This is a genomic window from Streptomyces sp. 796.1, from assembly GCF_047525675.1.
Lineage (GTDB): Bacteria > Actinomycetota > Actinomycetes > Streptomycetales > Streptomycetaceae > Streptomyces.
In genome coordinates, this window is record NZ_JBLIWA010000106.1 from 1 (window position 1) to 90,152 (window position 90,152).

Consider the following 90,152-nt stretch of genomic DNA (forward strand, 5'->3'; position numbering starts at 1 on the left):
AACGAATCAAAACCCAACTCCTTGAACGTCGCCTCGGAGCGCACGTCGTCCGCGGAGGCGAAGCCCAGGACCGCGGCCACGGCCTCGCGTACCACCTGGAGTACGACATCGAGCCGTTCGGTGTCGTCGAGTCCCGCCAACCGGGTGGCCAGCACCGGGCCCTGGGCGTCGGCGTCGGCAGCCTTGCGGCGGCTACGGACGACCAGCTTGCGGAGTACGGACGGCACGTCGTCGGACGCACCCAGCGCGGCCACGTCGAGATCGACGGCGACCGGCTGCGGATGGTCGCCGGCGCAGGCCGCGTCAAGCAACCGTAGGGCGTGTTCGCTGGTCATCGCGCGGATGCCGGAGCGCGTCATGCGTCCCAGGTCGGTCTCGGTGAGATGCCCGGTCATGCCGCTGGCATCGGCCCACAGGCCCCAGGCGATGGAGACTGCAGGCAGGCCGAGCGACCTGCGGTGGGCAGCCAGTGCGTCGCAGAAGGCGTTGGCCGCGGAGTAGTTGGCCTGCCCCGGGCTGCCGAAGGCGGCGGCTGCCGAGGAGAACATCAGGAACAGGCCGAGGTCGAGACCTTCGGTCGCCGCGTGCAAATGCGCCGCGACATCAGCCTTCGCCACCCACACCCGCCCCAACTGCTCCGACGTCAAAGACGTCACCACCGCATCATCCAACACACCCGCCGCATGCACCACACCCACCAACGGACCCTCCGACCCCACATCCGCCACCAACCCAGCCACCGCATCCGCAGACGACACATCCACCGCAACCACACGAACCTCAGCACCCAACCCACCCAACCGCTCCACCAACCCACCAACACCCGGCGCCTCCCCACCACGCCGACTCGCCAACACCACACGCCGCACACCCCACACCCCCACCACATGCTCAGCCACCAACGAACCCAACACACCCGTACCACCCACGATCAGCACCGTCCCAGAAGGATCGAGCCCGACCGGCGCCGACCCCTCGACCACCTCGACCGCTCCCCGAACCCGGGCCAACCGCGGCACCAAGACCCGCCCATCCCGCAGCGCGACCTGCGACTCCTCCGCGGCCAACGCAGCCCGCACCCCCTCCACCACACCCACACCGGCCCCACCAGGCTCCACATCCACCAACACAAACCGCCCCGGATTCTCCGACTCCGCACTCCGCACCAACCCCCACACACCCGCACCCCACACATCCACACCACCCGCACCCGTCCCCGCAACCACCGCACCAGACGTCACCACCACCAACCGCGAACCACCCAACAACGACTCACCCAACCACTCCCCCACCACACCCAACACACCCTCCACCACACCCACACCCTCACCCGACACACCCAACAACACCACCGAAGGAACCACCCCACCACCACGCACCGACTCCACCAACCCACCCAACGAACCCCACACCCCACCCACACCAGCCAAACCACCCAAACCCCAAACATCCGACCCCACCACAGCCCAATCCGAAACCCCACCCACCACACCGCTATCCACCACACCACCAGGCAGGGGTGACCACTCCATCGCGTACAGGCCGTCCACCCCGCGGCCCGCCGTGCTCAGTTGGTGGACCGCGGCCGGTCGGGTGATGACCGATTCCACGGTGAGTACCGGCGCCCCGACGGCGTCGGCCACGGTGACCCGTACGGCACGCTCGTCCGCCGTGCCCTGCTGGTACGGGGAGAGCTTGACACGGACCGTGCCCGCTTCGGCGGCCCACAGGGCGACGCCGTTCCAGGCGAACGGCAGCCACACCTGCTCGCCAGCGGCAGCGCCGTCGGCATCAGCAGCGGCATCGGCCGCCGCCTCGTTCAACAGCATGGCCGGCTGCAACGCGGCGTCGAGCAGGGTCGGGTGGATGCCGTAACCCTCCCGCTCCCCCGCGGCCTCGGGCAGCTCCACCTCCGCGTACACGTCCGCCCCGTGCCGCCAGGCCGCCTTGAGCCCCTGGAACGCCGGCCCGTACCCGTACCCGCGACCCGCGGCCCGCGCATAGAAAGCGGAGACGTCCACTGCCGTGGAGCCGGCCGGCGGCCAGGCGCCGGAGAGTTCCTCGGCCCGCTCCGCATCGGTGGCCGGCGGGCTCAGCACCCCCTCGGCATGGCACACCCACTCCTCGTCGGTGCCTTCGCTCTCGGCGTGCGAGTAGATGCGTACGTCACGCCGTCCGTCCTGGGCGGCGGCGCTGACCACCACCTGGACCCGTACGGCACCGGCGGCCGGCACCGCCAGTGGCGTCTGGAGTGCCAGTTCGTCCACGCCACCGCAACCCACCTCGTCCGCGGCGCGCAGCGCCCATTCGAGGAGCGCGGCGCCGGGTGCAAGGACCACGCCACCCACGACGTGCTCGGCGAGCCAGCCGTGCGACTGGGCCGAGAGGCGGCCCGTCAGCACGTGCGAGCTGCCGTCGGCAAGTTCGACGGCCGCGCCGAGCAGCGGGTGGCCGGCGGAGCTGAGCCCCAGGTCAGTGGGGTCGCCGCCACGTCCGCCGGTTCCGCTGAGCCAGTACCGCTGCCGCTGGAAGGCGTACGTGGGCAACTCCACGGTGCCCGGCCGCGGCGCGTCCGGGAACCAGCGGCCCCACTCCACGTCCAGCCCGGCGGCGAAGGCCGATGCCACGGACTGCACCAACTGGTCGAGCCCACCCTGTTCACGGCGGAGGGTGGTAACGGCAGCGGCGTGGATGCCCGCCTCGTCGAAGGTCTCCTGGAGTCCGATGGTGAGCACCGGGTGGGTGCTGGCCTCGATGAACACCCGGTAGCCGTCGGCGAGGAGGACGCGCACGGCGTCCGCGAAGCGGACCTGCTCGCGCAGGTTGGTCACCCAGTAACCGGTGGTCAACTCGCTGGTGTCCAGGCGCTCGGCCGACACCGTGGAGTAGAACGCCACATCAGCCGCAGTGGAGGTGATGCCGGCCAGCACCTGGTGCAACTCGTCAGCGATCTCATCGACCTGCGGACTGTGCGAGGCGTAGTCCACGTCGATCAGCCGCGCCCGACCGCCGGCTTCCTCCAGCGCCGTCACCGCGTACTGCACATGCTCCGGCGGACCCGAAATCACCGTGGAACCAGGCCCGTTGACCGCCGCCACACCCGCACCCGCAGCCGCCTCACCAAGCCCAGCCAGGAAGTCAACCGCCTCGTCCTGACTGAGTGCGAGCGACGCCATCGCACCGCCACCCGCCAACTTGCGCAACGCCCTGCTCCGCAGGGCGACGACCTTAGCGCCATCTTCGAGAGACAGCGCACCGGCGACGACAGCCGCAGCGATCTCACCTTGGCTGTGCCCGACGACCGCGGCAGGCTTCACACCCTGATCCGCCCACACGGCGGCAAGCGACACCATGACGGCCCACAGCACCGGCTGGACCACGTCCACCCGACCAAGGTCAGCAGCCCCCACACCACCACGAAGAACCTCAACCAACGACCAATCCACATACGGCGCAAGCGCCACCTCACACTCCGCCACCCGCGCCGCAAACACCGGCGAAGACTCCAACAACCCCGCACCCATCCCCACCCACTGCGAACCCTGACCAGGGAAAACGAGCACCGGGCCGACGCCACTGGCGGCGACCGGGTCGCCGGGGTGGGTGACGTGGGCGTGGGGTTCGCCCGCGGCCAGGGCGGTGAGGCCGGTGAGCAGGTCGTCGTGGGTGGCGCCGACGACGACCGCGCGGTGGTCGAAGGTGGCGCGGGTGGTGACCAGGGACCAGCCGACGTCGACGGGCGAGGCGCCCGGGTGGGCCGTCAGTCGGTCGGCGAGCGCCTTGGCCTGGGCTCGTAGCGCCTCGCCGTTGTGTGCCGAGAGCACCCAGGGCAGGACGGTGCCGGCCGCAGCGGTGGCGGGGCCCGCGGGGGCTTCGGCCTGGTCTTCGCCGGTCGGCTCGGGGGCCTGCTCCAGGATCAGGTGGGCGTTGGTGCCGGAGATGCCGAAGGCGGAGACGCCGGCGCGGCGCGGGCGCTGCGGGTTCCACTCCACGGGCTCGGTGAGCAGGCGTACGGCGCCGCTGTCCCAGTCGACGTGCGGGGTGGGTGTGTCGATGTGCAGCGAGGCCGGCAGCATGCCGTGGCGCATCGCCATGACCATCTTGATGACGCTGGCGACGCCGGAGGCGCCCTGGGTGTGACCGATGTTGGACTTGGCCGAGCCCAGCCAGAGGGGCTGGTCGGCGGGCCGGTCCTGGCCGTAGGTGGCCATCAGCGCGTCGGCTTCGATGGGGTCGCCGAGGGTGGTGCCGGTGCCGTGCGCCTCTACCACGTCCACCTCGGACGAGGAGAGTTCGGCGTTGGCCAGTGCCTGGCGGATGACGCGCTGCTGGGAGGGGCCGTTGGGGGCGCTGAGGCCGTTGGACGCGCCGTCCTGGTTGATGGCTGAGCCGCGGAGTACGGCGAGTACGGGGTGGCCGTTGCGGCGGGCGTCGGACAGCCGCTCCAGGATGACCATGCCGGCGCCTTCGGAGAAGCCGGTGCCGTCGGCGGCGGCGGCGAACGGCTTGCACCGGCCGTCGATGGCGAGCCCGCGCTGCCGGGAGAACTCGGTGAACAGGTTGGCGTTGGGCATCACCGTGACGCCGCCGGCCAGCGCGAGCGTGCACTCACCTTGGCGCAGTGACTGGGCCGCCAGGTGCATGGCCACCAGCGACGAGGAGCAGGCGGTGTCGATGGTGACCGCGGGTCCTTCGAGGCCGAGGGTGAAGGCGACCCGGCCGGAGACGACGCTGAGGGTGTTTCCGGTGAGCAGGTAGCCCTCGGTGCTGCGCTCGATGTGCGGGGTGCCGAAGCCGAGGATGCCGGCGCCGGCGTACACCCCGGTGGGGGTGCCCTTGAGGGTGGCGGCGTCGATGCCGGCCCGTTCGACGGCCTCCCACGCCACCTCAAGGAGGAGTCGCTGTTGGGGGTCCATGGCCAGCGCCTCGCGCGGGCTGATGCCGAAGAAGGCGGCGTCGAACTGGTCGGCCCCCTCGATGAACCCGCCGTGCCGCACGTAGCTGGTGCCGGGGTGGTCCGGGTCCGGGTGGTAGAGGCCCTCCAGGTCCCAGCCGCGGTTGGTGGGGAAGGCGTCGATGGCGTCGCCGCCGGCGGACAGCAGCTCCCAGAAGTCCTCGGGTGAGGCGATGCCGCCGGGGAACCGGCACGCCATGCTGACGATGGCCACCGGTTCCTGGAGGCGCTCCTCGACCTCGCGCAGGCGTTGCCGGGTCTGCCCCAGGTCGACCGTGACCCGCTTCAAGTACTGACGGAGCTTCTCTTCCGTTTCCGACATCTGTGCTCGCTCCTCCATCAGGGCAGTTCACGGTCGATAAGCGCGAACATCTCGTCGTCCGAAGCGGAGTCGATGTCGCTGAAGTCAGATCCGCCGGGCGCGTCGGCGCTCTCCTCGTTGACCTTGCTGAGGAGGCCGGCCAGGCGTTTGGCGATGCGTGCTCGGCCCTCGTCGTCCAGGGCCAGGGCGCCGAGGGTGTGTTCCAGCCTGGCGAGTTCGCCCAGGACCGGGTCTGCGGCGTCCGGGCCTGCGGGCGCCTCGTCGGCGGGGGCGATGCGCTGCAACAGGTAGTCGGCCATCACGGTCGCCTCCGGGTAGTCGAAGACGAGGGCCGCCGGGAGCCGTAGGCCGGTGGCTGCGGAGAGCCGGTTGCGCAGTTCCACCGCGGTCAGCGAGTCGAAGCCGAGTTCCTTGAAGCTGGCGTCGGCGGGCACGGCGTCCACGTCGGGGTGGCCGAGTACGGTCGCCGCGTGGGTGCGGACCAGGGTGAGGAGTGTCCGTTGCTGTTCCGCGGCGGGCAGACCGGCGAGCTTGCCTGCCCAGTCCGCCGTGTCGGGCTCGGCCGTGGTGCTGGCCGTGCGGCGGGTCCTGGCGCCGGTCGGGGCCGGGGTGGCCAGGCCGCGCAGGGGTGCGGAGAGCGCTTCGGTGGGTTGGTCGGCCAGGGCCCGTAGGTCGAGGTCGGCGGCGATGAGGTGGGGTGCGCCGTGTCCGGTGGCGGCGTCCAGCAGGGCCAGGCCGTGTGGGGTGGCGATGGGGTTGATGCCGGAGCGGGACATGCGGGCCAGGTCGGCGTCGGCGAGGTGGCCGGTCATGCCGCTGGCGTCGGCCCACAGGCCCCAGGCGATGGAGACGCCGGGCAGGCCCAGGTCGCGGCGGTGGGCGGCGAGCGCGTCGCAGAAGGCGTTGGCCGCGGAGTAGTTGGCCTGGCCGGGGCCGCCGAGGGTGCCGGCGGCCGAGGAGAAGATGACGAACAGGCCGAGGCGGTGTCCGGCGGTGGCGGCGTGCAGGTTGGCTGCGCCGGCCGCCTTCGCCTGCCACACCCGTTCGAGTCGCTCCGGGTTCTGGAAGGCGATGACGGCGTCGTCGAGTACGCCGGTGGCGTGGATGACGCCGGTGAGCGGGTGGGCCGGGTCGATGCCGGCGATGAGGTCGGCGACCGCCGTCGCGTCGGCCACGTCCGCGGCGACGATTCGGGGCTTGGCGCCGAGTTCAGCCAGTCGTGCGGCGAGCGCTTCGGCCCCTTCGGCCGCCGGGCCACGCCGGCTGACGAGCAGCAGGTGGCGCAGGCCGTGGGCGCGTACGAGGTGTTCGGCGACGAGGGCGCCGAGGGTTCCGGTGCCTCCCGTGATCAGGACGGTGCCTTCGGGGTCGACCGCCGCCGGCACGTCGAGTACGAGTTTCCCGGTGTGTTTGGCCTGGCTGAGGTGGCGCAGCGCCTGCCGGGCCCTGGCCAGCGGCCAGCCGGTGACCGGTGCCGGCCGCAGGACGTGGGAGACCAGCAGGTCGCGTACGGTGCGCAGCATTTCGCCGACGCGGTCGGGGCCGGCGTCGGGCACCAGGTCGAAGGCGGTGTAGTGCACACCGGGGTGGTTCTCGGCGATCTCGGCTTGCGGGCGGATGTCGGTCTTGCCCATTTCTACGAAGCGTCCGCCGTCGGTGAGGAGCCGTAGCGAGGCGTCGACGAAGTCGCCCGCCAGGCTGTTGAGCACCACATCCACCCCCCGCCCACCGGTCGCCTCCCGAATCACCGACTCAAAGCCCAGATCCCGCGAGTTCGCCCGATGCCCCACATCAACACCCAACTCCTCCAACACACCGTGCTTGGCAGGACTGGCCGTCGCAAACACCTCAGCACCCAAATGACGAGCGATCTGCACCGCCGCCATCCCCACCCCACCCGTCCCCGCATGAATCAACACCGACTCACCCGCAACCAACCCACCCAAGTCCACCAACCCATACCAAGCAGTCAGGAACACCGTCGGCACCGCGGCGAGTTCGCGTAGGCCGAGTCCGGTGGGGAGGGGGGCGACCAGGCGGGCGTCGGCGACGGCGAGGGGGCCGAAGGCGCCTTCGAAGAGGCCGAAGACGGTGTCGCCCGGGGCCAGTTCCGTCACGCCCGGGCCGATCTCGGTGATCGTGCCGGCGCCTTCGCTGCCGCGGAAGACGCCGTTGCCCGGGTACATGCCGAGGGCGATGAGGACGTCACGGAAGTTGATGCCGGCGGCGTGCACCGCGATCCGGACCTGGCCCGCCGCGAGCGGTTCCAGGACTTCGGGGCAGGCGAGGGGGACGACGCTGTCGACGGTGGCGGTCCCCTCGGAGGCCAGCCGCCAGGCGGTGGTGGCGGCCGGGCCGACCAGTTCGCTGCCGATCGCGCCGGCCCGCCGCATACGGGGGGCGAGTACCCGGCCCGTGCGCAGGGCGAGTTGTGGTTCGTCCAGGTCGACGGCGCGCAGTACCGCCTCCACCGGTGCCTGGGCGTCGGCCTCCGCTGCCGGGTCGAGGTCCAGGAGGACGAAGCGGCCCGGGTTCTCGGCCTCGGCGCTGCGGATGAGGCCCCACACGCCGGCCGCGGCCGGGTCGGTGGCGCTGGTGCGGGGGGCGTCGCCCGCGGTGCCGGGGTCGGTGTCGTCGGTGCTCACGGCGCCGCGGGTGACGATGACCAGGCGGGTGTCCAGCAGGCGCGGCTCGGCCAGCCAGTCCTGCACCAGGGCCAGTACGCGTTGGGTGAGGGCGAGCCCGGCGCCGGCTGCCTCGGGGACCGTACGGGCCTCTGTCCCGGCTTCGGGCACGGCGCTGAGCAGGGCGGTCGTGGGCACCGGGGTGCCGGCGTCCAGGGCGGCGGTCAGGGCGGCGACGTCCGGGTGGGCGCCGACGGTGGAGCCGTCCGGGACGGGCAGCCCGGCGAGTTGGAAGGTGTCGGTGCCGAGGACCGCCCAGCCGCCGGTGGCCGAGCGGCCGGGTGCTTCGTCCGTGTCGGACGGGGCGACGACCGGGCCCCACTCCAGGGTGTAGAGGCCGTCGGTGCCGGGGGCGCCGGCGGTGCGGAGCTGGTCGGGGCGGGCGGCCCGGAGGACGAGGGCATCGGCGCTGAGCACCGGGGCGCCCACCGCGTCGGCCACCACGACCTGGAGCGAACGTTCGTCGTCGGTGGTCGCCGCGCCGGGGGTGAGGCGTACCCGCAGGGTGCGGGCGTCGGTGGCCCACAGGGTGAGGCCGTGCCAGGCGAACGGCAGCCACAATCGGTCGGCCGGCTCGGCGGTCTGCTCGGACGGTTGGCCGGTGGCTTCGCCGGGGCCGGTCAGCAGCCGGGCCGGGTGCAGGGCCGCGTCCAGCAGGGCCGGGTGCAGGCCGAAGCCGTCCGGGGCGCCGGCCGCGTCCGGCAGTTCGACCTCGGCGAGCACGTCGGGGCCGTGCCGCCACAGGGCGGTCAGGCCCTGGAAGGCGGGGCCGTAGCCGTAGCCGGCCGCGGCGACCTGTGCGTGGAAGGCGTCGACGGGCAGCGGCTCGGCGCCGGCCGGGGGCCAACTGCCGGCCAGTTCCTGGCCGCCTTCGCCGGCGGGTGCGGGCGGGGCGAGGACGCCTTCCGCATGACAGGTCCAGGCGTCGTGGTGGCCGGCCTCGCGGTCAGGGCGCGCGTACAGGCGTACGTCGCGGCGGCCGTCCGGCGTGGCGGCCGTGACGACGACCTGGAGGCGCAGGGCGCCGTCGGCAGGCAGCACCAGCGGGGCTTGCAGGGTCAGTTCGTCGACGCCCCCGCAACCCACCTCGTCGGCTGCGCGCAGCGCCCATTCGGCGAGCGCGGCGCCCGGTACGAGGACGGTGCCGGCCACCGTGTGGTCGGCCAGCCACGGGTGGGCGGAGAGGGTGATGCGGCCGGTCAGGACGTGGGTGCTGCCGTCGGCGACCTCCACGGCGGCGCCGAGCAGCGGGTGTCCGGCCGCGGTCAGGCCGACGTCGGACAGGTCGCCGAGGGGGTCGCGGTCGGCGTCGAGCCAGTACGAGGCGCGTTGGAAGGCGTAGGTGGGCAGGTCGATGACGCGCGGGCGGCGGCCGGTGGCGAACCAGGGGGTCCAGTCGACGGCGACGCCTGCGGTGAACGCCTGTCCGACGGAGCGGACGAGTTGCGCCGGGCCGCCCTGGTCCCGGCGGAGGGTGGGCACCGTGGCGCCGGCGGTTCCGCTCTCCTCCAGGGTCTCCTGGAGCCCGACGGTGAGCACCGGGTGGGTGCTGGCCTCGATGAACACCCGGTGCCCGGCGGCGAGCAGGGCGCGTACGGCATCGGCGAAGCGGACCCGCTCGCGCAGGTTGGTCACCCAGTAGGCGGTGGTCAGCTCGCTGGTGTCGATGCGTTCGGCGGTCACCGTGGAGTAGAAGGGCAGGCTGGTGCTGGTGGGTTGGATGCCGGCGAGCAGTTCGTGGAGCTCGTCGGCGATCTCGTCGACCTGGGGGCTGTGGGACGCGTAGTCGACGTCGATCAGCCGGGCCCGGCCGCCGCTCTCCTCGCAGTGCGTGACGGCGTGTCGGACCTGCTCGGGCGGTCCTGAGACGACGACGGAGCCGGGGCCGTTGACGGCGGCAATGCTCACTCCGGCCGCCGCTTCGCCGAGGTCGGCCAGGAGTTCCACGACGGCTTCTTCGCGCAGGGCGAGGGAGGCCATGGCGCCGCCGCCGGCCAGTCGGCGCAGCGCCTTGCTGCGCAGGGCGACCACCTTGGCGCCGTCAGCGAGCGTGAGGGCGCCGGCCACCACGGCCGCGGCGATCTCACCCTGGCTGTGGCCGACCACCGCGCCCGGTGTCACACCCTGGTGGGACCAGACCTCGGCGAGCGAGACCATCACGGCCCACAGCACGGGTTGGACGACGTCCACCCGGCTGAGTTCGGCGGCGTCCACTCCACCGCGCAGCACCTCGGTCAGTGACCAGTCCACGTACGGGGCGAGTGCCTGCTCGCACTCCGCGACGCGGGCGGCGAAGACGGGTGACGCCTCAAGGAGGCCGGCGCCCATGCCCACCCATTGGGAGCCCTGACCTGGGAAGACGAGGACCGGGCCGGTGGTAGTCGCGCCGGTGGCGGGGGTCTCGGGCCCGACCAGCCCCGGGTAGGTCTCGCCGGCGGCCAGCGCCTCCAGACCGACGAGGAGTTCATCGCGGTCCTGGCCGACGACGACGGCCCGGTGGTCGAAGACGGCGCGGGTGGTCGCCAGGGACCAGCCGACGTCGGCCAGATCGAGGTCGGGGTGGCGGGCGAGGTGACGGGTGAGGGCGGCGGCCTGGTCCCGGAGGGCCTGCGGGTCGCGGCCCGAGATGACCCAGGGCACGATCGCCTCGGCGGGCTGGCTGTGGCCCCGGTCTTGCCCCTGCTCCTGTTGCTGGCCTTGCTCCTGCGGCAGCCCGTCCGCGGTGTCGCGCCGTGCGTCCTGGGGCGCGTCGTGTTCCGGAGCCTGTGCCGCGCCGTCTGCCGTGGTCTGCGGTACGTCGTGCGCTGCGTCATCCGTGGTGTCGGACGGGGTGCGATGCGACGCGGTAGAGGGGGCGTCGGGGTGGAGGGGCGTCGGCTCGGGGACCTGTTCCACGATGATGTGGGCGTTGGTGCCGCTGATGCCGAAGGAGGACACGCCCGCCCGGCGCGGCCGGTCCCGCTCCGGCCAGGGGGTCGGTTCGGTGAGCAGCCGTACGGCGCCGGCCTCCCAGTCCACGTGCGGGGACGGGGCGTCGATGTGCAGCGAGGCCGGCAGGATGCCGTGCCGCATGGCCTGCACCATCTTGATGATGCCGGCGACGCCAGCGGCGGCCTGGGTGTGTCCGATGTTGGACTTGATGGAACCGAGCCACAGCGGGTCCTCGGCCGGCCGGTCCTGGCCGTAGGTGGCGAGGAGGGCCTGTGCCTCGATGGGGTCGCCGAGCGTCGTTCCCGTCCCGTGCGCCTCCACCGCGTCCACGTCCGCGGTGGTCAGTCCGGCGCTGGCCAGGGCCTGGCCGATGACGCGCTGCTGGGAGGGCCCGTTGGGGGCGGTGAGGCCGTTGGACGCGCCGTCCTGGTTGATGGCCGAGCCGCGGATGACGGCCAGCGGGCGGTGGCCGTTGCGGCGCGCGTCGGAGAGCCGTTCCAGCAGGAGCAGGCCCACGCCCTCGCCCCAGCCGGTGCCGTCGGCGGCTGCCGCGAACGGCTTGCACCGGCCGTCGGCGGCCAGGCCGCGCTGCCGGGAGAACTCGACGAAGGTGTTGGGGGTGGCCATCACGGTGACGCCGCCGGCCAGCGCGAGGGTGCACTCGCCCTGCCGCAGCGCCTGCGCGGCCAGGTGCAGCGCCACCAGCGACGACGAACAGGCCGTGTCCACGGTCATCGCCGGGCCTTCGAGGCCGAAGGTGAAGGCGACCCGGCCGGAGGCGACGCTCGGCGTGCTGCCCGTCATCAGACGGCCCTCGACGCCTTCCGGGGCGCGGCCGATGAAGCGGCTGCCGTAGTCGTCGTACATCACGCCGGTGATGACCGCACACTGGCTGCCGCGGACGCTGGCGGGGTCGATGCCGGCCGACTCGAAGGTCTGCCAGGCGGTCTCCAGGAGCAGCCGCTGCTGCGGGTCGGTGGCCAGCGCCTCGCGCGGGCTGATGCCGAAGAAGCCCGCGTCGAACCGGTCGGCGTCGTGCAGGAAGCCGCCCTCGTCGGCGTAGCTGGTGCCGGTGTGGTCGGGGTCGGGGTCGAAGAGTTCGCCCAGCGGCCAGCCGCGGCCGGTGGGGAACGGGCCGATGGCGTCGGTGCCGGAGGCCACCAGCCGCCACAGGTCCTCGGGCGAGTTGACGCCGCCGGGGTACTGGCAGGCCATGCCGACGATGACGATCGGGTCCGCGTCGCTGACCTTGGGGGTCGCGGCGGGCAGGCGCACGGTGGCCGCGGCGCCGGTGAGCTCGGTACGGAGCATCGCGACGAGGGCGTCCGGGGTCGGGTAGTCGAAGATGACGGTGGCCGCCACCCGGATGCCGGTGCTGGCGCTGAGCCGGTTGCGCAGGTCGAGTGCGGTGAGCGAGTCGAAGCCCAACTCCTGGAAGGCCCGGCCGAGGTCGATGGTCTCCGGGGCCGGGTGGGCGATGACCGTGCCGATCTGTTCCCGTACGAGCTCGGCCACCAGCCGGTCCTGGTCGGCGGTGGACAGTCCCGCCAGCCGGGCGGCGAAGGTGGTGGCGTCGTCGCCGCCGGAGGTCGCGGCGGCCCGCGGGGTGGCCGGCACCAGGCGGCGCAGCGCCGGCGCCAGGGGCGCGCTGCGGGCCTGGTCGCGGAGGACACCGAGGTCGAAGCGGGCGGGCAACACGGTGGCGTGCGGGGTGGTCAGGGCCGCGTCCAGCAGGGCGAGCGCCTGCTCGGGGGGTACGGCGGCGACGCCGGAGCGGGTCATCCGGGCCAGGTCGGCCTCGCTCAGGTTCTCGGTCATGCCGCCGGCCGAGCCCCACAGGCCCCAGGCCAGGGCGGTGCCGGGCAGGCCCTGGGCGCGACGGTGTTCGGCGAGCGCGTTGAGGAAGGCGTTGGCCGCCGCGTAGTTGGCCTGGCCGCCGCTGCGTACCACGGAGGCGGCGGAGGAGAAGAGGGCGAAGACGGCCGGGGCGTGCTCGCGGGTGAGGTGGTGCAGGTGCCAGGCGGCGTCCAGCTTGGGCGCCAGGACGGCATCGAGCCTGGCGGGGGTCAGGGTGTCGATGACGCCGTCGTCCAGTACGCCAGCGGTGTGCAGGACGGCGGTCAGCGGGTGGGCGCTGGGGATCGCGTCGAGCAGGGTGGCGAGCGCGGCGGGGTCGGCGGTGTCGCAGGCGGCGACGGTGACCTCGGCCTGTTGGCCCGCGTCCGCGGCGAGGGCGGCCAACTCCGTGGTGAAGGCGTCGATGCCGGGCGCCGCCTGGCCGCTGCGGCTGACCAGGAGCAGGTGGCGGGCGCCGTGGACGGTGAGGAGGTGGCGGGCGACCTGCCGGCCGAGTGCCCCGGTGCCGCCGGTGATCAGGACGGTGCCGTCCGGGTCGAGCGCGGGCGCGGTGGTCTGCGGGTCGGGTCGGAAGGGGGTCAGCCGTGGGACGCGGGCCGCGCCGGCGCGCAGCGCCACCTCGTCTTCGGCGCCCGCGACGGCCGCGGTCACCAGGGCGGGCAGGGCGTGCAGCGACGCGGGGTCGTCGTCGGTGTCGAGGAGGAGCAGCCGGCCGGGGTGCTCGGCCTGCGCGGAGCGGACCAGGCCCCAGACGGGCGCGGTGGTGAGGTCAGCGGGCGGCTCGTCGGGGTGGGTCTGGACGGCGCCGCGGGTGGTGACGACGAGCCTGGCGGCGGTCAACTGCGCGTCGGCCAGCAGGGTTTGGAGTTCGTCGAGCGCCCGGTGCGCGGCGGCCCGCACTTGGTCGGGTAGTTGGCCTGCGGGTGCGTCGGGCGCCGGCTCGCCGTCCTGCTGTGCGGGGCACAGCAGGAGCACGGTGGTGGGTGGTTCGGCGCCGGCTGCGAGGGCCGCGCCGAGGGCGGCGGCGTCGGCGTGCCGGGACGTGCTGCCGGTGCCGCCGTCGGTGGGCAGCTCCAGGTCCAGGCCGGTCCCGACGAGTGCCCAGTGTCCGTCGACGGGTACGGGCTGCGGGGCGGGGTGGGGCAGCCAGTCGAGCCGGTAGAGGGTGTCGTCGACGGTGCGGGCGGCCCGCCACTGGTCGGCGGGGATCTCCCGGACGCCCAACTGCTGCACGGTGGCGACCGGGTTGCCCTGCTGGTCGGCGAGTTCCAGCCGGACCTGGTCGGCCGCGGTCGGGGTGAGACGGACGCGCAGCCTGGCGGCGCCGGTCGCGTGCAGCCGTACCCCGCCGAAGGTGAACGGCAGCCGTACGGTCCGGGGTTGCTGCGGCGCGTGGTGGCCGGTGCCCCACAACTCTTCGAGCGGGTGCAGCACGCTGTCCAGCAGGGCGGGGTGCAGGCCGTACGCGGTGGCATCGGCACGCTGCTCGGCGTTCAGGCGCACCTCGGCCAGGACGTCCTGGCCGCTGCGCCAGGCCGCGTGCAGGCCGCGGAAGGCGGGCCCGTAGGCGTAACCCTGGTCGGTGAGCCGCTGGTAGAGGTCGGCCACGTCGATGGGTTCGGCGCCGGCGGGTGGCCAGGGTGTGTCGGCCTGGGTGACGGGGGTGGCGCCGGGCGCTGTGGCGATGACGCCCGTCGCGTGGTGGCGCCAGGTGCCGGCCGTGCCGGTCGCGGTGGTCTCTTCCTCCGCCGGCCTGGAGTGGACGGCGATGGGTCGGCGGCCGGCCGCGTCGGGGGCACCGACGGCGAGTTGCACCTGGACCGCGCCGGAGGCGGGCACGATCAGCGGGGCTTCCAGCGTCAGGTCGTCAACCAGGTCGCAGCCGGCGCGGCCGGCCGCCAGCAGGGCCAGTTCGAGGAAGGCGGTGCCCGGCAGCGGGACGGTGCCCTGGATGGTGTGGTCGGCCAGCCAGGGGTGGGTGCGCAGGGAGAGCCGGCCGGTGAGCAGCAGGCCGCCGTCGGCCGGTTCGACCACGGCGCTGAGCAGCGGGTGTTCGGTGGCGCCGAGCCCGGCCGCGCGCACGTCGCCGGTGGTGTCGGGGACGGGGCGCCAGTAGCGCTGCCGCTGGAAGCGGTAGGTGGGCAGCGGTACGGGGCGGGCGCCGGCGGGCAGCGCGGCGGCGAAGTCGACGGTGCCGCCGTCGTTGTGGAGGTGGGCGAGTGCGGTGAGCAGGGTGCGCGGTTCCTCGCGTCCCTTGCGCAGTACGGTCGCGAACGCCGGCTCGGCCTGGCCTTCGGCGGTGGTCAGGACGGCCTGCGCCATGGTGGCGAGGACGGCGTCCGGACCGAGTTCGAGGTAGCGGACCACGCCTTCGCGGTGGAGGGTGCGCAGACCGTCGTGGAAGCGTACGGGTTCGCGGACGTGGCGCACCCAGTACTCGGGGTCGGTCAGGTGTCCGGCGCCGACGAGTTCGCCGGTCAGGTTGGAGATCACCGGCAGGTTCGGGGCGTGGTAGGTCAGTCCGGCGGCGACCTCGCGGAAGGCGTCGAGCATCGGGTCGAGCCGCGGCGAGTGGAAGGCGTGGCTGACGCGGAGTCGCTTGGTCTTGTGGCCTCGGGCGCGCAGGGTCTGGGCGATCTCTTCGACCACGTCCTGGTCGCCGGAGAGCACGACGGCGGTGGGCCCGTTGACGGCGGCGAGCGAGGCCCGGTCGGTGCGGCCGGCCAGCAGCTCTTCGACCTGTCCGGCGGTGGCCTCGATGGCGATCATCGCGCCGCCGGCGGGCAGCGCCTGCATCAGCCGGCCGCGCGCGGCGACCAGCGTGCAGGCGTCTTCCAGCGACAGCACGCCCGCCACGTGGGCGGCGACGATCTCGCCGACCGAGTGCCCGGTGAGGTAGTCGGGGGCGTACCCGAGGGAGGTGACGAGCCGGTAGAGCGCGGTCTCGACGGTGAACAGGGCGGCCTGGGTGAGGCCGGTCTGGTGCACCGGGTGGGTTGCTTCGCCGGTGGTCTCGTCAGCCCCGGGGGCCTGGCCGGCCTCGACCGCCTCCTTGCTTTCGGCGGCCGGGCCTGGCTCGGGGGAGTCGGCGGCGAAGATGGCCTCGCGCAGCGAGATGCCGAGCAGCGGGTCGAAGTGGGCACAGGCGGCGTCGACGGCGGCGGCGAACTCCGGGTAGGCGGCGTACAGTTCGCGCCCCATGCCGGGGTACTGGCTGCCCTGGCCGGTGAACAGGAACGCGGTGTCGCCGGGCCTGGTGGGGCCCGCCGCCCGGGTGAGGTCGGGGTGCGGGCGGCCGTCGGCGAGGGCGTGCAGGGCCTCGGTGAGCTGGGCGCGGGTGGCTCCGACGAGGACCGCCCGGTGCTCGAACGCGGAGCGGGTACGGGCCAGCGACCAGCCGATGTCACCCGGGGTGAGCGCCGGGCGGGCCGCCAGGTGGTCGGCGAGCGCGCGGGCCTGGTCGTACAGGGCCTGCTCGGTGCGGCCGGAGAGCACCCAGGGCAGCGGCGGCGCGGCGGAGTCGGCATCGCCTTCCGCGGTGGGCTTCCCTGCGGTGGGTTGCTCGGCGGCGGGTTGCTCCGTGGTGGCATTCCCTGCCGTGGGCTGCTCGGCCGCGGGTGCGTCCTGCGCCGCGGCCGGGGCGGTCTCGGCTGCGGCCGGCGGCTGTTCCAGGATGAGGTGGGCGTTGGTGCCCGAGATGCCGAAGGAGGAGACGGCGGCGCGGCGCGGGCGCTCGGTGCGGGGCCACGGCACGGGCTCGGTGAGCAGCCGTACGTTGCCGCTGCCCCAGTCCACGTGCGGCGTGGGCGCGTCGACGTGCAGGGTGCGGGGCAATTCCTGCTCCCGCATCGCCATGATCATCTTGATGACGCCGGCCGCGCCCGCCGCGCCCTGGGTGTGTCCGATGTTGGACTTGACCGAGCCCAGCCACAGCGGCTGGTCGGCGGGCCGGTCGGGGCCGTAGGTGGTCAGCAGGGCGTGCGCCTCGATGGGGTCGCCGAGCCGGGTGCCGGTGCCGTGTGCCTCCACCGCGTCGATGTCGCCCGGTGCGAGCCTGGCGTTGGCCAGCGCCTGGCCGATGACGCGCTGCTGGGAGGGCCCGTTGGGGGCGGTGAGGCCGTTGGACGCGCCGTCCTGGTTGATGGCCGAACCACGGATGACGGCCAGCACCTCGTGGCCGTTGCGCTGCGCGTCCGACAGCCGCTCCAGCAGGACCAGGCCCACGCCCTCGGAGAATGCGGTGCCGTCGGCCGCGGCGGCGAACGCCTTGCAGCGGCTGTCGGCCGCCAGCCCGCGCTGCCGGGCGAACTCGGTGAACACGTTCGGGATGGTCATCACGGTGACGCCGCCGGCCAGCGCGAGCGAGCACTCGCCCTGCCGCAGCGCCTGCGCGGCCAGGTGCATGGCCACCAGCGACGAGGAACAGGCGGTGTCCACGGTCACGGCGGGGCCTTCGAGGCCCAGCGTGTACGAGACGCGGCCGGAGAGCACGCTCGGCGCGTTGCCGGTGACCAGGTAGCCTTCGGCGCTGCGCTCGATGTGCGGGGTGCCGAAGCCGGGCAGGGCGGCGCCCGCGTAGACGCCGGTGGGCGAGCCCTTGAGCGTGTGCGGGTCGATGCCGGCCCGCTCCAGGAGTTCCCAGGAGGTTTCCAGGAGCAGTCGCTGCTGCGGGTCGATCGCCAGTGCTTCGCGGGGGCTGATGCCAAAGAATTCCGGGTCGAATTCGGCGGCCTCGTAGAGGAATCCGCCCTGCCGCGCATAGCTCGTACCCGCATGGTCGGGATCCGGGTGGAAGAGGTTTTCCAGGTCCCAGCCGCGGTCGGTGGGGAATTCGCCGATGGCGCTCTCCGCGGCGGCCACCAGGCGCCACAGGTCCTCCGGTGAACTGACCCCGCCCGGATAGCGGCAGGCCATGCTGACCACGGCCACCGGCTCCTGGGATCGCTCCTCCACCTCGCGCAGGCGCGCCCGCGTGCTGTGGAGGTCGCTGGTCACCCGGCGCAGATAGTCGACCAGCTTTTCTTCATTCACCACGGAGGGTCACCCGGCTTTCGGCGATGTTCGCAACCAAGTAATTCATGACAAGCCAAGTTCGTTATCGATGAAGTTCACGAGTTCGTCCGCGGACGCGGTCTGGAGCATGTCCGCCGCCTCGTCCGTACCTGGCGCCGTTGCGCTCTTGGCCTTCCACGTCGCGAGCAGCGCCTCAAGCCGTGCGGTGACCGCGCTCGCGTCCAGGTCCGCGACGGCGGCGCCGGTCAGGGCGCTCTCCAGCCGGGAGAGTTCGGCGAACAGCGGGTCGGGGCCACTGGTGGCGGGCGGGGCGCTGCCGGGGGCGAGTTGGCCGAGCAGGTGCTCGGCGAGCGCAGCGGGCTCGGGGTGGTCGAAGACGAGGGCGGCGGGCAGCCGTAGGCCGGTGGCTGCGGAGAGCCGGTTGCGCAGTTCCACCGCGGTCAGCGAGTCGAAGCCGAGTTCCTTGAAGGAGGTTCCGGCCTGTACGGCGCCGGGGTCGGGGTGGCCGAGGACGGTGGCGGCGTGGCCGCGTACCAGGTTGAGGAGGGTGCGGTGCCGTTCGCCGGTCGACAGCGTGCCGAGGTGTCCCGCGAGGTCGGCCGGGTCTTCGGCGGCGGCTGCGGTGCGCCGCGGGGCGCCGGCGGCGGCGAGGGTTCGCAGCGGGGCCGGCAGGGCCGCGGCGGGCCCGCCGGCGAGGGCGCGCGGGTCCAGGCTGAGGGCGAGGAGTTGCGGTTGGCCGTGTGCGCAGGCCGCGTCCAGCATCGCAAGGCCCGCATCGGTGCTGTTGGCCTTGATGCCGAGGCGGCCGATCCTGGCCAGGTCGGCGGCGGCGAGCTGGGCGGTGAGCCCGCTGGTCTCGGCCCACAGGCCCCAGGCGATGGACAGCCCCGGCTGGCCGAGGGCCCGGCGGTGGGCGGCCAGCGCGTCACAGAAGGCGTTGGCCGCCGCGTAGTTGGCCTGTCCCGGGGTGCCGAGTGCGGAGGCGAAGGAGGAGAAGAGGACGAACAGGCCCAGGCGCTGTCCCGCGGTGGCCGTGTGCAGGTTGGCCGCGGCCTTCGCCTTGGCGTCCCAGACCCGGGCCAGCCGGTCGGCGTTCTGGGCGGGGAACATCGCGTCGTCCAGGACGCCCGCCGCGTGGATGACGCCGGTCAGCGGGTGGGCCGGGTCGACGGAGGCGACGAGGTCGCGGACGGCGGCCGGGTCGGTGGCGTCGACGGCGACGATGCGGGCGGTGGCACCGGCGGCGGACAGCCGCTCGGCGAGGTCCGTGGCACCCGGCGCCTTCGGGCCGCTGCGGCTGACCAGCAGCAGGTGGCGGGTGCGTCCGGTGCGTACGAGGTGTTCGGCGACGTGGGCGCCGAGGGTTCCGGTGCCACCGGTGATCAGGACGGTGCCCTCGGGGTCGAGGGTGGCGGGCACGTCGAGTACGAGCTTGCCCGTGTGCTTGGCCTGGCTGAGGTGGCGCAGCGCCTGCCGGGCCCTGGCCAGCGGCCACACCCGGTGCGGCAGCGGGGTCAGCGCGCCGTCGGCGAACAGTTTGCGCAGGGTGTCCAGCAGGGCTCCGATGCGCTGCGGGCCGGCGTCGGCGATGAGGTCGAAGGCGGTGTAGCGCACCCCGGGGTGGTCGGCGGCGACCTGTTCGGGGTCGCGGATGTCGGTCTTGCCCATCTCCAGGAGCCGGCCGCCATCGCCGAGGAGTCGTAGCGAGGCGTCGACGAACTCACCCGCCAGACTGTTGAGCACCACATCCACACCACGACCACCGGTCGCCTCCCGGATCACCGACTCAAAGCCCAGATCCCGCGAGTTCGCCCGATGCCCCGCATCAACACCCAACCCCTCCAACACACCATGCTTGGCAGGACTGGCCGTCGCAAACACCTCAGCACCCAGGTGCTGGGCGATCTGCACCGCCGCCATCCCCACTCCCCCCGTCCCCGCATGAATCAACACCGACTCACCCGCGGTCAGGGAGCCGAGTTCGACCAGCGCGTACCAGGCGGTGAGGAACACCACCGGGGCCGAGGCCCCGTCGGTGAAGCTCCACTCGTCGGGGAGCGGGGCCACGGTGCGGGCGTCGGCGACGGCCAGCGAGCCGAACGCCCCCTCGAAGAGGCCGAAGACCCGGTCGCCGACGGCCAGCCCGGTGACGTCAGCGGCCACCTCGGTGATCACCCCCGCGCCCTCGCTGCCCGCGAAGGTGGCGCCGCCCGGGTACATGCCGAGGGCGATCAGCGCATCGCGGAAGTTGACGCCGGCGGCCCGTACCGCGATGCGGACCTCGCCCGCGGCCAGCGGTACGAGGGCCTCGGGGCAGGCGGCCACGGTCACGTTCTCGATGGTCGCGGCCTCCCGGGTGGTCAGCCGCCAGGCGGGCGCCCCGGCCGGCGGGACCAGGTCGCCCCCGTCGGCGGACGCCCGTACCAGGCGTGGCAGCAGCGTCCGGCCTGCGCGCAGCGCGAGTTGCGGCTCGTCGGCAGCGATCGCCCCCGCGAGGGCGGCGGCCACCTCCGCCCAGCCGGTCTCGGCATCCGGGGCGAGGTCGACCAGGAGCAGTCGGCCCGGGTTCTCCGCCTGGGCGCTGCGGACCAGGCCCCAGACTGCGGCGCCGGCGGCGTCCACCCATGCGGCGTCGACGGCTCCGCTGCCGCCGCCCGGCTCGCCCTCGGCGACCGCGCCGCGGGTGACGACGACCAGGTGTGCCGCGGTCAGTCGCGGCTCGGCCAGCCAGGCTTGGGCCGTCTCAAGGACGTGTTGCGCCGCGGCCAGGCCGGCAGCGGACGGTTCGACCCCGTCGGCGGGTGCCGGCAGGGACAGCACGCCGAGCGTCGGCGCGCTGCCCCCGGCATCCAGCGCCGCGGCCAGCGCCGGCACGTCGGCGTACGCGACCGGGGCCGTGCCGGATGTAGGGGTGGCCGCGCCGAAGCCGTACGGGTCGGGGCCGAGCAGCGCGACGGCCCCGAGTGCCGCCGGGGCGGTGGCGGGCAGGGGCAGCGGGGTCCACTCCAGGGCGTACAGGTCGCGGGCGCCGCGCCCGGTGGTGGAGCGCAGTTGGCCGACCTCGGCGCGGCGCAGCACCACGGTCTCGGCGTCGAGCACCGGCGCGCCCACGGCGTCCGCCACGGTCAGCCGCAGGGCTCGTTCCGCGGGCCCGCCGCCGGGGCGCTGGGTGAGCCGGACCCGGACCGTGCTGGCTCGGGCGGCCCACAGGGTGGCGCCGCTCCAGGTGAACGGCATCCACACGCGCCCGGTACCGGATGCGGTGTCCGCCTCGTCGAACAGCAGCGTCGGCTGCATCACGGCGTCGAGCAGCGCCGGGTGGATGCCGAACCCGTCCGGCTCACCGGCCGCCTCCGGCAACTCGACCTCGGCGAACAGCTCATCGCCGCGCCGCCAGACGCTGCGCAGCCCCTGGAAGGCCGGCCCGTAGGCGTAGCCGGCCGCGGTGGCCCGCGGGTAGAAGTCGGCCAGGTCCACGGGGTCCGCGTCGGCCGGTGGCCAGACGCCGGCAAGGCCCTCGCCCTGCGCGCCCGCCGGCACGGGCGGGGCGAGCACGCCTTCCGCGTGGCACAGCCAGTCGGCGCCCTCCCCGTCGTCGGGGCGCGAGTAGATCCGCACCTCGCGCCGCCCATCGGCGCCGGGCTTGTCCGCCACCACCTGTACGCGGGCGCCGCCGGTCGCCGGCAGCGTGAGCGGCACCTGGAGCGCCAGTTCGTCCAGGCCGCCGCTGCCCACCTCGTCGGCGGCGCGCAGCGCCCACTCGACCAGGGCCACGCCGGGCACCAGGACGCTGTCGGCCACCACGTGTTCGGCCAGCCACGCCGAGGATCGGGCCGAGAGCCGACCGGTCAGCAGGCAGGTGTCGGCGTCGGCGAGTTCGACGGCCGCGCCGAGCAGCGGGTGGCCGGCGGAGGCGAGCCCGAGGTCGGTCGGGTCGCCGCCGCGGGCGTGTTCCCCGCTGTGGCCGTCCAACCAGAAGCGCTCGCGCTGGAAGGCGTACGTGGGCAGGTCCACGAGGTGCGGCCGGGGCTCGGCGGGGAACCAGCGCCCCCAGTCCACCGCGACCCCGGCGGCGAACGCCTGCCCCACCGAGCGGAGCAGTTGGTCGAGCCCGCCGTGTTCGCGCCGGAGCGTGGGCACGGCAGCCGCCGACACACCCACCTCGTCGAAGGTCTCCTGGAGTCCGACGGTGAGCACCGGGTGGGTGCTGGCCTCGATGAACACCCGGTAGCCGTCGGAGAGCAGCCGCCGCACGGCGTCCGCGAAGCGGACCTGCTCGCGTAGGTTGGTCACCCAGTAGCCGGTGGTCAACTCGCTGGTGTCCAGGCGCTCCGTCGACACGGTGGAGTAGAAGGCGATGTCGGAGCGGGTGGGTGTGATGCCGGCCAGCACCTGGTGCAACTCGTCAGCGATCTCATCGACCTGCGGACTGTGCGAGGCGTAGTCCACATCGATCAGCCGCGCCCGACCGCCCGCTTCCTCCAGCGCCGTCACCGCGTGCTGTACATGCCCGGGCGGACCCGAAATCACCGTAGAACCAGGCCCGTTGACCGCCGCCACACCCGCACCCGCAGCCGCCTCACCAAGCCCAGCCAGGAAGTCAACCGCCTCGTCCTGACTGAGCGCGAGCGACGCCATCGCACCGCCACCCGCCAACTTACGCAACGCCCTGCTCCGCAGGGCCACGACCTTAGCGCCATCTTCGAGAGACAGCGCACCGGCGACGACAGCCGCGGCGATCTCACCCTGACTGTGACCCACCACCGCAGCAGGCCTCACACCCTGATCCGCCCACACCGCAGCCAACGACACCATGACCGCCCACAACACCGGCTGCACCACATCAACCCGACCAAGGTCGGCAGCCCCCACACCACCACGAAGAACCTCAACCAACGACCAATCCACATACGGCGCAAGCGCCACCTCACACTCCGCAACCCGCGCCGCGAACACCGGCGAAGACTCCAACAACCCCGCACCCATCCCCACCCACTGCGACCCCTGACCAGGGAAGACCACCACCGGACCCTTGCCGCCGACCGTGGCGCCCGCGGGGAGGACCACATCGGGGTGTGCCTCGTCCGCGGCCAGTGCTTCCAGGGCCGTCAGCAGGGCGGTGCGGTCGGTGCCGGTGACCGTGGCCCGGTGTTCGAAGGCCGACCGGGTGGTCACCAGCGACCAACCCACCTCGTGCGCGCTCAGTTCGGGTTGCTCGATCACCCGTCGTACGAGCTCCGTCGCCTGGTCGCGCAGGGCCGCTGGGGTACGGGCCGAGAGCACCCAGGGCAGCGGAGTGCCGGCCGGCAACTCCGCGGTGCGGGGGGCGGCCGGGGCAGTGGTGTCCTGTGACGTGGCGTCGGTGGCCGCCGGTTCCGGGGCCTGCTCCAGGATCAGGTGGGCGTTGGTGCCGGAGACACCGAACGAGGAGATGCCGGCCCGTCGCGGGCGGCCGTGCTGCTCCCACGGCACGTGCTCGCTGAGCAGCCGCACCGCGTCGTCGTCCCACTCCACGTGCGGCGTTCGCTGGTTGAGGTGCAGGTTGCCCGGCAGCAGGCCGTGGCGCAGGGCCAGCACCATCTTGATGACGCCGGCGACACCGGCCGCCGCGTGGGTGTGGCCGATGTTGGTCTTCACGGAGCCGAGCCACAGCGGCCGGCCCGGCTGCCGTTCCTGGCCGTAGGTGGCCATCAGCGCCTCGGCCTCGATGGGGTCGCCGAGCGCCGTACCGGTGCCGTGCGCCTCGACGACGTCGACGTCCGCCGGGCCCAGCCGCGCGTTGGCGAGCGCCTGGGTGATGACGCGCTCCTGGGCGACGTCGCTGGGCGCCGTCAGGCCGTTGCTGGCGCCGTCCTGGTTGATGGCCGAGCCGCGGATGACGGCCAGTACGCGGTGGCCGTTGCGCTGCGCCTCCGAAAGCCGCTCCAGCACGATCAGGCCGACGCCCTCGGAGAACCCGGTGCCGTCGGCCGCGGCGTCGAAGGACTTGCAGCGCCCGTCGGGTGAGAGCGCCCGCTGGCGGGAGAACTCGGTGAACATCACCGGCGTGGACATCGCGTTGACGCCGCCGGCCAGGGCCAGGGTGCACTCACCCTGCCGCAGCGCCTGGCAGGCGAGGTGCATCGCGACCAGGGAGGCGGAGCAGGCGGTGTCCACGGTGATCGCGGGGCCTTCGAGCCCGAGGGTGTACGCGACGCGTCCGGTGAGCAGGCTGGGCAGCACGCCCGTGGTGGCGTACCCCTCGAACCCCTCGGGGATGTGCAGCGTACGCGACAGGTAGTCCTGGCCTGATATGCCGGCGTAGACGCCGGTCCGCGAGCCCTTCAGGGACAGTGGGTCGATCCCGGCGCGCTCCAGCGCCTCCCACGCGGTGTGCAGCAGAAGGCGCTGCTGCGGGTCCATGGCCAGTGCCTCGCGCGGGCTGATGCCGAAGAACGCGGCATCGAAGCGGTCCATGTCGTAGAGGAATCCGCCCTGTTTGACGGAGCTGGTGCCGTAGTGGCCGGGGTCGGGGTGGTAGAGGTTCTCCAGGTCCCAGCCGCGGTCGGTGGGGAAGTCGCCGATGGCGTCCACGCCGGAGACGATGAGCTCCCAGTACTCCTCGGGCGTGCGGGCGCCGCCGGGGAACTGGCAGGCCATGCCGACCACGGCGATCGGCTCCTGGGTGCGCTCCTCCACCTCACGCAAACGCAGCCGTGTGTCGTGCAGTTCGGCGGAGACACGCTTGAGGTATTCGACCAGCTTCTCTTCGTTCACCATGAGGTTTCACCCGGCCTTCAGCGATGGTGGCGCCCAGCACATTTCAGGACACACCAAGTTCGTTGTGGATAAAGTCGAGAACTTGATCCGCGGACGCGGATTCCAACCTTTCCGCGGCGCTGCTCTCGTTCGCCGGCTTGCGGCCTGCCTTGAGCCGCGCCAACAGGCTCTCCAGCCGGGACATCACGGCACTGGAATCGCTGTCCTCCAAGGCCACGTTGGTCAGGGTGTTTTCGAGTCGGGTGAGGTCGGTGAGCACCGGGTCGGGCGTTCCGTGCGCGGGCGCCTGTGCGTCCTCGGGCGCGAGCCGTTCGCCCAGGTGGGTGGCGATGCCGTCCGGCGTCGGGTGCCGGAAGACGAGGGCCGCGGGCAGCCGCAGGCCGGTGGCGGCGGCGAGCCGGTTGCGCAGTTCCACCGCCGTGAACGAGTCGAAGCCGAGGTCCTTGAAGCTGGCGTCGACCTGGACGGCGTCGGTGTCGGCGTGGCCGAGCACCGTGGCCGCGTGCTCGCGGACCAGGGCGAGCAAGGTGTGGTGGCGCTCGTCGGCCGAGAGGCCGGCGAGTCGCGCGGCCCAGTCGACGGGCTGGCCCGCACCGGCGTCGGCCGCGCTGCGCCGGCCCCGCCCGCCGGCGGCGACCAGGCCGCGCAGCGCCCCGGGCACCTCGCTGATCGGCTGGGCGGCCAGCGCCCTGGGGTCGATGTCGGCGGCCACCAGGTGGCCCGGGCCGTGCCGGTGGGCGGCGTCCAGGAGGGTCCGTAGCCGCTCGGCCGACAGGGCCGTCACGCCGCTTCCGGGCGGGGTGGCTGTGGGCGAGCCGGCCCGGGGGCCGTAGCCGATGGTGCGTGCCGGTGCGCCCTCCGTACGTCGGTGGGCGGCCAGGGCGGCGCCGTACGCGTCGGCCGCGGCCTGTGCGGGCTCGCCGGCGAGGCCGAGCGTGCCGGCGGCCGGGGCGAGGCTGACGAACAGGTCGGGCCGGGCGGTCGCGGTGGCGTCCTGGAGGTGGGCCAGTGCCGTCGCGCGGGCCGCCCAGGCGTGGGCCGTTCCTCCGCCGTCCGCGGTGGCGCCGGTTGGGGCGTCGGCCGGGCCGCAGGTCGGGGCTTCCGCCGCGGTGTGGATGATCGCGGTCAGCGGGTGCTTGGCGTCGATGCCGGCGACGAGGGCGGTCACCGCGGCCGGGTCGGCGAGGTCGACCGTGGTCAGTCGCGGCTGCGCCCCGGCGGCGGTCAGTTCGGCCGCGCGTGCCGCGGCCTCCGCCTGCGGCGTGCCGGGCGGGTCGGCGAGCAGCAGGTGGCCGGCCTGCCCGGTGCGTACCAGGTGTTCGGCGACGAGCGCGCCGAGCGCCGGGTCGTCGCCGGTGACCAGGACGGTGCCCGCCGGGTCCAGGAGGTCGGCGCCTTCGGTGGGAGCGGGCGCCGCCGCGGCCCTGGCCAACCGGGGCACCAGGGCGCGCCCGGCACGCAGGGCGAGGTGCGGTTCGTCCTGGGCCGCGGCCCGTAGTACGGCGGGGGTCAGCGCCGCCGTGTCCTCCTCGCCCGCGCCGGCGAGGTCGAGCAGCAGGAAGCGGCCCGGGTGTGCGGCCTGTACGGCGCGGAGCAAGCCCCAGACGCCGGCGCCGGCCGGGTCCGCCGCCGGGTCGCCTTCGCCGGTGGTCACCGCCGTGCGGGTGACGACGACCAAGAGGGTTTCGGCCAGCGCCGGTTGTGCCAGCCAACCGCGGACCAGGGTGTGCAGCCGCTCCGCGAGGTGGAGGCCGGTGGCCGGTTCGGGGGCGTCGCCGAGCGCTTCGGTGATCACGACGGCCGGTGCGGGCAGGCCCTCGTCGACGGCGGTGGCCAGGGCCGTCGCGTCCGGGTAGGGCACCGGGCCGTACGGGCTGGCTTCGTCGGCAGCCCGTACGGCCAGACCCAGCCGGTCTTCGCCGAGCAGCGCCCAGCCGCCCGCGGTGACCGGGGTCATGGCGGCGGCCGGGTCGGCGGCGAGCGGGGTCCACTCCAGGGTGAACAGCCCGGCCACGGCGCGCCCGCCCGCGGCGCGCAGGTGCGCGACGTCGGCCGGCCGGCTCACCAGTGAGGCGGCGGTCAGTACCGGGGCGCCGGCCCCGTCGGTGAGGGTGACGGTGAGCGCCCGCTCGCCCTCGGCCGCGTCCTGGCTCGGGCGCAGCCGCACCCGTACGGTGTGCGCGTCGCCGGCCCACAGGGTGACGCCGCTCCAACTGAAGGGCATCCACACCCGCCCGGCGGTGTCCGGGGACGCGTCGGTGGGGCTCGGGAGCAGCAGTGCGGGGTGCAGGGCCGCGTCCAGCAGCGCCGGGTGGATGCCGTAACCCTCGCGGTCGCCCGCCGACTTCGGCAGCGTGACCTCGGCCAGCACCACGTCCCCGTGCCGCCACAGGGCCCGCAGCCCGCGCAGCGCGGGACCGTAGCCGTAGCCGTCGGCGGTGATCCGGGCGTAGAACTCGGTGACGTCCACGGCCTCGGCGCCGGCCGGCGGCCAGGCTTCGGCGGCCGTGCCGGGTTCGTCGGCCTCGGCTGCCGGCGGGCCGAGCACGCCCTCCGCGTGGCACAACCAGCCTGCGTCCGCGGCCAGTTCGTCGTCGGGGCGGGAGTAGATCCGCAGGTCCCGGCGTCCGTCGGCGGTGGCTGCGGCGACCACGACCTGCACCTTGAGCGATCCCGTAGGCGGCAGGACCAGCGGCACCTGGAGGGCGAGTTCGTCCACGCCGCCGCACCCCACCTCGTCGGCCGCCCGCAGCGCCCACTCCACCAGGGCCGTGCCCGGTACGAGGGTGGCGCCGCCCATCTCGTGCTCGCCCAGCCAGGTGTGGGTCTGGGCGGACAGCCGGCCGCTGAGTACGTGGGCGGTTCCGTCGGCCAGTTCCACCGCGGCGCCGAGCAGGGGGTGGCCCGATGAGGTGAGGCCGAGTTCACCGAGACTGCCGGCGCCCGCGTTGCCGCCGGTCAGCCAGTACCGCTCGCGTTGGAAGGCGTAGGTGGGCAGGTCGACGCCGTACGGGGCGCGGTCGGCGGTGAACCAGCGGGTCCAGTCCACCGCGGCCCCGGCCGTGAACGCCTGCGCCACGGACTGGGCGAGTTGTGCCGCGCCGCCCTGCTCGCGGCGCAGGGTGGGTACGGTGACGGCCGTCGCCTGGACGCCCGCCTCGTCGAAGGACTCCTGGAGTCCGACGGTGAGGACGGGGTGGGTGCTGGCCTCGATGAAGATCCGGTGGCCCGCGTCGAGCAGCCGCTGCACGGCGTCGGCGAAGCGGACCCGTTCACGCAGGTTGGTCACCCAGTACGCGGTGGTCAGCTCACTGGTGTCGATGCGGTCCGCGGTGACCGTGGAGTAGAAGGCCGTCTCCGCCCGCGCCGGCGTGATGCCGGCCAGGATGTCCGTCAACTCTTCGGTGATCACGTCGACTTGGGGACTGTGCGAGGCGTAGTCCACGTCGATCAGCCGGGCCCGGCCGCCGGTCTCCTGGAAGCGGCTCACGGCGTGTCGTACCTGCTCCGGCGGGCCCGAAACCACCACGGAGCCCGGCCCGTTGACGGCCGCCACGACGACGGCCCGCGCCTGCTCGCCCAGTTCGGCCAGCCACGGTTCGGCCTCCTGCTGGCTCATCCCGAGCGAGGCCATGGCACCGCCGCCAGCCAACTTGCGGAGTGCCTTGCTGCGCAGCGCGACGACCTTCGCGCCGTCTTCGATGGTGAGCGCGCCGGCGACGACGGCCGCGGCGATCTCACCCTGACTGTGACCCACCACCGCAGCAGGCTGCACACCCTGATCCGCCCAGACTGCGGCCAGCGACACCATCACCGCCCACAAGACCGGCTGCACCACATCAACCCGGCTAAGGTCGGCAGCGCCCACCCCGCCGCGCAACACCTCGGCGAGCGACCAGTCCACGTACGGGGCGAGCGCCCGCTCGCACTCCGCGACCCGCGCCGCGAAGACCGGCGAGGCTTCCAACAGCCCGGCGCCCATCCCCACCCACTGCGAGCCCTGACCGGGGAAGACGAGGACCGGACCGCGGGCGGAGCCACCGGCGACCGGGGTCGCGGGGCCGACCACACCCGGGTAGGTCTCGCCGGCCGCCAGCGCCTCAAGACCCACCGTCAGCTCGTCCCGGTCCTGCCCGATGACCACGGCCCGCTGCTCGAAGACGGTGCGTCCGGTGGCCAGCGACCAGCCCACGTCCGCAAGCGTCGCGCCCGCTTCCAGCGCGGCCGGCAACCGCTCGATCAACGCCCTGGCCTGGCCGCGCAGCGCCTGCGGGCTGCGGGCGGTGAGCACCCAGGGCACCACGTCGGCGCCGGCGACAGGCCCGGCAGGCGAGGCAACCGGCTCGTCCGCGCCCGTGACCGGGGCAGCGACCGCGGCTTCGGGTGCCTGTTCCAGGATCAGATGGGCGTTGGTGCCCGAGATGCCGAAGGAGGAGACCGCAGCCCGCCGTGGCCGCTCGGCGGGCTGCCAGGGCACCGGCTCGGTGAGCAGCCGTACGCCGCCGGCGGACCAGTTCACGTGCGGGCTCGGCGCGTCGATGTGCAGGGAGGCGGGCAGTTCGGCGTGGCGCAGCGCCATCACCATCTTGATCACCCCGGCGACGCCGGCGGCTGCCTGGGTGTGACCGATGTTGGACTTGATCGAGCCGAGCCACAGGGGCTGGTCGTCGGGGCGGCCCTGGCCGTAGGTCGCGAGCAGGGCCTGTGCCTCGATCGGGTCACCCAACGTGGTGCCGGTGCCGTGCGCCTCCACCGCGTCCACCTCGGTCGGCGCCAGCCCGGCCTGGGCCAGCGCCTGGCGGATGACCCGCTGTTGGGAGGGGCCGTTGGGGGCGGCGAGTCCGTTGCTCGCGCCGTCCTGGTTGATGGCCGAGCCGCGGATGACCGCCAGTACGCGGTGGCCGTTGCGCTGCGCCTCCGAGAGCCGCTCCAACAGGACGAGCCCGGCGCCCTCCGCCCAGCCGGTGCCGTCGGCGGCTGCCGCGAACGGCTTGCACCGGCCGTCGGGCGCCAGGCCGCGCTGCCGGGAGAAGCCGGTGAACATGCCGGGCGCGGCCATCAGGGTGACACCGCCGGCCAGCGCGAGGGAGCACTCGCCCTGCCGCAGCGCCTGCGCGGCCAGGTGGAGCGCCACCAGCGACGACGAGCAAGCGGTGTCCACGGTGATGGCGGGGCCTTCGAGGCCGAAGGTGAAGGCCACCCGGCCCGAGGTGACGCTCGGGGTGATGCCGGTCAACAGGTGGGCGTCGATGCCGCCGGTGGCCTGGTGCAGCCGCGGCCCGTAGTCCTGCGGGGTGGCGCCGACGAACACGCCGGTGGCGCTGCCGCGCAGCGCGGCGCCGTCGAGACCGGCCCGTTCGAACGCCTCCCAGGCCGTCTCCAGGAGCAGCCGCTGCTGCGGGTCCATCGCCAGCGCCTCACGCGGGCTGATGCCGAAGAACCCGGCGTCGAACTGCGCGGCGTCGTACAGGAAGCCGCCCTCGCGGGCGTAGCTGGTGCCCGGGTGGTCCGGGTCGGGGTGGTAGAGGCCGTCCAGGTCCCAGCCGCGGTCGGTGGGGAACGCGCCGACCGCGTCGACGCCGTCGGCGACCAGCGACCACAGCGCCTCGGGCGAGGCGACGCCGCCGGGGAAGCGGCAGCTCATCGCGATGACCGCGATCGGGTCGTCGTCCACCGGGCCGGCGCCCGGGTGCTGCTGCGGTGCGGCTGCCCGCTTGTCGCCGGCCTGGGCGCGCAGCTCGGCGGCGACCGCGGTGGGCGTGGGGTGGTCGAAGGTCAAGGTGGCCGGCAGCGGCAACCCGGCCGCCGCGCTGAGCTGTTCGCTCAGTTCGGCCGCGGCCATCGAGTCGAAGCCGAGCTCCTTGAACGTCAGGTCCGGGTCGACGGCGTTACCGGTGGGGTGGCCGAGCACCAGGGCGGCCTTGGCCCGGACGAGATCCAGCAGGACCTGGTCGCGCTCGGCGTCGGTCAGCCCGTCCAACCTGCTGCGCAGCGGCGAAGCGGTGCCGTCGGCGGACCCGGCCGGCTCACCGGACGCGGTGGGCTCCTTGGGTCCGGTGGGCTTCGTGGGCGCGTCGGCCGGTGCTGGCAGTGCGGTGCCGTTGACCCGGGCCGGGATGTGCCGGGGGGTGTGCCCGGGGCTCGTCCCCGTGTCGTCCGCGGGTGGCTCGGGCCAGAAGCGCTGCCGCTGGAAGGCGTACGTGGGCAGGGCGACGCGCGGCTGCTCGGCCCCCCTGCTCAGGGTCCGCTCCCAGTGCAGCGGCACCCCGCGCACGTACGCCTGGGCCAGCGCCGCGATGAGGGTGGCTGCTTCGGGGCGCTGGCGGCGGAGTACGGCCAGCGCGGCCGGTCGCGGGCGGTCGGGGCCGGTCGCCGGCAGGGTGGTGAAGCACTCCCGGGCCATGGCGGCCAGGGGCGCGTCGGGACCGAGCTCCAGGAAGGTGTCGACGCCGGCGGCGTGCAGGGTGTGCACACCGGCGAGGAACTGCACGGCGCGGCGGGCGTGCGCGGCCCAGTAGTCGGGCGAGGCGAGTTGCTCAGCCGTCGCCAACTTTCCACTCACGTTGGAGACCAGCGGGATGGCCGGGGCGGCGAAGGTGAGATCGGCGGCGACGGCCCGCAGTTCCGCCAACATGCCGTCCATGTGTGGCGAGTGGAAGGCGTGGCTGACCCGCAGCCTGGACGCCTTGCGGCCACGGGACCGCCAGGCGGTGGTGGCCTCGTCCACCGCCTCCACGTCCCCCGAAACCACCAGCGAGGTGGGGCCGTTGACGGCGGCGACGTCGATCCGGCCCGCGTACGGGGCGAGGACCTCGGCCGCCTCGTCGGCCGTGGCCTGCCAGGCGGCCATCGCACCGGGGACGGTGACGGCCTGCATGAGCCGCCCGCGGGCCGCGACGAGCCGGGCCGCGTCCGGGAGCGAGAGCACACCGGCGACGTGGGCGGCTGCGATCTCGCCGACCGAGTGCCCCAGCAGGTAGTCCGGGGTCAGCCCCCACGACTGGACCAGCCGGAACAGCGCGACCTCGATCGCGAACAGGGCAGCCTGGGTGTACGAGGTCTGGTCGAGCGCGGTGGCCGCGGCGCCTGCCGCACCGGACGGCCGATCTGCCGCGGCTGCCTGGCCTGCCTGCTCCGTCGAGCCTGCCTGCTCCGTCGAGCCTGCCTGGTCTGCTGGAGCTGTGTCGGCTGCGCCTGCGGCCGGCGGCGCGTCCGTGTCCCGCCCACTGAAGATGACGTCGCGCAGCGGCCGGTCCAGATGCGGGTCGAGGCAGTCGATGGCCGCGTCCAGGGCGGTCGCGAACGCCGGATAGGTGGCGTACAGCTCACGGCCCATGTCGACGCGCTGGCTGCCCTGGCCGCTGAAGAGCAGGGCCAGTCGGCCGCCGGTGACCCTGCCCCGGGCCAGGCCGACCGTCTCCGCGTCGCGCTCCGCCTCGGCCAACAGGGCCAACAACCCGTCGGCACCCGTGGCGTGCAGCACCGCACGGTGGGCGAAGGCGGTACGGCGGGTGGCGAGCGCGTGGGCGACGGCGGCCGGATCGCGGTCGGGCTGATCGGCCAGTGCGGTGCGCAGCCGGGCCGCCTGGGCGCGCAGTGCGGCGGGGCTCTTGGCGGACAGCGTCCACACCAGCGGGCCCGCCGGTCCCCCGGCAGGCTCTGCCACATCGGCCGGCGCCCCGCTGGCGCGGGGCTCGGGTGCCTCGGCGACCACCAGGTGGCAGTTGGTGCCGCCCATCCCGAAGGCGCTGACGCCGGCGAGCAGGGGCCGCTCGGGTACGGGCCACGGGCCGAGCTCGCGCTGCACCGCGAGCCCCAACTCGGTCAGCGGAATGCGCGGGTTGGGCGTGGTGTGGTTGAGGCTCGGCGGGAGCTGCCGGTTGCTGAGGCTGAGCACCACCTTGAGCAGGCCGACGATGCCGGCGGCGGCCTCCAGGTGGCCGACGTTGGTCTTGGCCGAGCCGACCCGCAGCGGCTGGTCGGCCGGGCGCTGCCGGCCGAGCGCGGCGCCGAGCGCGGCAGCCTCGATCGGGTCCCCGACGGGCGTACCGGTGCCGTGCAACTCCACGTACTGGACGTCGGTCGCGCTCGCCCCGGACCGCTCGTGGGCCCGTCGGATCACGTCTTCCTGGGCCTGCGGGTTGGGCGCGGTGAGCCCGTCGGTCGCGCCGTCGTTGTTGACCGCGCTCGACCGGATCACGCCGTAGACCGGGTCACCGTCGCGCAACGCGTCCGCCAGCGGCCTGAGCAGCACCGCAACGCCGCCCTCGCCGCGGACGAAGCCGTTGGCCGCGGCGTCGAAAGTGTGGCACTTGCCGTCCGGGGACAGGCCGCCGAACTGGGTGTTGGCCGCGTCCATGCTGTCCTCGCCGAGGATCAGGTTGACGCCGGCCGCGATCGCCCGGGTGCATTCGCCCTGGCGCAGGCTCTCGCACGCCAGGTGCACCGCCACCAGGCCCGATGCCTGCGCCGCGTCCACGGAGAGACTGGGGCCGTTCAGGCCGAGGCCGTAGGAGACGCGGTTGGCGAGGATGCTGCGGTGCAGGCCCGTCATCGGGTAGCGGCCGGCGGGCCCGCCGGCGCGGCGCAGCAAGGTGGCGTAGTCGTCCCACATGGCGCCGACGTACACCCCGGTGCGGCTGCCGGCGAGCGCTTCGGGACGCACCCCGGCGTCCTCAAGCGCCTCCCAGGACAACTCCAGCATCAGCCGCTGCTGCGGGTCCATGGCGAGCGCTTCGCGCGGACTGATGCCGAAGAATTCGGCGTCGAATCCGTCCACCCGGTCCAGGAATCCGCCATATCGATTGCCGGCGGGTTCCGTGGCGCCCGTTTCACGGGGTGCGGTGGAATTTCCGGTACGGCGACGATCAGCCGGCAGTACGGAAATGGCGCTTTCGCCGTCCCGAAGCAGTCGCCAGAAATCGCGTGGGCTCGGCGCCTGCGGCAAACGGCAGGCCAGCCCCACGACGGCGATGGGAGTTGCGGACTGAGTTGACCGGTCGGGATCGGTGCTAGCCATCACGCCTCGTACGGAGCTCAGAAGGAAAAGACTTCCGGTCGTCATGGGTCATTGGCGGCACTCCGCTCCGGACTTGGTGATCGGTGCGAGCACAGCGTCAGCGTGGTCTGCGCCTCTAAAGGCACACCAAACAGGCCGCGGCCGGTGACTTTAGCCGCGTGTTATCGAGGCGCAGGACCATCGCCCGCATGAGTGGGCCCCGTGGCCCCTTGACGGCCAGCCCGGTCGCCGAGCACACAGGAGGAGAGTCATGCCCCAAGCGTCCGTTCCGCCGAGCGGCCAGGTGTCCGACTACTACAGTTCGCTGGGCCCGCTGTTGCAGATGGCGTGGGACGACAACTTCCACTTCGGCTACTGGGAGAGCGCCGACGATCCGGCCACCGTCGAGGAGGCCACCGACCGGTTCACCGACCTGCTCATCGAGCGGCTCCAGGTGGGCCCCGGCGACCGGGTGCTCGACGTGGGCTGCGGCATCGGGAAGCCCGCCATGCGTGTGGCGACCTCGACCGGGGCCAACGTGCTGGGCATCACCATCAGCGAGCAGCAGGTCAAGCAGGGCCTGGAGCGCGCCGCCGCGGCCGGCAAGTCGGACCAGGTGGACTTCCAGTACGCGGACGCCATGAAGATGCCGTACGAGGCGGGGTCGTTCGACGCGATCCTGGCGTTCGAGTCGATCAACCACATGGAGCGGCTGACGGCGCTGCGCGAGATGAACCGGGTGCTGGTCTCCGGCGGCCGGGTGGTACTGACCGACGTCACCCCGCCCGAGGACGGCAGCTACACCGAGCCGACCGACCCGACCGTGGTCTCCTCGCTGGTCAGGCTGGAGGACTGGCCCGCGCTTGTCGCCGAGGCCGGACTGGTCCTGGACGAGATCAAGGACGTCACCGAGAACACCAAGGACACCGCCAACCGCATGATCGACGGCATCCTGCGGTGCCGCAAGGAGTTCGAGGCGCAGCACGGGATCTCGGTCCAGGAGGTGTTCGACGCCGCGAAGGAGGCGCTGCCTGCGGTGCCCACCGCCGGGTGCGTGATCGTGGTCGCGCACAAGCCCTGACCCACCCCTAACGCGGCGTGCCGACCCCCCGTGGGTTCGACGGCGCGACCCGGCCCTGCTGACGGCCGGTGGCGGCAGCCCCCGCGCACTGCCGCCGCTGGCCGCTCCCCCTAGCGCCCCCAGAGAACATCCTTTTGAGGGAACGGCTGACCGCGCATCGCCTGCGGTCGACGACGGCGGACGTGATCGCCGCAAAGCGCCCTCAAAAATCCCCCCAAATACCGCCTCATCATCCCGCGGCGAGCGGGCGATCGCCCCTTCATGACCCCCGTTTTCCCCTAGGGGGTTCCAGAGTTGGCAACTGGGGCTGCCGCCTGCCGGACAGGGGTGCAATGGACTGTCTGGCGATGGCGAGGGGCGTATCGTCTTTCCCGGAGACAACGCCCAGCGGGTGAAGGTTTTCGATTCCCGGTAAGTATCCGGTAAGCACCTGAATTGACTCGAACGGGCTGGATGACCGCCCGAGCTGACCGGTGCGCCTTTCGCCCGGACCATCGAGTGACCGCCATGAAGACGGGGGGATATGTGGCTTCAGCGTTGCGCGACGTGAGTCAGCGATTCCGGCCCTACGGACGCCCCTACGGACACCGAGATCTCGGATTTCCGCGAGATGTCGTCTTCGCCGCCACGGCTCAACCGGCCTCGAAGACCAGAACTCGCCCGAGCGCTATCAAGAATCCGTCTCCGGCATACAATTATTCGCCGCTCTCATCGACTGGGACACGCCGTGCGATATGAAATCATGGGGCCTCTCCGCGTTGTAGACGGAGAGGAGAAGTCTTCCATCAGGGCACGGAAGATAGAGGTGCTCCTCACCGTCCTGCTCGTCCGTTCGGACCAGGTGGTTCCCGTGGACCACCTCATCACGGAGATCTGGGGCGAGGAGCCTCCACGCCGCGTCATCGCCGGTCTTCATGTCTACATTTCACAGATCCGCAAGTTCCTCAACCGTCCGGACCGCAGCGAAAGCCCGGTCCTGACCCGCCCTCCCGGGTACGTCCTGCGGCTGGGCGCCGACGAGTTGGACATCCGCTACTTCGAGCAACTGGTGAGCCAGGGCCGGGACCACTCCAGGGAACACCGTTACGCGCAGGCGGCCCATAGCTTCCAGAACGCACTGGCCCTGTGGCGCGGACCGCTGCTGGACGACGTGTGTTGCGGCCCGATCCTGGAGGGCTTCCAGACCTGGTTGTACGAGGCCCGGCTTGAGTGCGTGGAGATGCTGATGGACGCCCGGCTGATGCTGGGTCGCCACCGCGAACTGGTCAGCGACCTCTACCAGTTGGCGACCGAGCACCCCTTGCGTGAGGCCCTGCACCGGCAGCTCATGCTGGCGCTCTACCGATCCGGCCGCCGCGCGGACGCCCTGCACGTCTACCAGTCGGCCCGCAAGACGCTCAACGAGGAACTCGGCTTGGAACCCTGCCGCGACCTCCAGGCCCTCCAACAGGCCATCCTCACTTCGGACGACCGGCTCGAACTCCCGGTCTCCCTGTCTGCCTGAGCCCGGCGGGCACCGGCCCGCACGGCGCCGCCGCCCACCAGCGAGGCGCGGACGCCACCGATCGAGCGCCACGCTCCCCTCTCCCGGCACGAACCCGGCGGCCATCGCATCCAGCGGTGGCCGCCGGTGGTTGTGGGTGATGGTGGGCGGGGCGGTCGGGAGTGTGAGGGTGGGTGTGGGCTGTTTGGGACAGGTCGAGTGGCTCCACCTCGGCAAGTTCTTCGGGCTCCAGCTTGATCGTCATTACATTTGGCCCCACCTGCCCCAGCTCGTAGGAGACCAAGACGCGATGAGCACACCAACCCTGGTCGTCGTGAGCGGCGGACCCGGCACGGGGAAGACCACGCTCGCCCACGAACTCGCCCGTGTCCTCGGCTGCCCCGCGATCATCCGCGACGAGATCAAACAGGGCATGGCCATGTCCCGTCCTGGCTACCAGAGCGGCGGGGAAGATCCCCTCAACTACCCGACCCTGGAAGCCTTCTTCGGAGTACTGAAGGTACTCCTGAAGGCCGGCGTCACGGTGATCGCTGAAGCAGCCTTCCAGGACCGGCTGTGGCGGCCGAACCTCGAACCGCTCACTGGCCTCGCACATCTCCGCGTCATCCGCTGCACCACCGACGCCGGCCTGGCCCACGACCGCATCATCCAGCGCGCCAAGAAAGACGCCCACCGGGCCGCCCACGGCGACCAAGACCTGCTTGACTCCATCGCCGCCGGAGGACACTCTCTCGACTCCTTTGTCCCGATCTCCTTGGACACCCCCACCCTGGCCGTGGACACCTCACACGGCTACCAGCCAGCTTTGCCGGAGATCGCAGCCTTCGCCCGCGCATCCATCCACGATGGTGCGTCACCCAAACGCATGATGGACGGCTAACGACACGCCCCGAGCGGAGCTACTACCGGCGATCTTTGCGTTATATCGCCGAGCGATTAGGAGAACAGCCGAACGGCGGGCCCGACGGCCAGGATGACCCGCCCCGACGGACCTGAACCACTGCACGTCTGCGGCCAGTCGTAGTTCAGCTCGACCGAGACGTGGCAGCCAAGGTCATCCCTCTCACCCGGTGACTTCGTCACCGAGAACCGGCACGTTGGCGGACCCGTCACGGGGCTTCGCCCGAGCGCTCCAGATCCAGCGCAACCGTCCTGACCGCGTCGACGATCGGCATCAGCTTGCGGCCGAACGGGGTCAGGCCGTAGACCGTCGACTGCTTGCTCTTCGACTCGGTGACCCGGCTCACGATGCCTGCCTCTTCGAGCCGGCGCAGGCGGTTGGTGAGCGTGACCGCATTGACCTTCGGGATCGCTCGCTGCAACTCGTTGAAGCGCCTCTCCGAGTCCTGCAACGTCATCACGATCGCCAGCGTCCACAGATCGCCGATGATCGACAGGATCTCCATGCACCGTGCCGTCTGAGGGACGTTCATCCGCATCATCACGCCTTCCACGCCAGGCAGCTACGCTGGCTTTATCAGTAAAGAAACTTTAGTGGTTCTATCTCGCGAGGAAGGTGCCCGTCACCATGCGGATCACGTTGTTCGGCGCCACAGGCCGGATGGGGCAACTACTGACACAACTGGCCCTGGACGCCGGGCACGAGGTCACCGCCTACGCCCGCACGCCCGGCAAGCTCCGGATCACCCACCCGAAGCTGTCGGTCGTCGCCGGACAACTCGATGACGAGGAGGCAATCCTCGAAGCGGTGCGCACAGCGGACGCCGTGATCGAGGGCGTCGGCTCCGAGAGCGAGGCGACCCGCCGGATCATCACCGCCATGGACGCCGCAGGCGTGAAGCGATTGGTGGCCGTGTCGACGTGCAGCGTCCCGGACCCGGACGATCTGCCGGACGGCAGACTCAAGACCCTGGTCCACTTCGTGAAGACCGCCGCGCCCCGCGCCTACGCCGAAGTGCGAGCCGCAGCCCAGGCCGTACGCGCAAGCGACCTGGACTGGACGCTGATCCGGGTGGCAGAGCTCAACGACAAGGCCGCCAGCGGATTCGTCAAGGTCGGCCATTACGGCCACGGGACCGTGGGCCTGTCCGTCTCACGCGCGGACATGGCGGCCTTCCTCCTGTCCCAGGTTTCCGACAGCGCCTACGTGCGTAGCGCTCCGGCGATCAGCAACTGAGGTCTCGGACGTCGTGGCCGCCCCGATGGCGCACGCGCAGCCGCACCGCACGACTGTCACTAGCGGTCATGGAACTCCTCCCGCGCCGCCCTCCTCGTCCCAGGCGGACGAGTGGCGGGCGGGGTCGCACGCGTCCCAGTCGCGAATGCCCTCGTAGGTGACGCGGGGCACACGGTCTTCGGGGAAGGGCAGGGTGTCACGGTCGTACGTCAGGGCTGGCCGCTCTTCCTGTCCGATGTGATCGACCCATCAGTCTCGGCTCAATGCCCTCGGACCACGAACGCCTTTGGGGCCGCGCTGACTTGCCCGGGGCATGGGTCCATACCTCCAAGATCATTGCGCTGTTCCTTCTGGGCTCACCTCGGCTGGCCCCCGGGTAGTCAGGGCGGGGCAGCCACTCAATCCCGCTGCTCAAACAGGGCGAACAACTCGTCATCCGTGATGGACTCGCTGCCCGTCTGTGCGGATGCCGCCTCCATCGCCGCCGTACGGGCCGCGGCGAGCAATTCCCTGAGCCGAGCGGTGATGCGCTCGCACTCGTCCGCATCGGTGGCGGCCGACTCGATGGCCGGGCGGAGTTGGGCGAGCCGGTCCGTCACCCGCCCGCCCGACCCGCTCCGCGCACCGGCGAGAGCGTGCAGCAGATGGCTGGCGAGGGCCGCCGGGGTGGGGTGCTCGAAGGTGGCCGTGGAGGGCAGCCTGACACCGGTGGCGATGTGCAACCGGTTGCGCAGTTCGACGCCCGCCAGCGAGTCGAAACCGATCTCGGTGAAGCTGCTGTCCGGATCAACGGCCCCGGAGTCCGTGTGGCCGAGCACGGCGGCAACCGTCTCGCGCACCAACTCCCTTACAGATCCTTCCTGTTGCTCCCCAGACAGCCCCGCGAACTGGTGGCTCCAGGAGTCGGTGGGCGCAGTGGGGGCGGGGTCCTGGCGACGGTTGGGATGGGAGTTGGAGCGGTGTACGGGGGCGCCGACCAGTTCGCGCAGGAGGAAGGGTGCCTCGTCGTGGTGGGCCCGGAACCTGGTGAGTTGGAAGGCCGCCGGGACCAGCAGCGGCCGGGGAGCGTCGAGCGCGGCATCGAGGAGGGCGAGCCCCTGTTCGACGGTGAGGGGGACGACGCCGGCCCGGGCCCAGCGATTGCGGTCCCGGTCGGTCAGGGCTCCCCCCATGCCTTCCGGTGCGTCCCACAGGCCCCAGGCGAGTGAGGTCGCGGGCAGACCGCGCGCGGTGCGGTGCGCGGCCAGCGCATCGAGGAAGGTGTTGGCCGCGGCGTAGTTGGCCTGCCCGGGCGATCCGATGAGGCCGGCCCACGAGGAGAAGAGCACGAACGCCGCGAGCGGCCGGTCCTCGGTCAGTCGGTGCAGTTGCCAGGCAGCGTCAGCCTTGGGCCGCAGCACCGCAGCGATCCGCTGCGCGGTGAGGCCGTCCAGGGTGCCGTCGTCCACGGCGCCGGCCGCATGGATCACGGCGGTCAGCGGGTGCTCGGTCGGTAGGGCGTCGAGCAGCTCGGCCAGCGCCTCGCCGTCGGCGACATCCGCCGCCGCGACGGTCACCCGGGCCCCGTGCGCGGTGAGCTCGGCCGTCAGCTCGCGCGCGCCGGGGGCGGCGGCACCGCGCCGGCTGACCAGGAGCAGGTGGCGTACGCCCCGCGCGGTGACCAGGTGGCGGGCGACGAGGGCACCGAGCCCACCGGTGCCACCGGTGAGCAGTACGGTGCCCGCCGGGTCGAGCGTCCTCCTGGTGGCAGGAGCGATCTCGGGCGTGGGCCTGGAATCGGTTTCGGGACCGGACACTGCGGCCGGTTGGCCCGCCCCTGCCGGCCCGGTCCCGTTCCGCGGGGCGGGGATCGACGTCGGCGGCACGGGGGCAACCCGCGGCACGTACACCTCGCCCCCGCGCACCGCGACCTGCGGTTCGCCGCTGGCGATGGCGGTGCTCAACGCGTCGTCGCCGGCTCCCTGTTCGAGGTCGACCAGCACGATGCGGCCCGGGTGCTCGCTCTGCGCCGAACGGATCAGACCCCAGATCGGGGCGGCGTCGAGCACGGCCACGTCCTCACCGGGGAGGACGGCCACGGCCCCAGCGGTGACGACCACCATGCGGGCGCGGTCCAGTTGCCCGTCGCCGAGGAACCGTCGTACGTGGTCCAGTACGCGCCCGACCGTGCGGTGCGCGGCCGGTACGGGGTCCGCTGTCGGGCCCGACGCCGAACCCGCGCCCGGCACCCGGAGCAGTACGACATCGGCGGTGGCGGAGGAGCTGCCGGGCGGGGAGTCGGTGGACGGGGAGTCGGCGGCGGGCGCGCCGTTGCGGTGTGGGGTGTCCGCGGGTAGGTCGAGGCGCGGAGGACAGCCGGTGTCCCCGCCCGTCGGCTCGGGCCCGGCCGGGGTGCCGTCCGCTGTCGGGGCGCCGCCTCCCGGCGACCGCGCGGGGACGGCGGTCCCGCCACCCAAGCGGACTTTCGTGACAGGGGTGTTGCGCCGCTCTCCCCCTGCGGCCGGGGCCGGTCGGCCGTGCGGTGCCGGGTCGCCATCCGCCGCGGTCGACACCGTGACGTCGGCCCGTACCCGGGCCCGTACCGCGGGCGTATCGGCCGGGAGCGGCTGCCAGGTCACGGTGTATAGCGGGCCGGCGTGGCCCGGTCCTGCGGCCACCAGGTGTGCCCTGCGCACCGGTCGCAGCGTGAGCGAGCCGACCGCGGCCACCGGCGCGCCGGTCGGGTCGGTGACGGTCAGCGACACGGTGTCCGGGCCGGTGGGGTGGAGCCGGGCCCGCAGTTCGGTCGCGCCCCGCGCGGTGAGGGTCACATCGGCCCACGCGAAGGGGAGGCGAAGGGTGTCCGGATCGCCCTGCTGTGCGGCGGCTGCGGCGAGGGGGTGGAGTACGGCGTCCAGAAGGGCGGGGTGCAGGGTGCACCGTGCGGCGTCCTCGGTCTGCCCGGCGGCCAGCCGCACCTCGACCAGGGTGTCCCGGCCGTCCCGCCACCAGGCGGTGAGGTTGTGGAAGGCCGGGCCGTAGCCGTAACCGTGGTCGGCCAGATGGGCGTAGAGGTCCGCCACGGGCATCGGCTCGGCCCCTGTCGGCGGCCACGGCGTCGGGGTCGGTTGGGGGGCCGGCGGCTGGTCCGGTCGCGCTGTCCCCAGGGCACCGCTGGCGTGCCGGGTCCACTCCCCCGGCCCGGTGTCGGGCAGGTCCTGCCGGGCGTGGACGGCGAGCGTGCGCTGACCGGTGGCGTCCGGGGCGCCCACCGTGACCTGGAGTTGGACTGCGCCGCGGGCCGGCAGCGGCAGTGGCGCCTCCAGCGTGAGGTCGGCCACCCGCGCAGCCCCGACGTGGCGCGCCGCCGCGTCAGCGAGCTCGACGAACGCGGTGCCCGGCACCAGCACGCGGCCGGCGATGGCGTGGTCGGCCAACCACGGGTGGCTGGCCAGCGAGAGGCGCCCGGTCAGTACGGCCTCCTCGCGGCCGGCGAGCGGGAGGGCGGCGGAGAGCAGCAGGTGGTCCGCACGGTCCAGGCCGAGCCCGCGCGCGTCCGTACGGGGCGGTGGGATGAGCCAGTAGTGGTCGCGCTGGAAGGCATAGGTGGGGAGCTCGACGCGGCGCCCGCCGGGGAAGAAGGTCGACAGGTCCACCGGGGCGCCGACGGCGTGGGCGCGGGCCAGGCCGGCGACGAGCGTCTCGGTCTCCGGCCGGCCGGCCCGTTGCAGCGGGATGGCGGTGACCGTACGGGCTGCGGCCGTACGGTCGGTGAGCGCGTCGTCGGCCATGGCGGTGAGCACGGCGTCCGGGCCGACCTCGACGAAGGTGGTGGTGCCGCGGGCTTGGAGCGCCCGGACCGCATCGCCGAACCGCACGGGCTCCCGGATCTGGCGCACCCAGTACTCGGGCGAGGTCAGTTCCGCGGCGGTGGCCTGCCGGCCGGTGACGGTGGAGATCAGCGGCCGGCTCGGCGCGCCGAGGTCGAGCCCGGCGGCCACTTCTCGGAACGGGTCGAGGGCCGAATCCATGTGTGCGGAGTGGAAAGCGTGGCTGACCCGCAGGCGGCGGGTCTTGCGTCCGCGCGCGCTCCAGTGTGCGGCGAGTGTGACGGCGGCTTCGCTGTCGCCGGAGACGACGACGGCGCTCGGCCCGTTGACTGCGGCCACCGACAACCGGCCCGCGTGCGCCGCCAGGGAGTCCAGCACTTCCTGCTCCGTTGCCTGCACGGCGACCATCGCGCCCCCGGGACGGGCCTGCTGCATCAGTCTGGCCCGGGCCGCGACCAGCGCGGCGGCGTCGGCGAGCGAGAGCACGCCGATGACGTGGGCGGCGGCGAGTTCACCGACCGAGTGCCCGGCGACCGCGTCGGGGCGCAGCCCGTGGTACTCAAGGAGCCGGTAGAGCGCCACCTGATGGGCGAAGAGGGCCGGTTGGGCGTAGGCCGTCTGGTGCAGCGTGGTGCCGTCCTCGTGAGGTGCGGGGCCTGCGTCCCGGTCAGGCGCCGGACCCCTGTGCTGGCGGCCGGCGGCCGGCTGCTCGGTTGCGAACATCACCGCGCGCAACGGGCGCTCCAGATGCTGGTCGAGAGCGCTGCACGTCTCGTCCAGGGCGTACGCGAAGACGGGGTGGTTCGCGTACAACTCGCTGCCCATGCCTGCGTGTTGGGAACCTTGGCCGGAGAAGAGGAACGCGGTGCTGCCGGCGTGGCTGGCCGTGCCGCGGATCACGTTCGGCGCGCTGTCGCCGCGCGCGAGCGCGTCGAGGCCGGTGTGGAAGTCCGCCGGGGACGTGCCGATGACGACGGCCCGCTGATCGAAGGCGGTTCGGGTGCTGGCGAGCGAGAACCCGATGTCCGCTGTGCTCGGCTGACGACGGCCGGCGTCGACGCCACCGGCGGAACGCTCAGCAGCGCACCCGTCGGGGCTCCCGACGATGGCCGCGGCAGCACCGGCGGTATCGGTGGCAGGTGCGGCGGCGGACGCTGTGTCGGTGCCGCTGCTGGGGTGGAAGTCCCGCAGCCGGGCGGCCTGGGCCCGCAGTGCGTCCTGGCTGCGTGCCGAGAGCGACCAGGGCAGCGGCAGATCGGGGCCGTACGCGCGGGGGTGCGGGCGCGCGGGGGCGTCCGTGAGCGTGGCGGTGCCGGGGGGCGTGGCGTTGGCTTCCGCAGCAGGGGTGGCGTCCGCAGCGGGCTGCGGGGGCGCGGGGGCAGGAGGTTCCTCGATGACGACATGGGCGTTGGTGCCGCTGATGCCGAACGAGGAGATCGCCGCGCGGCGCGGGCGGGCGGTGCGCGGCCACGGACGGGCCTCGGTCAGCAGGGCCACCGCCCCGGTGTCCCAGTCGACGTGCGGGGACGGCGCGCGCAGGTGCAGGGTCTTGGGCAGCAGGTCGTGGTGGATGGCCTGCACCATCTTGATGATGCCGCCGACGCCGGCCGCGGACTGGGGGTGTCCCAGGTTGGACTTGAGCGAGCCCAGGTAGACCGGGTCGGCCGGGTGGCGGCTGCGGCCGTAGGTGGCGAGCACCGCCTCGGCTTCGATGGGGTCGCCGAGCGCGGTGCCGGTGCCGTGCGCCTCGACCACGTCGACGTCGGCCGCTTCCAGCCTGGCGTCGGCCAGGGCCTGCCGGATCACCCGCTGCTGCGCCGGCCCGTTGGGCGCGGTGAGGCCGTTGGATGCGCCGTCCTGGTTCACCGCGGTGCCGCGCACCACGGCGAGCACCCGGTGGCCGTTGCGGTGGGCGTCCCGTACGCGTTCGAGCACGAGCAGGCCGACCCCCTCGGCCCAGCCGGTGCCGTCCGCCGCCGCGTCGAAGGGCTTGCAGCGGCCGTCGGGCGCCAGGCCGCGCTGGCGGGAGAATTCGAGGAACATGCCGGGTGTCGCCATCACGGTCGCGCCGCCGGCCAGGGCGAGCCCGGTCTCGCCCTGCCGCAGTGAACGGACCGCCAGGTGCAGGGCGACCAGCGAGGACGAACAGGCGGTGTCCACGGTGACGGCCGGCCCGGTCAGCCCGAGGTGGTAGGCGATGCGGCCGGAGAGGACGCTGGTGTGTCCGCCGGTCAGTACGTGCCCTTCCACGCCTTCGGGCGCGTCGTGCATGCGTGGGCCGTAGTCGAGGCCGGTGCCACCGACGAAGACGCCGGTGGCGCCGTCGCGCAGGGTGGTGGGGTCGAGCCCGGCCCGCTCCGTGGCCTCCCAGGCCACTTCGAGCAGTAGCCGCTGTTGCGGGTCCATGCTGCGCGCCTCGCGCGGCGAGATGCCGAAGAACGCCGCGTCGAACCAGCCCGCGTCGTGCAGGAACCCGCCTTGCCTGGCGTAGCTCTTGCCCGGCCGCTCCGGGTCCGGGTCGTACAGGCCCTCGTCCCAACCTCGTCCGGTGGGGAAGCCGGTGATGGCGTCGCGGCCGTCGGCGACCAGGCGCCAGAGGTCGTCGGGCGAGCTGACGTCGCCCGGATAGCGGCAGGCCATGCCGACGATGGCGATGGCGTCCCCGTCGCCCGCTGCCGCCGGTGGGGATGCGGGCCGTGCCGGGGCGGCGGGCCGGCGTCCGGTGTTGGCATCGCGGGCCAGTTCGGTGCTGAGGTGTCGTTCCAGGGCTTCGATGGTGGGGTGGTCGAAGAGCAGCGAGGAGGGCAGCCGCAGCCCGGTCGCCCGGCCGAGCCGGTTGCGCAGGTCGACGGCGCCCAGTGAGTCGAAGCCGAGGTCCTTGAAGGTCCGCCGGGCGTCGACGTCGTCAGGTGCGTACGCGAGGACCTGGGAGACCTGGGCCAGGATGAGGTCCCGCACGGCCCGGCGGCGCTCGTCCGCATCGGCCGCGGTGAGCCCCGCGCGCGCCGCTCCCGCCCCGTCCGGTGCCGGGGGCTCGGCGTGCGGCAGCGGCCGGCCGATCCAGTAGCGCTGCCGTTGGAAGGGGTAGGTGGGCAGGTCGACGCGGGTGGCGCCGGTGCCGTGGAAGGGCACGCTCCAGTCCACCTCGGCGCCGTGCACGTACGCCTCGGCGAGCGAGGTCAGGAAGTGGTACGGGCCGCTCTCGGCGCGGCGCAGGGTGCCGATGGCGGCGGAGCGCTCGGCGCCGTGGGCCTCGATGCTCTGCTCGATGCCGTGGACGAGCACGGGGTGCGGGGACAGTTCGACGAACAGGGCGTCGCCCTCGTCGAGCACCGTGTCGACGGTCTGCGCGAACCTGACGGTCTCGCGGAGGTTCCGGTACCAGTACGCGGGGTCGAGTTCGGTGCCCACCACCGGTCGTGCGGTGACGGTGGAGTAGAGCGGAAGTCGTGCCGGGCGGGGCCGGATGCCGGCGAGGGCCTGGGGCAGCCGGTCGCGTACCGCTTCGACCTGGGCGGAGTGCGAGGCGTAGTCGACGGGGATGCGCCGGGCGCGGACGCCCTGGTCCGCGCAGTGGGCGAGTAGTTCGGTCACCGCCTCGGCCTCGCCGGAGACGACCACGGACGCCGGTCCGTTGACGGTGGCCAGCGAGAGCCGGCCGGGCCAGGCGGCGATCCGCTCGGTGGTCTCGTCGGGCCCGAGCGCGAGGGACGCCATGGCGCCGCGCCCGGCGATGGCACCGATGACCTGGGAGCGCCGGGCCACCGCCCGGGCCGCGTCCCGCAGTGAGAGCGCGCCGGCCACGCAGGCGGCGGCCGTCTCGCCCTGCGAGGCGCCGATGACGGCCGCCGGTACGACGCCGTGCGCCTGCCAGAGTGCGGCCAGCGAGACCATCACGGCGAACAGTGCGGGCTGGACGACGTCCACCCGCTCCAGCGAGGGCGCGCCTGGCTCCTGGCGGAGCACCGCTTCCAGGTCCCAGTCGACGAACTCGGCGAGCGCCTGCGCACATGCCTTCATGCTGTCGGCGAACGGCTGCGCCTGGTCCCACAGTTCGGTGGCCATGCCGGTCCACTGCGAGCCCTGGCCAGGGAAGACGAAGACGACGCGGCGCGCCGGCCCTCCGGCTCCGTGGGTGGGTGGCTCGCACAGGCCGGGGGCGGGCTCGCCGCGGCCGAGGGCGGTCAGGGCCGTGCTGAAGGCGGCCCGGTCGGCGGCGACGACGACCGCCCGGTGTTCGAAGGCGGTCCGTCCGGTGGCGAGCGAGCGGCCGACATCGCGCGGGTGGGGCGCGGGTTCGCGCGCCGCCCAGGCCGCCAACGAGCGCGCCTGCGCGCGCAGCGCTCGCGGGCTGCGCGCGGAGACGACCCAGGGAAGCCAGGTCTTCTCCGCGGCGGGGCCCCCTTCGGCGCCGGCGGGTGGCTCGGCGGCCCGACCCGCTGGCGCGTTCGCGGCGGTCCCTTCGGGGTGGGCGGCGCGGATCTGGTGGGGGTCGGGCGTGGTGCGCGGTGGCTCGCCCAGCACCAGGTGGCAGTTGGTGCCGCCCATGCCGAACGCGCTCACGCCGGCGACCAGCGGGCGGTCCGGGTCGGGCCAGGCCGTCAACTCGCGCTGCACGGCGAGGCCGAGGGAGGCGAGGGGGATGTCGGGGTGGGGCGTGCGGAAGTTGAGGCTGGGTGGCAGCTTTCGGTGGTGCAGGCTGAGCACCGTCTTGACCAGGCCGACCAGGCCCGCCGAGCCTTCCAGATGGCCCACGTTGGTCTTGGCCGAGCCCACCCGCAGCGCACGGTGCGGGGAGCGCCCGCGGCCGAGTACGGCGCCGAGCGCGGCGGCTTCGACCGGGTCGCCGACGGGTGTGCCCGTGCCGTGCAGTTCGACGTACTGCGCGGCATCTGCGGGCAGCCCCGCGCGGGCGTAGGCCAGGCGCAGTACCTGTTCCTGGGCGGCTGGGCTGGGCACGGTCAGCCCGTCGGACGCGCCGTCGTTGTTGACGGCGCTGCCGTGGATCACGCCGTAGACCCGGTCGCCGTCGGCCAACGCGCGGCGCAGGGGCTTGAGCACCACCACGCAGCCGCCCTCGCCGCGCACGTAGCCGTTGGCGCGGGCGTCGAAGACGTAACAGCGGCCGTCCGGTGAGAGCGCGCCCAGTTGCTCGGAGACGGTGGTGCTCGCGCTGGTCAGGATGAGGTTGACCCCGCCGACCAGGGCGAGGTCGGATTCGCCGGTGCGCAGGCTGGCACTGGCCAGGTGCACGGCGACCAGGGAGGACGACTGGCCGGCGTCGAGGGTGAGGCTGGGACCGTGCAGGCCGAGGAGGTAGGAGACGCGGTTGGCGAGGAGGCTGCGGTGGGTGCCGGTCATGGAGTGTCGTGAGACCTCCGCCGGGGCGTCGTGGTGCAGCACCGTGGCGTAGTCGCTCCACATGGCGCCCACGTACACCCCGGTCTGGGTCTCCCGGAGGGCGGCGGCGGCGATGCCGGCGTCCTCCAGGGCCTCCCAGGCCAGTTCGAGTACGAGCCGTTGCTGGGGGTCCATGGCGATGGCCTCGCGCGGCGAGATGCCGAAGAAGGCCGGGTCGAAGCCGTCGACCTGGTCCAGGTAGCCGCCGAGCGGGCCGGCCCCGTCGGGTGTGGCGGGCAGGTGGGGACGGCGGTCCGGCGGGGCGGTGCCGATGGCGTGGCGGCCGTCGGCGAGGAGTCGCCAGAAGGCGTCGGGTCCGCTCGCCCCGGGCAGCCGACAGGCCAACCCGACCACCGCGACCGGTTCTTCTCCTGTTTCGCCCGTCACCTCAGGCTCCTCCCCCGTCGTGCTGTGGATGGAGGCCGATGGGCCGAGCCGCCGGGGTCATGCGCCGTGGTGGGTCGTACGACTGCTCAGTGGTCGACAATCAGCTCTCCGTGGACCACCCCACTCCCCCGGGCGATCACTCAACGTCCTCGAACGGTCACATGGAGGCACGCCCTGGCGCATCCCCTTGGCCGGATCACATCGTCAAGTTGACCGACACGCCGAACAGTTGATCACCCACAGGAGGGACCTATGGGGTAAGCATGGCGCGGTCGCCAGCCGCCGTAGTCCGAACGTGCCACCCGGAACCACCCCGCGCCCCCGCCCGGCCCGCCCTACGCGCCGGGCGCAACGGATACACAGCCCGCCCCCCGCGCCGTACATCCGCTTCTGCGCGCCGTTCCGCAAGTCGATACCGCCAGGTCAGCCGGGCGGGTGAACGGGCGGGCCCAGGGGTGCGTACGGGCTGACGCATCACGCTGGAGGGCGCGGCGGGCGGGCCGGCGTACGCGCCGACGGCCTGGGGCTCGATGGACGCTCACCGCTCCGCGCACCGTTCCCCCACGCCGCAAGGTTCGCCGCGGCCGGCCACACGGCGGCGCGGGCGGACCACGCGGCGACGCGCCTCGCGGGCGCCCCCGATCGACGAGCGGACACCAGGTACGCGGGTGGGCGCGGGTGCGCGTCCGTCCCCGCGCGGGCACGCACCCCACCCCCGTGTGGCCGCGCTCCCACCATCCGCCCCGTGTCGGACGGTGGCTACCCAGCCACCAGGCGGCCCGCATCGCAACAGGTCACCCGTGCCGCGCCGACTCACCACCGCACCGCGACCGGAGCGACGTCGCCGGGAGCGATCAGGGTGACGAGGGCTCAACTACCAGGACGCATCCGCGGATTACGTGTCACGGTGAGGAACACCGATCCGGATATTGCTACATGCCGCCGGGCGCCGCAAGAGGGGCAGCGATGCTCCCCCGGCCCCCTCGGAGTGCGCGACTTCCTGCGCTACCGTGCAGTCCATGAGCGCGGAGGAGCGGGAGGCACTGGAGGACACCGGCGATCAGGACAAGCAGGACAAGGGGGCCGCCGCGGCGGATCGGCCGGCGGGCCTGATCGGTGCGGTCGACAACGTGCTGCGGCTGCTGCGCCTCTTCGAGGACCGCCAGGTGATCCGGGTCAACCAGGTCAGTCGGGACATGGGCCTCTCCCGCTCGACCGTGCACCGGCTGCTCTCCACACTCAGCTACCACGAGTACGTCGAGCAGGACGCGTACTCGCGCGCGTACCGCCCCGGCCCGGCGCTGGTCGACATCGGCCTGTCGGTGGTGCGCAACATGGACATCCGGGCCGTGGCCCGCAGTTCGCTCGTCGAGCTGCGTGACTTCACGGACGAGACCGTGCACCTGGCGACCCGGCGCGGCACCGAGATGCTGTACGTGGACAGCGTGGAGAGCGAGCAGACGGTGCGCGTGAGCAGCCGGATCGGCTGGAGCCTGCCCGCGCACGCCACCGCCGCCGGCAAGGTGCTGCTGGCCGAGCTCACCGAGGAGCAGCTGACCGCGCTCTACCCGTCCGAACGGCTCGACGCCCCCACGGAGCGCGCCGCGGCCACCCGTACCGAACTGCGCGGCCACCTCGCCGCCGTACGCGAGCAGGGGTACGCGGTCAACCACGCCGAGAGCGAGAACGAGGTGAGCGCGGTCGGGGTGGCGGTACGGGACCGTTACGGGCAGGCCATTGCCGCGCTGGTGACCACGGCGCCGAAGTCCCGGGCCGACGCGGCATGGATAGCGACCACCGTGCAGGCGTCGATGCGCGTGGCGGCCGAGCTGACCGCACGGACGGGCTAGCGGGGACGGGGCAGCGGACGCCCCCGCGGCCCCCGGGCCTTCAGTGGCCCGCTGGCGTGCGCACAGCAGACCGTCCCAGAGCACTCCTCCGGACCCGGCCGGCCCCGCCTGTCTTGCCGTTCCCAGGCCCCCGCTTCCCGCAGCACGCCGCCCCGGTCGTCCTGAGCGTCGAGAGCCGGAGACCGAGCAACCCAGGCGCCCTCCCGTACGCCACATCCCGTACGGGCACGCGCGTAGGGCTGCTTCCCTCACCCAGCGCACGCCGAAGACGACGGCATGCGCCTCGCGCGGGCGCGCGCGGGATGCGCAGGCGTCGCAGCACACCGTGCAGGCCCCGTCACAGCACATGGTGCGGGGTCCAGGTGAACTGGTCGCCGCCCACCCAGCGGACAGAGTCCGGGTCGTCCAGGTCGACGCCGTGCAGCCCAAGCTGCTGGGCGATCACGATCACGTCCACCACGGACCTGGCCGTACCGACCATCTCCCCGCTCACCTCCACCAGCCGGAACGGCGGGCTGCCCGGCTGCACGGGCAACACGACGAGCACGGGGGTGGAGATGCGCGGCACATCGCGTTCGGTCATGACTCAACGGTGCAGCCTCTCGGCCGCTCGCGCACACCGACGGCCGGCTGCGAGCGGCCACCCGTACCGCGCGGCAACCGTCCGGGCGCGGGCCACGGCCGTCACCCCGCCCGCCGGCCTCTCCGCACCCGCAGGCCGTGCGCATCCCGCCACCCACCGGCACGCCGTCGAGAAGGTTGCGCGCAGGTGGTGGCCCGCGGGCGGCAGGCCGGTACGACGCGGCTCAGTCCGGAGGCGCCGCCAGCCAGTCGTCTCGGCCGCCGCCCTGCCATTCGACCAGGTCAGGGTCGTCGAGGGCGATCCGATCCGCCGGCACCCCGGCCCGGCGCATCATGAGCGCGACCTCGTCCGGCGCCACGGCCACCCCGACGTCGCGGCCGTCGATGGTGACGCGTCGGCGCCCGTCGAGCGGCGGGTCCACGACCACCCGGGGCAGCTCGCGCCGGTTCGTCTCGTCCATGTCTCCAGCCTGCGACCCCGCACCACCGTGCGCATCTCCGCACCGTCCACGGGCGCACGGCCACGCGGGCGCGCGGGCGCACCGCCGGCCGGATCGGGTGGTACGGCGGTGCGAGGTCGCCGCTCGGAGCCGCTGTTCGGGGCATGCCGCGCCGCTGGTCGGCGTGGCTAGCGCCAGCTTTATTCGAACAGTCGTATCATTCTTGGCATGGCCGAATCGTTTGCGTTTCCCGAGGATCTTCTGGCGGCCCAGGAGGAGCTGCACCAGGTCCGCGCCCGCCTGCTGGCGCGGTACGAGGAGCTGTCGTGGTCGGTGGAGCCCACGGCCGGGTTCGCGGACCGTGACCTGTGGCGGCCCCGCGAGCGACCCGACTCCCCCGGCTGGTCGGAGACCGAGCAGGCCGAGGTGACGCAGTTGCGTGCGCGGGAGCGGGAGCTGGCCGAGACCGTCGTCACCCATCCGTACTGGACGACGATCACCGGCCCGCAGGTGCCGGCCGGCCGCTCGGCGCTCAAGCACGCGCACGAGAACGCGCGTGAACACGCGGCGGCCGACACCGACGGCTAGCACCGCGCCGGCCAGGCCGTGGCGGGCCGCGCCGCTGGAGCCGACCGGGTGCCGCGGGCCGCGGCGCCCCCGGGGGCTGAAAAACACGCGTGCGGCCCGGCCCGAGCGGTGACAACCTTCCGGAGTGATCCCCACCGAGACGTCCCCCCTCCTGGCCGCTGCGGCGCGCAACAACGCCGACTGGTGTGCCGCGGTCTGCCACTCACACGGCGTGCCGAGCCGCTTCGACGACGCGGCGTGGAGCAGCGCCCGGCGCACGCCGCCGTACTACCCCGACGCGGTCACGCTGCATCCCGGCGCGGTGCCCGCCGACGTGGTGGCGGCGGTCGACACGGCCACGCCCGGCTGTTCGATCAAGGACAGCTTCGCCACGCTCGACCTCGCGCCAGAAGGCTTCGTCGAGCTCTTCACCGCGCAGTGGATCCACCGCCCGGCGGAGGTCACGGCCGGCGCGACGGCGCCGCCCCTGCGTGCCGAGCCGGTCACCACGGCCGCCGGGCTCCGCACCTGGCAGACCGCCTGGCACGGCAGCGAAGCGGGCCCCGACGTGTTCCGGTCAGCGCTGCTCGACCACCCGTCCGTGCGGGTGCTCGGCCTGTACCGGGGAGCTGGGCTATGCGGTGGCGCCGTGTTGAACCACGGCGCGGGCGTGGTCGGGCTGTCCAATCTGTTCGCCATCGATCCGGCTGACGCCGGCGCCGTCTGGGCCTCGACGGTCGCCGCCGCGGCCCACCACTTCCCCGGCCGCCCACTGGTCGGTTACGAGCACGGGGACGCCCTCGTACCGGCGCTCGCCAGCGGCTTCGACATACTCGGCCAGCTTCGTGTGTGGCTGCGCACAACGTGAAGCGGCGCGCGGCATGAGCGCCACGCGCGCGAGGGGAGCCGGCTGAAGGCCCGGCGGCCACTGCGCCGTCGGCCGTCCCTGCGCGGGGCCCTGGGGGCCCGGGCCGTGCGACCGGCCGTGGTCGCTCGCGGCCGGCCGGGTCCGACGGCCGGCGTTCCGCCGCCGGTGCGGGGCCGCGCCACGGCGCCACGGACGCAACGCATGTACCCGATCCGACAGGCACACCCGATCCGAGAGGTGCAACAGTTCGCGGCAGGCGCCACGGACATGGCGGCGTGGTCCGGCGCCGCTGGCCCGGCGTGCCGACCGGGCCAGCGGCTGGTGGGCGCGGACTGCGCCCCGGAAGGGTCCGGCGCACGGGAGGTGGCGCGCCCGGACCCCGGGTCAGGGGACCTGGGGGATCAGGCCCGACGACGACGGAAGTACAGGAAGCAGGCGGCCGTCATGCCGACGGCCGCGGTGCCCGCGAGCATCTGCGGCATCGAGCTGTCGCCACCCGTGGCGGCGGCGGTGTTCTCCGCGTTCAGGGCAACGGCACCGTCCTGGGCGGCAACCTTGTTGGCGGCGGCCCGCTCGCCGGGAACGTCACCGCCGTGGCCGTGGTGGCTCACGGTCGACTTGGAAGCACCGGCGTCGATCTGCTGCTGGGTCGGCGCCTTGGCGGCGGCCTGCTGGGCACCGCCGAAGGAGACGTCGGAGCAGCTGTAGAACGCCTCAGGGCTGTCGTTGCGCTGCCAGACCTTGTAAAGGAGGTGACGACCCGTCCGGTTGGGCAGGTTGCCGGTGAACTCGTAATAGCCGCTGGGCGCGGTCCTGGCGACGTTGGCCTTGGCGACCGGGGTGGTCTCCAGGTCCGACCACTTCAAGGGCTTCGTGGGGTCGTAGCCCTCCTTGGTGATGTAAACGGTCATCGTGCCGGGGTGGGCGGCGGTCACGCGGTAACGGAAGTTGAACGCGCCCGAGGAGACCGGGGTGGCCGGCCAGTCGGTACGGGCCCAGTCGAGCGCCTTGTACTTCTCACGGTTGGCCGAGCAGAGCTTGCCATCGGGAATCAACTTCTGGTGTTGACCATTGGCGTTGGCAATGTTGACCTCGTTCCAGTCGTAGAGCGGCTGGGTGCCGCTCGCGGCGACGAGGTCCTTGCACACCTGCGACTTGGGACCCTCGGGGCCCTCTCCGTAACAAACGGCGACACGGCTCACCGGGTTGAACATCGTGCCGTGAGCACTCGCCTGGCCGGGGTTAAAGGTGACGAGCAGCGCCGTGGCGGCGCCGACCGCACCCAGGGAAGCGGCCTTGCGTCGAGTGGACATCAGGGGCTCCATTCTCCAACTGTGGGGGAACACAAGCGAAAAAAGATCTATTCATGGGGCAACACACGCCCTGTGGGGCGCATCGGGCAGGGGCGGTGCTCGATGCGGCGTCCCCGCAGGGGTGTTCAGAGGCAGGGTCGCATTGGCCTAGACCAACTACAAGAGTCGTGCACATGGCAATCCGGATAGACCCTGCGGCGGCCGAAAACCAACACACCACCTGGCAGCCCTGCGCCGCCCCGTCCGCCCACGCCGATTCCGCGGCGTCCGAGGGCCGTCAACCGCCGCACTCCACGGGAAACCCGGGGGAAACATCGCTACCCCGGCCGCCCCGACCTCGCGCGCGGGACGCCCAGCAGTGTCCGGAAGGCCACCGCCTCTTGGCGCATACTTGACCCGCAATTGACGTGTACCGCGCGCAAGGATGACGCGTTCCGGCCCGTCGTCACCCGACTCGCCACCTTTGCCACCCTGGTACCGCGCGCCGCCCTCGCCCCCCTGGCCGTCCGTGCGCCCCTCACCCCGGCCCCTCCAGGCCGGCTGGCTCCCCAATCCCCTTCGGCGCGCCCGACTCCTCCGGCACCCCGTCACCACCCGCCAGCGCCTCCTGTACGGGCCGGGTCGGGCCGTAACCGCCTCAACCTCCGACACACGGCGCCGCGCAGTGCCACGCTCGGGCGCCGTACGGCATGTGAAGCTACGGGCGCGGGCCAGGACCGGCCGTCGGCGCGCGGTGCGCTCGCACACGCCGCGCTCCCCCGGCCCGGCCCCGCCCGGCTCGCCCACGACCGTGGGCCAGCACGCACGGCCGCGGACCGGCACGTACGGCCTGCGGCCGGACATCGTGGGGAGAGATCAGTGGAGAAGGTCTTCGAGAGCTACATCCGCACCACCCCGGACCGTCTGTGGACGGCCCTGACCGACCCCGAGATCCGGGCCGTCTACCACTTCGGTTCCCGGATCACCTCGGACTGGGCGCCGGGCTCCCGGTACGAACTGGTCAACCCGCGCGCCGACGGGCCGCTGTGCGAAGGGGTCAACCTGGAGGTGGATCCGCCACGCCGGCTCGTACAGAGCATGGTGGCGCTGTGGAACGAGGACGTGCGCAACGCCGGCACCTCGCGCGTGACCTGGGAGATCGAGCCCGTCGCCGACTCCTGTCGGCTGCTGCTCACCCACGACCGGCTCCCCGCGGACGCGAGCGAACAGCTCTACGGGGGCTGGCCCATGGTCGTCTCCGGTCTCAAGACGTGGTTGGAGACCGGTGAGCGGCTCACCACGCCCGGGTCGCTGATGTACACCTGAGGCCGGCCGTCGCACCGCCCCGCGCCCCGGGGCAACCGGCGGTGCGCGACCGAGCCGCGGCAGGGCAGCGGCAGGACAGCGGCCCGGGCAACAGCGCGGACGGCGGCGGGGAGAATGGGCGGATGGCCAAGAAGAGCGCACGCCGCCGACCCGCCCCCGCCCAGCCGGCCCGCCCCGCGGTGGGCCCCGAATCGCCCTGTCCCTGTGGCAGCGGCGACTCGTACCAGGCGTGCTGCGGCGCCCTGCACTCCGGGCGGGCCACGGCCGGCACGGCAGAGCGGCTGATGCGCTCGCGGTACAGCGCCTTCGTCGTGCAGGACGCCGCCTACCTGCTGCGGAGCTGGCACTCCAGCACCCGACCCGGCAGCGTCGACTTCGAGCCCGGCCAGCGGTGGACCGGCCTCGACGTGCTCGGCAGCACGGCCGGCAGCGCCTTCCACACCGAGGGCACCGTCGAGTTCCGCGCCCACTTCACGGTGGCCGGGCACGCGCACAGCCAGCACGAGGTGAGCCGCTTCGTGCGCGAGGACGGGCAGTGGGTCTATCTGGACGCGGTGGCGGAGGACTGACCGCCCACCGGGGGCCGCGGGCCCACCGGTGCCGGCGCCCGGTGCCCCCGCGGGCGCGCCCGGGCCGGCTGCGGCCCGTACGCGCCGTTGGGCCACGGCACCGGCCCTGCCGCGGCCCGAGGCGGCTCCGGCAGTCCCGCCTCCTGACGACCCCCGCCCTGGGAGCGCCGCCCTGGGAGCGCCGCGCAGCGGACCGCCCCGCTCAACGCTTGCGGGCCACCCCGCCGTACATCGAGATGTCCGCGTCGGTGAGCTGGCTGCCCGCCCCGGGGTCCGGCCGCCAGCGGTGGATCGGGGCCACCCCGGGCTCCACCAGCTCAAGCCCGTCGAAGAAGCGCAGGGCATCGGCCTTGGTGCCCTGCCGCAGGGCCACGCCCGACTGGTGGTAGACCTCCGCCGCGCGGGCCATCTCCGCGGGGGCGAAGTCGGTCGTGGCGTAGGACAGCGCCAGGTACGAACCGGACGGCAGCGCGGCCAGCAGTTCCTCGACGATCGCGTACGGGTCGTGCTCCGGCGGCAGGAAGTGCAGGACCGAGATCAGGGTCAGGGCCACCGGCCGGGCCGGGTCGAAGGTCTCCCGGACCTCGCGGGAGCCGATGATGGCCGCGGGGTCGCACAGGTCGGCCTGGAGATAGCTGGTGCGCCCCTGCTCGCTGCTGCGGAGCAGGGCGCGCGCATGGGCCAGCACCAGCGGGTCGTTGTCGACATAGACGACGCGCGCCTCGGGCAGCGCGCCCTGGGCGACCTGGTGCAGGTTGGGTTCGGTGGGGATGCCGGTGCCGATGTCGAGGAACTGGGTGATCCCCGCCGTACGGGTGAGGTACTCGACGGCCCGGTGCAGAAACGCCCGGTTGGTGCGGGCGATGGTACGGGCCGTCGGGAGCACCTGGAGGACCCGCTCGGCCGCCTCCCAGTCCGGCTGGTAGTTGTCCTTGCCGCCAAGGAAGTAGTCGTACATGCGGGCCGAGTGGGCGGTGCCCAGGATCAGCCCCGAGCCGTGCGGTGGCGCGGAGGGCGGGCCCTGCGGGGGCGGCTGGTCGGTGACGACGGTGGCGTCGGCCGTCGTGGCCGCTGCGGTCGCCGCAGTGGGCGGGGGCGGGGCGTCCTGTGCGGTGATCTGTGGCGGCTCGTACGTCACCGTCATCCTCCTGTGCCGTGGGGGGCGTCGCTCCAGTGTGCGTGAAGCTCCGCCAGGCGGTCGCGCGATGCGCTCGCCTGAAGCGCTTGGGCACACACATGGTCCAAAGCCGCCTGGTACCGGGCGACGTTCTCCCGCTTGGTGTCGATGGTGGGCGCGGTGAGTCCGTTCTCGGTGGAGACGATGTCGGGCAGTTCGCGGGCGCGGACCCGGAAGACGGTGAAGGCGCCGGCGCCGGCCGCCAGGTGGGGGCCCAGTTCGTACGGCATGACCTGCAACGTCACGTGCGGTAGCGCCGAGAGGTCGAGGAGGCGCTCGACCTGGTCGCGCATCACCTTGGGGCCGCCGACGGGCCAGCGCAGCACCGTCTCGTCCATGACGATCCACAGCCGGGGCGGCTCGTCGCGGGCCAGCAGCGCCTGGCGTCGCATCCGCAGTTCGACGCGCCGTTCGGTGCGCTCGGGGTCGGGCGCGGCCAGCGGGTCGTCCGCGTGCAGCAGCGCCCTGGCGTACTCCTCGGTCTGGAGGAGGTCGGGCACGTGCTGCGGGGCGTAGCCGCGGATGAGCTGGGCCGCTTCGTCGAGGCCGATGCGGGTGCGCAGCCATTCGGGGGCCACGTCCCGGTAGGGGTGCCACCAGCTCGGCTGGCTGGCCTCGTCCGCGAGCCGCTGGACGGCGTCGGCCTTCTCGCGCGCGGTCACGCCGTAACAGTCGAGGAGGGCCATCAGGGACGCGCGCAGATAGCGCGTGGCCTGGCCCGCCTCCATGCGGCGGATCGTGGCTTCACTGACACCCACTGCCTTGGCCGCTTCGAGATACGACCTGCCCGCGCTCTCGCGGAGCTCCTTGAGCTGGGCTCCCAGGATCTGCCGAAGCACCTCTGGGGGATCGCCGGCGGCCAATCCGTCCCTCCTCGCTGAACTGCAATTTGCAAACTGGACTTGCATTCTGACTTTTCACCTCACCATAGTGGGTGGTGGCCTGGGACACACGAGACGGAGACGTACCGAGCCCCAGGCGCCGTGCCCGTCACCCCGCGCGGGCTCACCCACTCACGTGCCTTCCCACCGCGGCAGTGACCACCCGCACGCGGGAAGGCCCCCGGAGGACACATGGCCCGCTACCCCGCCAGAGAGCGGCTGGCGCAATGGTTCTCGCAGGACGGCCAGCCGCGGCAACCGGCCCTGACCCCGGAGCGGGCCGGTGCAGCCGAACGGTGGATCACTGCGTCACACCCACGCCCCGATCGGCTCGCGGCCGAATGGCAGCGCCCGCCGCGCAACACCGCGCTGGTGCCCGCAGGCCACGGCTGGGACGCCGTGGCCCTGCCCTGCACGCTGGCCGCCGCGGCCTCGGAGGAGCTGACCGCCGAACAGCGCACCGACCTGGACGGCGTGCCGCTCCTGTGCGACCTGGACAGTCAGCTCGTCTACATCCCGGTGGCCCCCGGCAGCGCCGACCGCTGGGGCGATCCGGCCGTCACGGTGCTCAGCCACGACGACTGGCTGGTGATGCCGCATCCGCGCCATCCGCCGACCGGGCACCGCGCGCTGTGGATCTCCCTGCCGGACGGCAGCGGGCGGCTGGCCGACGTACGGGTGCTGCGGCTGGCCGTCGCCCAGGCCCGGGCCCGGCAGCGGGCCGCCCGCCCGCCGGTCCGCACCGCCTACGCGTACCCGATCCCGCGGTCGGTGCCCGTGCAGCGCACCGTGGCCTACGGGGAGGTCGGCTTCCGCTGACCACGGCGGACGGGTGACCGGGAGGTTCCGGGGCCGGTCCGTGCGGCTGGCGCGCCGGGCTCGGGGCCCGGTGCGTGGTGCGGCGCGGCGCACGGGGGACGGCGCGCGGCGCACACGGGGCAGGGGCCGGGCCCCATCGAGTCAGGGGCCCGGCTCCCACGCCATCTCGGCCCCGGCCCGGCCCTGCCGGTTCAGCGGGCGACGAACGGGCCGAGTTCCTGGGCGAGGGCGATGGTCAGGGCCCGGAAGATACGGACCTCCGGGTTGACCTCGTCGGCCCGGATCGCCAGGCAACTGTTCTCCCACGGCGCGTCGAGCACCGGTACGAACACCGCGCCGGGCCAGCCGTAGTAGCGCGCGAAGGACTTGAGGCCCGAGCCCGCGGCGCGCCCGGTGACGACCCCGGTCAGCACCTCCTGCGGGGTGAGTGCGTAGTCCCTGCTCCGGCGCTGCGCCTCGTCGTTGAAGTAGAGGTAGTCCGCGAAGTGGCGCGGCGTGTGCGGCGGGATCCGGAAGAACGGCAGGTCGGCGATGTCGGCGACGCGCACGCCGAGGTCCCGGGCGTCCGCCAGCGACGAGCTCTCGTGCACGGCCACGATCCGCTGCTCGGTGGTCAGCACGTCGGTCGTGATCCGCTCGTCCTCCGGCGGCGGGCGGACGAACGCCACGTCCACGCTGTCTTCGACCAGCGCCGTGACGTGCTCGGTGAAGTCGAGTTGTCGCAGTTCGACCGGGACTTCGGGCCTGGCCCGCCGGTAGGCGCTCAGCGCGGCCGGGGTCAGCTCAGCCGAGCCGTGCCCCATGATCCCCACGCGCAGCGGCCGTACGGCGGCGGCCTCCCGCTCCTGGGCCAGTTCGGCCATGTCGTCCATCGCCGCGTTCGCCACGGCCAGCAGGGTGCGGGCGTGGCCGACCAGGCGGGCGCCGGCCGGGGTCAGGGAGACCGGGTTGCGGTGCAGCAGGCGGGCGCCGACCTCGCTCTCCAGGCGCCGCACGTGCTGGGTGACGGCGGGTGGCGAGAGGAAGAGCCGCGCCGCCGCCCGCCCGAAGTGGCCTTCCTCGACGACCGCCAGGAACGACGACAGCAAGCGGAGGTCCATGGCCACCACCCTAGGCAGGGCGCGCGCCGGCGGGCGACCGGCCTTCACGATTCGTGAAGGGGGGCCGCGCAACCCCCTCGCCCGCTCGTACAACTGGCGCCATGAGCACCACCACCAACCACCAGCAGTCGCAGGGCGGGCGGCAGGCGTCCGGCCCGGCGGGGCCCCCGCCCGCCGCCCGTTACGGGCTCCGCGCGGGCTGGCTGATGATGGCCTCGGGCTGGAGCGCCAACCAGTACTCCGCACTGCTCGGCGCCTACCGTTCGAACCTGGGGCTGTCCGAGTCCGCCGTGACCGGCCTGTTCGCCATCTACGTGGTCGGACTCGTGCCCGGGCTGCTCGTCGGCGGGCCGCTCGCCGACCGGCTCGGCCGCCGGCCGGTGGCCCTCACCGCGCTCACCGTCAACCTGCTCTCCAGCGTGCTGCTGATGGCCGGCAGCGGGGTGCACGCGCTGTTGCTGCCCGGCCGCTTCCTGACCGGCGTCGGCGCGGGGGCGCTGTTGGCCGCGGGCAGCGCCTGGGTCAAGGAACTCTCATCGGCGCCGTTCTCGCCCGACACGCCCCCGGGTGCCGCGGCCAAGCGCGCCGGGCTCTTCGTCTCGGCCGGGTTCGCCTCCGGCGGGCTGGTCGCCTCGGTGATCGCGCAGTGGGCGCCGCGGCCGATGGTGACCGCCTACCTGCCGCACGTGGTGCTCGCCGTCGCGGCGGGCCTGGCCGCGCTGCGGTTGCCCGAGTCGCGGGGTGCGCGGCCGGCCACGCACCCCGGTGCGTCGTCGCCGCCGGCCGCCGGACCGGTGGCGGACACGCCGCCAACGGCCCACCGGCGGCGGTTCCTGCGCGCGGTCGCGCTGCTGGCGCCCTGGGTGTTCGCCGCGCCGGCCGTCGGCTTCGCCACGCTGCCCGGCCTGGTGGACGACGGGCTCACCGGCTGGCAGACCGTGTACGCGGGCATCACCACGGCCGTGGTGCCGGGCGCCGGGTTGCTCGTCCAGCCGCTGGCCCGCCGGCTCGCCGCCCGCAACCGGCTGGCCACGGCCGTCACCGGGCTGCTGGTCACCACGGTGGGCCTGGCGGTGGCCGCGCCGGCAGCCGCCCTGGAACAGCCCGCGCTGGCGCTGCTGGCCGGCGCGCTGCTCGGGGCCGGCTACGGGCTCGCGCTCACCTACGCGCTGACGGAGGTCGCCGCGATGGCCCCGCCGGAGCGGCTGGCCAGGCTCACGGCGTACTTCTGGACCGCGGCCTACCTCGGCATGTTCACGCCGTACGTGCTGTCCCTGCTCTCCGGGACGTTCACCATGCCGACCCTGATGCTGGCCGGGGCGGTGCTGTCGGTGGCGACCTGTCTGGCGATGGTGGCCCTCAACCGGCGCGCGGCGTAGGGCGGGCGCCACGGGGTGGCACGGCACCGCGCGGGCCGCGGCCGGTCCCGGCGCCGGCTGCGGCCCGCGCCGTGGTGCGCCGTGCTGCCGCGCCCAGCGGCCCCGACGGCACCTCGGCCGTTAGTCCGTACGGCGGTACGCTGACCCGGTCCGCACACAGAGGAGCACGCCGATGACTCAGCCTCCCCACGAGCCACCTCAAGGCGGCTTCGGCGCACCGCCCCCGCCCGGCCCCGGGCAGCCCCCACAACCGCCGCAGCCCGGCCCGTACCAACCCCCCGCCGGCCAGCCCGGCTACGGCTACGGGGGGCCGCAGGACCAGGGCGCCCCCGCGTACGGACAGGGCTCCCCGCCCGGCCAGCCCGCGCCGTACGGTCCGCCGCCGGGCCAGGACCCGCAGGGCGGACCGGGCGCGCCCTACGGACAGCAGCCGCCGGGGCCCTACGGGGCGCCGCCACAGCAGCCGGGTCCCTACGGAGCGCCCCAGCAGCCCGGGCCGTACGGGGCGCCGCAGCCGGGTCCGTACGGGGCGCCGCAGCAGCCCTACGGCGGGTATCCGCCGCCGGGCGGCGGTGGCGGGCGGCGCAGGACGGCGTGGATCGTGGGCGGTGCGGTGGTGGCGCTGCTGGCGATAGCCGGCGGCGTCTTCCTCGCCACCCGCAGCGATGACGGCGGCGACAAGAAGCCGGTGGCCCAGCAGAGCCAGGACGCCGACGGCACGCCCACGCCCACCGCGCAGCCGTCGACGACGCCGGACGAGGTGCTTCCCAGCGAGAGCCCGACCGCCCTGCCGAGCCCGTCCGACCTCGGCCCCACCGGCTCCGGCATTGAAGGCGTGTGGCGCTCGACCAAGGACGGTCGGATGCTGGCGATGGCCAAGGGTGGACAGGGTTCCGCGACGGCGGGGCGAGACGGCGCCGCCATGGTCAAGGGCGGTCTCCAGTGCAAGGGGTTGCGCGAGGAGCGCACCCCGGGCAAGTCCTGGCGGCTGGCGCTGCTGTGCGAGCGCGACGGCAAGAAGGACAAGGACCTGGGCGGCGACGTCACGCTCACCGGGAACACGCTCACCATCGTCTGGGACGACGAGGGCACCGAGACCTTCGAGCGCTTCCGGGACCTGACCGGAAGCTGACCCCGCGGCCCCATACTCCCCATACTCCGCACCCCAACCCCCGTGCCCCCAGCGCCCCCTGCTCGCCCGTGGCGAGCACCGGATGCGCCGCGCCGCGGGACTGCCACCACCGGCCCGTCGACACCCGCTGTCGGCGGGCCTTCGGCTGTGCTGGCGCCCGACGACCACCCGGTGCGCCCAGCCCGACAACCAAACCGCACGGGCCAGACCGCGCGCCCGCCCCACAGCCAACTCGTACGACCAGACCCGCACGACCGGCCCTCACGGCACAACCCCGCACCACCCACGTGCCGGATTGCGCCACGGTTCCGCGGCTTCCCGGTTACGGCATCTGTTGAACGCCGTATTGAACTCAGCGCAAAGCGAACAGCGTTGCCGTGACCAAGCCGTTTTGCATATGCCAAACACATAATTCAAGTCAGCTTGTGACAGAAAAGCCGCGGGATTCGCCGATCCCAACCCGCGCCCGCTGAGCGATAACTGACGGGAAACCAGCTCATGTGGGTGACCCGTTTCGAACCGTTGTGATGCTGAGTATGGTGTGGCCCCTGCCGCCAGTTACGCCCGTGCGATTTCGGGCCTGAAAGTGGCACGGGCAGGAGGTGCGGGTGGGTGGAGTCGTCGACAGGAACGGCAGGAGAGCATGTCCGCGGGCGTATTCGAGGGACAGTACGTGTGGCATCCGGCGGCCGATGACCGTCAACTCGCCAGTGCCTGCGTGGACGTGCGGGCCGGGCGCTACTGGAGCGCGCGCGAGGCGCTGCGGGAGGCGGACGGCGACTTCGGCCTCCGCGCCCACCGGGCGCTCGTCCTGGCCTCCGAGGCGGCCGACTCCGACCTGACCGAACGCTGGCTGGCCGAAGAGCCGAGCCCGGAGGCGACGTTGCTGTGGGCCAGGGTCGCGGTGCTGCGCGCCGCACGGGCCGCCGACGGCCACGACCGCAGGGCCACCGCACTCGGCCGCATCGCCACCGCGGCGTGCGAGCGGGCCGCCGAGATGGCCCCGCACGACCCGACGCCCTGGGTGGCCCTGTTGGGCCTGGCCCATCTGCACCAGGCGCGCGATCCGGCGCCGCGCGGCCTGCTCACCGCTCCCCCGGGCCCCTGGTACCTGTTCGCCCGCATCCTGCGGCTCGACCCCTGGCACCGGGAGGCGCACCACAGGTTCCTGGCGTTCTTCTTCGCCCGCAACGGCGGTTCGGCCAACGCCGCCTGGGACGTCGCCGCCTTCCTCGGACAGCGCGCGCCGGCCTCCTCCGCGCTGCGCCTGCTGCCGCTGGTGACGCTCGTGGAGGGGCACTACGTCGCCAAGACCGCCTCTCCGCTGGCGGACCGGGTCTGGGAGGAGCCCCAGTGGCGGACGACCGCGCTCAGCGTCTACCAGTACTGGTTCCCGCACGTGGCCACCGGCCGCTTCACGCCCGTGCTCGACCTGGCCTATCTGGCCCACGCGTTGGTCATGGCCGGGCGGACCTTCGAGGCCAGGGCCGTCTTCACCGCGATGGGCCCGTACGCATCGCGCATGCCCTGGAGCGTGTTCGGCGATCCGGCGGACCAGCTCAGCCGGGCCCGGCGGCAATGCGGCCTCCCGGTCCCCGGCGCCCCCTGACTTCCCTCCGAGTACGTCCGTCGCGGGGCAGTTCGGCAGCCGCGCGGCGAGGTCTTTCTCCCACCCCCAGGAAAGGTCTCGATCGTGTCCGACCACGCATTTCGCGCTCGTACGCCCACGAGTCGTCCCAGTACGCCGGGGCCGCTCGATGACGATGCGACGCTGCATGCGATGGGATATCCGCGCAAACTGACTCGGCGCTTTCGAGCCTTTGATAATTTCGCGATATCCTTCACCATCATCAACATTATCTCCGGCATCTTCTCCTCCTTCGGGTTCGGGATGTCGGCCGGCGGTCCACGCATTTTAGTATTCGGCTGGATCGCGGTCTCCATCATGGTCCTGTTCGTCGGCGCTTCAATGGCCGAAATCGCTTCCGCTTACCCGACCAGCGGCGCCCTTTACTTCTCCGCCGGAAAGCTCGCCAAACGACACCGCGGGGCCTGGTCCTGGTACACCGGCTGGCTGAACTTCGTCGGCCAGGTCGGCGGCACCGCGGCCACCGGCTACGCCGCGGCCACCTTCATCCAGGCGTATCTGGCGATGCAGTGGCCCTCGTACCACGTGACCGGCGAGCGCACCGTCCTCATCACGGCCGCCATCCTGGTGGTCCAGGCGCTGGCCAACACCTACACGGTGCAGCTCGTCGCGGTGATGAACCGGATCTCGGTGTGGTGGCTGCTGATCGGCATGGTGGTGATCGTGACGGTGCTGGCCGTCGAACCCGACCACCACCAGTCGGCGTCGTTCGTCACGCATTTCGTCAACGACACGGGATTCACCAACGCGTTCTACGGCGGAATGCTCGGCCTTCTCGTCACGAGCTGGACCTTCACCGGATTCGACGGCAGTTTCCACATGTCCGAGGAAACGGTGCAGGCGACCGTCAACGCACCGCGCGGGATCATGCGGGCCATCGGCTACTCCGCGGTGACGGGCCTGATCCTCATGCTGGCGCTGGTCTACGCGATCCGTGACTACGGCAAGGAAGCGAATGCCGACGCACCGCCGGTGCAGATCCTCATCGATGCGCTGGGCACCGGTACGGCCAAAGTGCTGTTGCTCATCGTGATCGGCGCCATGCTCTTCTGTGGTCTGGCGAATATGACCAGCAACACCCGGCAGATTTTTGCCTTCTCGCGCGACGGAGCGATGCCGGGCTCCCACTGGTGGCACTCCGTCTCGCCGCGGACCCGTACCCCCGTCAAGGCCGTGTGGCTGGCCGCCGTCTGTTCGCTGATCCTGGTGATTCCCGGCTGGTGGTCGCAGACCGCGTTCACCGCCGTGGTCAGCGTGAACGTGGTCGGGCTCTTCCTCTCGTACGCCATACCGATCTTCCTGCGGCTGCGGCTCGACGACTTCCAGCCCGGGCCGTGGCACCTGGGCCGGTACGGCAAGGCCATCGGCCGGGTCGCGGTGGTGTGGATCGTGCTCAGCAGCGTGCTGTTCATGCTGCCGCACGCCTCACCCATCACGGCGACTTCCTTCAACTACGCGCCGATCGCCCTCGCAGTGGTACTCCTCATCGCTACGGTGTGGTGGTTCGCCAGCGCCCGCCGCCGCTTCCAGGGCCCGGTCAGCTACGGCCGGCCCGACGAGGTCGCCGCCATGGACCTCATCTAGCCGCCAACCCGCCCCCGAACGGGCCGCGACCGCGGCCCGCCCGCAACCGGAAGGACGTCCCAGCACGATGGACCCCCTCGACACGGCAGCCGCCTACGGCATCGGTGACGAGCACTCCGCGGCCCCGCCGCACACCGACGAGGTCGCGCTGCTCTCGGTCGACAGCACCACGCTCCAGGACTGGCTCCAGGTCGCCCAGTGGGCAGCGGCCGAGGGCTGGAACCCCGGGCACCGCGACGCGGCCTGCTTCCACCCCACCGACCCGGACGGCTTCCTCCTCGGCCGCATCGGTGGCTATCCCATCTCCTCGGTCTCGGTCGTCAACTACGCGCCGAACTACGCCTTCCTCGGCTTCTACCTGGTCCACCCCGAGCACCGCGGGAACGGCATCGGCCTCGCCACCTGGCGGGCCGGCATGCTGCACGCCGGCGACCGGCTGGTGGGGCTGGACGCGGTGCCCGCGCAGCGGGACACCTACCGCAGGTCGGGGTTCATCCCCGCGTACGACACGACCCGGTACGCCGGGGTGCCCGTGCGTTCGGGTGCGCCGGCGGCCGGGGTGGTGCCGGTCGGCCCTGAACACCTCGCGGCCGTCGCCGCGTTCGACCGCCCGCACTTCCCCGCCGAGCGCGCCGCCTTCGTCGAGCGGTGGCTGACCGCCGACGGGCACCGGGCGCACGTGCGACTCGTGGACGGGCGGGTGACCGGCTACGGGGTCGTCCGCCCGGCGCAGAACGGCTGGCGGGTCGGGCCGCTGTTCGCCGACGACCGGGCCGGGGCCGAGGCGCTCTTCGATGCTCTGGTCGCCGACGTTCCGCCGGGTGAGCAGGTCTTCGTGGACGCCCCGGAGCCGCACGCGGAATCCGCCGCGCTGGCGACCTCGCGGGGGCTGCGGGTGGATTCCGTGACCACCCGCATGTACACCGGGCCGGCGCCGGCGACCAAGACGGCCGGCACCTGGGCGGTCACCAGCCTCGAACTGGGCTGACCCGCGCGGCCGGACGTCGCATCCGGCACGCGCGCGGGTGGCGCCCCGACCATCGGCCGGGGCGCCACCCGGTGCGGCGGGAACGTTCCGTCTCCCGCCCTACACCGTCACTTCCAGATCTTGTTGACCCACTCCGGGTGGTCGATGAACGGGTTCCGGTTGTGCTGGTACTTGTCGAAGATGACCTGGTTGCGCTTCTTCTCGAAGGCGTCCGGGGCGTCCTGGGCGTTCCACTTCTTGAGCACCGAAAGCCGGCCGAGGAAGGGGTTGGAGCCGTTGTTCACCCGGTCGTTGACCTCAAGGTCGGGGAACCCGTCGCCGCCCTCGTATCGCACGGCCATGTAGAGGATCATGCGGGCGACGTCGCCCTTGACCTGGTCGCGGGGCTCGAAGGAGTCCTTGTCGGTCCGGTTGCCCGGTGCCTCGGCGACCGGGCTGCCGCCGAGGTCGAAGTCCTTGTTGCCGCGGGTGCTGTTGACCGACACGTCGGTGGGACGCAGGTGGTGGATGTCGGTGCCGGGGCCGGTCGCGGTGCCGAAGCCGCCGTGCGACTTGGCCCACACGTGTTCGCGGTTCCACTGGTCGGCGCCGCCGCCGTTGGAGTTCTTGCTCTGCGAGCGGCCGGTGTACAGCAGGATCACGTTGGCCGCGTTGGCCGGGTCCTGGTCGGTGGCCTTCAGCGCGTCCCACACCTGGCTGTAGGAGAGCTTCTTGGTGTTGCGGCTGATGATCTGGTGCAGCGCCGCCTTCAGCGGCTCACCGGTCTTGCCGATGGCGTCCTTGTAGTACGTGTCGTCGTACTCGGCATAAGCGGTCGATATCCGCTCAGACTGCCGGTCTTCGCGCGTAGAACTTGCAGCGACTGCCGAGCTCTGCACAACGAGAGCCCCCAGGGCCACGGCGGTCAGCAGGGGCAGCGTCTTCCAGCGGGCGACTCGGTGGTGGCGCATGGTCGGTGTCCTCTCCCCAGTGCCGGACGGCCGCCGCACCGGGTGGTACGCGCCGGCGCCGTCCGGACGAACTGTCGTTCGGCCGATGGCAGCGTGGCACGGGATGGATCTCCTGAGGTGAACACCGTGGATCGGTTCGGTGGAGCCCTGCGGACCGCCAGCTCCGTATGCGGCACTTTTGGCGCGAGTCGCCCAGCGCGTACCGCGTCCGGGGCCCCGGTGGTGACGGTGACTGGCCGCGCCCTGGCGGGCCCCGTACGCGCCCGTGACATGCGGACGCCGCGGCCGATCCCGTACGCCGTGATGACGTACGGGATCGGCCGCGGGGGCACCGCGCGCGGGCGGGCGTGTGGCGGGGCCGTCAGGTGACCTCGGCCGGGCGGTCCGGGGGCAGCGGTTGTTCCCGCAGGGCGAGCGCCCGGTGGTAGCGGACCAGGAGCAGCACCGCGGTGGTGGCGAGGCCGATGAGCAGGCCGAGCCAGATGCCCATGGTGTCGGCGCCGGCGGCGTACCCGAGCAGGGCCGCAGCGGGTAGGCCCACGCACCAGTAGCCGACGAGGGTGATCCGGAAGCCGCTCTTGGTGTCGTCGAGGCCGCGCAACAGGCCGACTCCGATGTTCTGCGCGCAGTCGAAGAACTGGAGCACCGCGATGACCAGGAGCAGGTCCCGCGCGATGGAAAGCGCCTGCCGGTCCCCGGCCGCATCCGGATCGAGGAAGGGGCGCAACACCAGGTCGGGCAGGGTCAGATAGCCGATCGCGACCACTGAGAGCACGGCCGCCGCGCAGGCCAGGGCGGTGTTCTTCAGCCGTCGGGCAGCAGCCACCCGGCCCAGCGCCAGCTCCCTGCTGACGTTGATGGACGCGGCGTGCGAGAGGCCGACGGCGATCTGGAACACGATGTAGACGAGTTGGTTGATCGCCGTGTGGGCGGCCAGGGCCGCGCTGCCGAAGCTGCCCGCCATCAGCGTGGTGACGGAGAAGAAGCCCGCCTCGGAACCGTAGGTCGCCGCGATCGGCACCCCGAGCGCGACCAGGGTCCGTACCGTCGCCCGGTCCGCGCCGCGCAGCCGCAGCGTGAGCAGCGGTGCCAGCAGCGGGTCGCGGCGGGTCGCGGCCAACAGCGCCAGGCAGGAGAGCAGGTGGACGAGCGAGGTGGCGGCGCCGACGCCAGGCAGCCCGAGTTCCGGCAGACCCCAGGTGCCGTGGATGAGTCCCCAGTTCAGGGCCGCGTTGACGGCCACCGAGGCCAGCGTGATCCGGAGCAGCGCCTGCGGCTTGCGCATGCCGACGGTGAACTGGCGGATCGCCTGGAACCACAGGCAGGGCAGCAGTCCGGGGGCTAGCGCCCACAGCATGGTCTGCGCGCGGTCGGCGACCTCGGCGTCCTGGCCGACCCAGCACAGGCCCTGCCCGATGGCGACCATCGCCACGGCGCCGACGACTGCGGCGAGGGTGGCGAGCAGCAGGCTGGCCCGGACGATGCGGCGCACCTCGGCGCCGTCGTCGCCGGTCGTGGCATCGCCCTTCTCCGCGCGGGCCGCGGCGGCGGCGATCTGGTTGCCCACCGAGGTCACCAGGCCCACCCCCATGGTGCGGAGCTGGTTGAAGATCACGATGGCCAATCCGCCCGCGGCCAGGTCGGTCGTGCCCAGCAGGCCCATCATCACCGTGTCGGTGGTGGTCAGGGCGACCTGGGCGAGTTGGGTCAGGGCCAGCGGGACGGCGAGCGTGGCCAGCGCCCGGCCGTCCCGGATCAGAGTGCTCAGCGCCATCGCGGTTCAGTTCCCGCGGAGCTTGCCGAGGGCCTCGTCGACCGCGTGCTCCACCTCGGGGTCGAGCAGGCTCCTGGCCCGCATCCAGTCGTCGTCGTACACGGTGTCCAGATACTTCTCACCCCCGTCGTTGACCAGGGCGACCACGGTGCTGCCCGGTGGCGCGGCGGCCATCTGGGCCAGCGCCTCGTACACCACTCCGCCGGCCGAGCCGCCGATCAGCAGCCCGGTGGCGCGGGCGAGGACGCGGGCGGTGGCGAAGGCTTCGACGTCGCCGACCTTCACGCCGGCGTCGATGAGGTCGAAGTCGACGAGGGCGCCGATCTCGGCGCCCTCCGGCGTTCCGGTGCCCGACTGGTAGTAGGCGTGGGCGGGGCCGCCGAAGGCGATGGACCCCTTGGGCTCCACGCCGACGACCCGGCAGTGCGGGAGGGTCCTGCGCAGTTCGCGGGCGGTGCCGCAGAGGGCGCCGCCGGTGCCGACGGCCCCGATCAGCACGTCGATCCGGCCGTCGACGGCACGCGTCAACTCGTGTGCCAGCGGCGCGTAGCCGGTCGCGTTGGCGGGGTTGTTGTGCTGTTCGGTGAAGACGGTGTTGGGCTGGTCGCGGGCGATCTCGGCGGCCAACTCCTCGCGGGCGGCCGTGGCCAGGTCGGCCTGGTTCCCTTCGACGGCGTAGACGAGTTCGGCCCCCAGGGCCCGCATGGCGCGCAGCTTGTCCGCGCAGGCGTGGTGGTCGACGACGGCGGTGAAGGCGTAGCCGCGTTCGGCGGCGATGACGGCGAGGCCGAGGCCGGTGTTGCCCGAGGTGGACTCGACGATCCGGCCGCCGGCCCGCAACTCCCCGCCGCGCTCGGCCGCGAGCACCATCTGTCGGGCCATCCGGATCTTCGCGGTGCCGGTGGGGTTGTACATCTCCAGCTTGAGCAGCAGCCGGCTGTCCGTCTCGGTGCGGCACAGTTCGAACAGCGGGGTGTGGCCGATGAGTTCGGATACGCGGGAGACCACGGCGGGGCGGTCGGGCGCCTTGGGCATGGCAGGGCTCCTGGACTTAGGGGATGGATCAGTGCGGCGTACGGCGGTCGAGGCGCCAGCGGGGACGGTCGGCGATCGACTCCACGACGACCTTGGGGGGCAGGGCGAGGTCGTGGAAGGAGGACTCGTTGGAGTCCATCTGGTAGCCCGCGGTGTTGCCGTAGACCAGCAGGTCACCGCGGGCGGGCCGGTCCGGGAAGATGATCTTCCGCCAGGTCAGCACGTCGGATTCCAGGCAGCTCGCCCCCACCACGCACGCCGGGTAGGGCCGCCCGGGACGGGCCCGCCCGGCCGGGGTGACCAGCACCGGATCGGGCACGAACTCGCTGTTGAACCACTGCTCGGACAGGCTCAGGCTGGTGCCGTCCACGGTGAGCAGACCGTACGGGGCGGGCTGCTCGCCCGGCCGGCCCGGCGGGGCGTCGCCGGCGGGCCGGTGCTTGACGCCCTGGATGCGGAAGACGGTGCAGCCGGCCCGGTCGAGCAGGGCGCGCCCCGGCTCCAGGAGCACCCGGTGGCCGGCCGCCCGCAACTGTTCGGCCACGGTGGCGTGGTGGCCGGGCGGCACGGTGGTGAGGAGGGCCCGCAGCGCCTCGGCGCCCGGCGTGGGTGAGTGGTACGGGTAGAAGTCGTCGGTGTGGAACGTCTTGCCCGCGTGGTAGTGCGCCGGCTGCTGGTGGGCGAGGAAGTCCCGCCAGGCGGCGCGCGGGACGTAGTCGACGGGGAAGCCGCCCCCGATGCCGATCAGGTCGGCGGGCAGGCCGAGGCCCCGGGCGCGGGCGCAGACCCCGACGAGGTGCGCGGCGAGCGCGGCGCGCGGTGGCACCGCGTAGCCGGCCAGGTGGAAGCTCAGCCCCTCCATCCGCAGGGCCGCACCCGCCCGTGCGCACCGGTGCAGGGCGCGCTCCACCTCGGGGCCGGTCAGGCCGAAGCGGCTGGCCGGCTGCTGCGGTGGGTGCACCCGCAACAGGACCCGCGGTCGGGCGGCCGGTGCGATGGCGAGCAGCCGATCGATTTCTTCCAGCGCGTCCACGGTGATCAGACAGCCCTGGGCGGTCGCCAGACGTAGCAGGTCATCGGCCTTGGCCGGCCCGGTGACGACGATGTCGGGTCCTGGCACGCCGTGGCCGAGCGCCTGTTGCAACTCGCCGACGCTGGCCACGTCCACGCCGATGCCGGCAGCCGCACAGCACTCGACCCAGACGGCGGCCTTGTTGGCCTTCTTCGCGAAGCGCAGCGCGCCGGGGACGTCGAGATCGGCGAGTACGGCGCGGAACGCGGCGACGTTGGCGTCGAAGCGGTGCGGCAACAGGAGGTGGTAGGGGCCGCCGAAGGCGTGGCTGAGCTCGGGGAGCAGTTCGCTGTCGCACAGCGCGTCCCACTCCGGGTCCGGATGCAGGGGCACGGCGGGCGCGCCGGCCGCGGACCCCTTCGAGGTCACCGCCACAGCGCCACTCGCTCGCCCAGGCCCTGCGCGAGGGCGAGCTCGGCGAAGTGGTGCCCCAGCGCGATGTCGGTGACGACCAGGCCGCTGTTGTACGCGAAGATCCGCTCGTCGGGGCTTCGCCTGCCGGCCGTGATGCCGGCGATGACCGGCGGGAACTCGGTGTCGACCGGCGGTAGTCGGCCGGCGTCGTCGGCCATGTCGGTGCCGGTGATGCGCATCTGGGCCTCGCTGGTGGCGACGATGCGGTCGGCGCGGTGCAGGGTGGAGGGCGCCAGTCCGTGCCCGACCAGGACGGTCAGCGCACCCGGCCGCAGCCAGCCGGCTTCGACGGCGGCCCGGGTGTGACCGCCCGCGGTGGCCACGATGACGTCGGCGTCGCCGGCGGCCGACCGCAGATCGCCGACGACCTCCAGCGCGCGCTCGGGGAAGTGGGCGCGCAACTCCTCGCGTACGGCTGCGATGCCGGCCGGGTGGCTGCCGGCCAGCATCAGCCGGTCGAGACCGGGCAGCGCGGTCAGCAGGAACGGCAGCGCCAGCCGGCCCTGCGTGCCGGTGCCGATGACCAGGGCGCTGCGGGCTGTGGGGGCGGCGCACTCGCGGGCGAGCAGCGCGGAGACGGCGGGCGTGCGCAGCGCACCGATCCGCCCACAGTCCATCATCGCCACCGGCAGCCCGGTGATGTCGTCGTAGAGCGTGAGCGTGGTGTAGTAGCGCTGCTCCGTACGCCCTTTGTCCAGGCCGTGCTTGTACGAGGTCTTGATCGCCACCACGTCCCGCGAGCCGTCCCGGCCGAGCATGGCGTACGAGACCGAGTGCTTGTCCTGCGGTGCGACGCTCAATTTGCGGGGGTTCTCCGAGGCGCCGGCGTACAGCGTGCGGTAGGCGTCCTCGACGGTGGTGATGACGTCGGCGATCGATATCTCCAGGCCGGCGAGGTCCGAGGCGGCGAGTATGTGCAGGCCGGTGTGGTCGCCGGCGGGTGCACCCGGGTGCCGGGCGGTGGTGGCGGAGTCGGTCATGGCCTTCCCTTCCGTGGTTCCGGTGCGGGGTCTGGTGGGGGCTCTGGGTGGGGGGTCTGGGTTGAGCTCTCGGGGCTGGTGTGGGGCTCTGGGGGGGAGTTCGGCTCGTGCCACCGGCGCCGCGATCCGATCAAGGCTCCCGCCCCGCGGGCAGGCGGCGAGAGCAGTCCGTCGGCATGCCTACCCCCGGCACGGGGCGGCTCGATGCGTGCTTGTTGTCGGGTGCCGACGTGCCGGGTGGCGCGGGCGTACGGGTGCACGGGGGGCGGTGGGGGGCCAACGGGCGCCGGCCAGTGAGCCGGCTTCCACCGGCCGGCGCCTTCGGTCGATCCGCGCATTCGGTCGGTCGGAGGGCCGTTGGCGCTGCGGGCGCCGACCGCGGCCCGCCGGCTCGTACGGCCGGGCCACGGGGCCACGGGCCGCCGGCTATACGGTGCGCGCCTCGACGGTGATCTGGCCGTAGCCGTGCTCGTCGGTTTCGGCGGGCGGGCGGGTGTGGCGCCCGGGGACGCGTACGGAGGCCCGCTTGAGCCAGCGGTCGGTGCCGTCGTAGCGCGGGGTGAAGGGCACCCGGCCGTGCACCACCAGGTCGTTGTCGATGACGAGCACTTCGCCGGGGGCGAGGCTGACGGAGGTGGTCACCCGGTCGAGTTCCGTGCTCAGCCGCTGGTAGGCGGCCCGGTACGGCGCGCTGGCCCGTTCCAGCGGGGTGTAGGCCGGGTCGAACCGCAGGGTCAGGCCGTGACGGCCGCGCCAGAGCGCGGGCACGGCGGGCGCGTCGTCAGCGAAGGTGCGCGCCTGCGTGTAGGCGTCGTCGGGGAGGATCGGCACCTCGGATGTGCTCAGGGTCTCGACGTCGGAATCGGCGAGTCGGACGCGGCGGATGCTGGCCGCGGTGGTGGCGATCCGGTCGTGGTTGCGCAGGCAGCCGAGCAGCAGCAGGTGGGCCCGGCCGGGGTGGAACGCGTCTTCGGTGTGCGGGGCCAGCACGACGGTGCTGCTGGCCCCGGTCTGTTCGCGCTCGCGCCCCGGGGCGGGCACGATGTTGTGGACGAAGCGGCCCCCCTGTTGCCCGACCCAGGCCGTCGGGTGACCCATCACGTTGGCGAGCAGCAGGAGCATCAGGTCCCAGACCGCGCCCGCCTCGCCGGCCGTCACCCAACTCGCGGGGGTGGCACCGATGGTGGCTTCGTCGACCGGCAGGCCGCGTAAGACGTAGAGGCCGTGGTCGGTGTCGACCGGGCGGCAGTAGGTACGGGTGGCCTCGCTGAGGCCGGCCGCCACCTCGGCGGTGCGGCGCAGGAGTTCCGGCGATGTGGTGGCGGTGCCGCAGTCGGCGAGAAGGCGCTCTGCGGCACGGGTGATCTCGGCGACCGCGAAGTGATCGAGTTGGCGAAAGGGTGTGGTTGCCGTCGTCATGAGCGGGATCGTCCGTTCCGGTGCGGGGATGGGGCTCGACCCGGGAGCGACGCCGCCGACCGGAGTGTGCACGAGGGGGAAAGCCGCTCCTAGCAGGAGATGGGGAGGCCATTCGCGCCCGCCGTCGGCGTCGTTGGGCGCCGAGAACGTACCACCGAGCCAAGGTTAGCCAAACCTTACTTTCATGCTGGCCGCATATCCGACTTCACGCCATATGACAGAACAGCGGAACGTTGACGATCCAGCCATCCGTGCGATACGCACACCCCGGCACTAGCGTCCCCATTCCTCCCGATTCAACCGGTTGCCGAGCCGTCGCAAATGCGCCACGAAGGCGCCCACCGCGCGCCCCTGCGCCCTGCCGCACCCTCGTACGCGACCTCTGGGACCCCTGCGTCAACCGACGGGCGACAGCCATCTGAACTGACCGCGCCAGCCCGCGCCGGGCCCCGCACGCACCCATGACTCCACGCGCCGCCACCCCACGAGCCGCCGCCCGGCGTGCGCGGGCCGCGGGGCGGCGAGGCATGACGCACCCCCTGCACGGCGCACGCCCGCGACGGGCCGCGCCGCGCCGTGCGTCCGATATCGAACAGGTCACATTGATCGCTCGGATCGGTACCTATTGCCGTGCCCAGTGGTTATGCCACGGGGGCATGTTGCCGGCCCCCGTTGACCGGGGCGCGCACTGCCGGCCCCGTTGACCGCGACGGAGGGCATCCGGGGAGTCCTATGCGATACGAACTACTGGGCCTCATCCGAGTCATCGGCCCCGATGACACGTCCTACATCACCGCACACAAGGCAGAAGTCCTGCTGGCCGCACTGCTCGCGCGATCCGGACAGGTGGTCACCGCCGACCAGTTGATCAACGAGATCTGGGGCGACCGCGCCCCCCGCCGCGCCCATGCGGCGCTGCACGTCTACGTCTCACAACTGCGCAAGTTCCTCCGGAACGCCGGGGGCAACGGCCAGTCCATCGTCACCCGACCGCTCGGCTATCTGCTGTGCGTGGGCCCCGACGAGCTCGACAGCAATGACTTCCGGCGGCTCGTCGACGACGGCCAGGAGCTGGTCCGGCTCGAACGGCACGAACAGGCGCTGCGCTGCTTCGAGTCCGCGCTCGCGCTCTGGCGCGGCCCCGCCTTCGACGACGCCCGTGACGGGCCGATCGTCAACACCTGCGCCGCCTGGCTGGAGGAGACCCGGCTCCAGTGCGTGGAACTCCTCATCGAGCAGTACCTCGTCCTCGGCCGCCACCGGGAGATCGTCGGCCAGCTCTACGCGCTGATCAGCGACCATCCGCTCCGCGAAACGTTCTACCGCTACCTGATGCTCGCGCTCTACCGGTCCGAGCGGCAGGCTGAGGCGTTGATGGTCTACCGCGCGGCCTCCGGACGGCTCAGCGACGAACTCGGTCTCGAACCCTGTCGTCCCCTTCGCGACCTGCACCGGGCCATCCTCACCGGTGACGAGGCGTTCAGCGGGCGCCCGAGCTGACGCCCCGCCGCCCGGCCCCGTTCGCCCTTCTGACGGCCGCCGCCACCGGCCGCCGGTCCCTCCCCGGGGACACGCCACGTACCCGGCCCGTCGCGCACCCCGGCCGGCGGGGTGTGCCACGTGTCGGGCGGCCCGACCGGCCCCTCCCGCGGCGCGGGTGGCCCGCCGGAGCCGCCCCACCGGGCGCGGAGGGCCGGCCTATCGGGGTGGGTGGCCGGCCCGCGCGACCGCACGGACCGGCCACCCCGGTGCTCACCCCGGCTCCGGAGCGTCCGCCCCCTCGACCGAGATGACCTGCGCCGGACAGTTGCGGACCGCGTCGCGTACCGCCTCGTGCTGGTCCCCGTCCGGCCGCCGTTGCAGGACCACGACCACCCCGTCGTCATCACGCTGGTCGAACACCTTGGGGGCGAGGTAGGCGCACATGCCCGACGCCACGCACCCGTCCTCGTCGACCCGGACCTCCATCAACGTGCTCCCTCTCCGCTCGGCAGGATCTCGTCCCAGGTCACCGGCACCGCAGCCGGGCCGATCACCGGTGTGTTGGCCTTGAACGGCACGTCCTGCACCGGGCACGCGAGGCGCAACGTGGGGATGCGCCGCACGAGTTGTTCCAGCACCACCGTCAGCTCCAGGCGGGCGGTCTGCTGACCGAAGCACTGGTGCGTGCCGTAGCCGAACCCGAGGTGGTCGCTGATGCGTCGGCCCACGTCGATCCGGTCGGGGTCGGTGAACTGCTCGGGGTCACGGTCGGCGGCCTGGATGGCCACCACCACGTACTCCCCCGCGCGCACCGGCGTGTCGCCGATCTGGGTGTCCCGCGTCACCTGCCGGGCGATGCCGGCCGCGCCCCCGAAGCAGCGCACGATCTCCTCCACGGCGCTCGGGATCAGTGCCGGTTCCGCCTGGAGCCTGACGTACTGCTCCCGGTGCGCGAGCAGGGCGAACATGCCGTGGGCGAGCGCGGTGGCCGTGGTGTCGAACCCCGCGACCAGCATCACCGCGCACATCGCCACGAGCTCCATGTCGGAGAACGGCTCGTTGCTCTGCTCGCTGCGGGCGATGATCCGGCTAACCCCGTCGTCCTGCGGGTCCGCGCGCCGGGCTCGGACCAGTTGGTACAGGTAGCCGTGGAGCGGCTGCATCGCCGCCGCCATCTGCGGCTCCGAGGTGATGTCGCTGAACACGGCGGCGGCTGCGGTGTGGAACAACTGCCGGTCGGCGTACGGCACCCCGACCACGCCGCTGATCGCCGCGGTGGTGACCGGAACGGTGAAGTCACCGTAGAAGTCGGCCGCGCTGCCGGCCGCGGCCAGCGCGTCGATGCGCTCGGCGACGATGGCCTCGACCCGCGGGCGCAGCTCCGCGAGCCGCTTGGGCGTGCCGACCTCCGGGCCGATGTGGCGCCGGAAGCGCTGGTACTCGGCCCCGTCCATGCGCGTGAACTCGCCTGGGCGCACCGGCCGTTCGGGGTCGGCGTGCCCCATCATGTGCGGCACCTGCCCGGTGCGGCTGCTGAACCGCTCCGAGTCGCCCAGCACCTCGCGCACGTCGGCGTACCGGCTCACCAGCCAGGCGCGCATGCCGGTGGGGCACTTCACCCTGACCACCGGTGCCTCGATGCGCAGCCTGGCGTAGTCGGGTGAGGGACCGAAGGGGCACTCGCGCGGCCGGGGCAGGGGCAGGTCGAGCAGTTCTTCGTCCGTGCCCGCCTCGGTGGATACGTCCATCTCCACTCCCTACGCCCGGGCGCGCAGCGCGCGCCGGAGGATCTTGCCACCCGCGTTGCGCGGCAACGCGTCCACGAACTCGTAGCTGGTGGGCATCTTGTAGTCGGCCAGTCGGCCCTTGAGGAACAGCAGCAGGGCGCGCGGGCTCGGCCGCTCGCCGGGCCGCGCCACCACGCAGGCGTGCACCGCCTCGCCGCGGACCTGGTGCGGCACGCCGGTCACGGCCACCTCGGCGACCGCGGGGTGCCGGCTGAGGGCGTTCTCGACCTCGGCCGGGTAGACGTTCTCGCCCGCGACCAGGATCACGTCCTTGATGCGGTCGCAGACGTGTACGTAGCCGTCGGCGTCCACGTAACCCGCGTCCCCGGTGTACAGCCATCCGTCGCTCAGGGTCCGCCGGGTCTCCTCCGGGCGCTGCCAGTACTCCGTCATCACCGCGGGGGTGTCGATGCGCAGCTCGCCGATCTCGCCGGGCGGCAGGACCGCGCCGCCCGCGTCGACGGCCTGCACCGCGACCCCGGGGTAGGGCCGGCCGGCGGCGCCGAGCCTGGGGCTGCCCGGGTAGTGGTCGGCCGGCGGCAGGCAGACGGCCGATGCACAGGTCTCGGTGAGCCCGTAGATCTGCGCGAACTCGCAGCCCATGACCTCGATGCAGCGTTCCAGGACGGATTCGGGGATGGGCGAGCCGCCGTAGACGATCTTGCGCAGCCCGGCGAAGTCGGCCGGTCCCGCGTCGGGCTCGGACAGCAGGATCTGGAGCATGGAGGGTACGAGCAGCGCGGTGGTCAGCCCGCCGTCGCGGATCAGTTCCAGGGTCAGCTTGGCGTCGAAGGTGCGGGCCAGCACGTTGGTGCAGCCGGCCCGGTAGCCGTGCAGGAACCACCAGGGGCCGCCGATGTGGTGGCCGGGCAGCAGGCTGAGGCTGCGGTCCTCCTCGCGCCAGTCGAGCCAGTCGAGTTCGTGCCGGGCCAGCAGGTCGTTGATCGCCCAGAAGCTGGCCTGGCTGAGGACGACGCCCTTGGGCGCGCCCGTGGTGCCGCTGGTGTACATCTGGGCCAGCGGGTGGCGGGGGCCGGCCCCGCCGGTCGGCTCGGTCTGCGGGTGGTCGGCCGTCCAGGCCAGGAAGCCCGGGCCGTGTTCGCCCGGTTCCAGCGGCACGACCAGCCGCAGCCGGTCGAGGCCGGGCCGCAGGCCCTCGATGGCCGGCAGGTGCTGTTCCTCGGTGAAGAGGAGTTCGGCCTGTGCGTCACGCAGGACGTGCTCGACCTCCCCCGGGGTCAGCCGCGGGTCGGCCGGGACCAGCACGGCCCCGATCTTGGCGCAGGCCAGCAGCAGGTCGTAGAGGTGCTCGCCGTCGTGCCCGAGGTGTGCGACCCGGGTGCCCGGCACCGCGCCGGCCGCCAGCAGCGCGTGCGCCGTACGGTTGCTGCGCAGGTGCAGTTCGCGGTAGGTGACCGTACGGCCGTCGCAGGCGATGGCGATGTGGTCGGGCCTGACCTCGGCGTGGTGGGCGGAGGCGGCGGCGATGGTCTTCGGGCGTCCGGCCGGGGGGCGGTGGCTCATGCCCGGTCTCCTTCCGCTGCGGTGGTGAGCTGGCCGTCGATGAACTCGCCCAGCAGCGAGACCGAGGGGTGGTCGAAGACGCTGGAGGCGGAGAGCGGCAGCCTGAAGCACAGTTCCAGGGCGTTCTTCAGCTCGACGGCGGCCAGTGAGTCGAGCCCGACCTCGAAGAACCGGGCGTCCGGCGGCACGTCGTCGGCACCGTCGAAGTGCAGCAGGTCGGCGATGACGCCGCGGACGACGAGGGAGACCCCCTGTCGCCGCTCCGACTTGGACAGTTGCAGGAGCGCGTCGAGGTCCACGCTGACGGCCGTGTTCTGCTTGGCGCGGCCCACCTGGTGGTAGAGCGCGCTGGGCAGCGGCCGGGTGGCCACGCACTGGTCCCAGTCGACCTCGGCGATGGTGACCTGGGCCGGCGGCCGGTCAAGGAGGCGGATCAGCGCGCGCATTCCGGTGGTCGGCTTGAAGAACCCGAAGCCCTGGTGCTCGACGTTGGCGATGTGCTGTTCGTCCATGGTGGCGGCGAGCCCGATCTCGCCCCAGGCGCCCCAGTTGACGCTCATGCCCGGCGCTCCGGCCGCGCGCCGGCGCCACATCAGGGTGTCCAGGTAGGCGTTGCCCGCGGCGTAGTTGGCCTGGCCCCGCGAGCCGAGTACGGAGGTCAGGGACGAGTAGCCGATCAGGAAGCGCAGTTCGGGGTGGTCGGCGGCGAGTTGGTGCAGCAGGTAGCTGCCGTACACCTTGGCGCCGAAGACGGTGTCGATGCTCTCCCAGGTCTGCGCGGTGACCGGGGCGTCGGCGAGGACTCCGGCCGCGTGGATGATCCCACCGAGCGGGTAGGGCCGGGCACCGAGGTCCGCGCTGATCCGCGCCATGTCCTCGGCGTCGCTCACGTCCGCGACGTAACTGATGATCTCCACGTCGGGTCCGAGCAGTTCGGCCAGTGCCGCGCGCTCGGCGTCGCCCGGGGTGCGGCGGCCCATCAGGGCGATGTGCCGGGCGCCGAGGCCGACCAACTTCTCCGCGGCGAGTCGGCCGAGCGAGCCGAGCCCCCCGGTCACCAGGTAGGTCCGGTCGGGGCCGATCTCGGCCGGGGGTGCGGGGGGCAGGTGCTCGTCGTCGAAGGCGAGTACCGCCTTGCCGCTGAGCGCCCCGCGGCTGACCGCGCCGAGCGCTTCGTCGATCTCGTCGAGGGTGTAGACGGTGGTGGCCAGCGGGGTGAACTCGCCGCGCTCCAGCAGGCCGCCGAGGGTGCCCAGGGCGTCCCCGGCCAGTTCCGCGGTGCGCTCGGTGCTGACGTCGGTGAAGTCGGTGTAGGTGATGTCGGTCCTGGCCCGGGCGACCTCGTCCGGGGTCAGCAGGCCGACCTTGCCGAGTTCCACGAAGTGGCCGCCGGGGGCCAGGGTCCGCAGTCCGGCCCGGGCGAAGTCCTGGTCCAGGCTGTTGACCAGAAGGTCCACGCCCTCGCCCGCGGTGGCCCGCAGGACCTCGTCGGCGAAGTCGTGGCTGCGCGAGTTCATCAGGTGGCGTACGCCCTGGGCGCGCAGCAGCGGCCACTTGTGCGGGCTTGCGGTGGCGTAGACCTCGGCCCCGGCGCGTTGGGCGAGGCGTACGGCGGCCTGGCCCACGCCACCGGCGGCGGCGTGGATGAGGACCCGGTCGCCCGGCTTGACGCAGGCCAGCCGGTGCAGCACGTGGTGGGCGACGAGGAAGGCGGTGGGCTGTGCCGCGGCCTGGGCGAAGGTGAGGTCGGCCGGCTTGCGGACGGCCTGTGCCGAGGCGACGGTGACCTGGCGGCGGAGGCTGCCGAGGTGGGCCACCAGCACCGGGTCGCCGATCGCGAAGGAGGCGGTGGGCCCGGCCGCGACGACCTCGCCCGCGCACTCGTGGCCGAGCGGGACCTCCAGCGGTCCGCGACCGCTCTCCTCGGCGAAGACCCGGTGCAGGCCGAGGACGTTGAAGACGTCCCGCATGGAGAGGCCGGCGGCCCGTACCCGTACCCGGATCTGGTCGCCGACGGGCTCGGGCTCCTCCTGGAGCGGTGCCGTGACGACGCCGGTGAACTGGCCGTACTCCTTGATGACCAGTTCGACGTCGGTGGCGGTCGGGCCGCCGACGCCGTGGTAAATGCGGCGTACGTGCCGCAGCCCGCCGCGGTAGGCCACCTGGTACTCGGTGGAGTCCTTGGTGGCCCACTCGTCGAGCAGTGCGGGGTAGGCCCCCGCGGTGCCGCGCGGCGGCAGGTCGATGAGGGTGACGCGCTGGGCCGGGTACTCGGTCCACATCACGTGGCCGAAGCCCCAGAGCGTGGCGGCGGCCCAGGTCGGTGCCTGCTCTGCTGGTTCGGGCGCGTCGCCCGGCACCCACTGGCCGCCCTCGGTGATCAGCCACAGCCGCTGGTCGCGGCCGAAGCCGACCGCCTCCAGGGCGTCCCGCAGGGTGAGCAGGTCCCGGTAGTTGCGCTCGCACTCAGCCCGCAGCGGTTCGTCGGTCCCCCGGCGCGGCTGCCAGAACCAGCACACGTCGGTGGGGCGCCGGTCCTTGAGGGCGGCGGCGGCGTCGGCGGCGCTCGGTACGGCGGTGAGGACGGTCTGCCGGTCGGCGGCCGGCCCCGCCAGCTCGGTCAGGCCCTGCTCGTCGGCGCCGATGAGGAGTACGTGCCGTGGCTGGGGGTCGGCCGCGCGCAGCGATCGTTTGACCCAGCGGAGCTCGGAGTACATCCGGTCGCGGTCGGGGGCCGCGCCCGCCACCTGGCGCAGGGTGAGCCGCTCCATGACGAAGACGGGCCGGTCGCCTTCGAGCACGATGAGGTCGAGTACGGGCCCGGGGGCCTCGGCCGGCTCGGCCGGCGTGCCGCCCTCGTCGGTGGGGGTGGCGGCGGGCTCCGGCGGGATGAGGCGCAGCACGCTGCGCAGGGTGCTCCCGCGGGGCTTCTTCAGCAGCCGGCAGCTCGCGATCCCGACGGGCATGGCCACCACGTCGCTGTCGCCGCGCAGTGCGGTGATGGTCTGGAAGGCGCAGTCGAGGATGGCCGGCGGCAGGTGCTCGGGGCTGGCGCCGTGCTGGCCGCGGAGTTCGCCGATCGCGAGGTTGGGGCCGTGGGCGTCGGCGTGTACGAGCCCCTGGAAGAGGGGCCCGTAGTCGACGCCGAGTTCGGCGAAGTCGGCGTACAGGTCGTCGGCGGTGAAGCGGGCCCGTGGTTCGCCGCTTTCGGTGGCCAGGGTGCGCAGGGTCGCGGCGGTCGCGTCGAGTTCGGGGCGGTCTGCGGTGCCGAGGGTGGCGGTGACGTGCCGGCGCTCGATGCCGTCGGCGCCCGGCTCCTCGCCTGGGAGCAGGCTGACGATCTCGGCCTCGGCGGTGCCGTCGGGGCGCTGGCGCCAGCGGGTGCGCAGTTCGACGCTGCCCTCGTCGGCGATGAACAGGGCCTCGTGCAGGCTGACTCCGGTGATCGGCAGGTTGCTTTCGCCGTAGACGGCGTCCTGGAGTGCGATCAGCATTTCGACGTAGCCGGCGCCGGGGAAGACGATCTTGCCCATGACCTTGTGGTCGGCGAGGTAGGCGGGCCGGTCCGCGCTCACCCGGGAGGTGAACTCCCGCTCTCCGGCGTCCAGTTGGCTGCTCGTCGTGGTTTCCCTGCCGAGCAGCGGGTGGCCGCCGGTGCCGGCGCTCTGGGGCGCGGCGGCGGGGGCCGGCAGCCAGTGCCGGCGGCGGTCGAAGGCGTAGGTGGGCAGGGAGATCCGACGGCGTTCGCGCCCGCGGTGGTACGCGCTCCAGGCGACGGGCGCGCCGGCGGTGTAGAGCTGGGCGAGTGCCTGGCGGGTGACGGTGGCGTCGGCGTCCTCGGCGTGCAGGCTGTTGAGCCAGGTGTGGCCGGCGGCGGCGTCCAGGCACTGCTTGCCCATGCCGATCAGTTCGGTGGCGGGTCCGCATTCGAGGAAGAGGTGTCGGCCCCGTTCGGCGATGGCGTGCATCCCGTCGGCGAACCTGACGCCCTCGCGCAGGTGGCGGGCCCAGTAGTCGGGCGTGGAGATCTCGGCCGGGTCGGCCACGCTGCCGGTGAGGTTGGAGATCAGGGTGAACTCGGGCTCGTGGAATTCCAGCCCGGCCACGACGTCGCGCAGTTCGCGGGCGGCCTCGGCCATCAGCGGGGAGTGCGAGGCACAGGAGACGGCGAGCCGCCGGTTCTTGATGCCGCGCTCGGTGAGCTGCTGCTCGACGGTGGCCAGCGACTCCTTGCCGCCGGAGAGTACGAGCTGTCGGGTGCCGTTGATGGCGGCGACGGAGAGGTCGTCGTGACCGTCGACCAGCTCGGACACCTCGGCGACCGACGCTTCGACGGCGGCCATGGCCCCGGGTGGTGAGGCCGCCATCAGCCGGGCCCTGGCGGCCATCAGGGTGACCGCGTCCTCCAGCGTGAACAGCCCGGCGACGGTGGCGGCGACGATCTCGCCGATGCTGTGTCCGGCCAGTACGGAGGGGCGCACGCCCCAGGAGAGCCAGAGCCTGGCCACCGCGTACTCCAGCGCGAAGAGCGCGGGCTGCATGTAGGCGATCTGGTGGATCAGGTCGGCGTCCTCGCTCTCGCCCAGCAGCATGTCGCGGATGGAGCGGCCGAGGTGCGGGGTGAACAGCCGGTCGCAGGCGTCCAACTCGGTGCGGAAGGTGGCGAACCGTTCGTACAGCGGGCGTCCCATGCCCACGTACTGGGCGCCGCCGCCGGAGAACAGGAAGGCCACCTGCGCGGTGCCGGCGCTGGCCTGCCCGGCCTTGGCCAGCCCGCGGTCGAGCAGCCGGGCGACGTCGTCGTGGTCGCGGACGAAGCCGGCGATCCGCAGCGGGAAGTGGGCGCGGGCCACGTTGCTGGTGTAGCAGAGGTCGCCGACGTCGAGGTCGGGCTGGTTGCGCAGCAGCCGCTGGTAGCGCTGGATCTGGCCGGTCAGGGCGGGGGCCGACTTGGCGGAGAGGGTGAGCAGGTGGCCGGCGCCCTCCTCGGTGGGGGCCTCGACCGGCTCGGGCGCGGGTGCCTCTTCGAGGACGACGGAGGCGATGGTGCCGGTCAGCCCGAAGGAGTTGACCAGCGCCCGCTTGGTCGGCGCGGTCCAGGGGCGGGCCTCGGTGGCCACCGCGACGGGGGCGGTGTCCCAGGGGATGCGGCTTGAGGGCTGGGTGAAGTTCAGGTGCGGGAAGATGGTGGACTCACGCATCTGGAGCGCAGTCTTCACCAGCCCTCCGATGCCGGCCGCCGACTCCATGTGGCCGATGTTGGTCTTCAACGAGCCGACGACGACCGGCTGTTCGGGGCTGTGCGAGGCGCTGAAGACGGAGCTGATGGCGCCGATCTCGATGGGGTCGCCGAGCGGGGTGCCGGTGCCGTGCGCCTCGATGTACGAGATGTCGTGCGGGCGCATTCCGGCGGCGTCCAGCGCCCTGCGCATCAGCCCTTCCTGGGCGATGCCGTTGGGCACCATCAGGGAGCTGCTCTCGCCGTCGGAGCCGACGGCCGAGCCGCGGACCAGGGCGTAGATGCGGTCGCCTGCGCGCTGCGCGTCCGAGAGCCGCTTGAGGACCAGCGCGCCGCCGCCCTCGCTGCGGCAGTAGCCGTTGGCTGCCTCGTCGAAGGTCTTGCAGCGGCCGTCGGGGGCGAGCATGTTCGACTGGCTGGCGAGGATGTAGGGGCGCGGGTTGACGATGGCGTTGACGCCGACGCACAGCGCGACGTCGGATTCGCCCTCGCGCAGGCCCTGGGCGGCGAGGTGCACGGCGACCAGCGATGCGGAGCAGGCGGTGTCGATGGTCATGCAGGGGCCGCGCCAGCCGAGGAAGTACGACAGGCGTCCGGAGACGGCGCTGAGCGCGGCGCCGGTGGGCATGTAGCTGTTGAGTTCCTCGTTCGCGTAGCCCCCCATCTCGCCCGCGTAGTCGGTGTTGCTGACGGCGACGTACACGCCGCCCCTGCCGTGGCGCAGCGGGCTGGGGTCGATGCCCGCGTCCTCCAGCGCCTCCCAGCCGGTCTCCAGCGCGAGCCGCTGCTGGGGGTCGATGTAGTCGGCTTCCTTCGGCGAGATGTTGTAGAACTTCGCGTCGAACTGGTCGATGCGGTCGAGGAAACCGCCGCGTTCGCACCGGATGACGCCCTTGGCCGCCGGGTCATCGGAGGTCAGCCCCTCCGGGTCCCAGCGGTCGGTGGGCAGTTCGCGCAGTCCGGACCGGCCGGTGCGCAGGAATTCGGCGAATTCGTCCGGCGCGTTGCTCCCGCCGGGAATGCGCAGTCCGATGCCGACGATGGCGATGGGGTCGGGCCCGGTGTGGGAGGTCTCGGGACCGGCTGGTGCTGCGTGGTCCCGTGCGTCGGTGGCGTTATCTGACATGGCTCCTGCTCTTGTTGCAAAGTCCGTACGGGACACTCACGCGGCCTCGGTCCTGGTGGTGCGCACTGCGAGGCGCACTCCGCCGTGGCAGGTCGGTACGTCGCCGTCGCCGTACCGGCACAAGGTGCTGACCAGGACGATCGATCCGCCGTCGGCTTCGCGCTCGTCGACGCCCACGACGTCGATCTCGCCCCAGAACCCGCGCCCGCGCATGGCGCGCCGAAAGGTGCTGCGGAAATCCACGATGAGAATGTCGGGAAGCTGTCGAGCCCAGTACTCGTCCAGGGTCCAGGCGTCGAACGGCCACATGGCACGCTCTTTCACGGACTTCGCCAGCAGGTAGTAGACGAGTTGGTTGAAGCACAGGTTGAATTCGACCGCGTTGAAGTGTCCGGTGTCGTCGATGTAGCACGACTCGGGAATGGTGAATTCGCCCCGCGCGCTGACGCGCCCACCGTCCCTCGGCTCGCCCTGGCGCGTCACCGTGGCGGCCTTCAGATAGCGGCAGTGCGGTTTGTAGGGGGTCAGGACCCGGTTGAGGAGCGGCTCGTCACAGCCGTACTGGGTGGATCGTGCGGTGCTGGTGTTGATGAGGTCCACTGGTTGTCTCTCAGCGGCCTTCTGCCGACTGCCGGGCGCCGATTCCGGCGTAGAACTCGTGGTCGTCGTGGACCGTGATCCGGTGCGAGACGGTCGGCTCGGGCTTGACGGTGTGCCGGGCGCAGTGCACGAGGCTGCGGTTGTCCCAGACCAGCAGGTCGCCCTTGTCGAAGGTCTGGAGGTGGATGTTCTCGTGCTGGAAAGTGGGATCGGCCTGGCCGACCGCGGCAAGCACGTCGCGCAACAGGGAATCGGGCAGCGGCGACCCGTCGGCGGCCTGCAATTCGTAGGTGAACGCCTCGCTGATGTAGAGCAGCGGCTCGCCGGTGACCGGGTGCGGGAAGACGGTGGGGTGGGTGACGGCCGGGGTGTGGTCCTCGATCTCGGCGAGTACGTCGGTGATGGGCCGGTAGACGTCGTCGGGGCGGATCTTGAAGTACCGCCGGACGCTGTTGCGGCTGCTGGATCCCGCGAGGGCGTCCTTCATGGCCTGTGGCAGTTTCCGGTACGCCTTGCCCATGTCGATGAAGTAGGTGCCGCGGTTCTCCTTCGGCACCACCTGCGGATAGATCAGGGTGAGCCCGAACGGGCGCGCCATGAACGAGTAGTCGTGGTGCCAGAACTTTCCCGTTTGTGGCACGCCGACTTGTTGTCCCGCCTCCTTCACATTCGAGGAGACGAAGATTTCCTTGTGCTCGGGGTGGTGGTACATCGGCTGGTAGTAGGTCTCCACCTCGCCCATGCGGTGGCCGAAGGAAACGAACTCGGCGGCGGAGAGGTGCTGCCCTTTGAGGACCACGATCTTGTGTTCGTAGACCTTCTTCTTGAGTTCGGCGATGTCCTCGTCCGGGGCGTTCAGCACATCGATTTCGACATCGACACCCAGCGCGGTGTCCGTTTGTGGTGCGGTGGTCATAATCTCCCCCAGTGGGCCGTGCCTGATTGGTTAAGAGAAATCACTGACGGTCCCACCGTTCAGTAACCGGCTTAGGTCGGCCTTCAAGCCCGCTGAAACGGAGGGGTTGCCTCCCCGACGGGCGTTCGACGGACGGTCCCCCGAACGGGTAAGCCCGCCTTGGCCCGTATGGGCGGTGCCAACCACCGGGTGGCCCAACCCGACCGGACCATTCATCACCCGTACGAGTGGACCGCCGTTTCGGGCGCGTGGCGCCCTGCCACCGTCACGGGCAGGAGATTCCCGAGGAATCCAGTGCGCCGGAGCGCATCGGAGTGCGCATACGGGGCACGGCTCGACGGACGCCATCGGTGAATCTCCTGATACACCTGTCGGGCGCGTCGCTTCGGCGTACGACGTGTGGGCCCCGGGCGTGTTGGGCAGTCAGCCCCCAGCGCCCGCCCACCGTCACGTTCCGCGTGCGCCGTTCTTTCCCCTCCCGCGCGTTCCCGCTTGCCCCGCGCCGTGTCGCTGGGCGTCAGGTCGCGGGTCGAGGCCCGCCGGTCAGCCGTCGCATCGAGCCGCTGCCGCGCGCGCCGCCCTGCTCCCCCGTACACAGATGAGGACACCCCTGTGAAGATCAAGACGTTCGCCAAGCTGGTGCGCAGCCGTCAGCTCCCGCTCGCGGTGCGCATGCCGAAGGACCTCTCCGCCCCCGTCTACCGGGCCTCCTTCCTGGCCGCGGCGGCCACCAGCGGGGTGCTGCGGCACCTCGCACAGCAGCCGCTGGACGCCCCCGCGCTCGCCGATGAGCTCGGCCTGCACGAGGAGGAGAAGCTGCTCGGCTCCTGGCTCGACATGGGGGTGCGGGTGGGGGACCTCGGTCAGCGCGGTGGGCGGTACCGGCTGCGCAGCCGGCTCGCCAAGGGGCTGGCCCGGCCCGATTCGGACGCGTACGCGGCGCTGCTCGAACAGCTCATGCGCTTCCACGCCCCGCTGCTGCTGGACGCGCCGAACATGCTGCGCGAAGGCCGGCGGGTGTCGATCGCCGATCAGGACGGCGCGCTCATCGCCCGCTCGTCCCGGGTTCTGGAACCCGCCGTGCAGGGGGTGGTGGAGCAGCACGTGGACCGCACCGCGCCGGTGCGCCTCCTTGAGGTGGGGTGCGGCAGCGGTACGTACGTGCGGCACGCCACCTCGCTCAACGACCGGCTGACGGCCGTGGCGATCGACCTCCAGAGCGAGGTGGTCGAGCAGGCCCGGGTGAACCTGGACAAGTGGGGACTTGCCGACCGGGTGGAGATCGCCCGGGGAGACCTGCGGACCTACTCCACGGACCAGAAGTTCGACCTGGTCACGCTGCACAACAACATCTACTACTTCCCGCAGGGCGAACGGATCAAGGTGCTGGAGCGGGCGCGCTCCTTCCTGATGCCCGGGGGCAAGCTGCTCCTGACGACGAGTTGCCAGGGCGGCGGTCCCGGCCTTGAGATGCTCAACCTGTGGTGCGCGTACGCCGACTTCACCGGGCCGCTGCCGCACCCCGAGACGCTCGTCGGCCAGTTCCGGGAGGCCGGCTTCAGCCAGGTGCGGTCGCGGCGGCTGGTGCCGGGTGAGGAGTTCCGGGCCTTCACCGGTGTGAACCCGTTCGACGCCGAGGACTGACCGGCCCGCCCGGACACTCCGGGAGCCGGCACTGAAATCCGTATTGCCGGAACCATCCCGCCTTGGCATGATCCGTGGCGCATCGCAGCGTCGGGCGTCCTACGGGGCGTCCGATCCGCCGACGCGCGGCCAGGAGCGCGGCGTGACGTCTCATCACCATCCACACTCCGGACCCGGCCGTGACGGGGGCCGGGTGGCCCAGTCGTCGTCCGCACCCCGGACCCCCCTCGTCCGATTTTGCATTTCCGCAGGTCAGGACGGGTGATACGGACTCGTACGGGGGACGTTTCGCGGTGCGGTTCGCCATCACCGACGAAGGTGAAGAACTTCACATACAGCCCTTTCGACTGCGAATTCGGGCCGTGGATGGCGCAGTATCCCTATCCGACACCACCAAGCCCCCGTCACCACGGCGGGGCGGTCCGGGCGGACGCCGAGTCCTGCCGCCGCACGGACCAAGGAGTAGATCGCAGATCGGCAGGAACGGGAGACCCAAGCACGACGGACCACGAAGTCGGTGGTCCTTGGGGTGAAGCCACGCAGGTGGCCGGGCAACTTCGCCAGTCCGAACCCGACAGGTCATCTTTCGCAGGCGGATGACGAAGGGCTTCTGTATGTCCGCGCAGGCTCGTATACCCGCGCTCGCTTCCCGCCTCGGCACCGCGTCAGCCCTCACCGCGACGGTGCTGGCGGGGTCGGCCTTCCTTCCCGCGATGACCGCCGACGCCGAGGCGGCGACCGCCTCCCACAAGGCGCTCAAGGTCGCGGCAGGCAAGAAGGGCGCACCCTACAAGTACGGGGCAGCCGGTCCGCACCGGTTCGACTGCTCCGGGCTCACGCTCTACTCGTTCAAGAAGGCGGGCAAGAAGCTGCCGCGCACGGCAGCCGCCCAGTACAACAAGACCCGTCACCTGTCCGCAGGTTCCCGCAAGGCGGGGGACCTGGTCTTCTTCCACTCCGGCCGGAACGTCTACCACGTGGGCATCTACGCCGGGAACAACAAGATCTGGCACGCTCCGAAGCCCGGCAAGTCGGTGCGGCTGGAGAAGATCTGGACCAAGAAGGTCTGGTACGGCCGGGTCCGCTAGGCGCCCTCGCACCACCGCCCGGGTGGACGGGGGTCGTCGTGGCCACCGCCCGCCCGGGCGTGCGAGCAGTACGCGAGGGGTATGCCCGGATGACGTGCACTGCCCGCCCGGCCGCCGGGCGCGTGCAAGCGGTACGGGCGCCGGCCGCCTCGCGGCGCGCTCCGCCCACGCGCTCACTGAGCCGGGTGATTGTCCCCCTGGGTTCGTCACCCGCAGGAGGCACCCGGCGTTGTCCTCACGTGCCGACCGAATCACGGTCAGCCTGATCCATGAGGACTAGTCATGATGCGAGGAATGACCGGTGTCGCCGTCGTTGCCGTGGCACTGGCGGGTGCGATGACGCCGGCCCAGGCACGTGAGGCGACTCTGCCGATCAAGAACGGCAAGGCCGAGTTCTGCTTGACCAAGCCCGCCGCCAAGCGGCTGGCCGAGGCGAAGATCAAGCTGGTCGCGACGGGGAAGGCACGGCTGACCGGCAAGCAGCGCCAGTGCGTGTCGCTCCCGCTGACCGAGGGCACCCGGGACTACGCCAAGTTGCAGGGTGGCCTGAGCTTCCGTGACCGGGATGACCGCCTCGACCTGAGCAAGGTCCACAACTACGTGGACAAGACCCCGCGGACCGTGGTCCACGCGTCGGTCAACCGGGCCAAGGCCCGGCAGGCGCAGTTCTTGACCTACACCATCAAGCGGGACAACGCCCAGGTCACGCAGAAGCAGATCAAGGCCGTTGACGTGCGGACCGCGCTGACCGGCGAGGGCGAGAAGCTGTTCAAGAAGACGTTCGGCAAGTCGCCGCTGCGCGAGGGTGAGCAACTGTTCAACCTGAACGCGGTGGCGGACCTGCCGAAGGGCGCGCCCGACGCGCTGGCCGCGCTGCTCAGCTCGCTGGGCTGACCCTGCTGACGCCGGGCTGACCGCACTGGTGCGCTCGGGGCCAGCAGTCGCCCCGCCCGCTCGGTGAGGCCGCCACCGGCCGTTTGCTCCACAGGTGCCGTCGACACGCGCTCTGCGTGTCGACGGCACCTGTGCGTGGTGGGCCCGAAGTGGCGGGGGGGGGGGGGGGG

42 protein-coding genes, 1 pseudogene and 1 riboswitch are annotated in these 90,152 nt (G+C 72.8%); of the genes and pseudogenes, 19 read left to right on the forward strand and 24 right to left on the reverse strand.

Features of this window, described 5'->3' with window-relative positions; all coding sequences use genetic code 11:
- The 4 genes and pseudogenes from ACMA1D_RS31920 to ACMA1D_RS31935 form a co-directional block, all read right to left on the reverse strand.
- A pseudogene (locus tag ACMA1D_RS31920) lies at positions 1 to 5,276 on the reverse strand (type I polyketide synthase); the annotation flags it as partial.
- A 17-nt stretch (positions 5,277 to 5,293) separates the two neighbouring features.
- Positions 5,294 to 17,782: an SDR family NAD(P)-dependent oxidoreductase gene (locus ACMA1D_RS31925; RefSeq protein ID WP_414727460.1), complete on the reverse strand. Its 12,489-nt coding sequence runs from the start codon at positions 17,780 to 17,782 to the stop codon at positions 5,294 to 5,296.
- 42 nt (positions 17,783 to 17,824) lie between these two features.
- Complete coding sequence (locus ACMA1D_RS31930) at positions 17,825 to 24,520, reverse strand: SDR family NAD(P)-dependent oxidoreductase (RefSeq protein ID WP_414727461.1); 6,696 nt, start codon at positions 24,518 to 24,520, stop codon at positions 17,825 to 17,827.
- Between the two features lie 43 nt (positions 24,521 to 24,563).
- Positions 24,564 to 33,539 (reverse strand): beta-ketoacyl synthase N-terminal-like domain-containing protein, encoded by an 8,976-nt coding sequence (locus ACMA1D_RS31935; RefSeq protein ID WP_414727462.1) that lies wholly within the window; start codon positions 33,537 to 33,539, stop codon positions 24,564 to 24,566.
- A gap of 250 nt (positions 33,540 to 33,789) precedes the next feature.
- Between ACMA1D_RS31935 and ACMA1D_RS31940 the strand changes: the two genes are divergently transcribed.
- The 3 genes from ACMA1D_RS31940 to ACMA1D_RS31950 all read left to right on the forward strand — a co-directional run bounded on the left by ACMA1D_RS31940 (position 33,790) and on the right by ACMA1D_RS31950 (position 36,983).
- Entirely contained in the window at positions 33,790 to 34,599 is an 810-nt protein-coding gene (locus tag ACMA1D_RS31940; RefSeq protein ID WP_414727463.1) for an SAM-dependent methyltransferase, read from the forward strand.
- 727 nt (positions 34,600 to 35,326) lie between these two features.
- Entirely contained in the window at positions 35,327 to 36,103 is a 777-nt protein-coding gene (locus ACMA1D_RS31945; protein ID WP_414727464.1) for an AfsR/SARP family transcriptional regulator, read from the forward strand.
- A 289-nt stretch (positions 36,104 to 36,392) separates the two neighbouring features.
- The gene (locus tag ACMA1D_RS31950) at positions 36,393 to 36,983 is read left to right on the forward strand and encodes an AAA family ATPase (protein WP_414727465.1); all 591 of its coding nucleotides are present in this window, start codon (positions 36,393 to 36,395) and stop codon (positions 36,981 to 36,983) included.
- A 229-nt stretch (positions 36,984 to 37,212) separates the two neighbouring features.
- Here the strand turns inward: ACMA1D_RS31950 and ACMA1D_RS31955 are convergent, their stop codons facing one another.
- A complete protein-coding gene (locus ACMA1D_RS31955) occupies positions 37,213 to 37,509 on the reverse strand; it encodes a winged helix-turn-helix transcriptional regulator (RefSeq protein WP_414727466.1) in 297 nt (98 codons plus the stop codon).
- A gap of 122 nt (positions 37,510 to 37,631) precedes the next feature.
- On the opposite strand from ACMA1D_RS31955, the gene ACMA1D_RS31960 reads away from it, so the two are divergent.
- On the forward strand, positions 37,632 to 38,240 hold the full coding sequence (locus tag ACMA1D_RS31960) for an NAD(P)-dependent oxidoreductase (protein WP_414727467.1): 609 nt from the start codon (positions 37,632 to 37,634) through the stop codon (positions 38,238 to 38,240).
- A gap of 398 nt (positions 38,241 to 38,638) precedes the next feature.
- Here the strand turns inward: ACMA1D_RS31960 and ACMA1D_RS31965 are convergent, their stop codons facing one another.
- Positions 38,639 to 47,836 carry a type I polyketide synthase gene (locus ACMA1D_RS31965; protein WP_414727468.1) on the reverse strand — a complete coding sequence of 3,066 codons (9,198 nt, stop codon included), beginning with the start codon at positions 47,834 to 47,836 and terminating at the stop codon, positions 38,639 to 38,641.
- Positions 47,837 to 48,855: 1,019 nt separating this feature from the next.
- Here ACMA1D_RS31965 and ACMA1D_RS31970 point away from each other — a divergent pair.
- Entirely contained in the window at positions 48,856 to 49,686 is an 831-nt protein-coding gene (locus ACMA1D_RS31970; protein WP_414727469.1) for an IclR family transcriptional regulator, read from the forward strand.
- Between the two features lie 337 nt (positions 49,687 to 50,023).
- Here the strand turns inward: ACMA1D_RS31970 and ACMA1D_RS31975 are convergent, their stop codons facing one another.
- Both ACMA1D_RS31975 and ACMA1D_RS31980 read right to left on the reverse strand, forming a co-directional pair.
- The gene (locus ACMA1D_RS31975) at positions 50,024 to 50,269 is read right to left on the reverse strand and encodes a hypothetical protein (protein ID WP_414727470.1); all 246 of its coding nucleotides are present in this window, start codon (positions 50,267 to 50,269) and stop codon (positions 50,024 to 50,026) included.
- Between the two features lie 223 nt (positions 50,270 to 50,492).
- A complete protein-coding gene (locus ACMA1D_RS31980) occupies positions 50,493 to 50,729 on the reverse strand; it encodes a hypothetical protein (RefSeq protein WP_414727471.1) in 237 nt (78 codons plus the stop codon).
- A gap of 207 nt (positions 50,730 to 50,936) precedes the next feature.
- Here ACMA1D_RS31980 and ACMA1D_RS31985 point away from each other — a divergent pair, with 207 nt between their 5' ends.
- On the forward strand, positions 50,937 to 51,296 hold the full coding sequence (locus ACMA1D_RS31985; protein WP_414727472.1) for a hypothetical protein: 360 nt from the start codon (positions 50,937 to 50,939) through the stop codon (positions 51,294 to 51,296).
- A gap of 124 nt (positions 51,297 to 51,420) precedes the next feature.
- Positions 51,421 to 52,143 carry a hypothetical protein gene (locus ACMA1D_RS31990; protein WP_414727473.1) on the forward strand — a complete coding sequence of 241 codons (723 nt, stop codon included), beginning with the start codon at positions 51,421 to 51,423 and terminating at the stop codon, positions 52,141 to 52,143.
- 401 nt (positions 52,144 to 52,544) lie between these two features.
- Here the strand turns inward: ACMA1D_RS31990 and ACMA1D_RS31995 are convergent, their stop codons facing one another.
- Entirely contained in the window at positions 52,545 to 53,456 is a 912-nt protein-coding gene (locus ACMA1D_RS31995) for a lytic polysaccharide monooxygenase (protein ID WP_414727474.1), read from the reverse strand.
- 858 nt (positions 53,457 to 54,314) lie between these two features.
- Between ACMA1D_RS31995 and ACMA1D_RS32000 the strand changes: the two genes are divergently transcribed.
- Complete coding sequence (locus ACMA1D_RS32000; RefSeq protein ID WP_414727475.1) at positions 54,315 to 54,761, forward strand: SRPBCC family protein; 447 nt, start codon at positions 54,315 to 54,317, stop codon at positions 54,759 to 54,761.
- Between the two features lie 122 nt (positions 54,762 to 54,883).
- On the forward strand, positions 54,884 to 55,330 hold the full coding sequence (locus ACMA1D_RS32005; protein WP_414727476.1) for a YchJ family protein: 447 nt from the start codon (positions 54,884 to 54,886) through the stop codon (positions 55,328 to 55,330).
- 202 nt (positions 55,331 to 55,532) lie between these two features.
- Here the strand turns inward: ACMA1D_RS32005 and ACMA1D_RS32010 are convergent, their stop codons facing one another.
- Together ACMA1D_RS32010 and ACMA1D_RS32015 are read right to left on the reverse strand one after the other, a co-directional pair.
- A complete protein-coding gene (locus tag ACMA1D_RS32010) occupies positions 55,533 to 56,468 on the reverse strand; it encodes an SAM-dependent methyltransferase (RefSeq protein WP_414727477.1) in 936 nt (311 codons plus the stop codon).
- 2 nt (positions 56,469 to 56,470) lie between these two features.
- On the reverse strand, positions 56,471 to 57,415 hold the full coding sequence (locus tag ACMA1D_RS32015) for a helix-turn-helix domain-containing protein (RefSeq protein WP_414727478.1): 945 nt from the start codon (positions 57,413 to 57,415) through the stop codon (positions 56,471 to 56,473).
- A gap of 165 nt (positions 57,416 to 57,580) precedes the next feature.
- Between ACMA1D_RS32015 and ACMA1D_RS32020 the strand changes: the two genes are divergently transcribed.
- The gene (locus ACMA1D_RS32020; RefSeq protein WP_414727479.1) at positions 57,581 to 58,207 is read left to right on the forward strand and encodes a hypothetical protein; all 627 of its coding nucleotides are present in this window, start codon (positions 57,581 to 57,583) and stop codon (positions 58,205 to 58,207) included.
- A 191-nt stretch (positions 58,208 to 58,398) separates the two neighbouring features.
- Here the strand turns inward: ACMA1D_RS32020 and ACMA1D_RS32025 are convergent, their stop codons facing one another.
- Entirely contained in the window at positions 58,399 to 59,307 is a 909-nt protein-coding gene (locus ACMA1D_RS32025) for a LysR family transcriptional regulator (RefSeq protein WP_414727480.1), read from the reverse strand.
- A 101-nt stretch (positions 59,308 to 59,408) separates the two neighbouring features.
- Here ACMA1D_RS32025 and ACMA1D_RS32030 point away from each other — a divergent pair, with 101 nt between their 5' ends.
- The 5 genes from ACMA1D_RS32030 (at position 59,409) to ACMA1D_RS32050 (ending at position 66,038) form a co-directional block, all read left to right on the forward strand.
- Positions 59,409 to 60,686, forward strand: coding sequence for an MFS transporter (locus ACMA1D_RS32030; protein ID WP_414727481.1), 1,278 nt, complete (start codon positions 59,409 to 59,411; stop codon positions 60,684 to 60,686).
- Positions 60,687 to 60,858: 172 nt separating this feature from the next.
- Positions 60,859 to 61,818 (forward strand): hypothetical protein, encoded by a 960-nt coding sequence (locus ACMA1D_RS32035; RefSeq protein WP_414727482.1) that lies wholly within the window; start codon positions 60,859 to 60,861, stop codon positions 61,816 to 61,818.
- Between the two features lie 643 nt (positions 61,819 to 62,461).
- Positions 62,462 to 63,427: a hypothetical protein gene (locus tag ACMA1D_RS32040; RefSeq protein WP_414727483.1), complete on the forward strand. Its 966-nt coding sequence runs from the start codon at positions 62,462 to 62,464 to the stop codon at positions 63,425 to 63,427.
- Between the two features lie 171 nt (positions 63,428 to 63,598).
- A complete protein-coding gene (locus tag ACMA1D_RS32045) occupies positions 63,599 to 65,050 on the forward strand; it encodes an amino acid permease (RefSeq protein ID WP_414727584.1) in 1,452 nt (483 codons plus the stop codon).
- Positions 65,051 to 65,117: 67 nt separating this feature from the next.
- Positions 65,118 to 66,038: a GNAT family N-acetyltransferase gene (locus ACMA1D_RS32050; RefSeq protein ID WP_414727484.1), complete on the forward strand. Its 921-nt coding sequence runs from the start codon at positions 65,118 to 65,120 to the stop codon at positions 66,036 to 66,038.
- A 107-nt stretch (positions 66,039 to 66,145) separates the two neighbouring features.
- On the opposite strand, the gene ACMA1D_RS32055 is transcribed toward ACMA1D_RS32050, so the two are convergent.
- From ACMA1D_RS32055 to ACMA1D_RS32080, 6 genes are all read right to left on the reverse strand, one after another.
- Complete coding sequence (locus tag ACMA1D_RS32055) at positions 66,146 to 66,988, reverse strand: endonuclease I family protein (protein ID WP_414727485.1); 843 nt, start codon at positions 66,986 to 66,988, stop codon at positions 66,146 to 66,148.
- A gap of 361 nt (positions 66,989 to 67,349) precedes the next feature.
- Entirely contained in the window at positions 67,350 to 68,762 is a 1,413-nt protein-coding gene (locus ACMA1D_RS32060; protein ID WP_414727486.1) for an MATE family efflux transporter, read from the reverse strand.
- A 6-nt stretch (positions 68,763 to 68,768) separates the two neighbouring features.
- Positions 68,769 to 69,797 carry a cysteine synthase family protein gene (locus ACMA1D_RS32065; RefSeq protein ID WP_414727487.1) on the reverse strand — a complete coding sequence of 343 codons (1,029 nt, stop codon included), beginning with the start codon at positions 69,795 to 69,797 and terminating at the stop codon, positions 68,769 to 68,771.
- A 28-nt stretch (positions 69,798 to 69,825) separates the two neighbouring features.
- A complete protein-coding gene (locus ACMA1D_RS32070; RefSeq protein WP_414727488.1) occupies positions 69,826 to 71,238 on the reverse strand; it encodes a Y4yA family PLP-dependent enzyme in 1,413 nt (470 codons plus the stop codon).
- Positions 71,235 to 72,263 (reverse strand): ornithine cyclodeaminase family protein, encoded by a 1,029-nt coding sequence (locus ACMA1D_RS32075; protein WP_414727489.1) that lies wholly within the window; start codon positions 72,261 to 72,263, stop codon positions 71,235 to 71,237. The genes ACMA1D_RS32070 and ACMA1D_RS32075 overlap by 4 nt, the downstream gene beginning before the upstream one ends.
- Positions 72,264 to 72,689: 426 nt before the next feature.
- Positions 72,690 to 73,682 (reverse strand): TauD/TfdA family dioxygenase, encoded by a 993-nt coding sequence (locus ACMA1D_RS32080; protein ID WP_414727490.1) that lies wholly within the window; start codon positions 73,680 to 73,682, stop codon positions 72,690 to 72,692.
- A gap of 732 nt (positions 73,683 to 74,414) precedes the next feature.
- Between ACMA1D_RS32080 and ACMA1D_RS32085 the strand changes: the two genes are divergently transcribed.
- The gene (locus ACMA1D_RS32085) at positions 74,415 to 75,182 is read left to right on the forward strand and encodes an AfsR/SARP family transcriptional regulator (protein WP_414727491.1); all 768 of its coding nucleotides are present in this window, start codon (positions 74,415 to 74,417) and stop codon (positions 75,180 to 75,182) included.
- Between the two features lie 252 nt (positions 75,183 to 75,434).
- On the opposite strand, the gene ACMA1D_RS32090 is transcribed toward ACMA1D_RS32085, so the two are convergent.
- Genes ACMA1D_RS32090 through ACMA1D_RS32115 form a run of 6 tightly spaced genes read right to left on the reverse strand, consistent with a single transcriptional unit; the run spans position 75,435 to position 86,356 of the window.
- Positions 75,435 to 75,650, reverse strand: coding sequence for a ferredoxin (locus tag ACMA1D_RS32090; RefSeq protein ID WP_414727492.1), 216 nt, complete (start codon positions 75,648 to 75,650; stop codon positions 75,435 to 75,437).
- Positions 75,650 to 76,912, reverse strand: coding sequence for a cytochrome P450 (locus ACMA1D_RS32095; RefSeq protein ID WP_414727493.1), 1,263 nt, complete (start codon positions 76,910 to 76,912; stop codon positions 75,650 to 75,652). The genes ACMA1D_RS32090 and ACMA1D_RS32095 overlap by 1 nt, the downstream gene beginning before the upstream one ends.
- A 9-nt stretch (positions 76,913 to 76,921) precedes the next feature.
- The gene (locus ACMA1D_RS32100; RefSeq protein WP_414727494.1) at positions 76,922 to 78,475 is read right to left on the reverse strand and encodes a long-chain-fatty-acid--CoA ligase; all 1,554 of its coding nucleotides are present in this window, start codon (positions 78,473 to 78,475) and stop codon (positions 76,922 to 76,924) included.
- Complete coding sequence (locus ACMA1D_RS32105; RefSeq protein ID WP_414727495.1) at positions 78,472 to 84,840, reverse strand: type I polyketide synthase; 6,369 nt, start codon at positions 84,838 to 84,840, stop codon at positions 78,472 to 78,474. Before ACMA1D_RS32105 ends, ACMA1D_RS32100 begins: the two co-directional genes overlap by 4 nt.
- Positions 84,841 to 84,876: 36 nt before the next feature.
- Complete coding sequence (locus ACMA1D_RS32110; protein WP_414727496.1) at positions 84,877 to 85,440, reverse strand: FcoT family thioesterase; 564 nt, start codon at positions 85,438 to 85,440, stop codon at positions 84,877 to 84,879.
- 10 nt (positions 85,441 to 85,450) lie between these two features.
- The gene (locus ACMA1D_RS32115) at positions 85,451 to 86,356 is read right to left on the reverse strand and encodes a TauD/TfdA dioxygenase family protein (protein WP_414727497.1); all 906 of its coding nucleotides are present in this window, start codon (positions 86,354 to 86,356) and stop codon (positions 85,451 to 85,453) included.
- Between the two features lie 612 nt (positions 86,357 to 86,968).
- On the opposite strand from ACMA1D_RS32115, the gene ACMA1D_RS32120 reads away from it, so the two are divergent.
- From ACMA1D_RS32120 to ACMA1D_RS32130, 3 genes are all read left to right on the forward strand, one after another.
- Entirely contained in the window at positions 86,969 to 88,000 is a 1,032-nt protein-coding gene (locus ACMA1D_RS32120) for an SAM-dependent methyltransferase (protein ID WP_414727498.1), read from the forward strand.
- A gap of 458 nt (positions 88,001 to 88,458) precedes the next feature.
- Positions 88,459 to 88,610, forward strand: a riboswitch (cyclic di-AMP (ydaO/yuaA leader).
- Between the two features lie 4 nt (positions 88,611 to 88,614).
- Entirely contained in the window at positions 88,615 to 89,088 is a 474-nt protein-coding gene (locus tag ACMA1D_RS32125) for a C40 family peptidase (protein WP_414727499.1), read from the forward strand.
- Between the two features lie 294 nt (positions 89,089 to 89,382).
- A complete protein-coding gene (locus ACMA1D_RS32130; RefSeq protein WP_414727500.1) occupies positions 89,383 to 89,982 on the forward strand; it encodes a hypothetical protein in 600 nt (199 codons plus the stop codon).
- The last annotated feature ends 170 nt before the right edge of the window (positions 89,983 to 90,152 follow it).

Excerpts from the sequence above, each read along its gene's own strand:
- ACMA1D_RS31930 (WP_414727461.1), bottom strand. The coding sequence starts at position 24,520 with ATGGTGAACGAAGAGAAGCTGGTCGAATACCTCAAGCGTGTCTCCGCC.
- ACMA1D_RS31935 (WP_414727462.1), bottom strand. The coding sequence starts at position 33,539 with ATGGCTAGCACCGATCCCGACCGGTCAACTCAGTCCGCAACTCCCATC.
- ACMA1D_RS31940 (WP_414727463.1), top strand. The coding sequence starts at position 33,790 with ATGCCCCAAGCGTCCGTTCCGCCGAGCGGCCAGGTGTCCGACTACTAC.
- ACMA1D_RS31950 (WP_414727465.1), top strand. The coding sequence starts at position 36,393 with ATGAGCACACCAACCCTGGTCGTCGTGAGCGGCGGACCCGGCACGGGG.
- ACMA1D_RS31955 (WP_414727466.1), bottom strand. The coding sequence starts at position 37,509 with ATGGAGATCCTGTCGATCATCGGCGATCTGTGGACGCTGGCGATCGTG.
- ACMA1D_RS31960 (WP_414727467.1), top strand. The coding sequence starts at position 37,632 with ATGCGGATCACGTTGTTCGGCGCCACAGGCCGGATGGGGCAACTACTG.
- ACMA1D_RS31970 (WP_414727469.1), top strand. The coding sequence starts at position 48,856 with ATGAGCGCGGAGGAGCGGGAGGCACTGGAGGACACCGGCGATCAGGAC.
- ACMA1D_RS31975 (WP_414727470.1), bottom strand. The coding sequence starts at position 50,269 with ATGACCGAACGCGATGTGCCGCGCATCTCCACCCCCGTGCTCGTCGTG.
- ACMA1D_RS31980 (WP_414727471.1), bottom strand. The coding sequence starts at position 50,729 with ATGGACGAGACGAACCGGCGCGAGCTGCCCCGGGTGGTCGTGGACCCG.
- ACMA1D_RS31985 (WP_414727472.1), top strand. The coding sequence starts at position 50,937 with ATGGCCGAATCGTTTGCGTTTCCCGAGGATCTTCTGGCGGCCCAGGAG.
- ACMA1D_RS31995 (WP_414727474.1), bottom strand. The coding sequence starts at position 53,456 with ATGTCCACTCGACGCAAGGCCGCTTCCCTGGGTGCGGTCGGCGCCGCC.
- ACMA1D_RS32005 (WP_414727476.1), top strand. The coding sequence starts at position 54,884 with ATGGCCAAGAAGAGCGCACGCCGCCGACCCGCCCCCGCCCAGCCGGCC.
- ACMA1D_RS32015 (WP_414727478.1), bottom strand. The coding sequence starts at position 57,415 with ATGCAAGTCCAGTTTGCAAATTGCAGTTCAGCGAGGAGGGACGGATTG.
- ACMA1D_RS32020 (WP_414727479.1), top strand. The coding sequence starts at position 57,581 with ATGGCCCGCTACCCCGCCAGAGAGCGGCTGGCGCAATGGTTCTCGCAG.
- ACMA1D_RS32025 (WP_414727480.1), bottom strand. The coding sequence starts at position 59,307 with ATGGACCTCCGCTTGCTGTCGTCGTTCCTGGCGGTCGTCGAGGAAGGC.
- ACMA1D_RS32030 (WP_414727481.1), top strand. The coding sequence starts at position 59,409 with ATGAGCACCACCACCAACCACCAGCAGTCGCAGGGCGGGCGGCAGGCG.
- ACMA1D_RS32035 (WP_414727482.1), top strand. The coding sequence starts at position 60,859 with ATGACTCAGCCTCCCCACGAGCCACCTCAAGGCGGCTTCGGCGCACCG.
- ACMA1D_RS32040 (WP_414727483.1), top strand. The coding sequence starts at position 62,462 with ATGTCCGCGGGCGTATTCGAGGGACAGTACGTGTGGCATCCGGCGGCC.
- ACMA1D_RS32045 (WP_414727584.1), top strand. The coding sequence starts at position 63,599 with ATGGGATATCCGCGCAAACTGACTCGGCGCTTTCGAGCCTTTGATAAT.
- ACMA1D_RS32050 (WP_414727484.1), top strand. The coding sequence starts at position 65,118 with ATGGACCCCCTCGACACGGCAGCCGCCTACGGCATCGGTGACGAGCAC.
- ACMA1D_RS32055 (WP_414727485.1), bottom strand. The coding sequence starts at position 66,988 with ATGCGCCACCACCGAGTCGCCCGCTGGAAGACGCTGCCCCTGCTGACC.
- ACMA1D_RS32060 (WP_414727486.1), bottom strand. The coding sequence starts at position 68,762 with ATGGCGCTGAGCACTCTGATCCGGGACGGCCGGGCGCTGGCCACGCTC.
- ACMA1D_RS32065 (WP_414727487.1), bottom strand. The coding sequence starts at position 69,797 with ATGCCCAAGGCGCCCGACCGCCCCGCCGTGGTCTCCCGCGTATCCGAA.
- ACMA1D_RS32075 (WP_414727489.1), bottom strand. The coding sequence starts at position 72,263 with ATGACCGACTCCGCCACCACCGCCCGGCACCCGGGTGCACCCGCCGGC.
- ACMA1D_RS32080 (WP_414727490.1), bottom strand. The coding sequence starts at position 73,682 with ATGACGACGGCAACCACACCCTTTCGCCAACTCGATCACTTCGCGGTC.
- ACMA1D_RS32085 (WP_414727491.1), top strand. The coding sequence starts at position 74,415 with ATGCGATACGAACTACTGGGCCTCATCCGAGTCATCGGCCCCGATGAC.
- ACMA1D_RS32090 (WP_414727492.1), bottom strand. The coding sequence starts at position 75,650 with ATGGAGGTCCGGGTCGACGAGGACGGGTGCGTGGCGTCGGGCATGTGC.
- ACMA1D_RS32095 (WP_414727493.1), bottom strand. The coding sequence starts at position 76,912 with ATGGACGTATCCACCGAGGCGGGCACGGACGAAGAACTGCTCGACCTG.
- ACMA1D_RS32100 (WP_414727494.1), bottom strand. The coding sequence starts at position 78,475 with ATGAGCCACCGCCCCCCGGCCGGACGCCCGAAGACCATCGCCGCCGCC.
- ACMA1D_RS32105 (WP_414727495.1), bottom strand. The coding sequence starts at position 84,840 with ATGTCAGATAACGCCACCGACGCACGGGACCACGCAGCACCAGCCGGT.
- ACMA1D_RS32115 (WP_414727497.1), bottom strand. The coding sequence starts at position 86,356 with ATGACCACCGCACCACAAACGGACACCGCGCTGGGTGTCGATGTCGAA.
- ACMA1D_RS32125 (WP_414727499.1), top strand. The coding sequence starts at position 88,615 with ATGTCCGCGCAGGCTCGTATACCCGCGCTCGCTTCCCGCCTCGGCACC.
- ACMA1D_RS32130 (WP_414727500.1), top strand. The coding sequence starts at position 89,383 with ATGACCGGTGTCGCCGTCGTTGCCGTGGCACTGGCGGGTGCGATGACG.